Source organism: Terasakiella sp. SH-1 (assembly GCF_004564135.1).
In the GTDB taxonomy this organism is placed as follows: Bacteria; Pseudomonadota; Alphaproteobacteria; order Rhodospirillales; family Terasakiellaceae; genus Terasakiella.
In genome coordinates, this window is sequence record NZ_CP038255.1 from 3,683,685 (window position 1) to 3,782,500 (window position 98,816).

The following is a 98,816-nucleotide window of genomic DNA, read 5'->3' on the forward strand; positions in this document are numbered from 1 at the left end:
ATGCCGATCCCGAATGTTTGCGGGTCGCAATCTTTACGCAGGTCAAACTTGTTAAACAGCGTCTTGGTCAGGGAACCACGTACCCCTTCGGCAAAGATGGTGTATTTGGCATGCAGTTCCACACCCGGTTCAAAGTTCGGCCCTTCGGAGCCATCTTTTTCACGGCCCATGTCGCCTGTGGCGATGCCTTTAACTGAACCGTCTTCGTTATAGAGAACTTCACAGGCAGCAAAGCCGGGATAGACTTCCACGCCCATTTCTTCGGCCTGTTCGCCCAGCCAGCGACAGACATTGCCCAGGGAAACAATATAGTTGCCATGGTTGTTCATCTGTGGCGGTGTTGGCAGCTTTTTAAAACCTGTTTCAGACAGATGCAGGAAAGAATCTTCCTTGGCTTCAACGGTGAGTGGGGCACCTTTTTCTTTCCAATCTGGGAAGAGATGGGCCAGAGGACCAGTTTCAATAACCGCACCGGACAGGATGTGTGCGCCGATTTCAGAACCTTTTTCCACCACACAGACGGTTACTTCTTTTTCGTTTTCCTGTGCGAGCTGGCTGAGTTTAATCGCCGCAGACAGGCCAGAGGGGCCACCGCCAACGATTACAACATCAAATTCCATGGATTCACGTTCCATAGTCCGGTTTCCTTCCAAATGTTTATAGAGTGAACTGTTCTATTTGCGAACATTATTAGCACTATTATGGAAGGGAACATAGAAAAAATGTACAAACTTGTGAACCTTTCTGTTCAAATATTCTAAATTTTGCTAGGTAAAACCTATGAACCAGCAATCTGACAGCACATTTTCTGACCCGTTCAACCCAGAAAGCCTCTTAAAATGGTATCTGGAGATGGGGGTGGATGAAACAATTGGTGACGAATCCGTTGACCGATATGCGGCTACGGCTGAGCTTTTGGAACGCAAAAAAGCAGCAGCTCAGGTGCAACAGGCCCAACAGGCTCAACAGGGTGGACCTCGTGCCCCTATGATGGGAAAACCGGCTCCTGTTGCACAACAGCAGGTGCAAGCCACAGATGAGATGGTGCATAGTGCTGTGGAAATGGCGCGCAAAGCCCAGTCGGTTGAAGAGTTGCGCGAGGCGGTCTTGTCCTTTGAGGGATGTCATTTGAAAAAGACGGCCATGAATACGGTCTTTGCCGATGGTAATCCCAAGGCGGATATTATGTTTATCGGTGAAGCCCCCGGCGCAGACGAGGACCGCCAAGGCGTGCCGTTTGTCGGGGCAAGTGGGAAATTGCTGGATAAAATGCTGCATTCTTGCGGGTTGGAAGATGAAGTTGGGGATCGCTCCAAAATCTATATTTCCAATGTTTTGTTCTGGCGACCACCGGGCAACCGTAACCCGACCTTAAGCGAGATCGCTGTTTGCCTGCCCTTTGTGGAACGTCATATCGAACTGGTTGACCCAAAAATGATCGTGATGTTAGGCGGGGCGGCGGCTAAGGCTGTGTTGGGGGTTCATGACGGGATTTCACGTTTGCGCGGGCGGTGGTTTACCCATGCCACACCGGGGCTATCACGCCCGGTGCAGGCCACAGCCTTGTTTCATCCCGCCTATTTATTACGCTCCCCGGCACAAAAAAGACGGGCCTGGGGGGACTTGTTGTCCATCGTTGAAAAGCTGGAAACGTTATAAATTCCGCAGAAACTTGCGGTTTTTGGCAAAATCGGTTATTTTGTTGCCTAAACGTTGGGGACAGAGTATTTGCCTTTTAATATCAATGTGTTAAGGCGATATTTTGTAAATAACAAGATATAGTGTTTTAATATAGGCTTGCTTAATAGATATGGTATCCAGAATCAAAAGCGCTGTTTTTGCAGTCGGGCTTGCAACGGGACTGTTTTGCGCTCCCGTGGTCCATGGCGAAAATGTGCAACTTGCCGCCCTTGTTGAAGATTCTGTTTATGAGCTGGAAGCCGTTCAGCAATTGGATGAAACCAATCTGGCGCTATATCAGCAAGTTTTTCGCCTTCAGGAAAAAGGTCATTGGAAAAAGGCTGATAAGCTGATTGCCAAGATCACGGACCGCACGCTGATGGGCCATGTGCAGGCCCAGCGATATTTGCATCCAACCAAATATCGGTCGCGCTATAAAGAGCTGCGCCGCTGGTTAGTGAAATACCATGATCATCCACAAGCCAAACAGATTTACAAGCTGGCGAAAAAACGCCGCCCGAAAAATGCCTTGGCACCGAAACGTCCAACTGGGCAATATCTGAGTGGGTCCGGTTATGATGCCACAGGCCATGCTGATAAAGTCTATGCCCCGCGCAAACGTTTAAGTAAGGCCAAGGCACGCAAGGCCGCCAGCTATACCCGCAAGATGCGCTATTATACCCGCAAGGGCTGGACCAAATCCGTTAAAAACCTGCTGCGCACTCGCGAAGTGCATCAGCTGTTGCACCCCGGCCAAATTGATCAGGCCCGCACATGGCTGGCGGCAGGCTATTATGCCGATGGGTTGGATAAATGGGCTTATGAATGGGCGAACAAGGCGGTGAAACGGTCCGGTAAATATATCCCCACAGCGCATTGGATTGCTGGTCTGGCCTCCTGGCGGATGGGGGATTTGGTCCATGCGGCGATGCATTTTGAAAAAATCACCCATTCCCATTATTCTTCTGACTGGATGATTTCTGCCGGGGCCTATTGGGCAGCACGTTCTTATTTGCTGGAACGTCAGCCGGAAAAGGTGAATGAATGGCTGGTCAAGGCGGCGTCTTATCCACGTACGTTCTATGGGCAGTTGGCGAATCGCTCTTTGGGGTATGAAACCGTCTTTGACTGGCGCATCCCCAATATTGATACCAAGGCTTTGTCTTCCTTGCAGACGCAGCGTGCCGGGCGTCGCGCACTGGCCCTGTTACAGGTGGGGCAAGATGAAATGGCGGAAAAAGAATTCCGCAAAGCTTATGCCAAGGCCGATGATAAGGCGCGGGTTGCCATGTTGAATGTGGCCATGCGGGCCAATATGCCGTCTTTTTCCATGCGTTTGGCGTCTCAGTTGGCGCGCAAAGGGGTCGAGGTGCCTGACAGTGCGTTGTACCCACTGCCCAAATGGCAACCGAAAAAAGGCTATAAGGTGGATCGCGCCTTGATTTTTGCCCTGATGCGTCAAGAATCGGGTTTTAATCCCAAGGCAAAATCCTATGCCGGGGCCAAGGGGCTAATGCAATTGATGCCGGGGACGGCCAGTTTTGTGGCACGTGATCGCCGTATGCGGTGGAGCAAAAAGATTTTTGAACCGGAAACCAATATTGGGCTGGGTCAGCGATACATCAAAATGTTGTTGCAAGAACGCCATATTAATGGCGATTTGTTCCATATGACAGCGGCCTGGAATGTGGGGCCGGGGAACCTGAATAAATGGAAACGCGGTGTGAAGTATCAGGATGACCCGCTATTGTTTATCGAGAGCATTCCTTCGCGTGAAACACGTATCTTTATTGAGCGGGTGCTGACCAATTTCTGGATTTATCGCGACCGTATGGGGCAAGAGGCTCCGACTTTAGACGCAATTGCATCAGGTGCGTGGCCGATCTATAAAGAACAGGATCCAGCCTCAATTGAGCTGGCCCGCAATTAAGGAAATAAAGAACAATGTCACAAATTCATGGGGAACGTGCGTTCCAGTCGCTCAATATCGCCATCATCACGGTTTCTGATACGCGCACATTTGAAAATGATAAATCCGGCGATACCTTGGCCGGGCGTATCGAAGGGGCTGGCCATAAAGTCTTTGAACGGTTGATTTTGAAAGATGATTGTGAGGCGTTGGCAGAACAGTTGCGCACATGGTCTAACAATCCGGAAATCGACGTGGTGATCACCACGGGTGGCACAGGGGTGACAGGGCGTGATGTGACACCGGAAGCTTTTAAAATGGTGATTGAAAAGGAAATCCCCGGTTTTGGCGAGATTTTCCGCATGATCTCTTATCAAAAAATCAAAACATCGACCATCCAGTCCCGTGCCATGGCAGGGCTTGCCAATGCGACCTATATGTTTGCACTGCCAGGTTCCAGCGGGGCGGTGAAAGATGCCTGGGACGATATCTTGGTTCATCAGCTGGATGCACGCACACGTCCCTGTAATTTTGTGGAACTGATGCCGCGCCTGAATGAACATTTAGGTTAAGTGAAATAATCTTATTTTACTTCTGGTGTCATAAGCGTTGTAAGCTGCCAGATATTGCATTTATACTCTGATGTTCGGTAGGGAATAATCAGAAATAGGCAATAGGCGCGTGCCGGATCATAATCAACAGGGGCAAAGTGACCAACGCATACGGGCCATTTTGGAACGTGGGCCAGCAGTGATGTATCACTGCGAGGAATATTGGGACTATGGCATTAATTACATCAGTCCCAATATTACGGATTTAAGTGGCTGGCAGCCCGCTGATTTCACAGAAAATAGCATTTTCCGTTTGGAGATCATTCATCCAGACGACCAAAAACGTGTTCAAAAAGAGATCCAATCCCTTTTTGATACGGGACATCAGGTGCATGAATACCGTCTGCGCAAAAAAGATGGTGACTACATCTGGGTTATGGATGAAGTGCGCAGTCTGCAAAATGAAGCAGGCGGGTTTGACGGGCTGGTTGGATATCTTAGCGATATCACTGAATTAAAGGCAACTGAGCGTTCTTTGCGTGAAAGTGAATTACGTCACCGCACTATTTTTGAAACTGTTTTGGAAGGTATCATCACCATTGATTGCCGTGGGACCATTCATGACTTTAATAAAGCGGCAGAAAAAATATTTGGATATCACCCTGATCAGGTCGTGGGGAAAAATATTTCCTGCCTGATGCCGGAACCTTTTGCCAGCAGACATGATGATTTTTTGGCCCGTTATCTGGAAACGGGAGAGGCCCGTGTGGTGGGTATCGGGCGTACAGTTATGGGGAAACGTTCCGATGACAGTACATTTGAAATGAACCTGTCTGTTTCAGAAGTCAATTTACCGGATGGAAAATATTTCATTGGGGCCGTGCGTGATATTTCAAAGCAGCTTCAAGCCGAGCAAGCCTTAAGGCGAAGTCAGGAACGTCTGCGTATGAGCCAGAAATTTGGCAAAATCGGGACGTGGGACTGGCATATTGCAGATGGCAAACTCTATTGGTCAGATCAGGTTTTTCCCATTTTGGGACGGATGAATGACGGGGAGGAACTCCGCAGCGAGCGTCTGGTGGACTGGATTTATCCTGAAGATCTGGAGAAAGTAAAAGCCGCCTTGTTGCAATGTCTCAAACAAGGGGTGCGTTTTGATAGTGAACATCGGGTCGTCTGGCCCGATGGGACGGTGCGTTGGGTCCATGAACAAGGCGATGTGGTCCGCAATGCCGAACATAGGGCCATACGCATGGTCGGTGTGATCCATGATGTTACGGAAAAACAGCACCGGGAAGAAGAATTGCATGAGGCGAAAAAACTGGCAGATGGGGCCAATAAGGCAAAGTCGGAATTTTTATCGCGCATGAGCCATGAACTTAGGACACCACTAAATGCCATTTTAGGGTTCGCCCAGCTTTTGGCGATGAGTGGAAGGCACCCTTTGTCAGAACGTCAGCAAGGACAGGTCAATCAAATTGTCACGGCCGGGAACCATTTGATGGAACTCATTAATGAAGTGCTGGATCTGGCCCGTATTGAGGCCGGGCGCTTGGCCTTATCTATTGAGCCTGTTGAAATGGCCCCGGTCTTGGCGGAATGTCGCGACCTGACGGAACCTTTGGCTTTGGAAAAAAAGATCAATCTGGTTTTTGCGGACCCCTTGATTGATCGTTTGCAGGTGGATCGAATGCGATTAAAGCAGATTTTGATTAATTTGCTGAGCAACGCCATTAAATATAATGAGGTTGGCGGGTTTGTTCATTTGGAGCTGAAAAAGGTCGATGCAAGTTGGGTTGAAATATCCATTAGTGATGACGGGCAGGGGATTGACCCTAGCCAGCATGACCAAATTTTTACCCCTTTTAATCGCTTGGGGGCTGAACGTTCACAAATTGAAGGGACAGGGATCGGTCTGACCCTGACAAAACAATTGGTTGAAGCAATGAATGGGATGATCGGTTTTGACAGTATTCCCGGTGAGGGGACAACATTCTGGGTCAGGATGCCGATTGCTTAGTCTCTATATAAAAATGATAAAATTTTAGGCGCGCCGATATGAATGAAATGAAACAAAAGGTCCTGGACTGCTGCATTCTGGTGGTGGATGACAAACCGGCAAATGTCATGTTGCTTGAGCAGCTTCTTGAAGAAGAGGGCTATGGAAATGTCATTTCAACGACGGATTCCCGCGAGGTTCTCAATATTTATCAAAGCCGCCAGATTGATATGGTCTTGCTGGATATCCGTATGCCCTTCATGGATGGGCTTGAGGTGATGGAAGCGTTGAGGGAGGTCGTTGGTGAGGATGATTATTTGCCAATTCTGGTCCTGACAGCACAAACGGATATTGAAACCCATAAAAAAGCCTTGGCTGCAGGGGCGCGGGACTTTTTGACCAAACCGTTTCAGCCTTGGGAAGTTTTTCAACGTATCCATAATCTGTTGGAAACCCGCATTTTCTACAATAATCAACGGGGTCGGGCAGATGAGCTGGAAATTCAGGTTCAAAAACGCACGCGTCAAATTCACGAGACCCAGCTTGAAGTCGTGCGTCGTTTGGGGCGTGCGGGGGAATATCGGGATAATGAAACCGGGGCCCATGTGGTCCGCATGAGCAAAAGCTGTAAATTGCTCGCCCTTCGGGCAGGTTTGGGGGAAATATTTTCTGAGCTGATTTTGCAGGCAAGCCCCATGCATGATGTGGGGAAAATTGGCATTCCCGATGACATCTTATTGAAACCGGGCCGTTTGGATGAAGATGAACGTTTGATTATGAAACGCCATGTGGAAATTGGTGTGGATATTATTGGCGAATTTGACAGTGATATGTTGTCTTTGGCCCGCGAAATTGCACAGACGCATCATGAAAAATGGGACGGCAGTGGCTATCCACACGGTTTGTCAGGTGAAGAAATTCCGATTTCCGGGCGCATTTCGGCTATTTGTGATGTGTTTGATGCGCTGACATCAGAACGTCCCTATAAAAAGGCTTGGAGTATTGAGGACGCACTCACATATCTTCAAGAAAATGCCGGGAGCCATTTCGACCCCCGCTTAGTTGTCCAATTTATCGAAATAATTCCTGAAATTTGTTCATTGCGTCTGGAACACCCGGACGAACAAGAGTAGTATCCGGGCAAATTTTCAAGAATTTAGGACTTTTGAGCCACCATGTTACGTTTTTGGGGCTGGGTATTGTTTTTTGCAGTACTCATTATGCCTTCGGTTGAGACAGCAGCGAATAATGAATTTCGTAAATCTATTCGGATTGTCGGGTCTTCGACTGTTTTTCCTTTTTCAGCCTATGTGGCGGAAAAATATCATCGCAAGACGGGGATTGCGTCTCCTGTTGTGGAATCCACAGGTTCCGGTGGCGGGATTAAGATGTTTTGTGCCGGAATTGGGAAACAGCACCCTGATATTGTGACCGCCTCACGCCGTATGAAAATTTCCGAAGTCCATAAGTGTGTCGATCATAAAATTACGTCTATCGGCGAAGTGATGATCGGCTGGGATGGGATTATTCTGGCTGTTGCACGTCATGCACAGCCTTTTGAAATTAGTCAGAAGATTCTCTTCAAGGCACTGGCGCGGAAATTACCCATTGATGGTCAATGGGTAAATAACCCTCATACAAAATGGAATCATATCGACCCGGCGTTACCGGAGCAGCCTATTCAGGTCTTTGGGCCACCCCCGACATCAGGGACGCGTGATGTGTTTGTTGAAGAGGTGATGCTTAAGGCATGCCGCCAATTGTTGCAGCAACCTGATATTGATAAAAGGCTGTGTGGCGATTTACGTGATGATGGTCATTATATTGATGCAGGGGAAGACGACGACCTGATTGTGCGTCGCCTTAACAACAACGCGCAAGCGATCGGTATTTTGGGCTATAATGCGGCTATGCGGCGTGAAAACCTGATTAAACCGTTATCGGTCAATGCAATTGCTCCGTCTTTTGAGACCATTTTGGATGCGACCTATCCCTTGAGTCGTCCCTTGTTCTTGTATGTGAAAAATGAACATATCAAGGTCCTGCCCAATATTCAGGACTATCTTGATGAGTTCTTAAGCGAGCAAGCGATTGGGGAAGAGGGATATTTGGTCGAAAAAGGATTGATCCCTCTCCTCAATAAAAATGCAGGCCCACGGGTTTTGAATCTGTCTTTACAGTGAGATTTTCTTAAAGCATCTGTTTGGTCGGGCGAACGATAATCTCGTTCACATCGACCTCTTCGGGTTGTTCGATGGCGTACAGACAGGCATTGGCGATGGCTTTGCTATCAATGGCATCTTCGTAAAGCTTTTCCACTCCTTTGGCGATTTTTTCATTGCCGATAGATTGGGTTAGTTCTGAGGTCACGGCACCGGGGGAAATAATGGTGGTGCGCAGGTAGCCACGTGATTCTTGACGCAAGCCTTCAGAAATGGCGCGCACGGCAAATTTCGTTGCGGCATAAACCCCGGAGGTCGGTGTCACCACATGCCCGGCGACAGAGGCGATATTGATGATATGGCCGGATTTTTGTTCATGCATGGTGTCAATCACAGCGGCAATACCATGCAGGACGCCCCGGATATTGACATCAATCATGCGGTTCCATTCATCCAGCTTTTTCTCGTTGAAAAAGGAAAGAGGCATGACGCCCGCATTGTTGATCAATACATCAATACGGCCAAATTCCTTTAAGGCCATTTGGGCAAGGGCTTCGACCTCTTCTGGATGTGAGACATCACAAACCAGTGTGCGGCAGTTTTCACCAAGTTCATCGGCCAGCGTCTCAAGTTTTTCTTTTCGTCTGGCCCCTAAAACAAGGTTGGCTCCCAAGGGAGCAAACTTACGGGCCATGGCTTCGCCCAGTCCACTGCTTGCCCCTGTAATTATAATTGTCTTTGCCTGAAGGTTTGTCATGTTTAGCCTATATATCTTTATTACTACGTTTGCATAAACCTATTTCATACAATTAGTCTTAGCAATCGTAATGATTTTTATTATTGAGTCTGTTATGCTACTGCGAAAAGGCAACGAACGGGATAACAATAATGTCTACTGATAAGCATTTAATTGCTGAAATTAAACGAGAACTCGATTGGGCTGCAGAAGAAGTCAGACGTACCGAAGTCGAAGTGATGCGTCTTGAATTTGAATTCAACAAGACGATGGAAGGCGAAGATCAGGATGAAATCCAACGCCTGACAGAAGAAAAAGTACACCTGCAAGAACGTGTTGGTTTACATGATGCCTATACATTACAGCGTCGCGCTGCCAGCCGCTTCTCCATGTTGTGTCATGTGTTTGATGTCGCCAGTGGGACCGACACCGTTGAAGAAGCATTTGAGCAGCTGTGCCGTCTGTTGATCCGTTCTGCGGATGGGGAAAGCTCTTTACCTCAAGAACAACAGGATTGTTTGCGCACTTTGGCCGATGCGCTGGTCAGATATTTTGCCGATGGTCATACAGACAAGTCTGATGAAGCGATTCGGGAAGCATGGCAAAATGCGGAAGAAATGTTACGCGCCATGGGCCGCAAGATTTAAAAAAGACTGTGTTGCCAATAAAAAAAGGCCCGGTGGATCATTCCCACCGGGCCTTTTTTATATGAAGATCAGGGCTGGATTAAACCAGTTTGTCCAGCTCAGCAATCAAGGCATCGCCCATGGCTGTACAACCGATTTGTGTCATGCCGTCTTGCATGATGTCGCCTGTACGCACACCGCTTGCCAGTACGTTTTGAACGCCTTGGTCCAGCAGGTCTGCTTCTGCCGCCATGTCGAAGCTGTAACGCAGACACATGGAGAAAGACAGGATGGTTGCCAGAGGGTTCGCCAGGTCTTGGCCGGCGATATCCGGGGCAGAACCGTGTACGGGTTCGTACATGGCGCGTACCTTGCCGTTTTCGTCCTTACCGGACAAAGAGGCAGAGGGCAGCATGCCCAGGGAACCAGTCAGCATAGCTGCACAATCAGACAGCAGATCACCAAACAGGTTGTCTGTCAGGATCACGTCAAACTGTTTCGGGTTACGCACCAGCTGCATGGCACAGTTATCGGCATACATATGCTCAAGCGTTACGTCAGCATAGTTTGCCGCGTGGTGCTTGGTAACGATCTCACGCCAGAATTTACCGGATTCCATCACGTTGGCTTTTTCAACAGAGTGAACTTTGTTGCCACGTTTTTTCGCCAGGTCGAAGGCAACGTCTGCTGCACGGATGATCTCAGCATCTGTGTAAACCTGTGTATCGAAACCTTTGCGACCACCACCGGGCAGTTCTTCAACACCGCGCGGCTCACCGAAGTAAACGCCAGAGGTCAGTTCACGCATGATCATGATATCCAGACCGCGTACAACTTCGTCTTTCAGTGTAGAGGCATCCACAAGCGCATCAAAAACCATCGCCGGGCGCAGGTTGGCAAACAGGTCCATTTCCTTGCGCAGACGCAGAAGACCCGCTTCCGGGCGGGCATGGCGTTCAACATTGTCCCATTTCGGGCCACCCACAGCGCCGAGCATCACAGCGTCGGCTGCCATGGCATCAGCAACTGTTTCATCCGTTACCGCACATTTGTGAGCTTCGTAGCAAGCGCCACCGACAAGACCGTCTGTGATGTTAAAGTTTGCAGAACGGTTTTTTGCCAGCCATTCCATGATTTTCTTAACTTGGCCCATAACTTCCGGACCAATGCCGTCACCCGGCAGGAACAAAATATTTTTAGCGTCAGACATAAATAAATACCTTATCTATTCGTCATCCTCGCGTATGCGGGGACTTTTGTGAGACTGAAAAAAAGAGGTCCCCGCTTTCGCGAGGACGACACTCTTTTTATGTATTGTCAGAATTAACGTGCCATCCATGGCATGGATTGCTTATAGCTCTCTTCGAAAGACTCAATCTTGTCTTTCTTTTGCAGGGTCAGACCCACATCGTCGAGACCTTCCAGCAGGCAGTGCTTGCGGAATGGATCAACGTTGAACTCAATCGCATCGCCTACACCTTCGATTTTCTGGTTTTCCAGATCGATGGTGATGGTGGCATTTTCACCGTTACCGGCATGTTCCATCAAACGGTCAACATCTGCTTTTTCAAGTTTGATCGGCAGGATACCGTTCTTGAAGCAGTTGTTGTGGAAGATGTCAGCAAAGCTTGTGGAAATGATGCAGCGAATACCGAAATCCGCAATCGCCCATGGGGCATGCTCACGTGAAGAACCACAGCCAAAGTTATCGCCCGCTACAATGATTTGGGCTTTGCGATAAGGGGCCTGGTTCAAAATGAAGTCTGCTTTTTCAGAACCGTCCTGATTGAAACGCATTTCGTCAAACAGGTTGGCACCCAGACCGGAACGTTTGATGGTTTTGAGGAACAGTTTTGGAATGATCATATCGGTGTCGATGTTGATCAACGGCATTGGCGCAGCAATACCAGTCAGTTTGGTGAACTTTTCCATTCTCTTAGTTCCCCTCTTTCAACAGTTCGCGAACATCTGTCAGTTTGCCTGTGATGGCAGCCGCAGCAGCCATGGCCGGGCTGACCAGATGTGTGCGGGAATCACGGCCTTGGCGGCCTTCGAAGTTACGGTTGGATGTGGAGGCACAACGCTCACCTGGGCTCAGGCGATCATCATTCATGGCCAGACACATGGAACAACCCGCTTCGCGCCAGTCAAAACCAGCTTCGATAAAGACTTGATCCAGACCTTCTTCTTCAGCGATTTCTTTCACCAGACCAGAACCGGGAACAACCATCGCATTCATGCCTTCCGCAACCTTGCGACCTTTGGCCACAGCAGCAGCAGCACGTAAATCTTCGATACGGCCGTTTGTGCAAGAACCGATGAAGACGCGTGTGACTTCAATTTCATTCAGTGGTGTGCCTGCTTCCAGACCCATGTAGTTCAGCGCACGTTCAATCGCGCCTGCTTTACCTTCATCACGGGCATCAGCCGGGGAAGGAACAGTGGCGTTGATCGGCAGCGCATCTTCCGGGCTTGTGCCCCAAGTCACGTAGGGGACCAGCTCGTCTGCTTTGATGATGACAGTTTCGTCATAAACCGCACCTTCATCAGACACCAGCGTGCGCCAGTATTTTTCAGCCGCTTCAAAAGCAGCCGCTTTCGGGGCCATCGGGCGGCCACGAACATAATCAATTGTCTTGTCATCAACTGCGATCAGGCCCGCACGTGCGCCACCTTCAATCGCCATGTTACAAACCGTCATACGGCCTTCCATGGATAGATCCATAACCGCCTGACCTGTAAATTCAATAACAGCGCCTGTACCGCCCGCTGTACCGATTTTACCGATGATGGCGAGAACCAAATCCTTGGCCGTGACGCCTTCTGGCAGGGCACCTTCAACACGGACTTCCATGTTTTTGGATTTTTTCTGCAACAAGGTTTGTGTGGCGAGAACATGCTCTACTTCAGAGGTACCGATCCCAAAGGCCAGTGAACCAAAAGCACCGTGTGTTGCCGTGTGGGAATCACCACAAACGATTGTGGCACCGGGCAGGGTAAAGCCTTGCTCAGGACCAACAATGTGCACAACGCCTTGACGAATATCGTCCATTGCGAAGTAAGGAACGTCAAATTCCTTCACGTTGTTTTCAAGTGCTTCAACTTGAACACGGGATTCTTCGTTTGTAATCACAATACCGTTGGAACGGTCAGATGTCGGGACGTTGTGATCTGCAACAGCGAGTGTGAGTTCCGGGTGGCGAACCTTGCGACCCGCCATACGAAGGCCCTCAAAAGCCTGCGGGGAGGTTACTTCATGAACCATGTGGCGATCGATGAAGATCAGGCTGGTGCCGTCTTCTTGAGTTTCGATCAAATGGTTGTCCCAGATCTTGTCAAAGAGTGTGCGGGGGTTGCCCATTGTCGTTCTTCTCCGAATGAGTAGAGGGATTTATTTCTGTACATGTAAGAAATGTGCCCTTTCTATAGAATTTTTAGAGCAAAAGGTCACGCACTTTTACAGATTACAGCCCTTTTCTCTAGGGTCAGGAGCTATTAATTTATTGCGTTTGGTTTGTAAAAAATGTCGCAAGGCAAGGAAATGGCTTGCAGGAAGAGTATTCTCTTTCAAAAGTCATTGACGTGGCCTTTGCGTCATTTTCCACAAATCCCGAAGGGACGGGCTAAAAATAAAGGTGGCTCGCGTTATAAAACTCTTGCAGTGGAAGGTACTGCGGCGAGTTTCATGCCTAATCCACCTTTATTTTTAGCGCCGCCAAACTCAGTAAATTAATAGGTCCTGACCCTAAGTCTGGCCCGTTTGATGGAGCCTTATCTTTTTTTGACTTAGAGAAAAGGGGGTGTAGGGCAGACAATGGAGAAAAGAGGACCATTTGCACTCTGGGACGTTTCTGTTAGGATCGTCAGGGGAGAATTGCAGAGCGAATCGGGAAGCTACAGGTTTTCTTTGTAAGAATATTATAATGTAATCATAAAATAGGGCGAAACTTACTTTTTTGACCAACTGGTAAAATGTAATTTTATTTTAATTTTAAATTAATACATAAAAACAGATACTTAATTGAATGTCTGCGGTCATTTCTGATTGAATCTGCGCCTAAATAGGGCTACCAAAAATAGAATAGGCCAATTTCTTTTATGAAATTGACCTTTCTCATTTGGAAAAATGAATCAGTCGGTCTATGATTTGTCAGACGATTTTGGAGGTAAACGCTTACCATCTTCAGCGTACCACTCCGGCCAAATATTATGGAGAGGCACACCTAAACATTTTGCAATAATCGTATTACCAGTTGGTTGAGGTCGTATCAAAGCGGCACGTACGACAGAATCGGATACGCCATTTTGACGGGCTAAAGCAGCCATAGAGCCAACCTTTTTTCTAACAGCGGCTTTCACGTCTTCCGGATGAGCATTACAGGTTCTGGTCGTAGAATACGGCATTCGTTCCCCAACTTAAACTCGGTTTACAACCGACTTTTTTTTGTTTCCTTACTATCACGATTGGGATGCAAACCTTTGATTGATTTTATATACAACCAGGTTTTTCATCCCACAAATAGGAGTATGCCATATATGGGAAAAATAAATCTAGAGATTTTATCATGATCTTGAAATTAAGTGCATTTTTCCCATTTCGAAACCTGGCAAATTCCGACTTTGACGGAGTCTCGTCTTGACTGATCAACTACAAACTCGCCTAAAAGAAATTGCCAAAGAATGTGGTGGCAACCGCGCCTTATGTGAAAAGTCAGGCGTATCAGAACGGACTTTTGCAAATTGGTTAGCTGGTTCCAGTGAGCCCAAGATTATTGGGATTTCTGCAATTGCACAAGCAGCTGGTGTAACCATCGACTGGCTCGTCAATGGTTCAAAACCAAAGTTACGTCTTGGGGTACATAATGATTATAACAGTGATACGGTACAGGTTGCCCATATCAGTGATGAACTGAATGTATCAGATGACAAGATTGTCAGCCGCTTAAAACTGATCGGTCATATGCCTTTTTCAAAGCAGTTTCTGCAAAGTTTGATCGGCCATGATGAATTTGATCAACTCTGCGTTCTGGAAGTCAGTGGCGATTCGATGGAACCGACCATGAATGATCATGATTTCGTTTTGGTCGATCGCAGTCGTCAGGAAGCCCAGGATGGGTTATTTGCCTTTTCCTTTAAGGATCGGGTGAATATCAAGCGGATCATCAATATCCTGAATGGCGTAGAAATTGTGAGTGATAATAATAGCTTGTATCCCCCTCATCGCATTGAAGGGGACGAATTGCCGCATTTACAATTAATTGGCCGTGTGGTTTGGGTTGGCAAGACCGTTTAAAACAGGAAACGCCGCCTCCTTTACGCTCGACACGTGAGCAAAGGAAAACGGCGTTGTCCAACATTGGCTCTTCAGTAACTGAAGGCCGAGAAAGAGGTGGTCTCCCCCTGTATAAACAGGGGGAAGAAATTACCAGTCTTTTTTCTCGGCGATACGAGCAGCTTTACCTGTACGGCCACGCAGGTAGTACAGTTTCGCACGGCGAACGTCACCGCGACGTACAACATTGATTTCAGCCAGGTTCGGGGAGTACAGCGGGAATACGCGCTCTACACCTTCACCGAAGGAGATTTTACGCAGTGTGAAAGCAGAGTTGATACCGTCGTTTTTACGCGCGATACATACGCCTTCAAATGCCTGAAGACGCTCGCGGCTGCCTTCTTTTACCTTAACTTGAACACGGATGGTGTCACCTGCGCCAAACTTCGGGACTTCACGTTCAGCAGTCTGTTTTTCGATCTGCTCTTTACCGAGTTGTTCTACAATATTCATGGTCTCGACCTTTTAAAAGGATTGAACTCTAAAATGGAGAGGTGCCGATCTCAGGCACTTCCTTTGGTTTCATCACAGTAAGCTGCCCACAGATCGGGGCGGCGTTCCTGTGTAATGCGTTGTGCCTGTTTTTTTCGCCAGGCAAGGATTTTCTCGTGATGGCCGGATAACAGGGTTTCTGGAACTTCATGGCCTCGCCACACACGCGGACGTGTGTAATGGGGATATTCCAAAAGACCTGCTTCAAAGCTTTCGTCCTCATGGCTGGCTTCTTTGCCAATCACACCGGGCAGCAGTCGCACACAGGCTTCCAACAACACGGTTGCGGCAGATTCTCCGCCATTGAGCACATAGTCTCCAATGCTGATTTCTTCAATATCATCATGTTCATCCAGAACACGTTGATCAATGCCTTCATAGCGCCCGCACAGCAGGATCACCCCCGGCCCTTCGGCCAGTTCGCGCACTTTGGCTTGGGTCAGTGTTTTGCCGCGTGGGGTCAAGAACACTTTCTTTGCCAGGGGGAAACGGGTTTGCGCCGCTTCCAGTGCGTCTGCCACCACATCGGGTCGCATCACCATTCCAGCACCACCGCCACAAGGGGTATCATCCACTGTATTATGTTTATCGGTGGCAAAGTCGCGGATCTGGATGGTATCCAGTGACCAGCGGCCTTCATCCAAGGCCCGTCCCACTAAAGAGTGGCCGAGCATCCCGGGAAACATGTCCGGAAAAAGCGTCAGAATACAAGCGTTCCAAGGCAACAGTTGTGGGCTCATTGATCCCCCTCCTGTGTTTTCTTGGGTTTTTTCGTGCCTTTTTTCTTCTTTTTTTCTTCCGGCAGCAATCCTTCCGGCGGGTCAATGATGACACGCCCTTTTGCCACATCAACGATGGGCACGATTGCCTTGGTGAACGGTACCATCGCAATGGCACCTTCCTTGGGCAGGATTTCCAGCATATCACCTGCGCCGAAATCAAACACCGCACGCACAGTGCCGACGGTTTTACCGCTGGTAGTTTTCACGGTCAGACCGATCAAATCCGCATGGTAAAATTCATCATCACCTGCTTCGGGCAGTTCAGCACGGGAAACATAGAGACGTTCGCCTTTTAACAATTCGGCTGCTTCGCGGCTATCCACCCCGTCTACCTTGACAATCAGTTCGCCCTTGCCTGTATGGCTGACGACTTCGAGGTCATAGGTTTTGGAGGCATCTTCGCTTTGGAGACAGTCAAATTCGGCAATATCATCCGGATTTTCAGTAAAGCTTTTTAAACGCATGGCTCCGCGCACACCATGGGCAGATGAAAAGGCGGCCACGCAAACGCGTCCGTCTTCTGTCTCTGTATTATGTGTGTTTGATGACATGGTTTATTTAACTCAACTGAAACTCTTGAGAGAAAATCCGAAAGAAAAGCTTATGCTTCAGTAGCAGTTGCTTCTTCAGCAGCGGCTTCTTCAGCAGCCGCTTTTGCAGCTTCTTCAGCTTCGCGACGCTTTTCAGCTTTTTCTTCGATACGCATTTTAGTCTTTTCAGACTGTTCAGCTTTTTTAGTTTGCTGCGGGATTGCACGCTCAGCTTTACCAGCTTTTGCCAGGAAACGCAGAACACGATCAGACGGCTGAGCGCCTTGGCCAAGCCAGTAATCGATACGTTCTTCGTTCATGATAACGCGTTTTTCGTCGTCTTTAGCAAGCATCGGGTTGTATGTGCCCAGTTTCTCGATGAAACGGCCATCGCGCGGCATGCGCTTGTCAGCAACTACGATACGGTAAAACGGACGCTTTTTTGCGCCGCCACGTGCCAAACGGATTGTAAGAGCCATATTGTTGGTCTTTCCTATGGTTTGGGTTTACTACAAAAAGGGTTAAATCGAAAAATTACAAAGAAGGTCTTCACTTTTTGAACGGTGGCAGACCCGGTGGCATGCCACCTTGTCCCCCAAGCCCGTCCATTCCAGGCAGGCCCTGAAGACCGCCCGGTGGCATCTGCATACCAGCACCACCTGCGCCCCCCATCATGCCGCCCAATTTGCCGAGCAGACCTTTTTTGTTCATTTTTCCGACTTTTTTCATGACGGTCGCCGTCTGCTGATATTGTTTCAGCAGCTTGTTCACGTCCTGAACTGTGAGGCCGCAGCCTGCCGCGATTCGCTGGCGGCGCGATGCCTTAATAATTTTCGGGTTTTGCCGTTCTTTTACCGTCATGGATAAGATGATGGCTTGTTGGCGGGCAATCATCTTATCATCGACTTGGGCTTCGGCCAGTTGTTTCTTCATCTTGCCAATGCCCGGCAACATACCGAGAAGCCCGTCGATATCCCCCATTTTACGAATTTGGTTAAGCTGTTCGAGCATGTCTTCCAGTGTGAACTGACCTTTCAGTACACGTTTGGCCAGCTCTTCTGCTTTATCTTGCTCGATCGTTTCCTGTGCTTTTTCCACCAGAGAAACAACGTCACCCATGCCAAGGATTCGGCTGGCGACACGATCAGCATGGAAAGCTTCCAGTTCGTCGATTTTTTCACCGACACCCATCACCTTGATCGGCGCGCCTGTGACTTCACGCATGGACAGGGCCGCACCACCACGCGCATCACCGTCTACACGGGTCAGGGCAATACCTGTAATGCCGATTTTTTCGTTAAATTCTTTTGCCACATTGACGGAGTCTTGACCCATCATGGCGTCTGTCACCAACAGGGTTTCAACAGGTTTGGCAACGTCACGAACCTGTGCGACTTCTTCCATCAGCTTTTCATCGATATGCAGGCGACCTGCTGTATCGAGAATGACCACATCAAAGCCACCTGTGCGGGCTTCTTCCATGGCGCGTTTGGCGATGGCAACCGGCTGTTCACCGAAAATAATAGACAGCGATGTCAACTCAGCCTGTTTGGCGAGGACTTCAAGCTGCTGCTGGGCGGCGGGGCGATAAACGTCAAGGCTGGCCAGTAAAACTTTCTTGCGCTCTTTTTTCTTGAGCATCAGGCCGATCTTGGCAGAAGTGGTGGTTTTACCTGCACCTTGCAGACCAACCATCAGAATCGGAACCGGCGGTGCGGCCTTGAGGTTAATCTCTGTTTCTTCTGCGCCCAGCATCTCAACCATGCAGTCATGCACGATCTTGATGACCATCTGGCCGGGGTTGATACCTTTAAGAACTTCTTCACCGATGGCTTTTTCTTTGGCTTTTTTGATGAAGTCTTTGACCACTGGCAAGGCAACGTCAGCCTCAAGCAATGCAACGCGAACTTCGCGCATTGCCTCATTTACATCGGCCTCGCTCAGAGCCCCACGTTTTGTCAGTTTGTCAAAAATGTCACCGAGGCGACCTTGTAAATTCTCAAACATCAAAAATAATCCCAACGCAAAACGCGCCAGTGCTCGAAACTCGAGGACTGACGGCACCCCTTAAGGTGACAAAAATGTCAAAGAGGTCAGTGAATGTGGCGTTCTTTTAAGATTTTTGCGTCTCAGAGTCAAGGAAAAGCGACATATATATGTCAGGGTTTTTTCAGGCTCTGGAAATGCACTTTTTCAAGATGGTAAATATGTTATTTCTGACGAAAAAGATTATTTCAATGCACTTATTAGGAGGAAATTGATTTTGATCATTGCCATTGTAGAGGGAATCACCTAAACCTGATAAAATGATACAGTCAAGCCCATTAACACCTAAAAAGTGTGTCTAAATAAGCCATGCGTAAATTTATTGTTATTCTCTCTTTTGTGCTTTTCACTTCCTCAGCTCAGGCAACGGATGCGGAGATGAAATTGTCTGCAGAATTTCAGGCAATTAATGTTGAGGCATTGCTGCGTACTATGGATTTGGCCTTGCTTGGGGCAACAGATTTGATTGAACGTGATCAAAAGGCCAATGAGTTGATTATTCATGAGGCTTTGGGGCGTTATGTTGCACGCTCCCCAGGTTTGCGGGCCATTATTGCAACAGATGCCAAGGGCAAGTTACGTTACGATAGTTTTAAATATCCGGCAAAAAATGTGGACCTTCAGGATCGGGACTATATTAAACGTGCCCTGAAACAAACCGAGCGTACAATTTATATTGGAACACCGATTAAGGGGCGTACATCTGGCATTGCCTTTTTGCCTATGTCCCAAGCTATTTTTGATTTGGAAAAAAAGGTGACAGGTGTTGTTGCCGGAATTATCACCCCGGATAAATTGATTCGTCAAAATATTTTATGCAATCAGTGTTTTGTGGGAATCTATAAAGAGAGTGGGGAGCAAATTGCCGTTTATCCCACCTCTTTGACCTATCCGGAAGGCTTCCATAAAAAACGCAAAGCTGTTGGGCGTGGGATTATCATGACCCACACGATTGGCAATTTGCCTGCTAAATCAGTCTGGACACGGATTGAAGATTACAAGCTGGAAGTGATCTTTACCAAACTGACTGGTAAAGAAGAAATTCTCCGTTAGAAAATTGAGGGGGGCTTGTGCCTCATTAATAGACGACAAACTCCTGTCGCTCTTTTTCCAACTCAATCTTTTCCAAGAGATATTCAACGGCCTGTGCGCGATCAAGGCGGTTGAAGTTGTCTACTTTTTTTCCGATTTGTTCTTCGATGTTATACATCAGGCGCACAGGATCAACCTGGCCGCTTCGCGATGAGACGACAATCATGCGCAGCATGTCTTCTTGCGTGATGGAAGGCATGTAGCGATCAAAGCTCCAGGCACCAACGGCCAAGGACGTGACAAGAACGCAGGCAGCCGAAACTGCGGGCCAAAGAAAGCGTTTTTTCTTTGGAACAGATTGATCCAGCTTTTCCAGAGCAGACTGAATATTGGCATCAAACATTGGATTTGTCATGGCGATCTCAAGTTGGGTTGGCCGATAGTTGTAATCTACAACTTCCAGATTTATTTGTCAGCTATTATTACATCAGTTTTCGATCTGTGGGCAGCGTTTTTCGCAGGTTTAGGTAAAAATATCCCCTCTTTAGTGTGAGGAGATATAAAATGCTTTCTTTAAGAGTGTCTCGTGCAACTGACATTGATGCCATCGCGACCATTCATGCTCATTGCTGGAAAGAGGTCTATTCTTTTATGCCTCAGGAAGTGTTGGATAATCGTGATTACAGGTTCCGCTTACAACAGTGGCAAAACTGGTTTGCTGAAAAAAAATATGAGCAAAATGAAGGGCTGTTTGTGATGGAAGCGGGCCATAAAGTCGTTGGCTTTTGTATGTGTAAGCCCAACACAGACCCTGATATACCGCAGGCATTGGGAGAATTGCATGCCCAATATATGTGGCCGCAATATCGTGCCAGTGGAACAGGGTATCAGGTTTTACAGGTTTTAACGGCGTATTTGTTGGCGAAAAAAATGACTCCCATGTGTTGTTGGGCCTTTGCTGAAAATGAAATCTGGCATTGGTATGAACGCATGGGGTTTGAAAAGGTTGTAAGTCGTAATCGTGTGATTAACGGGATGGAACTGCCGGAATATGGCTTCATCCATAATGATCCGGAAGGTTTGATGTATCGCCTTACTTTGCGCTCAATAAAGTCCACTACATTCGTCACTTCTTCTGTGTCTTCGTCTGTCTGGTTTGCCTGGGCAGCAGTGTTGTTTGCTGTCTCATTCATTGTGTCGAAAATTTCCATGAAGGTATCGGCAAATGTTTCAGGGTCTTTTGCCAGCTTTTCACGTTTGCACAGGAAGTAGGCGACATTCCAGATAATGATACGATCCAGTGGCGCTGCAGACATAGAGGGATTGCGTTTCATTTCGCCAAACCCACTGACAATCCAGTTTAGATCGTAATTCCATTCCAAAAGGGTTCTTAAAACATCGCCTTTGGGTGTTTTGCCATGTTCATAGCCTTGCAGGGTGCCCAAAGAAACACCCAAACGTTCGGCAAGTTGTTTTTGGGTGATACCTAAATTTTTGCGTATTTCAATAAAGCGTTGACCTATATCAGTCATTTCTCTCACCCTTATAAAGTATTGCAAATATATAGACTTAGAGATATATTTGCCGCTGTCGCTATCTGTACAGAATTGAACTTTTAGTTGTTATTTTTCAAGCCTAAACGGAAAGTTTCATCTTTAGCTTTTATGCATTTTAAGATAAACATCAGCGAAAAAAAACCATAAATCGAATTATGTTGAATGTCAGGAACTTAAAAATTCACTTAGCGGGTTGTAATTAAAGTTGTTTTCGCTCTCAACTATAGGTGATTTTTTCTTAGACCTTGACAGGGGAGCATTGATTCCTCACGTTCCATAATAGGCGCGATACATAAGAGAAAAGATAAAGAGTTGAATAGATATGAGCAGACGTCCACCTAGAACAAGTCCAGATCCGATTGATAAATACGTTGGGTCTCGTGTACGTGCGCGCCGCGTTGGCTTACGTATTTCACAAACCAAGCTCGGTGATTCCATCGGTGTCACCTTCCAGCAGGTTCAGAAATATGAGAACGGCACAAACCGGATTGGCGCCAGTAACCTTTACAAAATTTCACGTCAGTTAGGCGTTGATGTGTCCTATTTCTTTCAGGAAATGCCGGAAGATTTATATGATGCTTCCAATGCAGACCCCTATGGCTTGAGCGAACCGATTGCTGAACCTTTTGAAAGTGATCCGATGGCTGCGCGGGACTCGATTGCCTTGGTACATGATTACCAACGTATCCCGGATGAAATTTTGCGCCAGCGTATGGGGCAATTTATGCGGGCTTTGGCAAACAGCCTGAATGATTATCCTGATGAAGATGTTGAAGAAACCTAACATCTAACGACAAGAAAACACTACATAATTGCAAAATGCATATTCAGCCACTTTTTGGGGAATATGCATTTGGGCTTTTATAATCTGCGTGCTATACCTTTGATCAAAGTACACTTTTACTTACACCCTATTAGTGTATTCTTGGCGCAAAGGAAAAATATATGGCTCGACAGCCAAAAGAATTGGATCAGGTGAATATAAAAGTTGGCCGTCGCTTGAGGCTTAAGCGGGAACTGGCAGGATTAAGTCAGGCGATCTTGGGACAAGCCATTGGTGTGTCGCGTATCAAAATCGGTCAATATGAATCCGGACAAAGTGCGATACCGGCATCTCATCTTTTTAAGTTGTCGCAGTATTTCAAGATTGATGTGTGCTATTTTTTCAGTGTGGAGGAACAGCCCACGCCAGTGTCTGATCTGGAAGAAATTGATCCGATGCTCAACAAGCTGTCGATTTCTTTATTGCGTGATTTCAATGCCTTGGATAATCCAGAAGTCCGTCGCACTTTTGCCGCTGTAATGGAACGAATTTCCCAACTTAATCAGCAAGGAAAGCAAAGCCCTAGAGGGTGACTTTCCCTATGAGGCAGGTGGCCAGTAACAGCCAGCCAAACCATTTGTTGGACTTAAAAATCATCAGGCAGTTTTGCGGGTCATGAATATCCACTTTGATGATTTGCCAGATCAGGTGAACTGCGGTCAACCCAAGCCCAAGGTAAAACAGACTACCCGTCTGGGCCAGAAAGCCACCAAGCCCGATCAGGGCAATGGTCAATCCGTAAAAGAGCCACAGGGCAGGTACTGTTTTATGGCCCAGACGTAAGGCCGTTGATTTGATCCCGACCAGTACATCATCTTCTTTATCCTGATGGGCATAAATGGTGTCGTAGCCCAAGGTCCAGAACAGCCCGGCGAAATACAGGCATAAGGCTGGGGCAGAGACATCTCCTGTGACCGCGCTCCATCCAACAAGGGCCCCCCAGTTAAAGGTCAGGCCGAGAACCACTTGTGGCCAATAGGTCCAGCGCTTGCAAAAGGGATAGATGAATACCAACAGTAATGAGGCCGTGGCGAGGTATAGCGTGAAAGCATTAAATTGAAGAACAACCCCAAGACCTAAAAGGCAGAGAAACCCCATAAAAAGGATAGCCTGTTTGGGGCTGACATCGCCGTTTGGAATGGGCCGGGTTGCTGTACGGGCAACTTGACCATCAAAATCGCGATCCGCCAGATCATTCATCACACAGCCAGCGCCACGCATAACGAAAGCCCCAATCGCAAACAGAAGGGCATAATAGAGGTTCGGTAGGTCGGGGCTGGCTAATGTCAGGGTCCACCAGCACGGAAACAGCAACAGCCATGTTCCAATGGGGCGATCAGCCCGCATCAAGATCAGGTAGGGCCGAATAAGGGCTGGCATCCGTGCAATCCAGCCGTGATAGACGATATCGGTTTTATTTAAGGGTGCTGTCTGTTCCATGATCCCTTTCTTACACTTTTTGCATTGGTATAAAAAGGGGAAAGGTCTATAAACAATTTATGTCGTCCTCGCGAAAGCGGGGACCTGTTCACGACACTACTGAGGTCCCGCTTTCGCGAGGACGACAAATATGATTAGATTATATATTGATACGTCTTTGTCTGTCGGTCTTTCACAGGACCTTTCGTCAGACCAAGCCCATTACGTCAACAATGTGATGCGTTTGAAGGTTGGTGATGAGGTTGCCGTTTTTAATGGGCAAGATGGGGAATGGCTTGGTCAAATTTCAAGCGCACGTAAAAAGAATTGCACCATCCAGCTGATTGAAAAAATCCGTGAGCAAGATAGCTGCCCCGATTTAATGCTGGTGTTCGCCCCGATCAAAAAGCAGCGTCTCGATTTTATCATGGAAAAGGCAACGGAACTGGGGGTAAGTGACTTTCAGCCAGTGATCACCCAGCGTACCATCGCGTCAAAGATTCGAAGTGATCGCTTGTGTGCTCAAACCATTGAAGCTTCGGAACAGTGTGAACGACTTAACATACCTGTGGTCCATGAAGCCGTATCGTTGGTACAACTTGTTAAAGACTGGCCGCAAGAACGTACCTTGTTTGTTTTGAACGAACATGGTGGGGCCAAACCGATCTTGGAAGGGCTACAAGAGTTTGCCGGAAAAGAAATCGGTCCTTGTGCCATTTTAGTGGGGCCGGAAGGCGGTTTTGACCCATCAGAGCTTGACCTTTTGGCAAAACTGCAGAATGTTGTGCCTCTCAGTATCGGGCCGCGTATTTTACGTGCCGATACCGCAGCTCTTGCAGCGATCAGTTGTTGGCAATCCGTTTTGGGCGATTGGCAGGTGCCGCTTCGCAAGAGATTTGAAAAAGAAGAATAAAGGGCATGAGCATGGCGGATAAAAGCGCACTCATCGAACATAAAAGCCAGTTAGTGGATTATCTGGCCAGTGGATGTAAGCCGAAAGCCGATTGGCGTATCGGAACGGAACATGAGAAATTTGCTTTTTGTACCCAAAGTTTAAAGACCTTGCCCTATGAAGGGGAAAAGTCTGTACGTGCTTTGCTTGATGATCTTTCGCAATTTGACGAATGGACCCCTGTTTATGAGAACGGCAATATCATTGCATTAAAAGGCAATGACGGTTCTTCGGTAACGCTGGAACCCGGTGGGCAGGTGGAACTGTCCGGTGCACCGCTGGAAACCATTCACCAAACGTGTAAGGAAGTCGGCACCCATCTGGAACAGGCTAAAAAAGTCGCTGCTGATCTGGATGTGGGTTTCATCGGTCTGGGCTATCAACCGAAATGGTCTGTGGATGATATTCCGTGGATGCCTAAAGGTCGTTATAAAATCATGCGTGAATATATGCCCAAGGTCGGTACACTCGGTCTGGATATGATGAAGGCGACCTGTACGGTTCAGGTTAATCTGGATTTTTCATCAGAAAATGACATGGTGCGTAAATTCCGCACGTCACTGGCATTACAACCGATTGCAACGGCACTGTGGGCAAACTCCCCGTTTCGAAATGGTAAACCCAACGATATGCTGTCTTTCCGCTCCCATATCTGGACGGATACAGATGCGGACCGCTGTGGCATGTTGCCCTTTGTCTTTGAAGACGGTTTTGGCTTTGAGTCTTATGTGGACTACATGCTCAATGTGCCGATGTATTTTGTGTATCGTGATGGTCAATATATTGATGCGTCTGGTCAGTCTTTCAAAGATTTCATGGCTGGTAATCTCGCGGCTCTTCCCGGTGAACGCGCAACCATGACGGATTGGGAAGATCATCTGACAACAGCCTTCCCTGAAGTGCGCTTGAAGAAATTCCTGGAAATGCGCGGGGCTGACGGCGGGCCGTGGGGGCGTCTGTGTGCCTTGCCTGCTTTCTGGGTCGGTTTGCTTTATGATGATCAGGCATTGGATCAGGCCGAACAGTTGATCAAGGACTGGTCGGTAGAGGATTATACTTTCTTGCGTGATCGTGTGCCTTACACCGCGCTGAATACCGAATTTAAAGGCCAAACGGTTGGCGATATTGCCATGGATGTGCTTGATATCGCCCAAGGGGGCTTGAAACGTCGTGGCAACCTGAATTTAAGTGGTCAGGATGAAAGTAAATTCCTGGAGCCCCTGTATAAAATTGCTGAATCCGGTGAAACTCAGGCAGAAATTATGCTCAAAGAGTTTGAAACGCGCTGGAAAGGTGATATTGATCAGGTGTTCAAAGATCACGCCTATTAAGAGACGAGTAAAACAATGCCCAAAGCCATTAAATGCAATTCCCTTCAGGATGTGCGCGACAATATTGACCGTCTGGATGGGGTGATCATTCCTTTACTGGCCGAACGTATCCAATATGTCCTTCAGGCTGCCCAGTTTAAAGAAACCCGTGCGGACGTGCGTATTCCACCACGTATCGAATTTATCGTTGATCGCGTGCGCAAATTTGCCGAAGAAGAAGGCATGGACCCGGATATGGCAGAATCCATCTATCGCCATATTATGGAAGAGTCCATCGCCCGCGAAGAAATCCGCTGGGACGATATTAACGAATAGACTGGCGACTACACGCATCAGTAAAAAATAATTTGAAATTACCTCTTCTTGTTTCGATATCTATTATTAATAAATATTGATAAAGAGGAATGTCGTCGTGTCCTGGTTTCATAAAAGTATTTTATGGAAGATTGTTCTTCCCATCCCGGTTGCTGCTTTTGTTGCGATCATTTTGATGATGTTTGTTGTGCCCAGTATGATGCGCAATAATGCCATTGAGAATGCTGTTGAATCGGCGACACAGACCGTTGAACAGTTCAAAACAATTCGGGGCTATTATACCAAAAATGTCATTAAAAAGGTTTTGGCCAATGGGGGCTTGAAACCAAGCTTTAACCATAAAACCATGGATAATGGTGTTCCACTGCCTGCTACCTTCATTCATGATATGAGTGAATTGCTTTCAGAAAAAGAAACATCTATCCAACTCTATAGTGCTTACCCCTTTCCAAACCGGACACAGCGTCAGCTCGATAGTTATCAGCAAGAGGCTTGGGACAGAATATCGCAAAATAAAGACCTGAAATTTGTTAAAACAGAAGAACGTGAGGGGAAAACCATTGTTCGGGTGGCAATCGCGGACCTGATGGTGGCACAAGGCTGTGTGACCTGTCACAATACACGGGCGGATACACCGAAAGATGATTGGAAGTTAGGCGATGTTCGTGGTGTTTTAGAGGTCGCAACCACCATAGAAAATGTCGTTGCCCGTGGGGAAAGTCTGGCACAGACGATGATTGTTTTTGGTGTTGTTTTGGCTGCCATTCTGACTGTTGTTGCCTTATTGAGTGCCAGATCCGTTTCCGGTCCCATTCAGCAGATGACAAATATCATGCATGAATTTGCCGATGGCAAACAGGATGTTAAAATTCCACAATGGCAACGCCATGACGAAGTTGGAATGATGGCGCGTTCCATGGAAGTTTTTCGAAGTAATCGTTTAAAACGGTCGGCTCAAATTGAAGAACAACATGAACGTGAACAGCATTTAATTCGTGAACGGCGCGAACAAACCCAGCAAATGGCGGATGAGTTTGAAAATTCTGTGGGCACAATTGCGACTGAACTGGGTGGTTTTACATCCAACCTGCGTGAGGCGGCTCAATCCATGAACAGTGTCTCTCATGATGCGCAGAATCAAACCAATGAAGTTGCGCAAATGGCGGATAAGGCGACGCGCAATGCCGAGACAGTGGCAGCAGCAGCTGAAGAGCTTACAGCCTCTATTGGTTCCATTACCAGTCAGGTGTCTCATGCCAATGACGTAACGGAGAGTGCGCGCACTCGTGTTGAGCATACCAATGAAAAAATTCAGGAACTTGCAACGGCGGTGACAAAGATTGGCGAAGTTGTGCAGTTGATTTCAGGTATTGCTGAGCAAACCAATATGTTGGCTTTGAATGCAACCATTGAATCGGCCCGTGCAGGTGAGGCTGGCAAAGGGTTTGCCGTTGTGGCTGGGGAAGTGAAAAATCTGGCAACACAGACCTCGCAAGCCACACAGGAGATTGCTGAACAGATTAGAAATATCCAATCGGCAACCAATGAATCCGTTGATGCCATGAACGGTGTGGCCTCTATTATTAACGAGATTAATGAGATTTCCACAACCATTGCCCATTCCGTTGAAGAGCAAGGGACGGCCACACAGGAAATTTCACTTAATGCCCAAGAAGCAGCGGCCGGGACAGGGCAAGTTTCCTCGACCCTGACCTATATTAATCAGGCAACCGGTGATATTGGGGAGGCATCAGGCGGATTAAGCCAGTCGGTTAATGAGCTGAACCAACTGTCCTCTTCACTTTCTATGGAAGTTGATACGTTGTTAAAACACATTCGGGAAAATTAGGGCGTAACCCTAAATATCTGTTCCCCCCACGGTCAATGGGTCAATCAACATGGTTGGTTGGCCCACGCCGACGGGTACGCCTTGACCTGCCTTGCCGCAGGTGCCGATGCCGGGGTCCAGTTCCATGTCATTACCGATCATTTTCACCTTGGTCAGGCAATCTGGGCCATTACCGATCAGGGTGGCCCCTTTAACCGGGGCACCGATTTTACCGTTTTCAATCAGATAGGCTTCGGTACAGCTAAAGACGAATTTCCCGGATGTGATATCCACCTGACCACCCCCGAAGTTCACCGCATAAAGCCCCTTATCCACAGAAGCGATGATTTCCTGTGGGTCTTTATCGCCTGCAAGCATATAGGTATTGGTCATACGCGGCAGGGGTTGATGGGCATAAGATTGACGACGGCCATTGCCGGTGGCTTTAACCCCCATGAGGCGTGCGTTCATGCGGTCCTGCATGTAGCCTTTCAGGATGCCGTCCTCAATCAATACGGTGTTCTGGCTGGGGGTGCCTTCATCATCAATCGTAATAGAACCACGGCGATCATGAAGGGTGCCATCATCAACAACTGTGACGCCGGGCGCAGCAATGCGTTCACCAAGCAATCCGGCAAAGGCAGATGTTTTTTTGCGGTTAAAGTCGCCTTCCAATCCGTGACCAACTGCTTCGTGTAGCAAAACGCCCGGCCAGCCCGCTCCTAAAACCACCGGCATTTCACCCGCAGGTGCGGCAATGGATTCCACATTGACCAAGGCTTGTCGCAGGGCCTCATCACAGGCGGGTTTCCATGTGCCGGGTTTTAGATATTCCTCATAAGATACACGACCGCCCATGCCGTGAGAGCCGGTTTCCATACGATCACCAACGCCAACAACGACAGAGACATTCAGGCGGACCAGAGGGCGAATATCAGCAGCTTGTGAGCCATCGGCGCGAATAATACGCACGGCTTGCCAGCTTGCCGCAATGGAGGCTGTGACCTGTTTGACCCGCTCATCCTTACCTCGTAGGTAGGCATCCATTTCTTCCAGCAATTTGACTTTGACTTCAAAAGGAACAGGATTGATCGGGTTATCATCCACATATAGGGCGTTATTGGTGCCAATAGGGGCTTGGGCCATCACACCGCCATGACCAGAATGGACGGCCTTAACAGTGGTGCAGGCGCGATCAATGGCTGCTTGATCCAAGGTGGCGGCATGGGAGTAGCCACTGGCTTCACCGGCTACAGAGCGCAGGCCGAATCCTTGTGCGGTATCAAAATTGGCACTTTTTAGACGTCCGTCATCAAATGCCAGAGATTCGCTTTGACGATATTCCAGAAACAACTCACCATCATCAGCGCCATGCAGGGCATCTGTGATGGAACGTTCCACCTGGGCCTGATCAAGGTCGAAGCGGGAAAAGAAAAGATCATCGGTGGCTTTAAAATCGGACATATAGGGCCTATTTAGATTGCGTCATCCTCGCGTATGCGGGGATCTTTATCCATTATGGTGAAAGAGGTCCCGGCTTGCGCGAGGACGACAAAGAGTGAATTTATATTAGAATGTGGCCTCTTGTGCTGCATTCGTCAACGGTGTAAAAGGCCGCATTCACAGTTTCCCTTAGGTAAAGGACGATTATTATGAGCAAAACAACTTGGCGCACGAGCACACAATTGGTGCATGGTGGCATCAAACGTTCTGCTTTTGATGAAAACTGCGAAGGGCTGTTTGTGACGTCTGGCTATATTTATGCCAGTGCTGAAGAACAGGAGGCGACCTTCAAGGAAGAGATCAAACGCTATCAGTATTCCCGTTTTGCCAACCCTACGGTCGGCATGTTTGAGGAACGTATGGCAATGATCGAAGGAGCCAATTTCTGTCTGGCAACGGCCACTGGCATGGCGGCGATCAATACTGCACTGATGGCGATGCTTAAGGCAGGTGATCGGGTCGTGGCTTCGCGTGCCTTGTTTGGGTCCTCAGTCTTTATCATGAATAATATCCTGCCGCGTTTTGGTGTGGAAACCGTTTTGGTCGATGGTCATGACCTGAACCAGTGGGAAGAAGCCCTGAAAGAGCCAACACGTGCGGTCTTGCTGGAAACGCCAAGCAACCCGACACTGGATCTTGTTGATATGCAGGCTGTTTCTGATCTGGCGCACAAGGCTGGTGCACGCGTTATTGTTGATAACGTCTTTGCAACGCCCATCCTGCAAAAGCCGCTGGATTTTGGGGCCGATATCGTTGTTTATTCCACCACCAAATATGTCGATGGTCAGGGCCGCACAATGGGGGGGGCGATTCTCTTTAACGAAGAAAAACTTCTTAAAGAAGAGATCATGCCCTATTTCCGCAACACAGGCCCGTCCATGAGTCCCTTTAATGCCTGGACCCAGCTTAAAGGCTTGGAAACGTATGATATTCGTGTGATGAAACATTGCGAAAACGCCACGCTGGTTGCCAAATTCCTGGAGAACCTGAAAGGGGTTTCCAAGGTCAATTATCCGGGGCTGCACAGCCACCCGCAACATGATCTGGCGATGAAACAGATGAAAGCAGGCGGTCCGATGCTGTCTTTTGAAGTTGATGGTGGCAAGGACAAGGCGTTTGCCTTTGAAAATGCGCTGCAATTGGCAAAAATCTGTAACAACCTGGGGGACAGCAAAACATTGGTGACTCATCCGGGGACAACCACGCATTCGAAAGTGGACGAAGCTGAGAAACTCCATTTGGGGATTTCACCGGGCTTGCTGCGTTTGTCGGTTGGCTTAGAAGATGCCGATGACATCAAGGAAGATTTGGCCAACGCGTCCAAGGTTGTTTTTGGGTAAGAACAAATTGTCGCCCTCGCGAAAGCGGGGGCCTTTTTGTTACAGGGATAAAGATCTGGAGATGACGTTCTTTTTACGTCATTTTGCACTGCACAAAAAATTAACGCCACTTGCAGCATTTTTCTGATAGACTGCAAGCATGTTTGAAGAAACGCTCAGCAATTTTGGTCTGACGGGCAAGACCCATAAGCAATTGAACCTTGCACTTCAAGGGGGGGGGGCACATGGGGCCTATACCTGGGGGGTGCTTGATCGCCTGTTGGAAGATGATTTCATTTCCTTTGATACACTAAGTGGCACAAGTGCAGGGGCTGTCAATGCCGTTGCCTTTGCCCAAGGATATATGGAAGAAGGTGCTGCAGGAGCACGGGTGAAACTGGAAGAGGTCTGGAAAGCGATTTCCAAAGCCGGGGATTTCCTGTCCATTCCACAAACCCCGACTCAGATGATGAGCAAGGCCATGTCATCCATGGGAATGTTTGCCTCGTTTGATCATAACCCGCTGGATTATGACCCGTTGCGCGATATCCTGAGACAGCATATTGATTTTGCTGCCTTGCGTGATCATAGCCCGGTTGGTCTGTATGTGGCGGCAACCCAAGTGTCAAACGGCCATGCCCGCATATTTGAGACCGAGGAATTGACCATTGATATGGTGCTGGCATCTAGTTGCCTGCCGTTTTTGTCAAAGTCTGTCGTGATTAAGGGGGAGCCCTATTGGGACGGTGGGTTTTCGGCCAATCCGGCCATTCGCCCGGTGGTGCTGCATTCCAATACAAATGATACGTTGCTGGTCCAGCTTAGCCCTATTGATGATTTTCAGTTTCCCTCTCATATTGGCGGCATGCGTACGCATCTGAATCATTTATCATTTTCACAATCTTTGGTGCGTGAAATTGAATTGATTGAAGAAGGACGCGAGGTTTCGCGCTCTGGCATTGCCTTTGGTGACAAGGCCCGCCGATTAAGCCGTCATCATTTCCATTTGATTGATGGTTCACCAACCACGTCGAAGCTCAATCCCGGCAGTGAAATGACCCCGGATTGGACAATGCTTTGTGATCTACATGCTCAGGGCCGTCGTGATTGTGAAACATTTTTAGACACTCACCGTGATGCAATTGGTCATCAATCCAGTGTCAATTTGAAAGAGCATTTTAACTTGTAATGCTTCTCCCCCCTTGCGTCTGAGTTCTTGATCTGTCTATCTATACATACAGATTTATTATTTGCGGTGGGTATATATGTTTGAACGTCTTCCTCTTTGGCTGCGTCGTCCGAATTTTTCGCTTCCCTCTTCATCGGGGACAAGCACGACTTTTTTGCTGCGCCTTGGTGGGGCTGTGGTTCTTCTTGCCTTGCTGTATTACCCGGTTGGAATGGCGTTAATTCATACGATTGATGATGATATTGAACTCAGTGGCGAGGTTCAGCCCGCTCAAAGCCAAAGTGTGGCCGTTGCCGCCAAACTAATTGAACGTGAAACTGATATTCATCCCTGGGTCGCCAATGATCCGTGGTTCTTGCCGGGGGCTGCGCTGGATAATATGCCGAATTTTCAACAGGGAATCGTTTATGCCTTATCGCGTTTTGCCATTGAAATGAGTGACCAAATTGGGCGCACGCGCGGGTCGAGTGAGGTTGATAAGGATTTGGACAAAGCTGCAGGTCTGTTGAAATATGCTGGTGATGTCTGGGTCTTTGACTTAAGTGTTTCTTTGGCCCCGACAGCGCCCAGTGATGCGCAATATCGTGCAGCACGCAAAAGCCTGTTATCCTATAATGAACGCTTGGCACGTGGCGAAGCTGTCTTTGATGTGCGTGCCGATAATCTGGAAACTACACTGGAACGGATCGCAGCGGATCTGGGGTCAGGCTCGGCCGTCATTGATAAATATATCAGCGAAAATTCTGGTGCCTTTATAGATTTCCATGCTGATGATATTTATTATCGTAATAAGGGGCGTTTATATGCTTATTACTTGTTGTTGACAGCGCTGCGTTCTGACTTCCAGAATGTGATTATGGAAAAAGATGTGGTCAAGGCATGGGATCAAATGCTGGCTTCTCTTAAATCAGCAGCCATTGCCCAACCCCTTATTGTTGTTAATGCCGACCCGGATAGTTTTTGGCGTCCGAGCCATCTGACGGCACAGGGTTTTTATTTGCTGCGTGCACGCACTCAAATGAAAGAAGTTGCCAATATCTTGTTGAAGTAAGGGCAAAAGCAGGGCACCATATCGGCTATGACAGAAAGTAAAGAAATACGAGAACGGGTCTTCCTTGTTGTTGTTGATAACAGCGAAGAAGTGAAAGTTGCCCTTCGATTTGCCGCAAGACGTGCCAAGCATTCCGGCGGGCGTGTGGCCTTGCTCTATACGATTGAACCTGCGGAATTCCAGCATTGGATGTTCGTCGGCACACTTATGGCAGAAGAGGCCCGCGAAGAAGCCGAAGCTGCGGTGGGGGAATTTTCCGAGATTGCGCAGGAAATCACCGGGCAAATGCCGATGGTTTATATTCGCGAAGGTGATCGTCAAAACCAGTTGATGAAATTGCTAAAAGAAGAACCAAGCATTTCCTTGCTGGTTCTGGCTGCTGCTGATTCTACGGAAGGGCCGGGGCCGTTGGTGTCATCCTTGACCGGGAATATGGTTGGCGGTTTGCCGGTTCCTGTTACGGTTGTTCCGGGCACATTGTGTAACGAAGATATTGACCGCATCACCTGATATACCCAACTAAAATAGTTGGTTTTATGCCTTGACCTTTTGGTGAAATCAGACCAAATAAGGGACAAGAAAATTTATTTGCACTGAAAGGTATTTTTCTAAGATGTTTATCCAAACGGAAGCAACGCCGAACCCGTCTACGTTGAAGTTTATTCCCGAACAAACGATCATGAGCCAAGGGACGGCAAACTTTAATGACAAGGACGCTGCTGCGCGTTCTCCGCTGGCAACTCGCTTGTTTGATGTTGATGGTGTGGATAGCATCTTTTTAGGTGCTGATTTTATCACTGTGACCAAAGAAGATGATAAAGATTGGCAAGTGCTGAAACCTATGGTGCTTGAAGCCTTGATGAACCATTTCAGCTCTGGCGATGCCGTGGTGAAAGAAGGCGAAGATACAGCTTCAGCAGATAATGCAGATGATGATGAGATCGTCAAGCAGATCAAGGAACTGTTGGAAACCCGTGTACGCCCGGCAGTGGCCCAGGATGGCGGTGATATCATCTTCCATAAATTTGAAGACGGGATTGTCTATCTAACCATGATGGGGGCCTGTTCCGGTTGCCCAAGTTCCGGGGCGACATTAAAGCACGGCATTGAAAATATGCTGCGTTATTACATTCCTGAAATTCAGGAAGTTCGTCAGGCTGAATAGGCTTTGGCAAAATAAAGTTCAGGAAAAAGGCCCGGTATTTGCCGGGTCTTTTTACATGCGGGTCATTACCGACATGCTGGCGGCATTTCGTGATTGTCCCCGTTTGGAGAAAAGTTCGATCTTGGGTAGGGGATCAAAGGCATTAATGTCCGGGGATGGCTTGCCAAACAAATAGCCTTGTACATGCTGGATGCCACATTCACGCACAAAGACCAGCCCTTCCGGGTCATCAATCATTTCGGCAATGGTATCAACATTCAGGTCGCGACACAGGTTGCCAAGGGCAATCAGGAAGGACCGCCCTTTGGGCGCATTACGGGCATTGCGAATGGCTGAACCATCGAGCTTAACAATATCGACTTCCAGTGTAGAGAGATATTGGAAACTGGCAGCCCCTGCACCAAAGTCATCAAGGCAGACCTTGTAGCCCATTTTGCGCAGGTTCTGGATGAAGATATTGGCCTTTTTCAAGCTTTTGAGCTTGGCACTTTCCGTGATTTCAAACATCAAGGCCCCTTTGGCCCATTCATTGTTTTTCAGCAGGTTCATCAGTTTCTTGATGTAATTGCGATCCCCAACAGAATAGCCTGATACATTGACGGCCAGTTTATAGTTTTTCCCTTTGGGCTGTTGGGCAAGCCATTGCAAGGCCGCTTGGGCCATTGCGAAATCAAAATCCGGGATCAAGCCGGTTTCTTCGGCAAAGATAATATATTCATAAGGGGACTTTCCAGCCTGTTCCCCACGAAAACGAGCCAGACATTCATAGTGATGAATTTTACCATCGCGTGCACCAATGATGGGCTGAAAAGCGATGAAAAATTCTTTGTCAGCCACCACCTGTTTAAATCCGGCAATCTTATCATGGGCCTCGTCAATCAGGTCGCTCATATTGCGATTGAGGGAGGCGACCGAGAAATCTTTGCCACGGGTGTTTTTAAACTGATTGATGGTATAGGTCAGGCCGTTGGCCAGATCTTCTTCTGAAATATTTTCCGCATCCACATCCAGTGTGGCGGCATGGATATCAAGCTGAACATCATCCCCACTGGCATTGGAGGCCATTTCAGAAATTTTATCGGACAGTTCATCCACTTTCAGGTCTGTTTTATGGACAAGGCCGAATTTATTTTCACTGATGCGTCCTGCGGTATCGCCGCCAACAGAACTGGATTTCAGATAGCTACCAACGGAATGCATCAGGTGCCCGGCATCTTCATTGCCCAGATTATTGGCAATTTCCTGAAGCTGTTCCATATCCAGCATGGTCAGCTCAACAGCTTCGCCTTTCTGGGTGTTGCTTTGGATACTGGCTTGGGCCGCAGCCAGGAAAGATTCTTCATCATACAGGCCACTTTCGCTATCTTTTTGCAAGTTGCTGATACGGCCAAAATTATCACCCAGACGAAAACCAATAAACAGGTGGTTTTTCAGGTCTTTAACACGATAGCCCATCATTTCAATAGGTGAGGTTGGCCCACTGCGCCCAGCCAGACGCACGCTGATGGACTCAATGCGGTTCTGTTCATCTGTATTGGAAGCAACTTGCAGAAAAAGGGCGTGATCATCTTCGGTAATCACATCTGTTATGGGTTGGCCGATCAGGGCCTCTTCCTTTTTACCTGTAATGGCTGTGATGGCCCCACCGGCAAAGGCAATGTTAAAATCTGTATCCAGTTCGATGATAATGTCATTCCAGCAGAAGGTGAAGGCAACAAATCTGTCCCGTTCAGCTTTGAGTTCACTATCATTTCCCATAATCGACGCCTTATTTAATTTTGATAATCATTCTTTTTTTAGGTTATGGTATAGGAAACCATAAGATTTGTCAGACCAAAAAGTTTCTAAAGTTAATTAAATGATCGAAAAAAAGAATATTGAAAGCTGGGTCTTTGATTTGGACAATACCCTGTACCCGGTATCAGCGAATTTATTTGCTCAGGTTGACGTCAGGATGCGTGATTTTATTGCGCAATATTTGCGGGTCGATAGCGATGAAGCTTATAAAATTCAGAAACATTATTTTAAAACTTATGGTACCACCTTGCGCGGGCTGATGACCTGTCATGACATGGACCCATCTCCTTATCTGGATTATGTCCATGATATTGATGTGAGCACTGTTGAGCCCTCCCCTGAACTTGCCACTGCCATCAGGGGGCTTGAAGGGCAGAAATATATTTTCACCAATGCCTCTTATGACCATGCCATGCGGGTGATGGATCGTTTGGAGGTCTCTGATTGTTTTGACGGTATTTTTGATATTGTTGATGCGGGGTATGACCCCAAGCCCAAGGCCCATGTTTATGACAAGTTTTTGGAGAAATTTGCAATTGAGCCGACAAAGGCGGTGATGATTGAAGATATGGCCCGCAATCTGGAACCTGCGGCCAATTTAGGCATGGCCTGTGTCTGGGTGGAAAATGATCATGAGTGGGCCAAAGAAGGTGCAGAAGAACCTTATGTGCACGATCAGACCGATGATTTGTTAGGCTGGTTACAAGGACTGTAAGCGCAAAAAGAAAACTTGTGCGGCCCCGTATTTTCGCACATCCAGTTCTTCAAACCCTTTTGGGGGTTGCCAGTTTTCTTTTTTGGCGGTTTCCACGATGCACAGGGTTCCTGTTTCAATCCAGTTTGATTGAATAAGGGCACCAAGGGCTTGTTCATTCAGGCCGGATTTATAGGGAGCATCCAGAAAGACCAGCTGACAGGGTGCATCAGCCTTGGGCGGGTGGGTGGCGTCAGCGCGCATGGCATTGATTTCAGCCGCACTGCCCATGCCCTTGGCATTTTGGCGCAGGCATTTCATGGCGGCTTCATGATGATCCATGAAGGTCACATGGGCAGCCCCACGCGAAAAAGCTTCCAGCCCCAGGGCACCTGTGCCGGAAAACACATCCAGCACGCGCTGGCCGCGCAAGGCAGCACGGCCCCAGCTTTGATGTTCCAAAATATTAAAGATAGATTCCCGTGCCCGGTCTGATGTGGGGCGGGTGTCTTGTCCATCTGGGGCACTGAGTTTGCGCCCTTTAAACTTACCGCCGACGATCCGCATGAGGTTTCTTTCCTTTGCCTTTCCCTTTTGGGGATTGTTTTGGTTTGGGCTTGGTCACATTTGGTTTGCGTGGGCCACGAAACGGTGTTTTTTCTTTCGCCTTGGCAAACCCATCGCGATCTTCACCGGATCGCGCCTTGGAAATACCGGGCACCAGACCGCCAAAGATCTGGGCAATCATTTTGCGCGGGACTTCTTCCATTTCCCCGCGCGGCAATTTACCTAACGAGAATGGGCCGTAATCGGTGCGGATCAGGCGGGTCACTTCCAGTCCAAGCGATTCCATGATGCGGCGAACTTCGCGGTTTTTCCCTTCGGTGATTTTGATATTCACCCAGGCATTTGCCCCTTTTTGGATATCAAGCACAGCCTGAACCGGGCCATATTGTACCCCGTCAATGACTGGCCCTTCGTTTAAGGCTTCCAGTTCATTTTCATCCACACGGCCGTGCACACGCACGCGATAGCGACGCACCATGCCTGTGTCCGGCTTTTCCAGATAACGGGCCAGTTCCCCATCGTTGGTCAGCAGCAAGAGACCTTCGGTATTATAATCAAGACGACCGACAGAGATCACCCGTGGGGTGCCGCTTGGCAGTTGTTCAAAAACCGTCGGGCGACCTTCCGGGTCTTTATGGGTGGTCATCAGGCCGCGGGCCTTGTGATATTTCCACAGGCGCGGCGGTTGCTTATCAGGCAGGGCCTTGCCATCAACCACAATGATATTATTGGGCTGCACGTTAAGGGCGGGGCTGTCGATGACATTTCCATCCACACTGACTTTGCCATCCAGAATTTTACGTTCTGCCTCGCGGCGCGAACAGACGCCAGCACGGGCAATTACCTTGGCGATGCGTTCGCCTTTTAAGGTCAGTTTATCGTCGCTCATGATCTTGCGGCCTCAATAAATGCGTCAAAAATTTTCTTGTCACCCTCACAGATATGGAATTCCGGATGCCATTGGACACCGATACAGAATTTCATAAAGGGTACTTCCATGCCTTCCAAAACCGTATCTGGGGCAAGGGCGTTGATCATTATGCCTTCGGGCTTGTCAGCAATAGCCTGATGATGGGCGCTGTTGACCGACATTTCATTGACCCCAACGATCTCATGCAAGCGTGTGCCCGGCTTGATCTTAACCGTATGTCCGGCCTCATCACGGGGGTTGGGTTGTTCATGGGCAATACAGTCAGGATAGCTATCGGGGATATGCTGGATCAGCTTGCCACCCATGACCACATGTAGCAATTGTTGACCGCCGCAAATCCCCAAAATCGGCATGTCGCGATCAATGGCTCCTTTAGTCATGGCCCATTCAAATTTGGTGCGTTTGTCCTTGGTGATCACCGTGTCATGGACATCACTTTCGCCATACATGGACGGGTCCACATCAAAGGCCCCACCTGTAATCAGCAAGCCGTCAATTAAATCCAGATATTGTTCAGCCAGTTCCGGTTCATGGGGCAATGGCACAGGCAGGCCACCGCTTTTGACAACCGCGCCACAGTAGTTTTCACGCAATGCATACCAATCGAATTTGGAATAGGCGCCTTCGCCACCGTCTTCGCTGTCCATTGTAATGCCGATCAGGGGAGTTTTCATAGCTTCTGTATAAACTCCATATTATAGTCCTGTCCATGAACTATATGGATATTGCGATAAAAGAAGCCAAAAAAGCCGCCCTGCGTGGTGAGGTGCCCATTGGTGCTGTTATAGTGGATAGCCAAAGCGGCGAAATCCTTGCCTGTACCAGCAATCGCACGGAAGAAGATTTTGATCCCACAGCGCATGCCGAAGTGCTTGCTATTCGTCAGGCTGCGGCCAAGGTTGGGTCCACCCGTTTGCCTGAATGCGATCTTTATGTGACGCTGGAACCTTGCACCATGTGTGCTACGGCCATTTCTTTTGCCCGTATCCGCAGGCTTTATTTCGGGGCTTATGACCCCAAAGGGGGCGGGGTGGATCATGGCGCCTGTTTTTATGAACAACCCACCTGTCATCATAAGCCGGAAGTTTATGGCGGTTTGCAAGAACGTGAATGTGCAGCTCTGCTGACAACTTTTTTTCAGGGCAAAAGATAAAAGCTGTCTGTGTCTCCCTTGCGAAAAGCACATAGATTCGTTATACCCTGCGCTAGCAAATCATATTATTTCGGAGACGCACCATGTCGGGCTATCGAACCACGTTGACCCACTTTCTTATTGAAGAACAACGCCGCCGCCAGGGCGAAGGGGTGCTGACCCTGTTGCTGGCTGATGTGATGACGGCGTGTAAGCGTATTTCCGACCTCGTGGACCACGGGGAACTGGCAGGCGCACTGGGGACAATGGGCACAGAAAATGTTCAGGGTGAAGTGCAGAAAAAGTTGGATGTACAATCCAACGAACTGTTCAAATTCTGTAACACCATCGGTGGTCACTTGGCGGGTATGGCGTCTGAAGAAGAAGATGACGTGGTTACTGTTCCCGCAGAATATCGTGGTCGTTACCTGCTGTTGTTTGATCCGCTGGATGGATCGTCCAACATTGATGTGAACGTTTCTGTCGGGTCTATCTTTTCTATCCTGCGCTGCCCGGATGGGATTGAACAGCCGACAGCCGAAGATTTTCTGCAACCTGGTGTGGAGCAAGTCTGTGCCGGTTATACGGTTTATGGCCCGTCCACCATGTTGGTGCTGACCACAGGTAATGGCGTGCATGGCTTTACCATGGACCGTAATGTGGGGGAGTTTTTCTATACCCACGAAAATATGACCATTCCCGCTGATACACAGGAATTTGCCATTAACATGTCCAATATGCGCCACTGGGAAGCCCCGGTGAGACGCTACATTGAGGAATGTCTGGCCGGGAAAACAGGCCCGCGTGAAAAAGATTTCAATATGCGTTGGGTGGCTTCCATGGTGGCGGACGTTCACCGCATCATGACCCGTGGTGGTGTATTCATGTATCCCATGTGTGACAAGACCCGTGAAAAAGGGGGCAAATTACGCTTGATGTATGAAGCAAACCCTATGTCTTTCATTATTGAACAGGCAGGCGGTGTGTCTTCTACAGGGCGGGAGCGAATCATGGAAGTACAACCCAAAGAGCTACACCAGCGTGTACCCGTGATTTTGGGGTCAAAGAATGAAATTGACCGTATTGTCTCTTACCATTCAGAAGGTACTGAAAAATAAAGAGAATTATATTTTAAAAGAATTCAGGGTCCGCTATGTCGGGCCCTTTTCTTTTGAATGGTTGTAAAGTGAAATGCATATGTTATACTTTACGATAGTATTTTGTCGGTTTTTGGGGTGCGTTATGATGCAGAGAGATATGTCTTCTTATGGCGTTGCAGAAAGCTATTTTGAACAGCACGGTTATTCCGTGGCCGTTGATATGGTGATGGGGCGTTTGCATCTCAATACATCCAAGCAAGATCTGGAATTTTGGCTGGATGTTCTTAACCTGCTTGAAGACCTTGAAAAACGTCAGGCATTGGGGCAGGGATGCTTCCCACACCCAGAGTTCTCTAATAGAGAGGCAAGTTCGCATCAAAATTGATGATGCATTGCCTAAATTCAAATAATTTTCCTTTGATAATTCTTATGATTCAGTCAGCTAGGTTTATGTGCACTGCATAACGCGCAAAACAAGTAATAATTCCTAATATTTTGCGTTATAATTGTACCTAACAACAAGCAAAAATGATGGATAGCGGATATCTAGGAGGTCGGGTGATGGCGGTTAGGTCACGTTCTCCACACGTGATTGGCACCCAGTATTTTTCCAAATATGGGTATGACGTGTCGTTGGAACATGTCTCAAGAAAATTGACGTCTGGTCAGGATGCGGTTTTTTGGAAGCATGTGGTCGATGTGTTGGATGAGTTGCGCGCAGCAGACCTGGCGGGCAGGCAGGATTCGATATCACATAAAAATAAAGCCCCTGCTTTCACAGGGGCTATAAAACGGATGAAACTTAATCGTCACCCATCTTAAGGGCAGCGATAAAGGCGCTTTGTGGAATTTCCACTTTACCGAACTGGCGCATTTTCTTCTTACCCTTCTTCTGTTTCTCCAGAAGCTTTTTCTTACGGCTAATATCACCGCCATAACATTTGGCCGTGACATCTTTGCGCATGGCTGAGATGGTTTCACGCGCAATAACCTTGCCACCAATTGCAGCCTGAATCGGAATTTTGAACAATTGACGCGGGATCAAGTCTTTCAGGCGAGAACAAACCTGACGGCCCCGGCTTTCCGATTGTGATTTATGGGCCATAAAGGCAAGGGCGTCCACAGGCTCTGCATTCACCAAAATGGAGACTTTGACCAGATCACCGGGGCGGTATTCATCCACTTCATAGTCAAAGCTGGCGTAACCACGTGAGCAGGATTTTAAACGGTCATAGAAATCAAAGACGATTTCATTAAGCGGCAGGCGATAAACCGCCATGGCGCGTGCACCCACATAAGTCAGTTCCATCTGTTCACCGCGACGTTCTGTACAAAGCTGTAAGACCGGGCCGAGATATTCATCCGGTACCATGATGGTCGCCTTGATCCAGGGCTCGTCAATGGCATCAATTTTTGTCACATCCGGCATGTCTGCTGGATTGTGCAAATTGAGTGTTGTGCCGTCATTCATATGCATGTGATAGACAACGGATGGCGCTGTGGTGATCAAATCCAGATCAAATTCACGCTCAAGGCGTTCCTGAATAATTTCCAGATGGAGCAAACCTAGAAAGCCGCAACGGAAACCAAAGCCAAGAGCAGCTGAACTTTCAGCTTCATATTGGAAGGAAGCATCATTGAGATGCAGCTTTGCCAGCGCATCGCGCAGATCTTCAAAATCAGCAGCATCAACAGGGAAGAGGCCACACCAAACCACAGGGGTTGAGGGTTTAAACCCTTCCAGCGGGGCATCTGCCGGTTTTTTCGTTTCAGTGATGGTATCACCGACCGCAGCATCGGCCACAGATTTGATTGAGGCGGTGAAATAGCCGACCTCACCGGGATTAAGCTGGTCGAGCTTTTCCATTTTGGGGTTAAAACACCCCACTTGGTCAATTTGATATTCAAACTCGGTGTTCATGAAGGTGACTTTCATGCCACGTTTCAAAACACCGTCTTTAATACGCACCAGCGTCATAACGCCGAGATAAGGATCGTACCAGCTATCTACGATCAAGGCTTTTAACGGTTTTTGATCATCACCAATTGGGGCGGGCAATGTGTTGACAATGGCTTCAAGGACCTGTTCACAATTCAGCCCGGTTTTGGCTGAAACCAGAATGGCGTCTGTAGCATCAATGCCAATGACATCTTCAATTTGTTGCTGGATACGCTCAGGCTCGGCTGCAGGCAGGTCGGCCTTGTTGAGCACGGTGATAATTTCGTGATCACTATCAATGGCTTTATAAACGTTTGCCAGTGTCTGGGCTTCTACCCCTTGTGTCGAATCGACGACCAGAAGAGAGCCTTCACAGGCAGCGAGCGAGCGAGATACTTCATAGGCAAAGTCAACGTGACCAGGGGTGTCCATCAGGTTGAGCTGATAGATTTCGCCATTTTGAGCCGTATATTGCAAACGTACAGTCTGGGATTTAATCGTAATGCCACGTTCGCGTTCAATATCCATATTATCCAGGACTTGTGCCTGCATTTCACGCTCTGTCAAGCCACCGCACAGGTGGATGAGGCGGTCAGCCAGTGTGGATTTGCCATGGTCGATATGGGCAATGATGGAAAAATTACGGATATGGGACAGGTCAGTCATGTCTGTGAATCACTTAAATTTTTAAGAAAACCGAGCTTGGTATAAGGCTTTGTTAGCTTTTACGCAACATATTCGATACTATAAAAATGCACTTCTCTCCTCTATTTGGGGGGAGGATGTCTTCGTGAAAATTGCGTACATTATACTAAAACACTATAGCTTTATCGTTTTATAGTTGTTGCAATGAAAGTGAAAAAAGCGCATTTTTACAGTGGCGTAGTACCCAAAAATGGGACCGCTAGTTCTAGGGAGGATAATTGTGAACGACGCAACCGTCGCAAATAAGGCATCGGATTTTGCCACCAAGCAAGAATTTGACGCTCAAGTCGCAGAAGTCATCCAAAAGATTGCCGTAGACGCTGGTGATATCGTTATTGAAATTGCTGACGTTGCCGGAAATATTGAAGATGTAACTGCGCGGATTAACAAACAAACTGACAGTTTTAATCTGGTTCGCGAAGCTGCCGCGGCTATGGCGCAAGTCAAAAACGAAATTGCTGCCGCCGCACAGACATCATTGGAAGTCGCTGAAAAAGCCAATCGTGATGTGACGCAATCGCGCGATAAAGTCGAAGTTTCTTTAGGGAATATTCAAAATCTTGTTGATTTTGTGCGCGATATTGAAGAACGGCTTAAAGGGTTGAATGGTGCGCTTGAAGAAGTGCGCAGTGTCTCCGGTGTGATTCAAAAAATTGCGTCACAAACCAATTTGCTGGCATTGAATGCAACGATTGAGGCTGCGCGTGCGGGTGAGGCAGGCAAAGGGTTCGCCGTGGTGGCATCTGAGGTAAAGAACCTTGCCGGTCAAACAGCCAAGGCCACAGAACAAATTGACCAGACACTGGAAGATCTGGGCACACAGGTTGAACTGCTGATGGGTGAAAGTGCCCGTGGTGTGCGCAACGCGGCAGAAGCTCAGGCTGGAACCAAGGATATTGGGGACGCCATCAATCTGGTGGGGGATGCGATTGGTATGGTCGATGGTGAATTGATCAATATTAATCAGGCAACTTCATCAATTGATTCCCATGTGGATGGTGTTGTCACCCAGCTGGAAGAAATGTCTCTGCGTGCCGAAGAAAACCGCAAAGACCTGACGGGCTGTAACGAGCGGATCAGCAAGCTGCGTGATTTTGGGGCAGATTTGATCCAGTTGACCAACCAGTTGGGTGTGGAAACAGTCGACAGTTTCTTCATCAAGCAATTGGTGGATGGGGCTGCTACAGTTTCTCAGCTCTTTGAAGATGGAATTGCCCGTGGTGAAATCACCATGGAAGACTTGTTTGATCGCAATTACATCAAGGTCGAAGGCTCAAATCCGACGCAATATACCAACAAGGCGCTGACCTTTCTGGATAAATATTTGCCTGCAATCCAGGACCCGGTTCAGGCATCTCATGAAAAATTTGTCTTTGCAGCCTGTGTGGATACCAACGGTTATTTGCCGGTGCATAATACGAATTTTTCCAAGCCGCAAAAACGTGGGGATGTGGAATATAACACAGCCAATTCCCGCAATCGCATGATCTTTAATGATCGTGTTGGCTTGGCCGCAGGTCGCAATGAAAAGCCGTTCCTTGTTCAGGCATATCGTCGTGATATGGGCGGTGGGACCTTTGTGATGATGAAAGATGTGTCTGCCCCGATCTGGGTGAAAGGCAAACACTGGGGCGGTATGCGTAGCGGTTATAAACTGTAATTCACAACGTCATCCTCAGCTTGACTGAGGATCTTTGTCCCATGAGGAATAAGATCCCCGCATCCGCGAGGATGACCCTAGAACACTAAAAGTGGATTTGTATGAAAATGCAGGTCCACTTTTTATTTGTATCCTTTCCGGGAAATGCTTTAAGTATTTAAGTAACTTGAGAATACTTAAAGAGGGGAAAACATGGTTGAAGGACCAATGCACAATTATCGTGAATTGTTGCGTGAAGGCTCAATCCATGCGGACCCTGCCCAAGAGCTGGCGGTTGAGAAACTGCAACTTCTCCATCATGCTTTAAAATCCTATGAACCCGATAGTGGGGAAACCGGCTGGCGTGCCCGTTTTGGTTTAGGGCGGCGAAAAGAAGCGCCAACACCACCACAAGGACTTTATATCTATGGTGAAGTTGGACGTGGCAAGTCGATGCTGACGGATTTATTCTTTGAAGATGCGCCGGTTCAGGCCAAGCGCCGGGTGCATTTCCATGAGTTCATGCGCGAAGTCCATGAACGGCTCAAAGATATTCGTGAAAAGAAACTCGATAAAAAAGAAGATGCCATCATTGTCTTGGCAAAAGAGCTGACCAGTGAGGCTTGGCTTTTATGTTTTGATGAATTTCAGGTCAATAACATTGCGGATGCCATGATCTTGGGTCGTTTGTTTGAGACTTTGTTTGCAAATGGGGTTGTGATTGTTTCGACCTCCAATCGAGTGCCTGATGATCTTTATAAGGATGGTTTGCAACGTGAACGTTTCCTGCCGTTCATTGATATGATCAAGGAAAAGCTGGATGTGATGGAGCTGGAAAGCCCGCGCGATTACCGCTTGGGTCGTGAAAGTGGTGAGCAAACCTATTTCTATCCACTGGATATGGAAAGCCGTGACCAGCTCTTTGAACAGTTCGAACAGATGACTGAAGGCCAAGCCAAAAATGATTATGTCATTATCAAATCACGCAAGATTGATGTTCCCAAAGTCTATGAAAAGATTGCCTATTTTACCTTTGGCGATTTGTGCATGAAACCCTATGGAGCCAATGTCTATCTGGAATTGGCAACTCTGTTTGATGTGATCTTTATCGAGGCCATCCCGCTTCTGTCTCCACAAAATCGCAATGAGGCGGAACGTTTCGTCAATTTGATTGACGCGCTTTACGAGCATAAGGTCAAGCTGGTTTGCTCTGCTGCCGCACGACCGGAAAAACTGTATCCTGAAGGTGATGGTTCCTTTGAATTTCAGCGCACCGTCTCTCGCCTGATGGAAATGCAATCTGAAGACTATCTCAGTGCCCAACATTTGACTTAGGGTCATCTTCGCGCATGCGGGGATCTCATTCTTCTTGAGATAAAGGTCCCCACTCCAGTTGAGGACGACGTAACCTGTTGCATAAAGCGAATCCCTGCTGTGCATTCATCACATAACAGCAGATTCGCGCATGCGTAATTATGGGTAGGTGCATGCAAGGGGTGCATGGTATCACCACAGGCTGTTTATGTTGCAGCACAGCATTTTTTCTTGAAATATTATTAAACCCCAGAGGTTCTCTGGCTTTGCGAAAATTTCAGGCCAGTTTTGAGCATTGCGATCCCTTCATGGTAAGACCACTCAGGGCTAAACGCTAGGGTTTCTGCGGGGTTAAGCAGGGCGGTTTTTCGAAACAATCCTTGCTCTTAGTCAAGAATCACGTTACTAAGCTCGGACGGGTTTTTGGACTTTCGTCTTAGATCATTTTAGGGCAAAGTTCAGCTTTATTTAATTAACCGGATCGAGGGAAAATTCTCCATGGCACGGAACAAGATTGCGTTAATCGGCGCTGGTAACATCGGCGGCACACTGGCTCACCTGGCAGGTCTGAAAGAACTGGGCGATGTTGTCCTTTTCGACATTGCAGACGGCATTCCGCAGGGTAAGGGCCTGGATATCGCTGAATCATCTCCTGTTGATTGTTTCAACGCATCTATGTCAGGTACAACTGACTATAAAGACATCGAAGGTGCAGACGTTGTTATCGTTACTGCAGGGGTTCCGCGGAAACCCGGCATGAGCCGTGACGACCTGATCGGCATCAACGCTTCTGTTATGAAATCTGTTGGTGAAGGCATCAAGCAATACGCACCGGACGCTTTCGTTATCTGTATTACAAACCCGCTGGACGCGATGGTTTGGGCACTGCGCGAAGTTTCTGGTTTGCCGCACAACAAAGTTGTGGGTATGGCTGGCGTACTGGATTCTGCACGTTTCCGCTACTTCCTGTCAGAAGAATTCAACGTTTCTGTTGAAGACGTAACTGCATTCGTTCTGGGCGGTCACGGCGACACAATGGTACCGCTGGAGCGTTACTCTGCTGTTGCTGGTATTCCGGTTCCGGATCTGATCAAAATGGGTTGGACAACTCGTGAGAAAATGGACGAAATCGTTCAGCGTACACGTGACGGCGGTGCCGAAATCGTTGGTCTGCTGAAAACGGGTTCTGCGTTCTACGCTCCGGCGTCTTCTGCAATCCAAATGGCAGAATCTTACCTGAAAGATCAGCGTCGCCTGTTGCCTTGTGCAGCTTGGGTTGACGGCAAATACGGTCAGGACGGCATCTACGTAGGTGTTCCGACAATCATCGGTGCGAACGGTATCGAAGAAGTTGTCGAAATCGACCTGAACGAAGAAGAACAAGCTATGTTCGACAATTCAGTCAACGCTGTTAAAGGCTTGATTGAAGCGACTAAAGAGCAAATGGCTAAAGCTGAGTAATCAGCGCTAAACCGGGGTGGCGATAAACGTCGCCCCGTTCCTTTGTAGGGAAATGTCTAGGATTTTCAAAAGAGACAGTTTTCTCAAAACTTGAGGCAAAGCAAAGAATGAATATTCATGAATATCAGGCTAAGCAGCTTCTCAAAGGGTACGGTGTAAACGTACTCGCGGGTGGTGTTGCTTACACTCCTGCTGAAGCTCGTGCTGAAGCAGAAAAACTCGGTGGTCCGGTTTTTGTTGTGAAATCACAAATTCACGCCGGTGGCCGTGGTAAAGGTAAATTTAAAGAAGACGCTGCTGGTGAAGCTGGTGGTGTTCGCGTTGTTAAGTCTGTTGACGACGTTGAAGCTAACGCAACACAAATGCTGGGCAACACACTGGTAACTCACCAGTCTGGTGCAGAAGGTAAAGAAGTTAAGCGCGTTTACATCGAAGACGGTTGTGACATCCGTTCTGAGCTGTACCTGGCGTTCCTGGTTGACCGCGCAACTGACAGCGTAACAATCATGGCTTCTACAGAAGGCGGCATGGACATTGAAGAAGTGGCTGAAGCTACTCCTGAAAAAATCCTGACTGTTTCTATCGACCCGGCTACAGGCATCATGCCTTTCCACACACGCCAGGTTGCTTTTGGTCTGGGCCTGTCTGGTGCACAAGTTAAGTCTTGCTCCAAGCTGCTGGCTGCTATGTACAAAGCTTTCGTTGAGCTGGACGCGTCTATGGTTGAGATCAACCCGCTGGTCGTAACTGGTGATGATGAGCTGGTTGCACTTGATGCGAAAATGAACTTCGATTCTAACGCTCTTTACCGTCAAAAAGCCGTTTCTGAAATGCGCGACGAAGACGAAGAAGATGCAATGGAACTGGAAGCTTCCAAGCACGACCTCAACTACATCAAACTCGACGGTACAATCGGTTGTATGGTGAACGGTGCCGGCCTTGCAATGGGCACAATGGACATCATTAAACTGTACGGCGGTGAGCCGGCTAACTTCCTCGATGTTGGTGGCGGGGCGACGAAAGAACGCGTAACTGAAGCGTTCAAACTGATCCTGTCTGATCCGAACGTTGAAGGCATTCTGGTAAACATCTTCGGTGGTATCATGCGTTGTGACGTGATCGCTGACGGTGTTGTTGCTGCTGCCCGCGAAGTATCCCTGAACGTGCCGCTGGTTGTACGTCTTGAAGGTACAAACGTTGAACAAGGCAAGAAGATTCTGTCTGAATCCGGTCTGCCGATCATCACTGCTGATAACCTTGCTGACGCGGCTGAGAAAGTCGTGAAAGCCGTGAAGGAGGCTGCATAACATGGCCGTTCTTATTAACAAAGATACCAAAGTCATCTGCCAAGGTTTCACTGGCGCACAAGGTACTTTCCACTCTGAACAAGCGATTGCTTACGGCACAAACATGGTCGGTGGTGTAACACCGGGCAAAGGTGGTTCCAAGCACTTGGACCTGCCGGTTTTTGACACGGTTGCAGACGCACGTGAAGCAACTGATGCAAACGCTTCTGTAATCTACGTTCCGCCACCGTTCGCAGCTGATGCGATCTTGGAAGCGATCGACGCAGAAATCGAACTGGCTGTTTGTATCACGGAAGGTATTCCGGTGATGGATATGGTTAAAGTGAAACGCGCTTTGGCTAACTCCAAAACTCGCCTTGTCGGTCCGAACTGCCCGGGTGTGATCACACCGGGTGAATGTAAAATCGGCATCATGCCGGGCCACATCCACAAGCGTGGTTCTGTTGGTATCGTTTCTCGTTCCGGTACACTGACTTATGAAGCTGTTGCACAAACAACGGCTGCTGGCATGGGTCAGTCCACTTGTATCGGTATCGGCGGTGACCCGGTGAACGGTACAAACTTCATCGACTGTCTGGACATGTTCCTGGGCGATGATGAAACAGAATCTATCGTCATGATTGGTGAAATCGGCGGTACAGCTGAGGAAGAAGCTTGTGAGTTCCTCAAGCAGTCCAAAGTGAAGAAGCCGGTTGTTGGCTTTATCGCGGGTGTTACTGCACCTCCGGGCAAACGTATGGGCCACGCTGGTGCCATCATTTCCGGTGGTCAAGGTACTGCTGATGCGAAAATGGAAGCTATGCGTTCTGCAGGTATTGCTGTTGCAGACTCTCCAGCTTCTATCGGTAGCACAATGGTTAAGCTTCTCGGCTAATCATTTTTGGTACGTGGAAACGTCCAAGTCCTATTTTGGGAGATAGAGTTGCGGGTCTTGTCCGTTTAAGAGACAAGCCCGCACTCCTCTAGGGAAAAGTAAAAAAATATGGTTGATACCCCTGAATCAGTCCTGAACGGCAACAATACTGTCTATTTGGCAGAATTGTATGCACGTTACATGAAGGACCCATCCTCTGTTGATCAGAGCTGGGTGTCCTTCTTCTCCGGATTGCGCGAAGAGGGTCTGGAAGCACTCCAGAACCTGAGCGGTCCAAGTTGGAACAAACCGAGCCACGGTGTTGTTAATACGGGTGTAAGCTCTGTTACAGCCCCGGTTGCCAAGCCCCAGCCTCAGCCGGGGGCGGCATATGCACAGGTCGATGACGATGCCATTCGCGCAGCCACATTGGACTCTATTCGTGCATTGATGTTGATCCGATCGTACCGTGTTCGTGGTCATTTGATTGCTCGCTTTGATCCGTTGGGTATTGAAGGGAATAACTATCACCCTGAATTGGACCCGAAATCCTACGGCTTTGAAGATGCCGATATGGATCGTCCAATTTTTATTGATTTCGTTCTCGGTCTGGAAACAGCCACACTGCGCGAAATCGTTGAAAAAGTTAAAGCAACATACTGCCGTCATATCGGTGTCGAATTCATGCACATTCAGGAGCCGGAAGAAAAAGCCTGGATCCAGCGTCGCATTGAAACCTCCGAAAACCAGTCTGACTTTACAGTCAAAGGCAAGACGGCCATTTTGGAACGCCTGACCGAAGCAGAAGGTTTTGAGCAGTTCCTTGATAAGAAATATACAGGTACAAAACGTTTTGGCCTTGAAGGTGGTGAGTCTCTCATCCCGGCCATGGAACAAATTCTTAAGCGCGGCGCACAGCTCGGCTTGAAAGAAGTTGTTCTGGGTATGCCACACCGTGGCCGCCTCAACGTTCTGACCAACGTGATGCACAAGCCGTTCCGCGCCCTGTTCTCTGAATTCCAGGGGAATTCATCCAACCCGGATGACGTCGAAGGTTCTGGTGATGTGAAATACCACCTCGGTACATCGGCTGATCGTGAATTTGATGGTAATACGGTTCACCTGTCCTTGACAGCCAACCCGTCTCACCTCGAACTGGTGAACCCGGTTGTTGCCGGTAAGGTTCGTGCCAAGCAGGAACAGCTGGGTGATGAAAAACGCAATCAAGTTATGCCGCTGTTGCTGCATGGCGATGCGGCTTATTCCGGTCAGGGTATCGTACCGGAAGGTCACGCAATGTCCGGTCTTCGTGGGTATGAAGTCGGCGGCACAATGCACATCATTGTGAACAACCAGATCGGTTTCACAACGGCACCGCATTATTCACGCTCAAGCCAGTATCCGTCTGACGTTGCCAAAATGGTTCAGGCGCCGATCTTCCATGTTAATGGGGATGATCCAGAAGCTGTGGTTCACGTGGCACGTATTGCAACTGAATACCGTCAGGAATTTGGCAAAGACGTTGTTATCGACATGTTCTGTTATCGCCGTCACGGTCATAACGAATCTGACGAGCCGATGTTCACCAACCCACATATGTACAAGGTGATCAAAGAGCAAAAGACAACACGTGAGCTTTATGCGTCACGTCTGGTTGCTGAAAAAGTTCTGACAGAACAGCAAGTTCAAGACATCTATGATGACTTCAAAGGTCGTCTGGAAGAAGAATTTGAAGCGGGCAACGCCTATAAGCCGAACAAAGCCGACTGGTTTGAAGGCAAATGGGAAGGCATGGCCAACGCGAAAGGCGAGGAAGAATTCCGCAACGAAGATACTTCTGTATCTGAGGAAGTCCTCAACGAAGTGGGCAAAGCCATCTCAACTGCACCGGACAAGTTCAATGTAAACAAGAAGGTTCTGCGTCAGCTCAAAGCCAAGTCCAAAATGATCGAAACCGGTGAAGGGATCGATTGGGCGACAGGTGAAGCCCTGGCCTTTGGTTCGTTGCTGGTTGAAAACCGTAAGGTTCGCCTCTCTGGTCAGGACTGTGGTCGCGGTACATTCTCTCAACGTCACTCTGTGATCGTGGATCAGGAGAGTGAAGAGCGTTATCGTCCGCTGAACAACATTCGTGAAGGCCAAGGTGACTATGAAGTTATCGACAGCCCGCTGATCGAATTGTCTGTTCTGGGCTTTGAATATGGTTACTCACTGGCAGAACCAAATTCACTGGTCATGTGGGAAGCGCAGTTTGGTGATTTTGCCAACGGTGCTCAAATGATGATCGACCAGTTTGTTTGTTCTGGTGAATCCAAATGGTTGCGTCTGTCTGGTTTGACAATGCTTCTGCCGCACGGTTTTGAAGGTCAGGGTCCGGAACACTCTTCTGCGCGTCCTGAGCGTTACCTGCAACTTTGTGCCGAAGACAACTGGCAAGTTTGTAACCTGACAACGCCTGCGAACTATTTCCACGCGTTGCGCCGTCAGGTTTCACGTAACTTCCGTAAACCGTTGGTGATCTTCACGCCGAAATCTTTGCTGCGTCACAAACTGTGTCAAAGCACATTGGCCGATTTCACAACAGGGTCCGCGTTCCAGCGCGTGATTGGTGAAACAGATCAACTGGCTGCAAATGACAAGGTCAAACGCGTCGTTCTGTGTACAGGTAAAGTTTACTACGACCTGCTGCAAGAACGCCGTGACAAAGGCATCGACGATGTTGCCATCGTTCGTGTTGAGCAACTCTACCCATGGCCGAAAGAGTCCATCAAGGAAGAGTTGGCGAAATATCCGAATGCTGAGCTGGTCTGGTGTCAGGAAGAGCCGTCCAACATGGGCTACTGGTCCTTTGTCTTCCCTCGCTTGGTTTATATCTGCCAAGAAATGGGTATGAAGGGTGGTCTGCCGGGCTATTCCGGTCGTAAAGCATCTGCATCACCTGCAACAGGTCTTAATAAAGTCCATGTTGCTGAACAACAGTTCCTGGTCCAGGACGCATTGGGCGGCAAGTTCGACGAACTGCCGACACCATTTGCTCGTGAGACCAAAATGGCTGCATCTAAACTATAGAATTTGTGAGGAAACAAATGGCCACAGAAATCACTGTTCCCGCGTTGGGTGAGTCCGTATCTGAAGGTACGGTCTCAAAGTGGCTCAAGAACATTGGCGATAGCGTCGCAGTTGACGAACCGCTTGTTGAGCTGGAAACAGATAAAGTAACTGTCGAAGTACCGAGCCCGGTTGCAGGTACATTGGTAGAAATCGTTGCACAAGATGACACGGATGTTGAAGTTGGTGCTGTTCTTTGTATGGTTGGTGAAGCTGGTGAAGCAGCAGCGCCTGCGGCCCCTGCCGCAGCAGCTGAAGTTCCGGCTGCTGCTGCCCCGGCTGCATCTGGCGGCACAGGCGAAGTCGTTGACATCGTTGTCCCAAACCTGGGTGAATCCATCACCGAAGGTACCGTTGCAAGCTGGCTGAAGAAAGTTGGTGACGAAGTTGCCGTTGACGAAGGTCTGTGTGAAGTTGAAACCGATAAGGTAACAGCTGAACTGCCTTCACCGGTTGCTGGCGTTGTGACTGAAATCGTTGTTGCAGAAGACACTGACGTTGAAGTTGGTCAGGTTGTTGCACGTGTGGCCGTTGGCGCCACAGCGGGCGCTGTTGCTGCGGCACCTGCTGCTGCGTCTTCTGCCCCGGCTGCCTCTGCACCAGCAGCAGCGGCGAATACGGCACATCCGCTAAGCCCAGCTGTTAGCAAGCTGGTCAATGACAACGGTTTGGACGCTTCTAAAATCCCGGCAACGGGTAAAGACGGTCGTCTGGTTAAAGGTGACGTTCTGGCTTACATCAACAGCGGTCAGGCTGAAAAAGACAAAGCGGCAGCTGCGGCTCCGGCCCCAGCACCAAAAGCAGCTCCTGCCCCGGCGGCAGCGCCTGCTGCGGCTCCTGCTTCTTCTACACCGAACGGTGCGATGATCCCACCGCGCCCAGAAGGCCCGCGTGAAGAACGTGTGAAAATGACACGTCTGCGTAAAGTGATCGCGTCTCGCTTGAAAGAAGCACAAAATACAGCGGCTATTCTGACAACCTGGAACGAAGTCGACATGACAGGCGTTCTGGAAATGCGCAAGCAGTATAAAGATGGCTTTGAGAAGAAACACGGCGTGAAGCTTGGCTTCATGGGTATCTTCACAAAAGCATGTGTGACTGCACTGCGTGAATGGCCAGCCGTAAATGCTGAGATCGACGGTGACGATATCGTATACAAAAACCACTATGACGTGGGCATCGCTGTTGGTTCTCCAACAGGTCTGGTTGTGCCGGTTGTACGTGATTGTGACGAAAAATCACTGGCACAGATCGAAGGCGACATTGTGGACTTCGGTAAGCGCGCACGTAGCGGCGAGCTGAAGATGGACGAAATGATGGGGGGGACCTTCACTATTTCTAACGGTGGTGTGTTTGGTTCCTTGCTGTCTGCACCGATCCTGAACCGTCCGCAGTCTGCTATTTTGGGTATGCACAAAACGCAAATGCGTCCGATGGTAATGCCGGATGGTTCCATCCAGGCACGCCCGATGATGTATCTCGCCCTGTCTTATGATCACCGTATCATTGACGGTCGTGAGGCGGTTTCCTTCCTGGTACGCGTTAAAGAGTGCCTCGAAGATCCGCAACGCATCCTGCTGGACGCTTAAGGCAGATTGATATTGAGGCGGGACCAACCCACTATGTTGGCTCCCGCCTTTTTTATAAATTTTAATTTCAAGGAATTTGAATATGAGTGACAATTTTGACGTTGTTGTCATCGGTGGTGGTCCGGGTGGTTATGTTTGTGCCATTCGTGCAGCACAGTTGGGTTTGAAGGCGGCCATCGTGGAAAAACGCGGCACATTGGGCGGTACGTGTTTGAACGTTGGCTGTATCCCAGCCAAGGCCCTGTTGCAGTCCACACATCTTTATGAAATGGCTGCACATGAAATGGCAGACCACGGCATCAAGGTCACACCAAAACTTGACCTTGATAAAATGCTGGAACGCAAAGATGGCGTTGTGAAGCAACTGACTCAGGGTGTTGAGTTCCTGATGAAGAAAAACAAAGTCAAATATATCGTTGGTGAAGGTAAAGTGACAGGCGCTGATGAAGTGACTGTTTCTTTGAACGCTGGCGGTGAAGAAGTTCTCAAGTCTGAAAACATTGTGATCGCAACAGGTTCTGACGTGGCAACATTGCCGTTCCTGGAAATTGACGAAAAAGTCATGTTGTCTTCCACAGGTGCGATGGAATTGCCGAAAGTACCGAAGAAACTGGCTGTTATCGGCGGTGGTGTCATCGGTCTGGAACTGGGTTCTGTTTGGAACCGTCTCGGTGCTGAAGTCACTGTGATCGAATTCCTCGACGGTATCCTGCCGGGCATGGATGGCGAACTGCGTAAAGCGGCGCAAAAATCACTGGAAAAGCAGGGCCTGAAATTTAAACTGGGCACAAAAGTGACAGCGGCGAAGAAAGCCAAAACATCTGTGACCCTGACAATGGAACCAGCAGCAGGCGGTGAGTCTGAAGAGCTGAAAGCAGATGCATGTCTCGTTTCCATCGGTCGTCGCCCGTACACAGACAATCTTGGTCTGGCCGAAGTTGGCGTTGACATGGATGAGCGCGGTTTTGTTAAGGTGGATCATGATCTGCAAACAAATGTTGCCGGTATCTTTGCCATCGGTGACGTTGTGGGCGGTTTGATGCTGGCACATAAGGCTGAGGAAGAAGGTGTTGCTGTTGCTGAAATGCTGGCTGGTCAAACAGGTCACGTGAACTATGACGTGATCCCGGGTATCGTTTACACCCATCCGGAAGTAGCTGGTGTTGGTAAAACAGAAGAGCAGCTTAAAGCAGACGGTGTGGCTTATAAGAAAGGGAAATTCCCCTTCACAGCCAACGGTCGTGCCTTGGCCAATGGCGATAGCGAGGGTTTCGTGAAGATTCTGGCTGATAAAACAACAGACCGCGTTCTGGGTTGTCATATCTTTGGCCCACACGGTGGTGATTTGATCCAGGAAGTGGTTCAGGCCATGGAATTCGGTGGTTCTGCTGAAGATATCGCCCGTACATGCCACGGCCACCCAGGTCTGCCGGAAGCTGTGAAAGAGGCAGCACTGGCTGTTGATAAGCGTGCGATCCACTCTTAAGACAGGGCCATAAGATCTAAAAGAAAAGCTCCCTTTGATTATGATCAAGGGAGCTTTTTTAATGCCTTTCAGCCAAAGACTTTAACCGACAATGACCTGATTACCCCCTGTCTCCTTGGCTTTGGCAAGGAAACGTTCGGACAGGTTGACCAGATCATCCAGGTTTTCCGTATTCTGCCAGGTAACACCCATGCTGATGGTGCAGGTAATGGCCTGATTGTTATAGTGCAGCGGGGCATTTTCGATATCATTGCGCATGGCTTCGAAAAATTCGATGCTGTCTTCGGTACTTTCGCGATACATGATGGCGCAAAATTCCCCACCGTTAAATCGCGTAATCACACCGATATTGGCAAAACGTTGGCGCAAGGTCTTTGCCACGTGGCGCAAGACTTCATCCCCACAATCATGGCCGTAGGTATCGTTCACCCTTTTCAATCCATCAATATCCATCAAGGCACAGATGAGATAGCCATTGCCTTCCATGGATTCTTGGAACATGGCGGCACCACGTTGATAGAAATAGCGACGATTGCGCAAACCTGTCAGATAATCAGTAATGACAGAATTTTTCATGGCGTTGATATAGTCGATAATTTCGACATTTTGGGTCACACGGCAGAAGAATTCTTCATTCAGGAATGGTTTTGTAATGAAGTCATTGGCCCCAACCTTAATAAATTTGGCCGAAAGAGCGTGGTTGCCATAGGTGGACACACCGATAACGGAAAGTTCGCGTTTTGAATATTGCGTGCGGATCTTTTTGGTAAATTCAAACCCGTCCAGATTGGGCATGTTGTAATCAGTAATGACAAGCTTCACATCCGGGTTTTCTTCCAGCGCTTTCAGCCCTTGCAAGCCATCATTGGCTTCAACAACCTGAAACTTATAACGGGTCAGCAGTTCACGCATTTGGTAGCGGGCTGTTTTGGAATCATCGACCAGCAGCACTTTGACAAACTGATTCTGATAAAGCCGTTTTACAGTGGCAATCACATATTCAATGCTGGCGGGACTGTCTTTGAGCACATAATCAATGATCTTTTTGGACATGAGATCATCGCGCATTTCTTCGTTGAAATGGCCGGAGAATACCACAGACGGGATATTCTTTTTCATGACATACTCAACGATTTCTCCATCCGGCGCATCTGGCAAGTTCAGGTCAAGCAGGGCCAGAAAGAAGTTTTCACTATTTTGTTCAAGAATTTTCTCGGCTTCCTGAAAAGTTTCTGCACAGGTAACGTGGAACCCCAGTTGTTTTTCAAGTTGGCTTTTGATGACGGAACGATAAAATTTCGCGTCTTCAACAAGCAAGATTTCGATTGGTTTGACCTCTTCGTCCATAACTCGCTCTTTATCTATTCCTTAAGAATCTGCACGGAAAAAACACCCGCGCAGTTGTTTTTTCGCATCATTAATGCCTTGTTTGGCTTGGGTGATGATATGGTCTGTGTTTTCACCTTTTGCCGTGCACAAACAGGTGGTGAAAGTTGTTTTCAGTTCTTTTTCACTAAAGACAAAGCTTTTGGCTGTCAGGGCATCATGTACTTTTTGGACAAGTTCAATATAATCGCCTGCACTTTCTGTTGTCCCTATCAGGCAGAACTGACTTCCCCCATATCTGGTAATCAGTCCTTTTTGTTTAAAGGCTTTTTCAAAATCACGCGCCAGCATAAACAAGATGGCGTCACCGGCATCGCTGCCATATTCGTCGTTAAAAGCTTTAAAGTCATCCAGTTCAAAAAAGGCACAGACCACAGTTTGTTCCAGTTCCTGTGCCCGTTTGGTGATCTTTTTGTAGTTTTCTTCCAGGAAACGACGGTTTTTTAACTGGGTAATAAGGTCGGTGTGGACCAGTTCATCCAGTTCATGAACCTTGTCCAGCGCATCCATATTCAAGGTGATGCGGCAGAAAAATTCTTCTGTCAGAAAGGGTTTGACCAGAAAATCACTGGCACCGGCCTTTAAGAATTGTGCGGAAATCGCATGGGTGCCATAGGCCGATACCCCGATGATACAAACTTCATCACGGTTTTTCTTTGCCCGGATGCGCTTGCAGACATCAACGCCTTGCATGTCCGGCATATTATAGTCGGTGATGATCAGTCGGATATCACGATGTTCGCTAAAGAGTTTAAGGGCATCCTGTCCGTTTTCAGCACTGAGAACATTAAAATTGAACTGGCGCAGCAAGGAAACCATATGTCTGCGCGCCACGCGTGAATCATCAACCACCAGCACCTTGCAGTGACTGTTTTTAAAATAACGATCAACTGTATTGAGGACATAGTTCAGGCTGGCAGGACTGTCTTTGACCACATAGTCAATGATATTAGGCCGCTCCAGCATATCGCGAATTTCTTCGCTAAACGATCCGGAAAAAATAATGGAGGGAATCGACATACCTGCGACAGCATCGACAATTTCACCATTGGGCGCATCCGGTAAGTTTAAATCCAGCAAGGCAAGGTCATATTGGTGTTCGCCTGAGGTGAGTTTTTTGACCGCTTCCCCATATGTTTCAACGGCTGTAACATTATAGCCGAAGCTGCCTTCAATTTGAGATTTTAGCACGGTTCGAAAAAACCGGGCATCTTCAACCAATAAAATCTCAGACATTAGATTACCTTTAGCGCACTTTTTTATTTTGAATTGAATAAAGACTACAAAAATTAAGGGGTTATCGCAATTGATAAAACTCTCAAGCCCTAAGTCTAAGACAGTTTATCAAAAGGGATCGACATTTTCTCACGGGCCTTGTCCATACGTTCATAAGGGCCGTGAGCAGGCTCTTCATCCTCTTCAACAGGGTCGGGATACCAGTCTTTCATATATTCTTTGGCAGATTTGACGTCTTCGCGATGCAGGTCATCGTCGTAATCTTCCAAATGATATTCCTGAAAGGTCGGATCATCATCAAGGGCTTGGTCTTCTTTGGCGAGTTCTGCCAGTCGGTCAAAGGTTGTCAGGGAATCGTAAAGTTCCGGGTCCAGTTCTTCGCGATGGGGACGACATGTCCAGATTAGAAAGCCTGCGGGAATTCCAGCAAGCAACCAGCCGGGTAGCTGAAAGGCTGTTTGTAATAAAATATCGAGAAGAACGGAATCATAACGCAGTTTAAAGGCAATCCATTTGCCGGGAATCAGCGCAACCAGCAAGTCATTGGTCGATGTGATGAAACTGCGCCCCATGACCGCTTCGGCAGCGGCTAATAAAAAAGCCAACCCAAAGAAAAGCCAGCCCAGCAAGAAGCCGATTTTGGTGGAAAGGGGAAGATGGTGAGACGGTGTGCGCACGTTCACAGCGGCCTTTAAAAGTTTGTCCTATCCTTTTCATAGTACAGACAGGCTGAGCCAAAGAAAAGGAAAGAGCAATGAACCTGCCGATTTGTGATGAAAACTTACGCCTTATTTTTGCCAGTGAAGAACATCACCAGCTGGAAGAAAGCCTGCGTTATCACATGAATTCTCTTTTATATTGTGCTGGGATTTCTATGGGCTTTTACCTTTACCTTCTGATCTGTCCAGTGATCTTGATCATTTGGCCTATGGTTGGGAATGTGTTGATAGCTCTTGGCTTTTTATGGGGTGTTGGGTTTTTTTGTTGCCTTGTGATGGTCGTGCCCATTTGTTTCAAAATATTGAAATACAAGAAATTACAACAAGAACACGAAGCTTTTCTCAAAAGGTATAATCGTTGCCTGTAAAGGACGTTTTTCTAAGATCAATAACTTGCGCTTAGCTAGAAGCCAGCGTATTCTCTTGAGACTCTAAAGAGATAAAAATACGAAAGATTGGGGAAACAGCATGCAGACGTACGGGGTGGAGGCAGTTAAGAATCGACTGTTATTCGACAACCCGTGGTGGGCCTTGGATGAACAGGCCCCACAAAAATTCAAATTGCCCCCCAAGAGACTTTTTTTCAGAGATTTCGCCCAGAAAATTGAAACCGGGGACGCGGGTCGGGCTGTTGTCCTGACCGGGCCACGACGATGTGGCAAAACAGTGATGGTGCGTCAGATGGTTGCGCGCTTGATCGAACAAGGAACATCGCCGCGCCATATTTTATTGGCTTCCTTAGGGACGCCGACTTATTGGGATGTGGGTTTAAAAGAAGTCCTGAATTTATTTGTTCAACGTAATGCCGACAGCGCAGGAGGGAAAACTCTCTATGCGTTTTTGGATGAATTGCAATATATCCCGGATTGGCGCGAGACACTGGAAAAAATTGCGGCAGATTTTCCGCAAGTTCGCCTGGTCGGTGTGACATCTGCCGGTGCCCCTTTACCTGAAGAGATGGAAGAAAAAGACCCCGGTTTTGACCTTGCGGTTCTGCCTCCGGTTTGTTTTGCTGAATTTTTACGTTTTCGCAGTCGTGAACAGGAATTATTTGGCGGGGACCCGGCCCAGCATAAACTGGCCTTTAATCAGGCAAATTTGGGCATGCTGAATAAAGAGTTTAACTATTACATCAACTATGGTGGCTTTCCTGAAAGTGTGCTGGGCAAAACCCAGGGCGCACCCTCTCCTTTGTTTGTGCGTGATGGCCTGATTGACCGTTTGTTGCATAAGGATACGGCTTCTTTTTACGGGATCAATGACCTGAAAGGTCTATCTCATCTGTTTTCCTTGCTGGCGTATAATACAGGATTGGAAGTCAGTATTGAAGAATTGGCGCGTGAAACGAAAATTGCCAAAAATACATTGCGTAAATATCTCGACTTTCTTGAGTCTGCATGGTTGATCCGGCGGTTACATCGGGTGGATAAAAATGCCAAACGTTTTCAGCGCGCTGTTGCCTTTAAGGTCTTTATCACATCACCGAGCTGGTATGCCGCCCTGTTTGGTCCCGTTCTGCCCGGTGATGAGGTCTATGAACGTTTGGTGGAAACAGCGGTTTACAGCCAATGGCTGGGCACGCCGGGGCGTATTGCGGCACTGGCATATGCCAGTTGGCGTGGTGGCAAGATTGATCTTGTCGGATATGCCAGTCTGGCGACCCAAAAACAACGCGCACCAGAACCCAACCTGATCATTGAAATGGACTGGTCACAGAAATTATCCGGCTTTGGTGAAGGCCCGCAAACTGTGACGGAATTTGTCCGTCTTAATTGTAACGGTGAAGAAAATACCTTGCTGTTGACCCACAATATGGTGCGCACAGGCTATCATCGCCACGTGCGTATTCAATCTATGCCGGCCAGTCTATATGCCTATGGGCTGGTCAATGAACTAGGGTAGTTTTTTACGTTTTTACAGTCCGGCGGCGCTGTTCATTTTGCGCAGAAGCGTCACCAGTTGGATGGCTTCTTCATCACTTAGTGCCCCTGTTGTCACCCGATCACTGTTTTTTGCCAGTTCAAGGCTGCGTTCAAACAAGGCACGGCCATCATCGCTAAGTTCCAGTGCATTGGAACGACGATCTGTTGGGGAAGGTTTACGCAAGACAAGACCACGGTTTTCTAACCCGTCAATCACAGCTACCATTGTGGAACGTTCCACACCAAGGGAGCGGGCCACCGCAGATTGTGACATGCCTTCGTTACTGGCAATCAGGGTGAGAACACCGAATTGTCCCGGTGTGATCTGGGTTTCTTTCATGGCGTCTGTGAAATTATTGAATGATGTGACCTGTGCACGGCGCAGGTGATACGTCATTAAATCATTCAATGGGCCAATGTTTGTTTTTTGATTTTTTACACCAAGATCAGACACCAAAAACCTCTAAGATGGTTTGACAATAAATGTTATGAAGACCAACATATAATCCGATTTTCCATCTGTCCAGCCTTGGAGTTTTTTTATGACCTATGTTCTGCCGTTATGGACCCCGCCAGCTTTAGATATCCAAGGCAGTGATGCGCTGTTTCCCATTCGCCGTGTTCATTGTGTGGCGAAGAATTATGGCGACCATATCCGCGAAATGGGGGGCGATCCGCAAAAGGTCAAACCCAAATTCTTTTCCAAGTCCGCCCATGCAGTGGTTGGCGGACGTGATGAAGTTTCCATCGACTATCCATTGGCAACGCAGGACCTGCACTATGAGGTTGAACTGGTCGTTGCCTTGGGGGAGGGGGCTGAGATTTTTGGCTATGGCATCGGTATTGATTTCACCAAACGCGATATTCAGGCCGAAGCCAAGAAAAACGCCATGCCGTGGGATACATCGAAAAACTTCACAGGCGCTGCAGCGGTTTCACAGCTCACCCCCTTTGATAAAATAGGCGAGATGACTGAAGGGGCGATTAGCCTGTCTGTGAATGGTGAGGTGCGTCAAGCAGGAAACCTTAATCAAATGATCTATAATGTGCGTGAAATTATGGATCATTTGAATGGCTATGACGTTTTATTACCCGGTGACATTATTTTTACAGGCACGCCAGCAGGTGTCGGCGCCGTTGAAAAAGGTGATGTCATGAGCTGCCAGATTGAAGGTTTGTCTGATTTTACGGTGAAGTTGGTCTGATGCGTGCGTTGATTATATTTTCACTGCTTCTTTTTGTAAGTGGTTGTATGGGCGCATCGACGCCGACCTATTGGCAGCATAAAACCATCCCGTCTTCACAATGGCGCAATGACCAAAATCGCTGCAAACGTGCTGTGGATAAACATTTGAGCCTAAACAAGCGCTATCATGCCGATCAAGGGCTTAATCATTATGATGAGCAGATGCGGCTTTATGATGTGGGCAAGAAACAAAAGAAACTGGTGGCAACCTGCATGCGGAAACTTGGCTATGTGCCTGTGAATTAGGGGGAGGGCTTCGCGCAGGCGGGGAGCTTTTTTCAATTTGGAGAAGATCCCCGATCAAGCCGGGGGTGACGCGCCAGTTTCTTTCTTTGGTAAGAACATTACACTGCTTGCGGCAATCAGGACCATAAGGGCAGAAACAGCCAGACAGGCTTCCAATCCGGCCATTTGATAGACCAGTCCGGACAGCAATGTACCGAGCAAACGCCCAACCGCATTGGCCATATAATAAAACCCGACGCTTAAGGATACTTTGTCGGCATCACTATAAGCCACAATCAAGAAAGAATGGACGGATGAATTAACCGCAAAAACCAATGCAAAAAGCAGAAGGCCAGAGATCAAAGTCCAGGTGATATAGTCAGGATAATAATGGCAAGCTGCTGCCAGACTGGCAGGCAGAATAAACAATATAAAGCCCCAAGCTGTGGCAGCGCGTGCTCCGCTTGGGGCATCTGTGGTTTTGCGTGTGATTTTGGGAACAGCGGCCTGAATAATACCGTAGCCTACAATCCAGGCCGCCATGAACAGGCCGATTTCATCAAAGGACCAGCCAAGCTTTTCAGCAAAGAAAATCGGTACCCCCACCACAAACCAGACATCGCGTGAAGCAAACAGGAAAATCCGCGCAAAAGAGAGAATGTTGATCTCCCGGGATTTGGAAAACAGGTCTTTGCCGGTGATCTTGGATTTGGCTTTGCCCAGTTCTCCTTGAACGGCGGCAACGGCAAAGATCAAAATAAGGGCAAGGGCACCTGCCATGGACCAAAGGGCCATCTGAAAGCCCAGAACTTCCAGTAAGACCCCACCAAGGAAGAACCCTACCCCTTTCAGGGCATTTTTTGATCCGGTCAGAAGCGAGACCCATTTAAACAGCAATCCTTCATCAGCCACTACCAGTTTGACAGCGCTTTTGGAGGACATTTTTGTCAAGTCCTTGGCGACGCCGCTTAGGGCTTGTGCGCCCATGACATAGGCAACGGATAGGGAAAGTGCCCAGCCATCCTGCAACATCGACAGCATGGAAAGAGCAATGATCTGAATCGTTAAACCTGCAAACAGGGTCAGGCGCAGGCCGAAACGCGCACCGATCCAGCCGCCGATAAAATTGGTGACAATCCCCATGGCTTCATAAAGAAGGAAGAGAAAAGCCAAGTCCAGCGGCGTGTAGCCCAAATGATGAAAGTGCAGCAACACCAACATCCTCAAAGCCCCGTCAGACAGGGTAAAGCCCCAATAGCTGGCTGTTATGCAGGCATAATTTTTCAGATCACGGGTCATGGTTTTTTGGCAATCATTTTAGCAATGTCCATCATGCGGTTCACATAACCCCACTCGTTATCGTACCAGAGATAAACCTTCAAATGGGTGCCATCGACCACCACTGTACTTGGCCCATCCACAATGACGGAGCGGGCATCGGTGGTGAAATCGGTTGAAACCAGCGGTCGTTTCTCAAAACCAAGGATGCCTTTTAATTCTCCCTTGGCGGCTTCTTCAAACAAGGTATTGACTTCTTCAGCGGTGATTTCACGCTTCATTTCAAATACAAAGTCGGTGAGTGATCCGGTCAGTAGCGGCACGCGCACCGCATGGCCGTCCAGCTTGCCTTTCAGTTCCGGATAGATTACGGCGACAGCGGTGGCTGACCCGGTTGTGGTTGGCACCAGTGAATTGACCCCGGAACGTGCCCGACGCAAGTCTTTATGGGGGCTATCAACGATCACCTGTGTATTGGTCAAATCATGAATGGTGGTGAAAGAGCCCCGCTCAATCCCGATTTTTTCATGCAGCACCTTAATGGCTGGCGCAATACAGTTTGTCGTACAGGAAGCTGCTGTGATGATATTGTGTGTATCGGCCTGATAAAGGTGTTCGTTCACTCCATAGACCAAGTTCAGTGCCCCATCTGTTTTAACGGGGCAGGCCACCAGAACCTTTTTCACCCCTGTATCAAAGAAAGGCTGCAGCAATTCATCAGTGCGGTATTTGCCTGAACATTCCAGCAAAAGATCAATACCCAGTTCCCCCCAATTGAGGGCATCAGGGGCTGTTTCTTCACTGAATGACAATTCTTTTCCATCAATGATCATCTTGTTGTCTCTGGTGGAAACCTCATGATCCCATCTGCCATGTACGGTATCAAATTGCAGCAAATGAGCGGCACATTCCAACCCTGCTTTTGGCTCATTGATATGAACAAATTCAATACCCGGCGTGTTCCAGCCTGCACGTAAAACCAGTTTCCCCATACGGCCAAACCCGTTGATGGCAACTCTTAAGGTCATGTCTTTTCTTCCTTATCGACAGAGGTCGGGATTTCCCTCACAGCATTCTTCAGAAAGAAATGCGATCAGGGTGTTCATTTTTTCAAAATTGGCGACATAAATCAGCGAACGCGATTTACGGTGGCGTTCAATTAAGCCACAGCTGCGCATCTGGTTCAGGTGATGAGACAGGGTGGAGGCCGTGATTTCACATGCTTTGGCAATATCACCTGCACTTGCCCCGCTTGGCCCTAGTTTGACCAGATGGCGAAAAATTTTCAGCCGCGCTTCATAGGATAGCGCTGCCAGCATTTCTGTTGCATTATTAATTTCCATATTTCGACAATAATTGAAATAATGAAAAGATCAAGTGACAATTCGATGATGTTTCCCCTAAAACATATAAAGGAACAAGCCGAAAGGAGCCCCTTTATGATTCCGCGTATTTATCTGGCTGGACCGGATGTGTTTTATCCTGACCCCTTTGTACAAAGTCGCCAGCTCAAAGAGATCTGTACAGCCCATGGAATGGAAGGGGTCTTTCCCATGGATGCGGGCTTGGATATTTCACAGATGAGTAAGCATCAAGCAGCCCAGGCGATTTATCAGGCCAATATTGAACTGATAAATGGCTGTGATGGAATGATTGCCAATATGGAAATGTTTCGTGGTCCCGGTATGGATGGCGGAACGGCGTTTGAAATGGGCTATGCCACAGCACGGGGCTTACCGGTTGTTGGCTATGGGGCTCGTTTGTCTTATCTGGAACGCACAGGTTCTTATTATCAGGGGCTGGAAAAACAGGGAGAGCTGGAGCTGGACCCGTCTGGCTTAACCGTGGAAGATTTTGATTTGGTCGACAATTTGATGATGGCTTGTTCTGCACATCAAATTGTTAAAACGGCACAAGAAGCTGTGATTGTGCTTAAGTCTCTCGTCTCAAAGGATTGATGAAACAAAAATAAAATCCCAGCACCAACCCAAGGATGATCAGGGTGATCACAGGGCTAAACAGGGTGATGAGTGTGCCATGTCCCAAGCCGCTGTGTGCATAGATCAAGGCATGCCCCTGAATCATTAAGGCCCCATAGACGGCAATGGCACAAGGGGCGTTGAAAGCAGCACCTTTAACCCACATCCATAAACCAATAAAGCTTGTGGCGGCAGTTAATAAAAGCACAGCATAATGTAAGGCAAAGGGTTCAACCCAGATGCTGCGGTAATGTTCAACCGTGATGAATAAGAACGCCAGCGGGTCCTGCACAATGCGGGCTGAGGCAATATCCATGCGAATGTCATCAACCGATTTCCCCAATAAAAAGGCGGCTTGTGTCATGGCGTTAACGGCAAAGTCTTGTCCGCTTTCTTCGATATGTTGGCCAAGTAACTGTTGACGATCTTTTGAAGCGGCGGTCTGCCAAATTTCTGTGCGGACAGGGGCCAGATCATGTTCAATCTTGTGCCAAATTGCCGTCCTTGGGTCTTTGGGGGCATAGGGGGTGCTTTGCTGCGTTTCCATCAAGATGGTATTGGCGTAGATCTTGGCCGTTGCAGGGCGGAATTCATGGTTTTCATGCAGGGCGTTATAGGCAACCACCTCAATCCCGACAATGGCAAGGCAAAGGGTCAGGGGGATAAGAAGGGCCTTGGGAAAGGAACAATAGTTTTTCTTTCTGTTCAGGGGGGCTGCGATGAATAACAACAAGACATGGGCCAACCCATAAGGTTGCAGGGACAGGCCAATCCCGATCATAGCGCCAAAGCCACTGAGATTTAAAAAACGCGCCCGTCGAAAACAGGATAAGAGAAAACTTAGCGTCAGCAGGCTTGTCGTCACAAATAAGGAATCGGTTGAAAGGCGAAAATGATATTCCAGCACAAAGGGATTGAGCGCAACCAGCAAAGCAACAGAAACCCCGAGAAAATGGCTGGCTGTGACCCTGAACAAGGTGACGGACAGATGGAGCAGCGCCAAAGCGAAAAGCCCAAGCTGCACGTAGGCTACAATAAGGGGGGCTGTTGAAAAAAATCTGATGATTTTGAGAAAAAAGGGATAGCCCAAGGAATGTTCTGGAGAAAAATCCAGATAGGCTTGCGAGCCATCAGCCAGAAGGTTCTGCCCCAAGGGGAGCTGCAGAACCAGAACTATATACAGAAGGGGCATTAAAATATGCGCAAACCATCCACGTTTAGATAAATAGTTTCGATACATATGTTTGATCCCCTGCAACAGCTATAACACTCTGCCTAAATAAAGCTTAAAAAGCAAGCAATTAGGCGTGTTTTTGGATGAAATCAGCCATTGCTTTAAGAACAGTTTCTTGAGATTGGTGATGGGGGATATGGGCACAGTCAGGCACCATCAAGGGTGTAGCGGCCCCTGAAGAATTTTCTACAATGGATTGTACTTGTTTTTGGGTACCGTATTCATCCTCAATACCCTGAATGACCAAAAGGGGACATTCAATGTTTGGTAACAGGTTTTCCATATTCCAATGGGCAAAGGCCGGGGTAAGCCAGGTTTCATACCAGCCGCGAAAAGCTTTGTCGGTGTTATCTCCGTGATAGCGTTCCAGTTTTGATTTTAAGTCTGCCTTGAAATAAAGTTCTCCGGCGTCACGGATACCTTTTAAGGTGACATCTTCGACAAAGACATGGGCAGCTTCGGTAATGGCACCAGATAATGAATGGGGGTAATGAGCGGCATAAACCAGTGCAATTGACCCGCCATCACTGTGACCAATCAGAAACGGATTTTTGATACCTGCTTCTGTTAAGACGCTGGGTAAGACATCACGACCTTCACGTTCCAGATAGTCTAGGGGGCGGGGAACCAGGCCAAGGGGGGAAGATTTGCCAAACCCAACGCGTTCATAAACAAAACCGTTTAAGCCACAGGCTTCACAGAGCTTTTCTGGAAAGTCTTTCCATAATTCCAGACAGCCTAACCCTTCATGAAGGAAAACCAGCGTAGGAGAAGCGGTGTTGGTTTGATCAAGGTAAATATGTTTTGTCCGTAAGGTCTGGGACTGAATCTGAATGTTTTGTTCAACGATTTTCAAGGGAGTAGCTCATACTGTTCAATAACTTTGTATGAATATACAACAGTTCGCCTATCGAACAATATGTTTTTAATGGGGGCGGTTTTCAAGAATATCGTTAATGGCCGTCAGCATGTCGTCGGGGCGAAAGGGTTTGGACAGGGCATTTCTGGCCCCGATGCTTTCGGCAAAAGCCAGCGGGTCAAAGCGATGTGAGGTGACGCCGCTCATGGCGATGACGGGAAAAGTGCCATTGATTTCCATGATGGTTTCAAAGCCACCGCGTTTGGGCATGAAAATATCAATAAGGGCAAGATCAATCTGGGTATGTTTCGACAGTTCAAGGGCTTCATCCCCGTCGCTGGCACAAACCGTACGGAAACCTTTCATATCAAGGTAGCATCGCGTACTTTCAAGCACCATTGGGTCATCATCGACAACAAGGATCGTTTTCATTTATTTTCCCATTGATAAAATTTGCGCAGATTATACTGACACGCACGTGATAAAATACATCACCAAAATGGGTGAGGAAACAAAATAAAAGCGTGTAATCTACATTAATGCCACTTGTGGGCGTGGTAGGGTGAAGTAAAATGTTGCGCCTTGCTGAATTTCCGATTCAGCCCAGATTTCTCCACCGTGGCGATGAATAATGCGTTGCACCGTGGCAAGGCCAATTCCAGTGCCTTCGAATTCCTTGGCAGAATGCAAGCGTTGGAAGGGGGTGAAAAGCTTGTCGGCATATTCCATATCAAATCCAGCCCCATTGTCCTGAATGCAATATGTATGTTCCTTATTTACTTCTGTGCAGGAAAAGCTGATTTCTGCTTTTTCTGTCTGACTGGTATATTTCCAGGCATTGGCGAAAAGATTTTCCAGTACGACCCGGATCAGGCGGCTGTCCCCATAGGCATCAAGAGCGGCTGGAATATTCACGCTGATGTTGCGTTCAGTATTTTCCCGGTGGAGTTCTGCGACGACCTCATGGGCAATTTGGGCGATGTTAAAGTCATCTCGCTGCATGTCTCCACGGGTTGTGCGTGACAGTTTCAACAGATCATTGATCAACTGTTCCATTCGTTCGGTCCCATGGTGAACCCGATTAAGATAATGTTGGGCCTGTTGATCAAGCTGGTTGTGGAATTCGTCCTGTAAAATATTGCTAAAGCCACTGATCGTGCGAAGGGGGGCACGCAGGTCGTGGGAGACGGAATAGGTAAAAGCTTCCATTTCCTTGTTGGCGGCTTCCAGTTCACTGGTGCGCTGGCGTACTCGCTCTTCCAGTTTGAGGTTGAGATGGCGAATGGTTGTTTGATTGCGTTTCAGTTCGTCTTCAATCAAAAAGCGCTGTTGCAGGGTATCATCAAAATCAATCAGGATACTGTTTAATTTTCGCACCAGAAGGCCCAGCTCATCATCACGATGACCCAGCGGGATATGCAGATGGGTCTTTCCCGGTTGGTTTGGGTCAATATGTGACAGATTTTGAATGGTTTGCATCACCGGGCGACCCAGGGTGAAGTAAAATAAAAAGCCAAAAAAGATTGCGAGGGCAAAGTTACGCACAATCCCGGTTAAAATGACAAAACCTGCCCGGTCAATAAAATTCTGGGCGATGAGAAAACGATCCACCAGTACTCGCATTTCTCCAATCACCGTTGTCCCTCCAACGGAATAAAGTGCAACGGTATAGAGGTTTTGGTCGGTGCGGATCAATGGCCCCAGCCAGTCCATATTATGTTTAATTTGGGGGCGTTCCAGTGAGGCTAATTGTCGGCCAAAGTCATCATTAATCTGGGCAGAATAGATCGGTTGATATTCAAACAACCCCTTCACCACACGCAAGGCCAGCTCGTTGTTCAGGCTATAGGCCGCCTGGGAAGCCGATTCTTTTGTTGTGTTGAGGACCTGATAAACCGTTTCATCAATGCGTTTTTGTTCGGAATAAAAGTCAAAGATGATTTGGCCGATAGAAATGATGATGCCAAGGATCAGGGCCACGAGAATGGCATTTCTCGTTTGGCGAAAGAACAGCCGATTGCTGAATTTTAAAGCCATAGGTCCCCTGAGCGCGTTTCTTCTTATCCTTATACTTTAGAAGTAAGTGTAGAGGATAAGTGCCAAGGGTGCAATTTGATATATGTACTCCCTGGGATTGCGCCATTTTACAGGAACAATCCCAGGTTCGGGAGTGTATGAAAGTCTTTAGGTCAGTTGCGGGGCAACGCTGTGACCCAGAATGAATTCCTTGACCTTGCCAAAGGCACGGGCCTCCAGCTGGCGCACACGCTCGCGTGAAATGCCATATTCTGCGCCCAGTTCTTCCAGTGTTGGCGGTTCGTCTGACAGATGGCGACGTTCGAAAATATCGCGATCACGCTCATTGAGATTTTCAAGCGCTTCACCGACCACTTCATGACGCAGGGCAGTCAACTGGGTATCACTGGCGATACGTTCCGGGCTGGGGCGGTCATCTTCCAGAAGGTCCTGATGTTCGCCGCCTTCATCAATAGACAGCGGTGCGTTCAGGGACATATCGCGTGAGGCTAAACGGCGGTTTAGGTGCAACACTTCATCAGTTGTCGCATTGGTTTCATTGGCAATGGCCTGGGCCTGATCATCGGTCAGTTCGCCATTATCCATGATTTCCAGTTTGTTTTTAGTGCGACGAAGCGAGAAGAACAGCTTTTTTTGCGCCGCCATTGTGCCCAAACGGACCATGGACCAGCTTTGCAGGATATATTCAGTCACAGAGGCGCGAATCCACCACATGGCGTAAGTGGACAGGCGGAAGCCTTTTTCGGGTTCAAACTTTTTCACTGCTTTCATCAGACCGACGTTGCCTTCTGAAATCAGGTCAGCGACGGGCAGGCCATAGCCTTTATAGCCCATGGCAATTTTGGCAACCAGACGCAGGTGGCTTGTCACCAGTTTGTGGGCGGCATCGACATCGCCGCTGTCGTGGAAACGTTTGGCCAGCATGTATTCTTCATCTGCGCTCAGGATGGGAAATTTCCAGGCTTCGCGCAAATAACTGTTTAAACTGTCACCGGAATCGCTCGGCAATGCGGGCAGATTGGTTGTCAGGACACTCATGTAAAAACTCCCTATTCTCATTTGAGGCGGCAAAGACATATGATCGAAAATAAATCTGCGCCTTTGCCAAACACGCTAAGAACAATGCACGTGTTCAAAAGAAATATGTTTGTGTGTTTTTCCGGTGCATAAAAACTTCATGCACAAGAACCATATCGTCAGTTTTGAGAAGTGAGAGTGAAGTAGGTCACAGTCATGGTCATATCCTTTAAAAGCAATACGATTTTATGTTCACATATTCGTGATCCCCGCCCTTTGGGTCGCCAGATCACCCGAAAAAGCCCCCGAATATGGGCAACTTTCCCGTTATGTTCTTCATTATGGGGATTTTATCTGCCCTGTCAATAATAACTTATTTATTTAGTCGGGCTTTTCTTTTATAAGTCGCAATTATATTGAATTTAATAAGTTTCTGGTTCCCTGCCTGTGCAGGGGGTGGCGAGGTGAAGAATGACCCTACCTATTATTATTGGTATTTCCGGGGCATCCGGTGTGATTTACGGTGTGGAACTATTGCGTGCACTTAAAGATATCGGCCATCCCACCCATCTGGTGGTCAGTGACAGTGCACAAGTCAATTTGGAACTGGAAACCGATGTCTCTTTGGATGAGGTCAAGGCGCTGGCCGATGTGGTGCATGATACCAAAAACATGGGTGCCGCCATTTCCAGCGGGTCCTTCAAGACCAAGGGGATGATCATCGCACCTTGTGCCATCAAGACTTTATCAGGGGTGGCGACATCGGATAATTCCAACCTGCTGATCCGTGCGGCAGATGTTTGTTTAAAAGAACGCCGCCGCCTTGTGATGATGGTGCGCGAAACGCCACTACATAAGGGCCATCTTGAACTCATGGCGAAATGTGCCGATTTGGGGGCGACCATCCTGCCACCTGTGCCTGCCTTTTATCACAAGCCAAAAACGGTGGAAGACATTATCCATCAATCCATTGGCAAGGCGCTGGATCAGTTTGACATTGACCATAATCTGTTTGAACGCTGGAAAGGTGTTTAGAAATATATTGTCGTCCTCGCGTATGCGGGGACCTTTTTCCCCGTTTATTGAGGTCCCCGCGTTCGCGAGGACGACGTATCAATGACCTTCCTGCCCTTACGCCTGTCTAGTTTCTATATCACGATCTTTTTTGTCATTGGCTGCATGTTGCCTTTTTGGCCTGTGTGGTTGCAGGCCCGTGGCATGAATGGGGTGGAGATCGGAATTCTGACGGCCATCCCGGTTCTGGGCAAAGTAATCTTTTCTCCGTTTTTTGCCAGTCTGGGTGATCGGTTGGGGGAGAGAAAACGCCTGATGCTGTTTTTTACAGCGACGTCTTTTTTCTGTTTTGCCGCCTTTTATTTTGTTGAAAGCTTTATTGCCCTTTTCATCGTTTCCTTCCTGTATGGCATGAGCTGGGCGCCGATTATGTCCTTTGGCGATAACATCACCTTGTTATCGACGCGAGGCACCAAGATCCAATATGGTCGCATGCGCCTGTGGGGTTCTCTGAGCTTTATTGCCATGTCCTTTGGGTTTGGCTTTGTGCTGGAAGCGACATCGGAACAGATGATCTATTGGGCGATTCTGGTGTCGATTGTGTTGACCTTGTGTGCGATCTTTGCCTTGCCTGATGTGCGTGTTTCTCCCTTGGGGAAAGCTGGAAAGCCCGTGCGCATGCTTTTAAAGGATCGGAAGTTTCAGCTATTTATGGCAACGGTCGCCTGTATTCATGGTTCACATGCGCTTTATTATGCCTTTGCGACCATTCATTGGCGTAGCCTTGACTATAGTGATGGGTTTATTGGTTTCCTGTGGGGGGGGGCTGTGGTGGCCGAAGTTATCTTCTTTCTTTTTGGGGGGCGCATTGCCACCCGGTTTGCAGCCCCTGTTCTTTTAATGCTTGCCGCTTTTTCCAGTATGGTTCGTTGGGCCGTCTTGGCCCATGATCCTGCTATGTCGGTTCTTTTAATCGTTCAGACTCTCCATGCCTTTAGTTTCGGGGCGATGCATCTTGGGGCCATGTCGTTTATCAAAGAGGCGGTGGCTGTGGATTTATCAGCCACGGCACAAAGCTTATATGGGGCTTCTGCCTTTGGGGTCGGGGGCGGTGTGACCTTGCTGTTTGCGGGATATTTTTACGAAATGCTGGGGGCGCAGGCGTTCATCATTATGAGTATGATGGGGCTTATGGGTATGCTTCTTGGGGTTTGGTTACACAGGCAAAAAGTTTGATCTATATGTGACTTATTTCACTGTTTGGTAATATACTGTCCCTTACAGTAGGCTTGAGATAAATTGTAAGGATATGGGGTCATGGAACTGTGGCAGCGTTTTAAAAAGCCGATTTTGGCAGTTGGCATCATTGTAGCCGCCATTATTATTTTCGCCGCGTTAAAAGCGACCAAACCCCAGACACCGTTAAAAGAAGTCGAAGAACGGTTTTGGCCGATTAAGGTACAGACGGTCAGCTTTGGCGATGTAAGCCCCACTTTACGCAGTTTTGGTGAAATCCGCGCCGGCCGGGAGGCCGAACTTCGTGCTCAGGTATCGGGTACGGTGATTGCCGTGCATGAGGATTTAGGTGATGGTGCCTTGGTTCATGCAGGGGACGTGTTGGTTACGATTGATGCCTTTGATTATCTCGCTACAGAAAAAGAACGCCACGCTGATCTTAAGGAAGCCGAGGCCCGACTGGAAGAATTCAAGACCATGTTGGCAGGCGAAGAAAAACTGCTGCCCGTTGATCAAAAGCAGGTCACATTGGCCGCACGTGAGGTTGAGCGCCAACGTAAACTGGTGAAACGTAAGGCGGTGAGTAAAAAATCCTTTGATGATGCCCAGACCAATTTGAATGATCGTAAACAGAAATTGTTGATCCGCGAACAATCCATTGCGCGTTATAAATCTCAGGTCATTCAGGCTGAATCCAGTGTGGAAAAAGCCCAAACGGCCTTAAGCAAAGCCCAGCGTGATGTGGCCGATACCCAGCTCAAAGCACCGTTTGATGGTTTTCTCACCCAGACAGATGTGACGGCGGGCAAGCAGGTGTCTACATCGGACCGTCTGGGCCGTTTGATCTCGCTGGAACGTTTGGAAGTCAGCTTCCATGTGAGCGAGGCTGATTATGCCCGGCTTACCCGGCAAAATGATTTAAAGGGGCGCAATGTCACGGTGCATTTACGCCGTGGTGAAAAAATGTTGCCCTTTGAGGCTAAGGTGATCCGCATTGATGCCCGTGTGGATGCGGCCACAGGGGGGCGCAATGTGTTTGCTGCCTTGTCCGGGTTGAAACTGAGTACGGACTTGCGCCCCGGCTTGTTTGTAGAAGTCGCGATCCCTGATGAAACCTATCAAAATGTGGTGAGCCTTCCGGCTATGGCCGTGCATGACAATCGCTATGTTTATATCGTGACGGATGAACGCCTGTATCAGCGCGAGGTCAAGGTTGTCGTGCGCGATGGTGATCGGGTTTTGGTCAGTGATGGGTTAAGCGCAGATGAACGTGTGGCTGTGACCCGTTTTGCTGAAATGGGCACGGGTGTGAAGGTAGCGGTGAAATGACCGGGGGACATAACGAAAGCCGTATCAATCTGGTTAGCCTGTTTACACGGCACCGCACGGCACCTAATCTGTTGATGTTTTTGATGATCCTGCTGGGCGTGGTGTCCTTGATGCGCCTGAACGTGCAGTTCTTTCCGAGCTTCGGCATTGATGTGGTGTCTGTCAGTGTGAAATGGTCAGGCGCGGGGGCCGAAGATGTCGATGCCAATATTGTGCAGGCTTTGGAGCCGGAGCTGCGTTTTTTGGATGACGTCAAACATGTAAAATCCACGTCTAATGAAGGATCAGCCTCAATTTCCATTGAGTTTGAGGCAGGCACGGAAATGCAAACGGCCCTATCCAATGTGGAAACGGCCATTTCCGGGGTGACGACCTTACCAGAAGATAGCGAAAAACCTGTGATCAAACGGGTGGTGCGCTATGAGCCGATTACGCGTTTGTTGTTGAGCGGTCCTTATCCGGAAAGTGCACTTAAAGCCATGGCGAAATCCATGCGGGATGATCTTTTGGCGCGTGGGGTGGATAAGGTTGACCTGATCGGGGCGCGTGATGAAGAAATTTGGGTGGAAGTCCTGCCTGAAACCCTGCGCCGTTTGGATATGACCATTGATGATATTGCCACGCGGATTGCGCAGATTTCTCAGGATATTCCGGCGGGTGAAACAGGCGGGGCACAGGCCAAACAAATCCGGGGCCTTGGTGAGGTCAAAACCGCAGACGGGGTGGCCGATATCGAAATATTGGCTCGCCAAAGTGGGGAAAAGCTGGCACTCGCTGATATTGCCACTGTGTCTGAACAGTTTGATGAAGATGGGGTGGAGGTTCGTTATCAAAAAACACGCGCTATTGAATTACAGGTGCGTCGTTCCACTACCGCCGATGCGTTGGAAGTGGATGAAATTGTCACGAAATTCCTCAATGAGACACGTCCAACATTGCCGTCAAACCTGCGTCTGGATCAATATGAAATTCAGGCAAACCTAATTAAGGATCGCATCAATCTGTTGCTGGATAACGGTCTGTCCGGTCTTGTGCTGGTGTTGGCAATCTTATTCCTGTTCTTAAATACCCGTGTGGCCTTTTGGGTGGCCGCAGGTATTCCGGTTTCCTTGCTGGCGACCATGTTTGTCATGAAACTGTCGGGTCAATCCATTAATATGGTCAGCCTGTTCGGTTTAATCATGGCCATCGGGATTGTGGTGGATGATGCGATTGTGGTGGGTGAACATTCTGAAAGTCTGCGCCGTCGCGGTTTAAGCCCGGTTGAGGCGGCAGAGCGTGGTGCGTTGCGCATGCTGACGCCTGTTTTTGCCTCTAGTCTGACGACCATTGCCGCCTTTATGCCGCTTCTGGCGATCTCTGATATTATGGGGCAAATTATTGCAGCCATTCCCTTTGTTGCCATCTCGGTGATTATCGCCAGCTTGATTGAATGTTTCTTCATTCTACCCGGCCATATGCGTCATGCGTTGAAAGGCAAGCCGGAAGAAGCGCATGGATTTCGCCTTAAATTTAATGAGAAGTTCAATCATTTTCGTGATGTGAAATTTGCCGCCCTGATCCATTGGGTGTTGACTTATCGCTATGTCACTCTCTCCATTGCGCTTGCCTTTCTCATCATCAGTTTCGGCCTTGTGGCAGGTGGGCGTTTGGGCTTTCAGTTCTTTAAGGGACCGGAAGCCGAGCGCATTTATGCCAGTGTGGAAATGGTGGCTGGAACGCCGCGTTCAGAAACGCAAATTATGGTTGATGAGCTGGAACGCGCCCTTTATGAGGCGAATGAGGAACTGGGTGGGGATTTGATCAAAACCCATGTGGCGAAAATCGCCACCAAAGTGTCGACAGGAAAAGGTGCAGGCGGGGCATCTAACAGTGACCATCTTGGCGGGATTTATGTGGAACTGGTGGAATCGGACAAACGTGATATTCGCACGGCAGAATTTCTGGCTGTTTGGCGCAAGCATCTGGACCAAAAGGCAGGTTTGCAAAAACTGACCCTGATCCCGGCTCAAGCGGGTCCACCGGGGCGTGATGTGGATATTCGTATCAATGGCGATGATATTCAAAACCTTAAACGTGCGTCAAATGAAGTGCAGGATTTGCTCAAACGCTACCCCGGTGTTTCGGCCATCGAAGATGATCTGCCTTATGGCAAGGAAGAGGCCATTTTGGAACTGACACCTCATGGGCAAGCTTTGGGCTTTACCACACAGGATGTAGCCCGTCAGGTGCGCGACAGTTTTGATGGGGCCGTTGCCAAACGTTTCCCGCGTGGGGATGAAGAAGTCTTGATCCGGGTGCAGTTTGATCGACGCTATATTTCCTCAACCCAGCTTGATCAGCTTTATTTGCGCAGCCCATCAGGGGCCGAAGTGCCGTTAAGTCAGGTTGCAACCCTGCGGGCTAAAACCGGTTTTGCCACGGTGAAGCGTGAAGATGGCACCCGTCAGGTTTCCATTACGGGGGAGCTGAATAAATCAGCGACCAGTACGGGCAAAGTGATTGAAGCCTTAACGCGTGATGGCATTGAGAAGATTGCGGCCAAACATAAGGTCACTGTGTCTTTTGCCGGAAAGGCGGAAGAACAAAAACGTACTTTTCGCGATATGCTGACAGGTGTGGTGGTTGGTTTTAGTGCCATCTATATTATTTTGGCTTGGGTCTTTTCCAGCTATTCCAAACCGATTGTAGTTATGTCGGTCATCCCCTTTGGTTTTGTTGGGGCGGCTTTTGGTCATTTTATCATGGGCTATGACCTGACAATCCTCAGCCTTGTGGCGCTGGTGGGCTTAAGCGGGATTGTGATTAATGATTCCATCATTCTGGTTTCAACGGTGAAAGAGCACCTTGATATGGGGGAAGAGGCCCTGACGGCGATTGCACGCGGGACCATTGAACGCTTGCGTGCCGTGATCCTGACATCAGCGACCACCATTGGCGGGTTGACGCCTTTGATGTTTGAAACCAGTTTGCAGGCACAATTTCTTATTCCCATGGCGATTACCCTTGTCTTTGGTTTGATGGTGGCAACCTTGTTGGTTTTGGTTGTGGTCCCTGCGCTTTTGGCTGTGTTGATTGATCTAAAGAATTTGCGCCAAGGGATTCCTTTTTTTAAGAAAACCGTCTAGTGTGTGGATCTCTGTCGTCCTCGTGTAAAGCGGGGACCTTTATCCCTTTTGAAAAAGATCTCGCATCACGGGCGAGATGACGTCATGGATGTAATATGAGCGCCCTTACAGACAGCCCCGCCTGGCAAGCCCTTTTGGCCCATCATCGCGAGATTGAGCCACTGCATATGCGTGACTTGTTTGCGCAAGATACCATGCGGTTTGAAAAATTCTCTGTGCGCTCCAGTGGGTTGTTGCTGGATTATTCCAAGAATCGTATCACTGAAAAAACCATGGAATTGTTGAGCACTCTGGCTCGTCAGTGTGGAGTTATTGAGGCACGTGATCATATGTTTGCAGGTGATCACATTAATTCCACCGAAGACCGCGCCGTTTTCCATGTGGCCCTTCGCAATCGCTCAGAACGTCCCATGAAAGTGGATGGGCGCGATGTGATGCCCGATGTGCGTGCTGTGCTGAATCAAATGCGCCGTTTTACAGAGGCGGTGCGCCGGGGGGAATGGCAGGGCATTACCGGGCGGCCGATTAAAACCGTGGTGAATATTGGTATTGGCGGGTCGGACCTTGGGGTGATTATGGCGCTCCAGTCTTTGCGCAGTTACCAACGTGATGATTTGTCCCCACGTTTTATCTCTAATGTGGATAGTTCCCACCTTGTGGAAACCTTGCGCAATCTTGACCCAGAAACCACGCTTTTTATTGTGGCGTCAAAAACCTTCACCACGCAGGAAACCATGCTCAATGCCACCTCGGCACGCTCCTGGCTGGTGAAACGTTTGGGCAGCGAGGCAGTGCGCAAACATTTTGTTGCGGTCTCTACCAACGAAGAAAAAGTGGCCGACTTTGGGATCGACCCGGATTATATGTTCCCGTTTTGGGATTGGGTCGGGGGGCGTTATTCCACCTGGTCAGCCATCGGTTTGGCAATTGCGCTGGTCATTGGTATGGACAAGTTTGAAGAAATGCTGGAAGGTGCTCATGCGATGGATGAGCATTTCCGCACCGCACCACTGGAAAATAACATGCCGATTATTATGGCTTTGCTGGGTGTGTGGTATGCCAACTTCTTTGGCTGGTCCACCCATGCGGTGCTGCCTTATGATCAGTATCTCACGCGTTTTCCGCAATATCTCCAGCAACTTGATATGGAAAGCAACGGCAAGCGTGTGGACTTGCAAGGTCGTCCTGTCGATTATTCCACCGGACCGATTTTGTTTGGTCATGCGGGCACCAATGCGCAGCATTCCTTTTTCCAATTGTTGCATCAAGGCCAGCAGGACTGTTCCATGGACTTTATCGGGGTGGCGAATAATCATCACCCCTTGCGCGAACATCAGACCATTTTACTCTCTAATTTTCTGGCGCAGACCAAGGCCCTCATGCTGGGAAAAACTGAAGAAGAGGTGCGCGCAGAATTGCACGCCAAGGGCATGGGTGAGGCTGAGATTGACAAAATTGCCCCGCATAAGACGTTTCCCGGTAACAAACCAACCAATTCAATTGTTTTGCCGCTGGTAACGCCTTTTACTGTGGGCCAGCTCCTTGCTCTTTATGAACATAAGGTTTTTGTGCAGGGCATTTTGTGGAACATCAATTCCTTTGACCAATGGGGCGTGGAACTGGGTAAAGAACTGGCCTGTGGCATTGTGCCCAAACTGATGGGGGATGAGGAAATCATGAATGAGGATGCTTCGACCGCTGGCTTGCTGCGTTATATGAAGCGTTTGAAAAAGGAATTCATTTAGTCATGGGTATTCGTCTTCTCCCCCAAACCCTGATTAACCAAATCGCCGCTGGTGAAGTGGTGGAACGCCCGGCGTCTGCTATGAAAGAGCTGGTGGAAAATGCCATTGATGCAGGGGCAAGTAAAATTGATGTGGTGATGAAAGAAGGTGGGCGTGTGTTGCTGTCTGTCACCGATGATGGGTGCGGCATGGGACCAGAGGAACTGGAATTGGCGGTTCAACGCCATGCCACGTCTAAAATCCCCGATGAAGACCTGTTTAACATTGGTACCCTTGGCTTTCGGGGCGAAGCATTGCCTTCCATTGGCTCCGTTGCACGTATGTCCATTACGTCGCGGACAGAAGAGGCCGACAATGCCTGGATGATCCGTGTCGAAGGCGGTGAAAAAGAAGGCCCGGAACCTGCCGCACATCCTCAGGGCACACGGGTGGAGGTGCGTGATTTGTTTTTTGCCACCCCAGCACGCCTTAAATTTCTGAAAGCCCCGCGTACTGAGTTGAATCATGGGTTGGACATGATGAAGCGGCTGGCTATGTGCCATCCCGAAATTGGCTTTACCTTGTCAGATGGGGTGCGCAGTCTTCTTAAACTGCCCGCCAGTCATGGCGATTTATTTGAAGCCATGCTGGAACGGCTGCGCGGTATTATGGGGCGTGATTTTGCCGAAAATGCTATCCCGATTGAGGCGGAACGCGATAATGTACGCCTGACGGGTCATGTGAGTTTGCCGACACTCAATCGGGGAAATAATGCCCTGCAATTTTTCTTCGTCAATGGGCGTCCAGTGAAGGACAAGCAGCTTTATGGCGCGGTGCGCGCAGCTTATCGCGACTTTCTGGCGCATGATCGGTATCCGCTTTTGGCCCTGTTTATTGAACTGCCACCACGTGCGGTGGATGTAAACGTGCATCCGGCCAAGGCTGAAGTGCGTTTTCGCGATGCCCAAGGGGTGCGTGGCTTGATAGTCTCTGCCTTGAAACAAGCTTTGGGCGGGGTGGGGCATTTGGCCTCAACCACTGTGAGTGAAGAGGCGCTGGCTTCCATGCAGGCCCCGCGTGAGATGGATCCGCAAGCTGTGGAAATGGCCCGTGCGATTACCTCGCGCCCCGCAGGTGGGGGCTTTGGTCATTATCGTCCAGACCCGATGCCCAGCCAAGGGATGCGCGAAGCTGCGGCTGGTTTTCAGGCCCCGTTAAGTGGGCTGGAGGCCCCGCCCCAAGCCGATGTGCGTGAATCCTCAGATGTGGCCATGCCGGAAAATACCGAACAATACCCCCTTGGCGTGGCTCGTGCGCAATTGCATGAAACCTATATCGTTGCCCAAAGTGGTGATGCCATCATTATGGTTGATCAACATGCCGCCCATGAACGTTTGGTCTATGAAAAGATCAAACAGGATTTGGAAGATAATGGGGTAAAGCGTCAAGGCTTGCTCATCCCCGAAGTGGTCGAACTGGATGAACCTGATGCTGATCGCTTGGTGGCTCGTGCTGCGGAATTGGAAGAAATGGGGCTGGTGCTGGAAAACTTCGGTTCCGGTACAGTCGTGGTGCGTGAAGTGCCTGCCATGCTCGGGGCCAAGGTGGATGTGCAGGGATTGGTGCAGGATGTGGCCGATAGCTTGGCCGAAGTCGATGAAGCTATGGCGTTAAAAGATAAACTGATGGATGTATGTGGCTCTATGGCCTGTCATGGGTCGATCCGCGCTGGACGTCGCCTGACGCTGGAGGAAATGAACGCCCTGTTGCGCGAAATGGAAGCCACCCCACATTCCGGCCAATGCAAACACGGCCGACCGACCTATGTTGAATTAAAGCTAAAAGATATTGAACGGCTGTTTGGACGAAGTGGTTAGGGCGTAAACTCATAAAATACATCCCGTCCCTTACGGGATTTCCCCAAAATATAGGCATTACTGCGTTAAAGTCTTTTGAAAGTACAAGTACTTCCTGCAAGCCTTTGCCTTGTCTTGCCTATATTTTGGGGAAACCAAAGCAAGTCTATTTTATGAGTTTACGCCCTAAGATCGCGTCCGAAAATGGCGAGTATGATTGTCATGAAACGGTTAAATTAACTTTATCACGATAAAGGAGAAGGCCGTGGATATGCAGATGCGCCTGTTGGACTGGGTTTTATTGTTTTTGTTGTCCCTGATTTGGGGCGGGTCGTTTTATTTTACTGAAATTGCCTTACAGGAAGTGACGCCTTTGGTCACGGTTTGGGCGCGTGTGGGGCTGGCAGCGCTGATGTTGTGGCTTTTCTTGTACTTTAAAGGGGGGAAAATCCCGAAAGACAAGAAACTATGGGTGGCGTTACTGGTGATGGGGGTTTTAAATAATGCGATTCCGTTCAGTTTGATTGTCTGGGGGCAAGTTGCCATCAGTGGTTCTTTGGCATCAATCTTTAATGCAACGACACCGCTGTTTACGATTATCCTTGCCCAGTTTCTAACAAGTGATGAAAAACTCAGCCCGCGAAAATTTCTGGGACTTATATTGGGGTTCTGCGGCGTGGTTTTCATGGTTGGGATTGAGGCCCTAAACGGTTTATCCGGCGTTGTCTGGGCGCAAGTTGCGATTTTGCTGGCCGCTGTTTCTTATGGTTTTGCCGCCATTTGGGGGCGACGTTTTAAAGGGGTCGATCCGATGGTCACGGCTTGTGGGCAGGTGACGTGTTCCGGGCTTGTGATGACACCTCTTGCACTGGTGTGGGGCTTTCCCCAAGGATATTTTGTCCCGTCTTCTGATGTTTTGTGGGCGCTTGGTCTGATTGCTTTGTTATGTACGGTGCTGGCTTATATTCTTTATTTTAAAATTTTGGCGACCAGTGGGGCAACGAATTTGATGTTGGTGACGTTTCTGGTTCCCTTAAGTGCGATTGTCTTAGGCAGCAGTTTGTTGGGCGAACGTCTGGAAGGAAATCAGATTGCAGGCATGCTGGTGGTTTTGCTCAGTCTGTTGCTGATTGATGGACGCTTGTTCCATGTTTTTTCAAGTTTTCGCAATAGGCGCAAAAGTCGCACGGGTTAATTGGGCAAGATCAGAGGGAGACAGTTCAATTTCCAGTCCCCGCTTACCTGCGCTGACAAAAATAGTGTCAAACTTTTGGACACAATCATCAATCAGGGTGGGAAGTTGTTTTTTCTGCCCCAGTGGGCTGACACCGCCAAGGACATATCCGGTCGTGGATTGAACTTTTTTGGCATCAGCCATGGTGACTTTCTTGGCTTTTAAGGCTTTGGCGGCTTGTTTCAGGTCAAGCATGCCTGCAACCGGCACGACACAAACGCATAATTGGCCTTGTTCTGTTGCAACCACCAGCGTTTTGAAGACTTGCTTTACATCCAGCCCCAGTTTTTCAGCAGCTTCTTCTCCATAAGAATTTGCAGTTGGATCATGTTCATATTGATGTAGCTCAAAGACAATTTTCTTTTTTTTCGCCAAATTAATTGCAGGTGTCATGGAAGTGGGACCGCCGAAGAAATTTCAAACAATTAATGTTTGAACCGAAATGAAACCGAGATCAAGGATCACGTAAATGAAAAAAATGATTACTCTTTCCCTCGCTTTTGGTGTTGCTGTTGCTTTATCTGCGCCAGCGTTTGCAGATGGGGCCACTGTTTTTGCGGATACATGCAGTGGCTGTCACGGTGAAGATGGGAAAGGGGCTGAGGGAATGGTTGGTGTTCCCGACTTTACAAAGTCACCGGCCATTTGGGCCAAAAGTGATGATGAACTGACACAATCCGTGATCACTGGAATTGAAAAGCCGGGGGCAGAAGTCACCATGCCGCCGCGTGCTGGCGATGACGAATTAACAGATGCGCAAATTAAGGAAACGGTTGTTTATATGCGAAATACATTCGCAAAATAATCAGGGTTACTTTTAAAACAAGGCGCATCGTGGTTTTCATGATGCGCCTTTTTGTTTTTAACTTGTCGATGATATAGCGACTGTCCTATGCTCTTTATTAACGAAAAGGCCACAAGGCCCATGACATAAAACGGGGGATCGGCGATATGAACAGGCAAGCCCATTGGGGGCAGTATATCCTCTTTATTCTGGCACTCTTGCTGGTGAGCAGCCCTGTGCAGGCCGAACTGAGCTTTGATCAATTTTATAAAAAGCACGGGGCAGTCGTTTTATTGATTGCACCGGGGTCTGGGCAAATTGTTGATGCCAATCCGGCGGCCAGCGAGTTTTATGGCTTTAGTCTGGATGAGCTGCGTTCCATGGGGATTCAAGATATCAATGCGTTGACCCGTGAGGAAGTGGCTGAAGAACGTCAACGGGCCAAGGCGGAAAAACGAAATTTCTTTATTTTCCGGCACCGCCTTAAAGACGGTCGCATCAAAACGGTTGAGGTCCATTCCAACCCTTATGAATATCAGGGTAAGACGGTCTTGATCTCCATTATTCATGATATTTCAAAGCTGCGCGAAATTCAGGATGACCTGTGGCATTATCAAACCCAGCTTGAAAATATGGTGGATCGTCAAACAGCTGAACTGATTAAGACCCATCAGTGGACGGTCAGTTATTTGGTTGTTGGTATTTTGCTGCTCTCAGGCTTGAGTATTGCCTTGTTTATCGCGGTTCGAACGCAACGCCAGGCTAAAGAGCAGGCCAAGAAAGAACATAGACAGCTTGAAGAAATTATCTGGAGTACGCAGGTTGGCACATGGGAATGGAATGTGCAAACCAACGAGGTGCAGATTAATGATCGTTTTGCTGAGATGCTGGGTTATCAGCAGAGCGAACTTTTACCGTTAAGTTTGCAGACATGGACGGATAATACTCACCCGCAGGATTTGGCTGTTGCGCAAGCCTTGATTGAAGAAACCTTTGCGAACAAACGAGATCATTACGAAACGGAATTTCGCATGATCTGTAAAGATGGCCGTCATATCTGGGTGGCCTCCAAGGGCAATGTGGTGGAATGGTCCCCTGATGGGAAGCCGGTGCGCATGTCTGGGACACATGCCGATATTACCCATAAGAAAAAACTGGAAACAGACTTGATGGCTGCAACCAAGGCGGCGGAAGCGGCCAATTTGGCAAAAAGTGAATTTTTGGCAACCATGAGCCATGAATTGCGTACTCCGATGATGGGGATTCGTGGTGTGTTGGAATTACTGCGTGAAAATAAGGCGGTGAAGCCGACAGAAGAAGGGTTGCTGGATGATTTGGATGAATCATCGCGCACGCTAATGGCTTTGCTCGACGATATTCTTGACCTGTCAAAGATTGAGGCGGGGCAGCTACAACTGGATGTTCATGCCTGGGAGCCTGCCAAGATTGTTGAAAGCATTGTTCATTTGTTTATCCCAAGTGCACAAAAGAAAGAAATTCAGCTGACAACCAATGCGCTGGAATATGCTGATTACTGGTGTCGGATTGATGACATTCGTATCCGCCAGATTATTTCCAACCTTGTCAGTAATGCGGTGAAATTTACTCCTGAGGGGACGGTTCATGTCGGGGTGACGATTGAACCGGATGGGGAAAAAGATACGCTTATCATTGCGGTGAAAGACAGTGGGATTGGTATTGCGCAGGATAAACTGGAGTCGATTTTTCAGCGTTTTCAACAGGCAGATCAAAGCACAACCAAGAAATATGGCGGCACCGGATTGGGGCTGGCGATTTCTCACGAATTAAGTGAGATGATGGGCGGGGTCTTGAGTGTGGAAAGTGAACTGGGGAAGGGGACTGTTTTCAGTTTAAGCCTGCCTGTGACCCCGGCACAAAAACCGCATGATCATCAAACCGTGCAAAAGATACTGAAGCCGTTGAAAATTTTGATGGCGGAAGATAATCCGATCAATCAGAAAGTCGTGACTTCCATGCTCAATCGCCATGACCATCAGGTTCTGGTCGCCAATAATGGACGAGAAGCTGTGGAAATGGCAGCGCAGGATCATTTTGATCTGGTGTTGATGGATATTCAAATGCCGGAAATGGATGGGATGGAGGCGGCACGTCGTATCCGCCAGTCCGATGGCCCAAATGCAAAAAAACCGATCATTGCCTTTACCGCAGATGCCATTAAAGAACATCGCCAGCATTTTCTGGATGCCGGGATTGATGCGGTGGTGATTAAACCAGTCAAGTTTGAGCGATTGTTTGAAGAAATCTCAAAACTGCTGGAGCGTTAAACCCCATCGCCCATTTTGCGGAGGCTGATTGAAATATCCACATTGGCCGCTGGATTCTGGACGCCAAATTTTTCGGTAAATTCTTTCAGGGTTTGACCCGTCCATTTTTTATAAATTTGGTCGATTTCCCCATTGGTAAGTAAACGGCCCAGATTGGTATCCCAGGACAGAGCCAGTCGCTTTTGCTCAATATGAAACCCCGTATATTGCGGATCAACGCGGACAGGGGGCATCAGGGCACGCACGCCATAAGCTTTGCCTTTTAAGGCATTTTGGGCCCAGAAATAGTCTTCAAGATAAACATCGGCCCGTTTATGATCGACCATTTTAAAGCCACGAAAATCATCCTGTTCACTATCGGATTTATCACGGTAGTTCATGATGTTCCATCCCGTGAAATTATTGATTTCATCCGGATATTCATAGAGGTCCACTTTTAACCAGGTCTTGTCATTGAAATCTTCAAGGGAAGTAAAACGTTCCAGTGGATCATCAGTATGAACATAAGCTGTCAGGACCCAGAACAGGGCATAATTACGCCCGATAACCACCCCTTCGTCATAATGGGTCACACCGACAATAGCGTCATATTCCCCTTTTTTCACACCATTCATGCAACGGCTAAAGGGAATGATGTCGAACTTTAAGGGGCGGTTGAGCTGAGCGCTAATGGCATGGGCCATATCTACAGCAATACCGACAGGCTGGTCCTGCTCATTCTTCATCGCATAATAAGGCGGCCATGATTCCGTACAGACCCGAACAGGCTGTTCATCTTCTGCCCATGCCAGAGTATGGGCTAGAAACAGAAAACAAGAGATAAGGATAAAAAGGATGCCGCGTTTCATGAGACTACTTACAATTATAATTCAATTGTTGAGTAGCAATGGTACGGGTACACGCTATAATCGTCAATTGCCTGAAAAGATAAGCTGGCGACCCCGAGAGGATTCGAACCTCCGACACCAGGATTAGGAATCCTGTGCTCTATCCTGCTGAGCTACGGGGCCGCATGGGGGCAAACTAGCAAGTGAAGCTCAAAATGCAAGGGGTTTAGGGCTTAATGGCTGGCAAAAGTTTTTGTCCCTTGGGAGCCGAACAGAATGGTGTCGTATTTGTCTTTATGTTCGCCCTGTTCCATACCGGGGGAGCCGATGGGCATGTTGGGAACAGACAGGCCCTTGGCTTGTTTGGGTCGCTCTTCAAGCAGGCGTTTGATGTCGTTGGCCGGGACATGGCCTTCGATTACATAGCCGTCTACAATGGCGGTGTGACAGGATTCAAGTTGGGTGGGAACACCAAGCAGGCGTTTAACAGCGGCCATATCGTCTTGCAGGATTTCTTCAACCTTAAAACCATTTTGGCGCAAATGCTCACTCCAGGCCGTACAGCATCCGCAATAAGGTGATTTAAACACTTTGATCTGTGTTGCATGGGCACTTGTCGCTGCGGTGAGTAACAAGAGACTGAGGGCGAGGCAGGTGGTTTTCAGCTGTATCATGTTTAGGCGTCCTGATTTGTGGTTTCTGATATTTAAACGGTAAAATAAGGTGTAATTGTGTCTTTCCAGTTGGTGAAACCTTTGAAAAAAGATAGAACAGCATCATGACAATGATACGCCCGGTGGTTCTGGCTGGGGGGGATGGATCGCATGTGCATCCATCGTCCAGTCCTGCAACCCCCAAACAATTTCAGCCTCTTTTTGATGAAGACAGCCCGTTTCAAGATACGATGGAGCGGGTGAACGGGCCGGAGTTTTCATCACCCCTTGTTTTTGCCCCACAGGCACTGGCTGGTTTGGTGCAGGAGCAATGCGATGAAATTGCTCTTGAGTACGAGGCTTTATTGCTGGAAAAAGCAGGATCGCAAAAAGCTGCATCAATTGTGACAGCTGCGCTTTGGGCGGAGAAACGGGGGGAAACGAACCCGTTACTGGTTTGCCCCGCAGATCATTATATTGCTGATCCTTATGCGTTCATGCGGGCGGTGGGGGATGCGATCCACACAGCCCAGCAAGGATATCTGGTTGCCTTTGGCACTGTTGCAGATCGGGCGCAGGGGGATTATGGCTATCTTGAAGTTGGCCTGCGTCTTCATACGGAATATAGCGGCCACCATGTGGAGTGTTTTATGAACAAACCGGGGACTGAGCAGGCTGAAGCCCTTTTGGCGCAGGGGCGTTTTGTCTGGAATACGGGCATAGTATGTTTTACGCCTGACATAGTGTTGGCTGAAATAGAAAAATGTAATCCGCACTATCTGGCCGCTTGCCGCCAAATGCTGGAAGGTGGTGATCTTCTGGATTATGCGGTCTGTTCGGACCTGTCACTGGAACAGGTTATGCTGGAACACAGCGGGAATTTAGCGGTGGTTTCCTTGTTAAGTGCTTGGTCTGATTTGGAAAATATTCATCGCTTGGAGCTAATGGGCGAGTGATTTAAAGGCTTGTGTCGCATTGATCAGCGCGGCACGAATGCCGGATTCAAGCGCAGAATGGCCCGCATCAGGCACCACAATAAACTGGGCTTTTTGCCAGCAGTTGGAGAGATGTTCAGCCGTTATGGGCGGGCAGACCACATCATAGCGCCCCTGAACGATAATGCAGGGCAGGTGGATGATGCGGTGGATTTGATTGATCAGGTAATCTTCTTCCATAAAGAAGTTATGTTTAAAATAATGAGCTTCCAGTCGGGCAAGGCACAGGGTGCTGAGCGGATCTGGATGGCCGCTGCCATGATAGGGTAGAAGGGTGGCGCAAGACTCCTCATAAGAGGACCAGGCATGGGCGGCGGGAAGGTGGATTTCCGGGTCCGGGTCATTAAGACGGCGGATATAACTGTTCAGGATATCGTTGCGTTCCTCTTTGGGGAGAAAGGTGCGAAAGGCTCGTGCGGCTTCGGGCTGAAAGGTCCCCATGTGATGGAGGAACCAGTCACATTCATAAGACTGGCCCATAAAGATACCACGCAAGATAAAACCGCTACAGCGATCTGGATGGGCAACGCCGTAAGCCAGGGCCAGTGTACTGCCCCAGGACCCGCCGAAAATAAACCAGCGATCAATATGGAGAAACAGACGCAGCTGTTCCAGGTCAGCAATCAAATGATCGGTGGTATTATGTTCAATTGAGGCCGTAGGTGTGGAGCGACCACAGCCCCGTTGATCCAGTAAAATAATGCGGTAGTGATGAGGATCAAAAAAACGACGGTGAATGGAAGAGCACCCCGCGCCGGGTCCGCCATGTAAAAATAAAATAGGTGTACCACTGGGATTGCCGCATTCCTCCCAATAAATCTGATGGTCATCACCAACATCTAACATGCCGGACTGGGTGGGAACAATGGCTGGAAAAAGGTCGGACCCGCGGGTAAAAGGCATTTGTTTTTAATCTTTTATCAGTTCGAGTTGGCTGGGGTGTGTTGGTGCTATCATAGGACCATTCTGTTCAAAAACCCAGCCGCGAATGCGTACATTATGTCCTTTTAATGTAGGGAGGCTCAAACCAAATGCACGAAAAATCTTTTGCTCTTTTTTGGTCATCTTAATGGTGAAGTCATCACGCCAGTTGGATCCAAAGTTTAAATAGGTGGTTCCCTTGATTTCAGCCACATTGATCACCTGTCCCTCAATAATGGCAAATTTCCCTGTGGGGATTTGATCGCTCAGGGCGCTGAGGGAGGCAGGTTTTTCCAGTTGATAGAGGTCGCGCATGAAACGCTCTTCACCAGAATAGGGAAAGGGGGGCGCCTGACCTTTTCTGACCAGTTCCCCTTGTAGCCAACGACCGTCTTTTAGATAGATATGTCCAGCTTTGCGACCGTATCTGTCAGGCTTTTCAGACAGAAGATGGACCCGTATACGATCGCCGGGAGACAGGTAATCATAAAGGGTGTGATTGTTAGGGGCATAAAGTAACCCGGCCAAACGAACAGGGCCTGTTTTTTTCAGGTTCATTTCATAAGGAAGGGTAAGCGAGAGGACTGTATCTGAGAAAGTTTGCGCGATTGCCCCCTTGACCCCAACAAAGATTAGCCCCACAAAAACAGCAAGGATAAATTTGATCGGGGCAAAAGGAATGAACCGTTTCACGCTGCTTGCCATTATGATTACGCTGGGCCTGTTGTTGGTATTGGGACAGATGGGCCGCATGGGACTACTCAATTAAAAAAGAAGATGACATGACAACGCCTTACACTCAATTGGAAAAGAAATTTAAACGGCTGAATATTTTGGGCGATTGTGCCGGGATGTTGCATTGGGATATGGCAACCATGATGCCGCGCGGTGGGGCTGAGGCACGCGCTGAACAGTTGGCCTTGCTGGCAACCATGAGCCACGCCATGATGGTTGAAGACGAGATGGCCGATTTGCTGAACCAGGCTGAAGATGATGGTGATCTTAATGAGTGGCAGCAGGCGAACCTGCAGGAAATGCATCGTGCCCATACCCATGCCACAGCCCTTGATGAAGAGCTGGTGGAGGCTTTTTCACGGGCGAAATCAACCTGTGAGCAGGTTTGGCGTGAAGCGCGCCCCAATGGGGATTTTAAAAGCGTGGTGCCCGCTTTAAAGGAAGTCTTGAACCTGACGCGCCAAAAGGCACAAGCCAAATCACAAAAATTGAATTGCAGCCTTTATGATGCTTTGCTGGATGCCTATGAACCCGACGGCAAAGCTGTTGAAATTGACGAAATTTTTGCAAAGCTGGAGGCATTCCTACCCGGTTTTTTACCGGAGGTGCTGGAAAAACAAAAGCAGATGTCTTTTGACAAACCGCAAGGCCCCTTTGATCTGGACAAGCAAAAGGAACTGGGCCTGTCTTTTATGACAGCGCTGGGGTTTGATTTTGATCATGGTCGTTTGGATGTCAGCCTTCATCCTTTTTGTGGAGGGATTCCAGATGATGTGCGTTTGACCACACGTTATGATGAAGATGATTTTACCTCTGCCCTGATGGGGGTGCTCCATGAAACGGGCCATGCGCTTTATGAACGGGGGTTGCCGGTTGAATGGCGCGACCAACCTGTTGGTGCTGCGCGTGGTATGAGCATTCATGAAAGCCAATCGTTGTTGGTGGAAATGCAAGTCTGTCGTTCAGATGCTTTTTTGACATATGCTGTGCCCAAAATGACCCAGGCTTTTAAGGGGCAGGGGAGTGCCTGGTCTCTTGATAATTTCATCAATCTTTATCGTCAGGTCAAACCGGGTTTCATTCGGGTCGATGCTGATGAGGTCACATATCCGGCCCATGTAATTTTACGCTATAAGCTGGAACGTGCCTTGATCGAGGGGGAGATGGAAGTTGAAGATATTCCGGCCAGCTGGAATGAGATGATGCAAAAACTCTTAGGCATTACCCCGCCCAGTGATCGTGAAGGCTGCTTGCAGGATGTGCATTGGTATGACGGGGCCTGGGGCTATTTTCCAACTTATACGCTGGGGGCGATGAGTGCGGCGCAAATTTATGGCGCAGCGGAGCGAGCACTCCCAACGTTGGAAGGTGATATTGAAAAAGGTGATTTTTCAGGGTTGATGAACTGGTTAAAGGTGAATGTGCATTCTTTGGGCTCAAAACTTTCCACGCAAGAACTGATGAAGAAAGCCACGGGGAAAGCCCTTGATCCAGATGTGTTTATTACACATCTTAAGAAAAGATATTCATAAAGAAAGCAAGGTAGGCGTGTGATGCATAAACGGATTGTGGAAAAGAATCTCAAGACGCTGGATGCAGAACGGGCCAATTATTTTAGTGATGTTGTCGGTTATCTTGAAGATTTGCCGGAAACACAGGATTTCCCCAATCTGGTTTATCTGGCTTTGAAAGATATTCTTGATGTCGCGCCGACCTATATTGAAAGAAAAGCCTTTGCCCTGTTGTTGTTGAAATTTGTGCGCCATCATCAAGGCGAACTCCAGAAGATCATTTTTGATAAGGAGTATCTGTATGATGAAAATGTTCTGCGCAGTGTGACCGGGAAATTAATTGAGGCCATTGTCGATCAGACCATCCAAGGCTACGAAGAAGGCCATATTGATACAGGGGAACCCGTGATCCAGAAATTTACCTATCCTTACCGTGCCCTTGATCTTGTCGACCCCGATGATGAAGAGGCGTATGAAGAAGCACTGGAAGAAGACCGCCGCCGTCAGTCCCGTTATGTGGGGCCGGAACGCCGCCGTCGCTAGGGTGAAAAAAGGAGTTTACCTCGAGCTCTTAAGAGTTCTATAGTGGATTCAACGAAGCATTTTTGAGCAAGTGGGCCTTTATGGATATTATGGACACCTTACGTTATGACCGTTGGATCGAAGACGCCTTAAAAAGCGTTGTGCGCAAGGCGCTGACTTATTGTCAGGAACACGGTCTTCCGGGGGAACATCATTTTTATATTACTTTTGCGACAGATCATCCTGATGTGATTATGCCGTCTCATTTGCGTGAACAATATCCCGAAGAAATCACGGTTGTGATTGAACATGAATTCTGGGATCTGGAAGTGACAGCAGATTATTTCGGTGTCGCTTTAAGTTTCAGTGATGTGAAAACACCGATCCATGTTCCCTTTGATGCCGTGACAGGGTTTGCAGACCCCAGCGTGAAGTTCGGCCTTCAGTTTAAAATGGAAACTGTGGAAGACGAACTTGAGCTGGATGAACTTCCTCTTGAAGAAAGTGAACCTGTGCTGGAAGAGGTCTCTTCTAAAAGTGATGATGACGAGAATAAAGATAACGTCATTGCGCTGGATGCCTTTCGCAATAAAAAATAATTCCCTTGGGCTGAACGCGTTTCAGCCCTTTTTTCGTTTCATAGATAAAAAATGAGAAGATGAAGATGAGCGACACCGTTTATCATGACATGTTTCCTATTCAGGAAGACACAACCCAATACCGTAAACTGACGTCTGACTATGTTTCCACAATCGAGGTGGATGGTCGTGAAGTTCTGAAAGTGGACCCAGAAGCCATTCGTGTACTGACGAAAGAGGCATTTAAGGAAATTTCTCACAAGCTGCGCCCGGCCCATGTGAAACAGGTTGCCAGCATTCTTGATGATCCGGAAGCCTCAGATAATGACCGTTTTGTCGCACTGGAAATGATTAAAAACGCTACAACAGCTGCGGATGGTGTTTTGCCCTTGTGTCAGGATACTGGGACGGCGATTGTCATGGGTAAGCGGGGTAAATACTGCTGGGTTGATGGTCAGGATGAAGAAGCGATCTCTCGTGGCGTTGTCGATGCCTATGACGAATTAAACCTGCGTTATTCGCAAGTTTCGCCGGTGGATATGTATGAAGAAGTCAACACGGGTAACAACCTGCCGGCACAGATTGACCTGTATGCGACCGAAGGCAATGCCTATAAATTTATGTTCATGGCGAAAGGTGGCGGGTCTGCCAACAAGACCTTCTTGTACCAACAGACAAAAGCTCTGTTGAACCCGGCATCCTTGAAGAAATTTTTGGATGAAAAAATCCGCACATTGGGTACAGCAGCTTGTCCACCTTACCACCTTGCCATCACCATTGGCGGGACATCTGCGGAAACCAACCTGAAAACAACCAAGTTGGCTTCTGCCAAATATCTGGATAATCTGCCAACAGAAGGTGGGGATAAAGGTCAGGCGTTCCGCGATGTGGAGTTTGAAAAAGAAGTTCTGAAAATGTGTCAGGACCTCGGTATGGGGGCACAGTTTGGCGGGAAATATTTCTGTCACGACGTACGTGTTATTCGATTGCCGCGCCACGGGGCCTCTTGCCCGGTTTCTATCGGTGTATCTTGTTCGGCTGATCGTCAGTTGTTTGCGAAGATCACTAAAGACGGTGTGTTTATTGAACAACTTTGTGATAACCCGTCTGACTACTTGCCTTCAGCAGAAGAAGAAGGTGTACAGGAAGTTTCCATCGACTTGAACAAGCCGATGAGCGAAATTCGTGAAATCCTGTCGGGTTATCCGGTGAAAACCCGTGTGAAGCTGTCCGGTACCATGATCGTGGCACGCGATATTGCTCATGCCAAACTCAAAGAGTTGGTAGATGCAGGCAAAGAACTGCCGCAGTATTTTAAAGACCATCCGGTTTATTATGCGGGTCCGGCGAAAACACCGGAAGGCTATGCATCCGGTTCCTTTGGTCCGACAACAGCGGGTCGCATGGATGCCTATGTGGATCTGTTCCAGGAAAATGGTGGTTCCATGGTGATGGTCGCCAAAGGCAACCGTTCTCAAGCTGTGACCGATGCCTGTAACAAGCATGGCGGTTTTTATCTTGGTTCCATTGGTGGTGTGGCTGCGGAATTGACCAAACAATCCATCAAGTCCATGGAATGTATCGAATATCCGGAACTGGGCATGGAAGCCATCTGGAAAATCGAAGTGGAAGATTTCCCAGCCTTTATCATTGTTGATGACAAGGGCAATGACTTCTTTAAAGAATTCGTTTAAGAACTCATTCGATTCGTTTGACACAAGCCCCATCTGCTCAGGTGGGGCTTTTTGTTTGGAGGAGGGGCAAATGAAAATCAGTTATATGTTTCAATCTGAAGAGGTTGATACGATCACCTGTGATGTGGTGTTTGATGAAGAGACATTGTTGCTGACTGATCCAGTGCAGGAAGAGCTTCCGCCTTGGACAGCACTGGAAAATTGTAAATGCAGTAATTGCCCCCTTTCTGAAATGGAAAATCCCTATTGCCCGATTGCAGTGCGCCTTTTGCCATTGGCGAAAATTTTTGGTGGTGTCCCATCTTATAAGCCGATGGTGGCTGTGGTTGTGACGCCGGAAAGAAAAATCATTAATGATACAACAGTCCAGCAGGCGATGAGCTCTCTATTGGGCTTGATCATGCCTTTGAGCGGTTGTCCGCATTTTGATTTCCTTAAGCCTATGGCGCGTTTTCATTTGCCTTTTTCCAGTATGGAAGAAACCATTTTCCGTGCGACATCGACTTATCTGTTAGGTAATCACTTCCTGAAATGTCAGGGGCTGGCGGCACAGGAAGGGTTAACCGGGTTGTCTGAGCTGTATGGAGAATTGCAAAAAGTTAATCAGGGCCTTTCAAAACGTTTGCGCTCTTCCGGTGATTTTATGGAAACCAATGCCGTTGCGATTTTAGATGTCTATGCCCAGACCATCCCCTTTGTGATTGATGATTTCGTAACGGACTTAGGAAAAGTCCTTTCTGCGTATCAGGATGTGAAGTCATAAATCAACATATCATTATGATTTATTGACCATGATGCGGCTGACTTTGCCGATGCCGCCATTATGAAAGCTTGAAGGGGCAATATTGCGTTCGGTTTCTTCTAAGTGCAGAATTTCATAGGCGCTGAAATCATCGGCTAGATCAGTTTGACTGTAACAAAGCTCTCTGATTTGTGGGCCACCGCAGTTACGGCCGACATTATCTGGGTGAAAAACTTCTAGAAGAAACAAGCCGCCGTCGACCAGACTGTCCATCATGGCCTGATGCATGGCAGGGCGTTCTTCGGGCATGAAATACAGGTGGAAACAGGCAACGCCATCAAACTTGCCGACAGGCCAATCCCATGTCAAAAGATCAGTGCATTGGGCCTGAAAGTGAGATGAGACCCCGCGTTTCTCAGCTTGTTCAAGGGCCTTGTTTACACCGTTTTGTGCCCCGTCTACAGAGAGAACCTGAAACCCTTGTTCGGCCAGCCAAACCCCATTGCGCCCTTCGCCATCACCCACGGCCAGAATGCGGCCATCTTTTTTATAATGTGAGGCATTTTGGGCAAGGTAGCCATTGGGTGTTGTGCCGAACACAAGGTCTGCATCGGCGTATTTATCGTTCCATTTTTCGATTGTTTTATTCATCGGGTTCCATAGGCCCTTTTGTTTGTGCCATGATGCGGAAGGCTTCGACCGGGACGGGCGGACTGAAGTAATAGCCCTGAACGAAATCGCAGCCGCCTTGACGCAGTTGCTCTAGCTGCATGGCGGTTTCTACCCCTTCGGCAACCACCTTGAGGTTCAGGCTACGTGCCATGGACAAGATGGCGGAGACAACGGCAGCAGCTTCGCTATCACTGGTGAGATCAAGGATAAAACTGCGATCAATCTTGATGGTGGTAATGGGAAAACGCCGCAGGTAACTGAGTGAAGAATAGCCTGTGCCAAAATCATCAATGGACAGTCCAACCCCAAGTTTGCGGATACCATGAAGTTGTTGAACAATGCTGTCATCATCGACAATCAGCAGACTTTCGGTAATTTCGACAGTCAGCCGTTCTGCGGGAAGTCCGGTTTTTTCCAGTGTATTGCGCACAAGATCAACCACATTGATCCGCTGGAATTGCCGCGAAGACATATTAACAGAAATAGAGGGCGGGTTATCCGTCTTTGATGCCCAGATCATGGCCTCGCGACAGGCTTTTTCCAAAACCCATTCTCCGATAGGAATAATCAATCCAGTGTCTTCGGCCAAGGGGATAAATTTATCAGGAAAGACATTGCCATATTCCGGTTGATGCCACCGCAACAAGACTTCGCAATTGTTAAGCTCCTGGGTTTCCACATCAATGATGGGCTGATAATGTAAAACAAACTCTTCGCGTTCTAATGCCTGATGCAAGGCTGTTTCCAGAGCGCGGCGTTCTGTGGCATCTTCGTTCATTTCCTTGGTGAAAAACTGGCTGAGGTTGCGCCCACTTTCCTTGGCCTGATACATGGCGGTATCGGCATTTTTCAGCAGATCTTCCACATTATTGCCGTCGTTGGGGTAAATGGTGATGCCGATACTGCCCGAAACAAAGGCAATGTTATTTTCCAGATTATAAGGTGCTGACAGGCTTTCGAGCATTTTCTCAACAAGATGTTCCATTTGGCGGAAATCGGTCAAATCTGTGATGATAACGGTAAATTCATCCCCGCCTAGTCGGGCAACCGTATCTGATTTGCGCACCAGTGATGTCAAACGAGAGGCAGCTTCTTGTAAGAGCAAATCTCCACAGGCATGACCTAATGTATCGTTCACATGTTTAAAACGGTCCAGATCAATAAAAAGCAAGGCGGTTTTTGTTTTGGTTCGTTCCGCCCCGATAATCGCGCGTTGCAAACGGTCCATAAACAGGCTGCGGTTGGGCAGGCCGGTCAGTGCATCATAGTTGGCCTGATAGAGAATGCGTTCTTCATCTTTTTTACGCTTGGTAATATCGCTAAACAGGCTGATATAACGCAGGATTTTGCCCCCCTCATCCTGAATGGTCTTGATGGATAACCATTGGGGATAGACTTCACCGTTTTTTCGACGGTTCCAGATTTCACCTTCCCATCGTCCGGTTGTGCGCAAACTATCCATCATTTGCTGGAAGAAGGCATCAGAATGACGCCCGGATTTTAACATGGAGGGGCGTTTGCCGATGACTTCTTCAATACCGAACCCTGTGATCTCGCTAAAGGAGCTATTGACGGTTTCAATCACATTATCTTTATCACAGACCATAATGGCTTCTGAGGCTGCTTCAAACACAGCAGCGGCGAGTTCGAGCTGTTCATCAGCCTGTTTACGCCGGGTGATATCTTCTTTGACGGCCAGATAATGGGTGATGTTACCATCTTGATCTTTTAAGGAGCTTAAAGAGGCGCGTTCCCAATAAATATGCCCGTCCTTATGTTTGTTACAGAATTCCCCATGCCATTCTTCCCCACTGTTTAAGGTGGTCCACATCTCGTAATAGTCGGTCTTATCGGCTTGGGCTGATAGCATTCTTGGATTTTGGCCCATGACTTCTTCCAGGCTGTAGCCCGAAATTTCTGTGAATTTTGGGTTCACATATTCAATCAGGGCATGGGCATCTGTGATCATGACGCTGGTGGGGCTTTGTTCAACGGCACGGGACAGTTTTTTCAGGTTTTCTTCTGATTTGCGGCGGTAGAAATTTTCACGATGGGCAGCATGTAAGGTGCGTTGAACCTGAAAGGCAAAGACAATAATCAAGACAGAAAAAATGGTTCCGATGATGGCATTGGCAAATGCCTGTTCTTTCCAGGGCGCAATCACTTGTTCAAACGGAAGCTCAGTCGTAATGACGAGGTTATATTCAGGCACTTTGGTATAGGTCGTGATGGTCTTCTCACCATTGTCCTGATCCGCCCCGTTCAGTGTCATTTGTGTTTTATTACCGTTCAGGAACTCCGTCGTATTGGGGTGATGATCAATATTTTGGGGGACAGAAAGCAGCAGCTTGTCTTCACTATAAAGGGCAAGATGGTAGGATTGATCGTTCAGCCCGATGCTATAGACTTTTTCAAGATAGCGATTATTGATTTTGGCAAGAACGTAGCCCACATGTTGTCCAAACTGATCATGGATGGGGCGACTTAAGGGGATATAGGCCCTGTTTTTCCCCGGCAGAATTAAGAGACGGCGCTGCGGGTTTTCCAGTTGCTCCGGGCTAAACTGTTCCTGTCCATTATTTGAAATCTGGGAAAAATCAAAACGATGGACAAATAAAGTTGTGGCATCTGCATTCAGGATGGAAACTTCCGTTAAGCCTTGTAACCCAGAAAAAGCCGTTGTCAGCAGATCATGGGAAAACAGCGGGTTTCTTTTCATCTCTTTCCAGCTGCGGGAAAAATGGCCCACGGTTTTCATCATTGCCAGATCAACATTTTTGACGGATGCAGAGGTATGATAGGCCAGACGCCGGCCCATATTTTCCAGATGGGTTTCTGTTTGGGTGATGGTCTGCTCATAGCTTTTCCAAGCAAAGCCACTCCCAACGATCCACAGGATCAGGGTCAGAAACATTCCGCCAAGAAGTGCATTCATATTCACTTCTTTTGCCAATTCGCGATCCATGCTGTTTGAGGATAATGTCTTTTCCACGTTCAGCCTTCTTTGTTTGTTTTTTGGAAATGTCACGTTTTGCCAGAAAAACGACTTTCCCCCCAATATGTTAAATATATCATTTATATTTAGTCAAATCTACGTATGGCTGTAAAAAGACACTCTATTGTCAAAAGAGTTTCTTTTTGCACATGCGAAAAGCTTGTGTATGTTAAAGGGCGCATATGAACCCATATGCCGAAACACAAAGATTTAGAGAAGGGGAAGATCGTGTCACTTTATACAGATCTTTATGAGGCCAAGAAAACAACGGC

General features: G+C 48.3%; 92 protein-coding genes and 1 tRNA gene (2 of these 93 cut by a window edge). 55 read left to right on the forward strand and 38 right to left on the reverse strand.

The genetic code is table 11. From position 1 onward, the window contains the following. A protein-coding gene (locus tag E4K71_RS17400) for an electron transfer flavoprotein-ubiquinone oxidoreductase (RefSeq protein WP_135081752.1) crosses the window boundary here: on the reverse strand, positions 1 to 635 show its 5' portion. The gene continues 1,015 nt to the left of window position 1, outside the view; only the first 635 of its 1,650 coding nucleotides appear in the window; it begins with the start codon at positions 633 to 635; its stop codon lies beyond the left edge, outside the window. Between the two features lie 145 nt (positions 636 to 780). On the opposite strand from E4K71_RS17400, the gene E4K71_RS17405 reads away from it, so the two are divergent. The 6 genes from E4K71_RS17405 (at position 781) to E4K71_RS17430 (ending at position 8,322) form a co-directional block, all read left to right on the forward strand. Next, the gene (locus tag E4K71_RS17405) at positions 781 to 1,659 is read left to right on the forward strand and encodes a uracil-DNA glycosylase (RefSeq protein ID WP_135081754.1); all 879 of its coding nucleotides are present in this window, start codon (positions 781 to 783) and stop codon (positions 1,657 to 1,659) included. A 151-nt stretch (positions 1,660 to 1,810) separates the two neighbouring features. Beyond that, entirely contained in the window at positions 1,811 to 3,610 is a 1,800-nt protein-coding gene (locus E4K71_RS17410) for a lytic transglycosylase domain-containing protein (protein ID WP_135081756.1), read from the forward strand. Between the two features lie 14 nt (positions 3,611 to 3,624). Continuing rightward, positions 3,625 to 4,161, forward strand: coding sequence for a molybdenum cofactor biosynthesis protein B (moaB, locus tag E4K71_RS17415; protein ID WP_135081758.1), 537 nt, complete (start codon positions 3,625 to 3,627; stop codon positions 4,159 to 4,161). Positions 4,162 to 4,270: 109 nt separating this feature from the next. Beyond that, positions 4,271 to 6,160 carry a PAS domain S-box protein gene (locus E4K71_RS17420; protein ID WP_135081761.1) on the forward strand — a complete coding sequence of 630 codons (1,890 nt, stop codon included), beginning with the start codon at positions 4,271 to 4,273 and terminating at the stop codon, positions 6,158 to 6,160. Positions 6,161 to 6,198: 38 nt separating this feature from the next. Then, entirely contained in the window at positions 6,199 to 7,272 is a 1,074-nt protein-coding gene (locus E4K71_RS17425) for an HD domain-containing phosphohydrolase (RefSeq protein ID WP_240796846.1), read from the forward strand. Between the two features lie 42 nt (positions 7,273 to 7,314). Then, positions 7,315 to 8,322 carry a substrate-binding domain-containing protein gene (locus E4K71_RS17430; RefSeq protein WP_135081763.1) on the forward strand — a complete coding sequence of 336 codons (1,008 nt, stop codon included), beginning with the start codon at positions 7,315 to 7,317 and terminating at the stop codon, positions 8,320 to 8,322. Positions 8,323 to 8,329: 7 nt separating this feature from the next. Here the strand turns inward: E4K71_RS17430 and E4K71_RS17435 are convergent, their stop codons facing one another. Beyond that, positions 8,330 to 9,058, reverse strand: coding sequence for an SDR family oxidoreductase (locus E4K71_RS17435; RefSeq protein ID WP_135081765.1), 729 nt, complete (start codon positions 9,056 to 9,058; stop codon positions 8,330 to 8,332). Between the two features lie 131 nt (positions 9,059 to 9,189). Between E4K71_RS17435 and E4K71_RS17440 the strand changes: the two genes are divergently transcribed. Beyond that, entirely contained in the window at positions 9,190 to 9,684 is a 495-nt protein-coding gene (locus E4K71_RS17440; RefSeq protein ID WP_135081767.1) for a hypothetical protein, read from the forward strand. A gap of 79 nt (positions 9,685 to 9,763) precedes the next feature. Here the strand turns inward: E4K71_RS17440 and leuB are convergent, their stop codons facing one another. The 3 genes from leuB to leuC all read right to left on the reverse strand — a co-directional run bounded on the left by leuB (position 9,764) and on the right by leuC (position 13,024). Next, on the reverse strand, positions 9,764 to 10,873 hold the full coding sequence (gene leuB / locus E4K71_RS17445) for a 3-isopropylmalate dehydrogenase (RefSeq protein ID WP_135081769.1): 1,110 nt from the start codon (positions 10,871 to 10,873) through the stop codon (positions 9,764 to 9,766). Positions 10,874 to 10,986: 113 nt separating this feature from the next. After that, complete coding sequence (leuD, locus tag E4K71_RS17450; protein WP_135081772.1) at positions 10,987 to 11,595, reverse strand: 3-isopropylmalate dehydratase small subunit; 609 nt, start codon at positions 11,593 to 11,595, stop codon at positions 10,987 to 10,989. 4 nt (positions 11,596 to 11,599) lie between these two features. Beyond that, positions 11,600 to 13,024, reverse strand: coding sequence for a 3-isopropylmalate dehydratase large subunit (leuC, locus tag E4K71_RS17455; protein ID WP_135081774.1), 1,425 nt, complete (start codon positions 13,022 to 13,024; stop codon positions 11,600 to 11,602). A 1,275-nt stretch (positions 13,025 to 14,299) separates the two neighbouring features. Here leuC and E4K71_RS17465 point away from each other — a divergent pair. Next, a complete protein-coding gene (locus E4K71_RS17465; RefSeq protein WP_135081778.1) occupies positions 14,300 to 14,956 on the forward strand; it encodes a S24 family peptidase in 657 nt (218 codons plus the stop codon). 129 nt (positions 14,957 to 15,085) lie between these two features. Here the strand turns inward: E4K71_RS17465 and rplS are convergent, their stop codons facing one another. From rplS to ffh, 5 genes are all read right to left on the reverse strand, one after another. Continuing rightward, a complete protein-coding gene (gene rplS / locus E4K71_RS17470) occupies positions 15,086 to 15,448 on the reverse strand; it encodes a 50S ribosomal protein L19 (RefSeq protein WP_135081780.1) in 363 nt (120 codons plus the stop codon). A gap of 50 nt (positions 15,449 to 15,498) precedes the next feature. Then, complete coding sequence (gene trmD / locus E4K71_RS17475) at positions 15,499 to 16,212, reverse strand: tRNA (guanosine(37)-N1)-methyltransferase TrmD (protein ID WP_206202014.1); 714 nt, start codon at positions 16,210 to 16,212, stop codon at positions 15,499 to 15,501. An 11-nt stretch (positions 16,213 to 16,223) separates the two neighbouring features. After that, positions 16,224 to 16,820 carry a ribosome maturation factor RimM gene (rimM, locus tag E4K71_RS17480; protein WP_135081782.1) on the reverse strand — a complete coding sequence of 199 codons (597 nt, stop codon included), beginning with the start codon at positions 16,818 to 16,820 and terminating at the stop codon, positions 16,224 to 16,226. 50 nt (positions 16,821 to 16,870) lie between these two features. After that, a complete protein-coding gene (rpsP, locus tag E4K71_RS17485; protein WP_135081784.1) occupies positions 16,871 to 17,278 on the reverse strand; it encodes a 30S ribosomal protein S16 in 408 nt (135 codons plus the stop codon). Between the two features lie 70 nt (positions 17,279 to 17,348). Further along, positions 17,349 to 18,806 (reverse strand): signal recognition particle protein, encoded by a 1,458-nt coding sequence (ffh, locus tag E4K71_RS17490; protein ID WP_135081786.1) that lies wholly within the window; start codon positions 18,804 to 18,806, stop codon positions 17,349 to 17,351. Positions 18,807 to 19,154: 348 nt separating this feature from the next. On the opposite strand from ffh, the gene E4K71_RS17495 reads away from it, so the two are divergent. Next, positions 19,155 to 19,898, forward strand: coding sequence for a hypothetical protein (locus tag E4K71_RS17495; protein ID WP_135081788.1), 744 nt, complete (start codon positions 19,155 to 19,157; stop codon positions 19,896 to 19,898). Between the two features lie 25 nt (positions 19,899 to 19,923). Here the strand turns inward: E4K71_RS17495 and E4K71_RS17500 are convergent, their stop codons facing one another. After that, positions 19,924 to 20,292: a hypothetical protein gene (locus tag E4K71_RS17500; protein WP_135081790.1), complete on the reverse strand. Its 369-nt coding sequence runs from the start codon at positions 20,290 to 20,292 to the stop codon at positions 19,924 to 19,926. A gap of 149 nt (positions 20,293 to 20,441) precedes the next feature. Between E4K71_RS17500 and E4K71_RS17505 the strand changes: the two genes are divergently transcribed. From E4K71_RS17505 to E4K71_RS17520, 3 genes are all read left to right on the forward strand, one after another. Further along, entirely contained in the window at positions 20,442 to 21,149 is a 708-nt protein-coding gene (locus tag E4K71_RS17505; protein ID WP_135081792.1) for a GNAT family N-acetyltransferase, read from the forward strand. 606 nt (positions 21,150 to 21,755) lie between these two features. Next, positions 21,756 to 22,217 (forward strand): helix-turn-helix transcriptional regulator, encoded by a 462-nt coding sequence (locus tag E4K71_RS17515; RefSeq protein WP_135081794.1) that lies wholly within the window; start codon positions 21,756 to 21,758, stop codon positions 22,215 to 22,217. A gap of 161 nt (positions 22,218 to 22,378) precedes the next feature. Further along, on the forward strand, positions 22,379 to 22,789 hold the full coding sequence (locus tag E4K71_RS17520; protein WP_135081796.1) for a helix-turn-helix domain-containing protein: 411 nt from the start codon (positions 22,379 to 22,381) through the stop codon (positions 22,787 to 22,789). Here the strand turns inward: E4K71_RS17520 and ubiA are convergent. Beyond that, positions 22,779 to 23,696, reverse strand: coding sequence for a 4-hydroxybenzoate octaprenyltransferase (gene ubiA, locus E4K71_RS17525; RefSeq protein ID WP_135081798.1), 918 nt, complete (start codon positions 23,694 to 23,696; stop codon positions 22,779 to 22,781). The two genes, E4K71_RS17520 and ubiA, sit on opposite strands and share 11 nt — an antisense overlap. A 130-nt stretch (positions 23,697 to 23,826) precedes the next feature. On the opposite strand from ubiA, the gene E4K71_RS17530 reads away from it, so the two are divergent. From E4K71_RS17530 to E4K71_RS17545, 4 genes are all read left to right on the forward strand, one after another. Further along, positions 23,827 to 24,588, forward strand: a complete 762-nt coding sequence (locus E4K71_RS17530) for a 16S rRNA (uracil(1498)-N(3))-methyltransferase (protein WP_135081800.1) — start codon at positions 23,827 to 23,829, stop codon at positions 24,586 to 24,588. 5 nt (positions 24,589 to 24,593) lie between these two features. Continuing rightward, positions 24,594 to 25,958, forward strand: a complete 1,365-nt coding sequence (locus E4K71_RS17535) for a glutamate--cysteine ligase (protein ID WP_135081802.1) — start codon at positions 24,594 to 24,596, stop codon at positions 25,956 to 25,958. Positions 25,959 to 25,973: 15 nt separating this feature from the next. Then, the gene (locus E4K71_RS17540; RefSeq protein WP_135081804.1) at positions 25,974 to 26,273 is read left to right on the forward strand and encodes a chorismate mutase; all 300 of its coding nucleotides are present in this window, start codon (positions 25,974 to 25,976) and stop codon (positions 26,271 to 26,273) included. 97 nt (positions 26,274 to 26,370) lie between these two features. Then, positions 26,371 to 28,122, forward strand: a complete 1,752-nt coding sequence (locus E4K71_RS17545) for a methyl-accepting chemotaxis protein (protein ID WP_135081806.1) — start codon at positions 26,371 to 26,373, stop codon at positions 28,120 to 28,122. Positions 28,123 to 28,131: 9 nt separating this feature from the next. Here the strand turns inward: E4K71_RS17545 and tldD are convergent, their stop codons facing one another. After that, positions 28,132 to 29,565 (reverse strand): metalloprotease TldD, encoded by a 1,434-nt coding sequence (gene tldD / locus E4K71_RS17550; protein WP_135081808.1) that lies wholly within the window; start codon positions 29,563 to 29,565, stop codon positions 28,132 to 28,134. Between the two features lie 188 nt (positions 29,566 to 29,753). On the opposite strand from tldD, the gene metZ reads away from it, so the two are divergent. From metZ to E4K71_RS17575, 5 genes are all read left to right on the forward strand, one after another. Continuing rightward, positions 29,754 to 30,944: an O-succinylhomoserine sulfhydrylase gene (metZ, locus tag E4K71_RS17555; protein WP_135081810.1), complete on the forward strand. Its 1,191-nt coding sequence runs from the start codon at positions 29,754 to 29,756 to the stop codon at positions 30,942 to 30,944. Positions 30,945 to 31,083: 139 nt separating this feature from the next. Further along, positions 31,084 to 32,112: a patatin-like phospholipase family protein gene (locus tag E4K71_RS17560; RefSeq protein ID WP_135081812.1), complete on the forward strand. Its 1,029-nt coding sequence runs from the start codon at positions 31,084 to 31,086 to the stop codon at positions 32,110 to 32,112. 76 nt (positions 32,113 to 32,188) lie between these two features. Next, positions 32,189 to 33,163: a DUF2333 family protein gene (locus tag E4K71_RS17565; protein ID WP_135081814.1), complete on the forward strand. Its 975-nt coding sequence runs from the start codon at positions 32,189 to 32,191 to the stop codon at positions 33,161 to 33,163. Positions 33,164 to 33,190: 27 nt separating this feature from the next. Further along, positions 33,191 to 33,673, forward strand: coding sequence for a universal stress protein (locus E4K71_RS17570; RefSeq protein ID WP_135081816.1), 483 nt, complete (start codon positions 33,191 to 33,193; stop codon positions 33,671 to 33,673). Between the two features lie 103 nt (positions 33,674 to 33,776). Further along, the gene (locus tag E4K71_RS17575) at positions 33,777 to 34,328 is read left to right on the forward strand and encodes a NifU family protein (RefSeq protein ID WP_135081818.1); all 552 of its coding nucleotides are present in this window, start codon (positions 33,777 to 33,779) and stop codon (positions 34,326 to 34,328) included. 51 nt (positions 34,329 to 34,379) lie between these two features. Here E4K71_RS17575 and E4K71_RS17580 read toward each other — a convergent pair whose 3' ends face one another. Next, positions 34,380 to 36,086, reverse strand: a complete 1,707-nt coding sequence (locus E4K71_RS17580) for a GGDEF domain-containing phosphodiesterase (RefSeq protein WP_135081820.1) — start codon at positions 36,084 to 36,086, stop codon at positions 34,380 to 34,382. 100 nt (positions 36,087 to 36,186) lie between these two features. Between E4K71_RS17580 and E4K71_RS17585 the strand changes: the two genes are divergently transcribed. Further along, complete coding sequence (locus E4K71_RS17585) at positions 36,187 to 36,840, forward strand: pyrimidine 5'-nucleotidase (protein WP_135081822.1); 654 nt, start codon at positions 36,187 to 36,189, stop codon at positions 36,838 to 36,840. Here the strand turns inward: E4K71_RS17585 and rsmD are convergent. The 3 genes from rsmD to E4K71_RS17600 are packed head-to-tail and all read right to left on the reverse strand — an operon-like array spanning position 36,826 to position 38,991. Beyond that, positions 36,826 to 37,386 (reverse strand): 16S rRNA (guanine(966)-N(2))-methyltransferase RsmD, encoded by a 561-nt coding sequence (rsmD, locus tag E4K71_RS17590; protein WP_135081824.1) that lies wholly within the window; start codon positions 37,384 to 37,386, stop codon positions 36,826 to 36,828. The two genes, E4K71_RS17585 and rsmD, sit on opposite strands and share 15 nt — an antisense overlap. Beyond that, a complete protein-coding gene (locus E4K71_RS17595; protein WP_135081826.1) occupies positions 37,367 to 38,275 on the reverse strand; it encodes a pseudouridine synthase in 909 nt (302 codons plus the stop codon). The genes rsmD and E4K71_RS17595 overlap by 20 nt, the downstream gene beginning before the upstream one ends. Next, positions 38,272 to 38,991 (reverse strand): gamma-glutamyl-gamma-aminobutyrate hydrolase family protein, encoded by a 720-nt coding sequence (locus E4K71_RS17600; protein ID WP_135081828.1) that lies wholly within the window; start codon positions 38,989 to 38,991, stop codon positions 38,272 to 38,274. Before E4K71_RS17600 ends, E4K71_RS17595 begins: the two co-directional genes overlap by 4 nt. Positions 38,992 to 39,035: 44 nt before the next feature. Between E4K71_RS17600 and E4K71_RS17605 the strand changes: the two genes are divergently transcribed. The 4 genes from E4K71_RS17605 to E4K71_RS17620 all read left to right on the forward strand — a co-directional run bounded on the left by E4K71_RS17605 (position 39,036) and on the right by E4K71_RS17620 (position 41,371). Continuing rightward, positions 39,036 to 39,470, forward strand: a complete 435-nt coding sequence (locus E4K71_RS17605; RefSeq protein ID WP_135082124.1) for a nucleoside deaminase — start codon at positions 39,036 to 39,038, stop codon at positions 39,468 to 39,470. 83 nt (positions 39,471 to 39,553) lie between these two features. Then, positions 39,554 to 40,567, forward strand: coding sequence for a class 1 fructose-bisphosphatase (locus tag E4K71_RS17610; RefSeq protein WP_135081830.1), 1,014 nt, complete (start codon positions 39,554 to 39,556; stop codon positions 40,565 to 40,567). Between the two features lie 124 nt (positions 40,568 to 40,691). Then, entirely contained in the window at positions 40,692 to 40,934 is a 243-nt protein-coding gene (locus E4K71_RS17615) for a hypothetical protein (RefSeq protein ID WP_135081832.1), read from the forward strand. A gap of 176 nt (positions 40,935 to 41,110) precedes the next feature. Continuing rightward, positions 41,111 to 41,371 carry a hypothetical protein gene (locus tag E4K71_RS17620; protein WP_135081834.1) on the forward strand — a complete coding sequence of 87 codons (261 nt, stop codon included), beginning with the start codon at positions 41,111 to 41,113 and terminating at the stop codon, positions 41,369 to 41,371. On the opposite strand, the gene lepA is transcribed toward E4K71_RS17620, so the two are convergent. Further along, positions 41,352 to 43,154: a translation elongation factor 4 gene (gene lepA, locus E4K71_RS17625; RefSeq protein WP_135081836.1), complete on the reverse strand. Its 1,803-nt coding sequence runs from the start codon at positions 43,152 to 43,154 to the stop codon at positions 41,352 to 41,354. The two genes, E4K71_RS17620 and lepA, sit on opposite strands and share 20 nt — an antisense overlap. A gap of 259 nt (positions 43,155 to 43,413) precedes the next feature. On the opposite strand from lepA, the gene E4K71_RS17630 reads away from it, so the two are divergent. The 8 genes from E4K71_RS17630 to lpdA all read left to right on the forward strand — a co-directional run bounded on the left by E4K71_RS17630 (position 43,414) and on the right by lpdA (position 55,950). Next, complete coding sequence (locus E4K71_RS17630) at positions 43,414 to 44,853, forward strand: methyl-accepting chemotaxis protein (protein ID WP_167730684.1); 1,440 nt, start codon at positions 43,414 to 43,416, stop codon at positions 44,851 to 44,853. A gap of 192 nt (positions 44,854 to 45,045) precedes the next feature. Next, the gene (gene zapE / locus E4K71_RS17635) at positions 45,046 to 46,167 is read left to right on the forward strand and encodes a cell division protein ZapE (RefSeq protein ID WP_135081840.1); all 1,122 of its coding nucleotides are present in this window, start codon (positions 45,046 to 45,048) and stop codon (positions 46,165 to 46,167) included. A 477-nt stretch (positions 46,168 to 46,644) separates the two neighbouring features. Then, on the forward strand, positions 46,645 to 47,607 hold the full coding sequence (mdh, locus tag E4K71_RS17640) for a malate dehydrogenase (RefSeq protein WP_135081843.1): 963 nt from the start codon (positions 46,645 to 46,647) through the stop codon (positions 47,605 to 47,607). Positions 47,608 to 47,714: 107 nt separating this feature from the next. Beyond that, the gene (sucC, locus tag E4K71_RS17645) at positions 47,715 to 48,914 is read left to right on the forward strand and encodes an ADP-forming succinate--CoA ligase subunit beta (protein ID WP_135081845.1); all 1,200 of its coding nucleotides are present in this window, start codon (positions 47,715 to 47,717) and stop codon (positions 48,912 to 48,914) included. Between the two features lies 1 nt (position 48,915). After that, positions 48,916 to 49,788, forward strand: coding sequence for a succinate--CoA ligase subunit alpha (sucD, locus tag E4K71_RS17650; protein WP_135081846.1), 873 nt, complete (start codon positions 48,916 to 48,918; stop codon positions 49,786 to 49,788). Between the two features lie 108 nt (positions 49,789 to 49,896). Then, positions 49,897 to 52,836 carry a 2-oxoglutarate dehydrogenase E1 component gene (locus tag E4K71_RS17655; protein ID WP_135081848.1) on the forward strand — a complete coding sequence of 980 codons (2,940 nt, stop codon included), beginning with the start codon at positions 49,897 to 49,899 and terminating at the stop codon, positions 52,834 to 52,836. A gap of 17 nt (positions 52,837 to 52,853) precedes the next feature. Next, positions 52,854 to 54,464, forward strand: coding sequence for a 2-oxoglutarate dehydrogenase complex dihydrolipoyllysine-residue succinyltransferase (gene odhB, locus E4K71_RS17660; protein WP_135081850.1), 1,611 nt, complete (start codon positions 52,854 to 52,856; stop codon positions 54,462 to 54,464). An 82-nt stretch (positions 54,465 to 54,546) separates the two neighbouring features. After that, positions 54,547 to 55,950 carry a dihydrolipoyl dehydrogenase gene (gene lpdA / locus E4K71_RS17665; protein WP_135081852.1) on the forward strand — a complete coding sequence of 468 codons (1,404 nt, stop codon included), beginning with the start codon at positions 54,547 to 54,549 and terminating at the stop codon, positions 55,948 to 55,950. Positions 55,951 to 56,031: 81 nt separating this feature from the next. Here the strand turns inward: lpdA and E4K71_RS17670 are convergent, their stop codons facing one another. From E4K71_RS17670 to E4K71_RS17680, 3 genes are all read right to left on the reverse strand, one after another. Further along, the gene (locus tag E4K71_RS17670) at positions 56,032 to 57,297 is read right to left on the reverse strand and encodes a response regulator (protein WP_135081854.1); all 1,266 of its coding nucleotides are present in this window, start codon (positions 57,295 to 57,297) and stop codon (positions 56,032 to 56,034) included. A gap of 21 nt (positions 57,298 to 57,318) precedes the next feature. After that, positions 57,319 to 58,572: a response regulator gene (locus tag E4K71_RS17675; RefSeq protein ID WP_135081856.1), complete on the reverse strand. Its 1,254-nt coding sequence runs from the start codon at positions 58,570 to 58,572 to the stop codon at positions 57,319 to 57,321. A 95-nt stretch (positions 58,573 to 58,667) separates the two neighbouring features. Then, positions 58,668 to 59,249 carry a hypothetical protein gene (locus E4K71_RS17680; protein WP_135081858.1) on the reverse strand — a complete coding sequence of 194 codons (582 nt, stop codon included), beginning with the start codon at positions 59,247 to 59,249 and terminating at the stop codon, positions 58,668 to 58,670. Positions 59,250 to 59,326: 77 nt separating this feature from the next. On the opposite strand from E4K71_RS17680, the gene E4K71_RS17685 reads away from it, so the two are divergent. Both E4K71_RS17685 and E4K71_RS17690 read left to right on the forward strand, forming a co-directional pair. Beyond that, positions 59,327 to 59,659, forward strand: a complete 333-nt coding sequence (locus E4K71_RS17685) for a hypothetical protein (protein WP_135081860.1) — start codon at positions 59,327 to 59,329, stop codon at positions 59,657 to 59,659. A gap of 100 nt (positions 59,660 to 59,759) precedes the next feature. Further along, positions 59,760 to 61,193: an AAA family ATPase gene (locus E4K71_RS17690; RefSeq protein WP_135081862.1), complete on the forward strand. Its 1,434-nt coding sequence runs from the start codon at positions 59,760 to 59,762 to the stop codon at positions 61,191 to 61,193. Between the two features lie 12 nt (positions 61,194 to 61,205). On the opposite strand, the gene E4K71_RS17695 is transcribed toward E4K71_RS17690, so the two are convergent. Further along, positions 61,206 to 61,667, reverse strand: coding sequence for a MarR family transcriptional regulator (locus E4K71_RS17695; RefSeq protein WP_135081863.1), 462 nt, complete (start codon positions 61,665 to 61,667; stop codon positions 61,206 to 61,208). 88 nt (positions 61,668 to 61,755) lie between these two features. Between E4K71_RS17695 and E4K71_RS17700 the strand changes: the two genes are divergently transcribed. Beyond that, a complete protein-coding gene (locus tag E4K71_RS17700; protein WP_135081864.1) occupies positions 61,756 to 62,418 on the forward strand; it encodes a fumarylacetoacetate hydrolase family protein in 663 nt (220 codons plus the stop codon). A gap of 47 nt (positions 62,419 to 62,465) precedes the next feature. Then, entirely contained in the window at positions 62,466 to 62,705 is a 240-nt protein-coding gene (locus E4K71_RS17705) for a hypothetical protein (protein WP_135081865.1), read from the forward strand. A 54-nt stretch (positions 62,706 to 62,759) separates the two neighbouring features. Here E4K71_RS17705 and arsJ read toward each other — a convergent pair whose 3' ends face one another. Genes arsJ through E4K71_RS17720 form a run of 3 tightly spaced genes read right to left on the reverse strand, consistent with a single transcriptional unit; the run spans position 62,760 to position 65,305 of the window. After that, complete coding sequence (gene arsJ, locus E4K71_RS17710) at positions 62,760 to 63,983, reverse strand: organoarsenical effux MFS transporter ArsJ (protein WP_135081866.1); 1,224 nt, start codon at positions 63,981 to 63,983, stop codon at positions 62,760 to 62,762. Continuing rightward, positions 63,980 to 64,990, reverse strand: coding sequence for an ArsJ-associated glyceraldehyde-3-phosphate dehydrogenase (locus E4K71_RS17715; RefSeq protein WP_135081867.1), 1,011 nt, complete (start codon positions 64,988 to 64,990; stop codon positions 63,980 to 63,982). Before E4K71_RS17715 ends, arsJ begins: the two co-directional genes overlap by 4 nt. A gap of 12 nt (positions 64,991 to 65,002) precedes the next feature. After that, complete coding sequence (locus E4K71_RS17720) at positions 65,003 to 65,305, reverse strand: metalloregulator ArsR/SmtB family transcription factor (protein WP_135081868.1); 303 nt, start codon at positions 65,303 to 65,305, stop codon at positions 65,003 to 65,005. Between the two features lie 96 nt (positions 65,306 to 65,401). On the opposite strand from E4K71_RS17720, the gene E4K71_RS17725 reads away from it, so the two are divergent. Further along, positions 65,402 to 65,920 (forward strand): nucleoside 2-deoxyribosyltransferase, encoded by a 519-nt coding sequence (locus E4K71_RS17725; protein WP_135081869.1) that lies wholly within the window; start codon positions 65,402 to 65,404, stop codon positions 65,918 to 65,920. Here the strand turns inward: E4K71_RS17725 and E4K71_RS17730 are convergent. The 5 genes from E4K71_RS17730 to rpoH all read right to left on the reverse strand — a co-directional run bounded on the left by E4K71_RS17730 (position 65,895) and on the right by rpoH (position 71,109). Then, a complete protein-coding gene (locus E4K71_RS17730; RefSeq protein ID WP_135081870.1) occupies positions 65,895 to 67,133 on the reverse strand; it encodes a hypothetical protein in 1,239 nt (412 codons plus the stop codon). The two genes, E4K71_RS17725 and E4K71_RS17730, sit on opposite strands and share 26 nt — an antisense overlap. Before the next feature lie 109 nt (positions 67,134 to 67,242). Next, positions 67,243 to 68,031 carry an alpha/beta hydrolase gene (locus E4K71_RS17735; protein WP_135081871.1) on the reverse strand — a complete coding sequence of 263 codons (789 nt, stop codon included), beginning with the start codon at positions 68,029 to 68,031 and terminating at the stop codon, positions 67,243 to 67,245. 69 nt (positions 68,032 to 68,100) lie between these two features. Beyond that, positions 68,101 to 68,466 (reverse strand): response regulator, encoded by a 366-nt coding sequence (locus E4K71_RS17740; protein ID WP_135081872.1) that lies wholly within the window; start codon positions 68,464 to 68,466, stop codon positions 68,101 to 68,103. A 99-nt stretch (positions 68,467 to 68,565) separates the two neighbouring features. After that, positions 68,566 to 70,071, reverse strand: a complete 1,506-nt coding sequence (locus E4K71_RS17745) for an ATP-binding protein (protein ID WP_135081873.1) — start codon at positions 70,069 to 70,071, stop codon at positions 68,566 to 68,568. Between the two features lie 147 nt (positions 70,072 to 70,218). Continuing rightward, positions 70,219 to 71,109 carry an RNA polymerase sigma factor RpoH gene (gene rpoH / locus E4K71_RS17750; protein WP_135081874.1) on the reverse strand — a complete coding sequence of 297 codons (891 nt, stop codon included), beginning with the start codon at positions 71,107 to 71,109 and terminating at the stop codon, positions 70,219 to 70,221. Positions 71,110 to 71,559: 450 nt separating this feature from the next. On the opposite strand from rpoH, the gene E4K71_RS17755 reads away from it, so the two are divergent. The 7 genes from E4K71_RS17755 (at position 71,560) to E4K71_RS17785 (ending at position 82,570) form a co-directional block, all read left to right on the forward strand. After that, positions 71,560 to 72,123 (forward strand): UbiX family flavin prenyltransferase, encoded by a 564-nt coding sequence (locus E4K71_RS17755; RefSeq protein WP_135081875.1) that lies wholly within the window; start codon positions 71,560 to 71,562, stop codon positions 72,121 to 72,123. An 81-nt stretch (positions 72,124 to 72,204) separates the two neighbouring features. Beyond that, positions 72,205 to 73,338 carry an MFS transporter gene (locus E4K71_RS17760; protein WP_135081876.1) on the forward strand — a complete coding sequence of 378 codons (1,134 nt, stop codon included), beginning with the start codon at positions 72,205 to 72,207 and terminating at the stop codon, positions 73,336 to 73,338. Positions 73,339 to 73,419: 81 nt separating this feature from the next. Continuing rightward, complete coding sequence (locus E4K71_RS17765) at positions 73,420 to 74,667, forward strand: efflux RND transporter periplasmic adaptor subunit (protein ID WP_135081877.1); 1,248 nt, start codon at positions 73,420 to 73,422, stop codon at positions 74,665 to 74,667. Then, positions 74,664 to 77,795 (forward strand): efflux RND transporter permease subunit, encoded by a 3,132-nt coding sequence (locus tag E4K71_RS17770; protein ID WP_135081878.1) that lies wholly within the window; start codon positions 74,664 to 74,666, stop codon positions 77,793 to 77,795. The genes E4K71_RS17765 and E4K71_RS17770 overlap by 4 nt, the downstream gene beginning before the upstream one ends. A 95-nt stretch (positions 77,796 to 77,890) precedes the next feature. Continuing rightward, on the forward strand, positions 77,891 to 79,540 hold the full coding sequence (gene pgi / locus E4K71_RS17775) for a glucose-6-phosphate isomerase (protein WP_135081879.1): 1,650 nt from the start codon (positions 77,891 to 77,893) through the stop codon (positions 79,538 to 79,540). A 2-nt stretch (positions 79,541 to 79,542) separates the two neighbouring features. Further along, complete coding sequence (gene mutL / locus E4K71_RS17780) at positions 79,543 to 81,396, forward strand: DNA mismatch repair endonuclease MutL (protein ID WP_135081880.1); 1,854 nt, start codon at positions 79,543 to 79,545, stop codon at positions 81,394 to 81,396. A gap of 250 nt (positions 81,397 to 81,646) precedes the next feature. Beyond that, a complete protein-coding gene (locus E4K71_RS17785; protein WP_135082125.1) occupies positions 81,647 to 82,570 on the forward strand; it encodes a DMT family transporter in 924 nt (307 codons plus the stop codon). Here E4K71_RS17785 and ybaK read toward each other — a convergent pair. Next, on the reverse strand, positions 82,532 to 83,002 hold the full coding sequence (gene ybaK / locus E4K71_RS17790; RefSeq protein WP_135081881.1) for a Cys-tRNA(Pro) deacylase: 471 nt from the start codon (positions 83,000 to 83,002) through the stop codon (positions 82,532 to 82,534). The two genes, E4K71_RS17785 and ybaK, sit on opposite strands and share 39 nt — an antisense overlap. Positions 83,003 to 83,078: 76 nt before the next feature. On the opposite strand from ybaK, the gene E4K71_RS17795 reads away from it, so the two are divergent. After that, a complete protein-coding gene (locus tag E4K71_RS17795) occupies positions 83,079 to 83,414 on the forward strand; it encodes a cytochrome c (protein WP_135081882.1) in 336 nt (111 codons plus the stop codon). A gap of 146 nt (positions 83,415 to 83,560) precedes the next feature. Next, the gene (locus E4K71_RS17800; RefSeq protein WP_135081883.1) at positions 83,561 to 85,699 is read left to right on the forward strand and encodes a hybrid sensor histidine kinase/response regulator; all 2,139 of its coding nucleotides are present in this window, start codon (positions 83,561 to 83,563) and stop codon (positions 85,697 to 85,699) included. On the opposite strand, the gene E4K71_RS17805 is transcribed toward E4K71_RS17800, so the two are convergent. The 3 genes from E4K71_RS17805 to E4K71_RS17815 all read right to left on the reverse strand — a co-directional run bounded on the left by E4K71_RS17805 (position 85,696) and on the right by E4K71_RS17815 (position 87,200). Next, positions 85,696 to 86,547 (reverse strand): transporter substrate-binding domain-containing protein, encoded by an 852-nt coding sequence (locus tag E4K71_RS17805; RefSeq protein WP_135081884.1) that lies wholly within the window; start codon positions 86,545 to 86,547, stop codon positions 85,696 to 85,698. The genes E4K71_RS17800 and E4K71_RS17805 overlap by 4 nt on opposite strands. Before the next feature lie 85 nt (positions 86,548 to 86,632). Then, positions 86,633 to 86,709: transfer RNA gene (locus E4K71_RS17810), tRNA-Arg, on the reverse strand. A 50-nt stretch (positions 86,710 to 86,759) separates the two neighbouring features. After that, positions 86,760 to 87,200, reverse strand: coding sequence for a DUF411 domain-containing protein (locus E4K71_RS17815; protein ID WP_135081885.1), 441 nt, complete (start codon positions 87,198 to 87,200; stop codon positions 86,760 to 86,762). Between the two features lie 104 nt (positions 87,201 to 87,304). Here E4K71_RS17815 and E4K71_RS17820 point away from each other — a divergent pair, with 104 nt between their 5' ends. After that, on the forward strand, positions 87,305 to 88,135 hold the full coding sequence (locus tag E4K71_RS17820) for a sugar phosphate nucleotidyltransferase (protein ID WP_135081886.1): 831 nt from the start codon (positions 87,305 to 87,307) through the stop codon (positions 88,133 to 88,135). On the opposite strand, the gene pip is transcribed toward E4K71_RS17820, so the two are convergent. Then, the gene (pip, locus tag E4K71_RS17825; RefSeq protein WP_135081887.1) at positions 88,121 to 89,077 is read right to left on the reverse strand and encodes a prolyl aminopeptidase; all 957 of its coding nucleotides are present in this window, start codon (positions 89,075 to 89,077) and stop codon (positions 88,121 to 88,123) included. The two genes, E4K71_RS17820 and pip, sit on opposite strands and share 15 nt — an antisense overlap. A 6-nt stretch (positions 89,078 to 89,083) precedes the next feature. After that, positions 89,084 to 89,788, reverse strand: coding sequence for a hypothetical protein (locus E4K71_RS17830; protein ID WP_135081888.1), 705 nt, complete (start codon positions 89,786 to 89,788; stop codon positions 89,084 to 89,086). An 89-nt stretch (positions 89,789 to 89,877) separates the two neighbouring features. Here E4K71_RS17830 and E4K71_RS17835 point away from each other — a divergent pair, with 89 nt between their 5' ends. The 5 genes from E4K71_RS17835 to E4K71_RS17855 all read left to right on the forward strand — a co-directional run bounded on the left by E4K71_RS17835 (position 89,878) and on the right by E4K71_RS17855 (position 94,898). Continuing rightward, positions 89,878 to 91,362, forward strand: a complete 1,485-nt coding sequence (locus E4K71_RS17835; RefSeq protein ID WP_135081889.1) for a carboxypeptidase M32 — start codon at positions 89,878 to 89,880, stop codon at positions 91,360 to 91,362. A gap of 21 nt (positions 91,363 to 91,383) precedes the next feature. Beyond that, a complete protein-coding gene (locus tag E4K71_RS17840) occupies positions 91,384 to 91,884 on the forward strand; it encodes a hypothetical protein (RefSeq protein ID WP_135081890.1) in 501 nt (166 codons plus the stop codon). A gap of 80 nt (positions 91,885 to 91,964) precedes the next feature. After that, on the forward strand, positions 91,965 to 92,462 hold the full coding sequence (locus E4K71_RS17845) for a ClpXP protease specificity-enhancing factor SspB (protein ID WP_240796847.1): 498 nt from the start codon (positions 91,965 to 91,967) through the stop codon (positions 92,460 to 92,462). Positions 92,463 to 92,527: 65 nt separating this feature from the next. Then, the gene (locus E4K71_RS17850; protein ID WP_135081891.1) at positions 92,528 to 94,135 is read left to right on the forward strand and encodes a fumarate hydratase; all 1,608 of its coding nucleotides are present in this window, start codon (positions 92,528 to 92,530) and stop codon (positions 94,133 to 94,135) included. A gap of 70 nt (positions 94,136 to 94,205) precedes the next feature. Beyond that, positions 94,206 to 94,898 (forward strand): hypothetical protein, encoded by a 693-nt coding sequence (locus tag E4K71_RS17855; RefSeq protein ID WP_135081892.1) that lies wholly within the window; start codon positions 94,206 to 94,208, stop codon positions 94,896 to 94,898. Positions 94,899 to 94,910: 12 nt separating this feature from the next. On the opposite strand, the gene E4K71_RS17860 is transcribed toward E4K71_RS17855, so the two are convergent. Together E4K71_RS17860 and E4K71_RS17865 are read right to left on the reverse strand one after the other, a co-directional pair. After that, positions 94,911 to 95,528, reverse strand: coding sequence for a class I SAM-dependent methyltransferase (locus E4K71_RS17860; protein ID WP_135081893.1), 618 nt, complete (start codon positions 95,526 to 95,528; stop codon positions 94,911 to 94,913). Beyond that, on the reverse strand, positions 95,521 to 98,541 hold the full coding sequence (locus E4K71_RS17865; protein ID WP_135081894.1) for an EAL domain-containing protein: 3,021 nt from the start codon (positions 98,539 to 98,541) through the stop codon (positions 95,521 to 95,523). The genes E4K71_RS17860 and E4K71_RS17865 overlap by 8 nt, the downstream gene beginning before the upstream one ends. Positions 98,542 to 98,772: 231 nt before the next feature. Here E4K71_RS17865 and E4K71_RS17870 point away from each other — a divergent pair, with 231 nt between their 5' ends. Further along, on the forward strand, positions 98,773 to 98,816 hold the beginning of the coding sequence (locus E4K71_RS17870) for an acetyl-CoA hydrolase/transferase C-terminal domain-containing protein (protein WP_240796848.1). It continues 1,279 nt past the right edge of the window; the window shows 44 of its 1,323 coding nt (coding positions 1-44); its start codon is at positions 98,773 to 98,775; the stop codon falls past the right edge of the window.

Excerpts from the sequence above, each read along its gene's own strand:
- E4K71_RS17405 (WP_135081754.1), top strand. The coding sequence starts at position 781 with ATGAACCAGCAATCTGACAGCACATTTTCTGACCCGTTCAACCCAGAA.
- E4K71_RS17410 (WP_135081756.1), top strand. The coding sequence starts at position 1,811 with ATGGTATCCAGAATCAAAAGCGCTGTTTTTGCAGTCGGGCTTGCAACG.
- moaB (WP_135081758.1), top strand. The coding sequence starts at position 3,625 with ATGTCACAAATTCATGGGGAACGTGCGTTCCAGTCGCTCAATATCGCC.
- E4K71_RS17425 (WP_240796846.1), top strand. The coding sequence starts at position 6,199 with ATGAATGAAATGAAACAAAAGGTCCTGGACTGCTGCATTCTGGTGGTG.
- E4K71_RS17430 (WP_135081763.1), top strand. The coding sequence starts at position 7,315 with ATGTTACGTTTTTGGGGCTGGGTATTGTTTTTTGCAGTACTCATTATG.
- E4K71_RS17435 (WP_135081765.1), bottom strand. The coding sequence starts at position 9,058 with ATGACAAACCTTCAGGCAAAGACAATTATAATTACAGGGGCAAGCAGT.
- E4K71_RS17440 (WP_135081767.1), top strand. The coding sequence starts at position 9,190 with ATGTCTACTGATAAGCATTTAATTGCTGAAATTAAACGAGAACTCGAT.
- leuB (WP_135081769.1), bottom strand. The coding sequence starts at position 10,873 with ATGTCTGACGCTAAAAATATTTTGTTCCTGCCGGGTGACGGCATTGGT.
- leuD (WP_135081772.1), bottom strand. The coding sequence starts at position 11,595 with ATGGAAAAGTTCACCAAACTGACTGGTATTGCTGCGCCAATGCCGTTG.
- leuC (WP_135081774.1), bottom strand. The coding sequence starts at position 13,024 with ATGGGCAACCCCCGCACACTCTTTGACAAGATCTGGGACAACCATTTG.
- rplS (WP_135081780.1), bottom strand. The coding sequence starts at position 15,448 with ATGAATATTGTAGAACAACTCGGTAAAGAGCAGATCGAAAAACAGACT.
- rimM (WP_135081782.1), bottom strand. The coding sequence starts at position 16,820 with ATGTCATCAAACACACATAATACAGAGACAGAAGACGGACGCGTTTGC.
- rpsP (WP_135081784.1), bottom strand. The coding sequence starts at position 17,278 with ATGGCTCTTACAATCCGTTTGGCACGTGGCGGCGCAAAAAAGCGTCCG.
- ffh (WP_135081786.1), bottom strand. The coding sequence starts at position 18,806 with ATGTTTGAGAATTTACAAGGTCGCCTCGGTGACATTTTTGACAAACTG.
- E4K71_RS17495 (WP_135081788.1), top strand. The coding sequence starts at position 19,155 with ATGCGTAAATTTATTGTTATTCTCTCTTTTGTGCTTTTCACTTCCTCA.
- E4K71_RS17500 (WP_135081790.1), bottom strand. The coding sequence starts at position 20,292 with ATGACAAATCCAATGTTTGATGCCAATATTCAGTCTGCTCTGGAAAAG.
- E4K71_RS17505 (WP_135081792.1), top strand. The coding sequence starts at position 20,442 with ATGCTTTCTTTAAGAGTGTCTCGTGCAACTGACATTGATGCCATCGCG.
- E4K71_RS17515 (WP_135081794.1), top strand. The coding sequence starts at position 21,756 with ATGAGCAGACGTCCACCTAGAACAAGTCCAGATCCGATTGATAAATAC.
- E4K71_RS17520 (WP_135081796.1), top strand. The coding sequence starts at position 22,379 with ATGGCTCGACAGCCAAAAGAATTGGATCAGGTGAATATAAAAGTTGGC.
- ubiA (WP_135081798.1), bottom strand. The coding sequence starts at position 23,696 with ATGGAACAGACAGCACCCTTAAATAAAACCGATATCGTCTATCACGGC.
- E4K71_RS17530 (WP_135081800.1), top strand. The coding sequence starts at position 23,827 with ATGATTAGATTATATATTGATACGTCTTTGTCTGTCGGTCTTTCACAG.
- E4K71_RS17535 (WP_135081802.1), top strand. The coding sequence starts at position 24,594 with ATGAGCATGGCGGATAAAAGCGCACTCATCGAACATAAAAGCCAGTTA.
- E4K71_RS17540 (WP_135081804.1), top strand. The coding sequence starts at position 25,974 with ATGCCCAAAGCCATTAAATGCAATTCCCTTCAGGATGTGCGCGACAAT.
- tldD (WP_135081808.1), bottom strand. The coding sequence starts at position 29,565 with ATGTCCGATTTTAAAGCCACCGATGATCTTTTCTTTTCCCGCTTCGAC.
- metZ (WP_135081810.1), top strand. The coding sequence starts at position 29,754 with ATGAGCAAAACAACTTGGCGCACGAGCACACAATTGGTGCATGGTGGC.
- E4K71_RS17560 (WP_135081812.1), top strand. The coding sequence starts at position 31,084 with ATGTTTGAAGAAACGCTCAGCAATTTTGGTCTGACGGGCAAGACCCAT.
- E4K71_RS17565 (WP_135081814.1), top strand. The coding sequence starts at position 32,189 with ATGTTTGAACGTCTTCCTCTTTGGCTGCGTCGTCCGAATTTTTCGCTT.
- E4K71_RS17570 (WP_135081816.1), top strand. The coding sequence starts at position 33,191 with ATGACAGAAAGTAAAGAAATACGAGAACGGGTCTTCCTTGTTGTTGTT.
- E4K71_RS17575 (WP_135081818.1), top strand. The coding sequence starts at position 33,777 with ATGTTTATCCAAACGGAAGCAACGCCGAACCCGTCTACGTTGAAGTTT.
- E4K71_RS17580 (WP_135081820.1), bottom strand. The coding sequence starts at position 36,086 with ATGGGAAATGATAGTGAACTCAAAGCTGAACGGGACAGATTTGTTGCC.
- E4K71_RS17585 (WP_135081822.1), top strand. The coding sequence starts at position 36,187 with ATGATCGAAAAAAAGAATATTGAAAGCTGGGTCTTTGATTTGGACAAT.
- rsmD (WP_135081824.1), bottom strand. The coding sequence starts at position 37,386 with ATGCGGATCGTCGGCGGTAAGTTTAAAGGGCGCAAACTCAGTGCCCCA.
- E4K71_RS17595 (WP_135081826.1), bottom strand. The coding sequence starts at position 38,275 with ATGAGCGACGATAAACTGACCTTAAAAGGCGAACGCATCGCCAAGGTA.
- E4K71_RS17600 (WP_135081828.1), bottom strand. The coding sequence starts at position 38,991 with ATGAAAACTCCCCTGATCGGCATTACAATGGACAGCGAAGACGGTGGC.
- E4K71_RS17605 (WP_135082124.1), top strand. The coding sequence starts at position 39,036 with ATGGATATTGCGATAAAAGAAGCCAAAAAAGCCGCCCTGCGTGGTGAG.
- E4K71_RS17610 (WP_135081830.1), top strand. The coding sequence starts at position 39,554 with ATGTCGGGCTATCGAACCACGTTGACCCACTTTCTTATTGAAGAACAA.
- E4K71_RS17615 (WP_135081832.1), top strand. The coding sequence starts at position 40,692 with ATGATGCAGAGAGATATGTCTTCTTATGGCGTTGCAGAAAGCTATTTT.
- E4K71_RS17620 (WP_135081834.1), top strand. The coding sequence starts at position 41,111 with ATGGCGGTTAGGTCACGTTCTCCACACGTGATTGGCACCCAGTATTTT.
- lepA (WP_135081836.1), bottom strand. The coding sequence starts at position 43,154 with ATGACTGACCTGTCCCATATCCGTAATTTTTCCATCATTGCCCATATC.
- zapE (WP_135081840.1), top strand. The coding sequence starts at position 45,046 with ATGGTTGAAGGACCAATGCACAATTATCGTGAATTGTTGCGTGAAGGC.
- mdh (WP_135081843.1), top strand. The coding sequence starts at position 46,645 with ATGGCACGGAACAAGATTGCGTTAATCGGCGCTGGTAACATCGGCGGC.
- sucC (WP_135081845.1), top strand. The coding sequence starts at position 47,715 with ATGAATATTCATGAATATCAGGCTAAGCAGCTTCTCAAAGGGTACGGT.
- sucD (WP_135081846.1), top strand. The coding sequence starts at position 48,916 with ATGGCCGTTCTTATTAACAAAGATACCAAAGTCATCTGCCAAGGTTTC.
- E4K71_RS17655 (WP_135081848.1), top strand. The coding sequence starts at position 49,897 with ATGGTTGATACCCCTGAATCAGTCCTGAACGGCAACAATACTGTCTAT.
- odhB (WP_135081850.1), top strand. The coding sequence starts at position 52,854 with ATGGCCACAGAAATCACTGTTCCCGCGTTGGGTGAGTCCGTATCTGAA.
- lpdA (WP_135081852.1), top strand. The coding sequence starts at position 54,547 with ATGAGTGACAATTTTGACGTTGTTGTCATCGGTGGTGGTCCGGGTGGT.
- E4K71_RS17670 (WP_135081854.1), bottom strand. The coding sequence starts at position 57,297 with ATGGACGAAGAGGTCAAACCAATCGAAATCTTGCTTGTTGAAGACGCG.
- E4K71_RS17675 (WP_135081856.1), bottom strand. The coding sequence starts at position 58,572 with ATGTCTGAGATTTTATTGGTTGAAGATGCCCGGTTTTTTCGAACCGTG.
- E4K71_RS17685 (WP_135081860.1), top strand. The coding sequence starts at position 59,327 with ATGAACCTGCCGATTTGTGATGAAAACTTACGCCTTATTTTTGCCAGT.
- E4K71_RS17690 (WP_135081862.1), top strand. The coding sequence starts at position 59,760 with ATGCAGACGTACGGGGTGGAGGCAGTTAAGAATCGACTGTTATTCGAC.
- E4K71_RS17700 (WP_135081864.1), top strand. The coding sequence starts at position 61,756 with ATGACCTATGTTCTGCCGTTATGGACCCCGCCAGCTTTAGATATCCAA.
- E4K71_RS17705 (WP_135081865.1), top strand. The coding sequence starts at position 62,466 with ATGGGCGCATCGACGCCGACCTATTGGCAGCATAAAACCATCCCGTCT.
- arsJ (WP_135081866.1), bottom strand. The coding sequence starts at position 63,983 with ATGACCCGTGATCTGAAAAATTATGCCTGCATAACAGCCAGCTATTGG.
- E4K71_RS17715 (WP_135081867.1), bottom strand. The coding sequence starts at position 64,990 with ATGACCTTAAGAGTTGCCATCAACGGGTTTGGCCGTATGGGGAAACTG.
- E4K71_RS17720 (WP_135081868.1), bottom strand. The coding sequence starts at position 65,305 with ATGGAAATTAATAATGCAACAGAAATGCTGGCAGCGCTATCCTATGAA.
- E4K71_RS17725 (WP_135081869.1), top strand. The coding sequence starts at position 65,402 with ATGATTCCGCGTATTTATCTGGCTGGACCGGATGTGTTTTATCCTGAC.
- E4K71_RS17730 (WP_135081870.1), bottom strand. The coding sequence starts at position 67,133 with ATGCCCCTTCTGTATATAGTTCTGGTTCTGCAGCTCCCCTTGGGGCAG.
- E4K71_RS17740 (WP_135081872.1), bottom strand. The coding sequence starts at position 68,466 with ATGAAAACGATCCTTGTTGTCGATGATGACCCAATGGTGCTTGAAAGT.
- E4K71_RS17745 (WP_135081873.1), bottom strand. The coding sequence starts at position 70,071 with ATGGCTTTAAAATTCAGCAATCGGCTGTTCTTTCGCCAAACGAGAAAT.
- rpoH (WP_135081874.1), bottom strand. The coding sequence starts at position 71,109 with ATGAGTGTCCTGACAACCAATCTGCCCGCATTGCCGAGCGATTCCGGT.
- E4K71_RS17755 (WP_135081875.1), top strand. The coding sequence starts at position 71,560 with ATGACCCTACCTATTATTATTGGTATTTCCGGGGCATCCGGTGTGATT.
- E4K71_RS17760 (WP_135081876.1), top strand. The coding sequence starts at position 72,205 with ATGACCTTCCTGCCCTTACGCCTGTCTAGTTTCTATATCACGATCTTT.
- E4K71_RS17765 (WP_135081877.1), top strand. The coding sequence starts at position 73,420 with ATGGAACTGTGGCAGCGTTTTAAAAAGCCGATTTTGGCAGTTGGCATC.
- E4K71_RS17770 (WP_135081878.1), top strand. The coding sequence starts at position 74,664 with ATGACCGGGGGACATAACGAAAGCCGTATCAATCTGGTTAGCCTGTTT.
- pgi (WP_135081879.1), top strand. The coding sequence starts at position 77,891 with ATGAGCGCCCTTACAGACAGCCCCGCCTGGCAAGCCCTTTTGGCCCAT.
- mutL (WP_135081880.1), top strand. The coding sequence starts at position 79,543 with ATGGGTATTCGTCTTCTCCCCCAAACCCTGATTAACCAAATCGCCGCT.
- E4K71_RS17785 (WP_135082125.1), top strand. The coding sequence starts at position 81,647 with ATGCAGATGCGCCTGTTGGACTGGGTTTTATTGTTTTTGTTGTCCCTG.
- ybaK (WP_135081881.1), bottom strand. The coding sequence starts at position 83,002 with ATGACACCTGCAATTAATTTGGCGAAAAAAAAGAAAATTGTCTTTGAG.
- E4K71_RS17795 (WP_135081882.1), top strand. The coding sequence starts at position 83,079 with ATGAAAAAAATGATTACTCTTTCCCTCGCTTTTGGTGTTGCTGTTGCT.
- E4K71_RS17800 (WP_135081883.1), top strand. The coding sequence starts at position 83,561 with ATGAACAGGCAAGCCCATTGGGGGCAGTATATCCTCTTTATTCTGGCA.
- E4K71_RS17805 (WP_135081884.1), bottom strand. The coding sequence starts at position 86,547 with ATGAAACGCGGCATCCTTTTTATCCTTATCTCTTGTTTTCTGTTTCTA.
- E4K71_RS17815 (WP_135081885.1), bottom strand. The coding sequence starts at position 87,200 with ATGATACAGCTGAAAACCACCTGCCTCGCCCTCAGTCTCTTGTTACTC.
- E4K71_RS17820 (WP_135081886.1), top strand. The coding sequence starts at position 87,305 with ATGACAATGATACGCCCGGTGGTTCTGGCTGGGGGGGATGGATCGCAT.
- pip (WP_135081887.1), bottom strand. The coding sequence starts at position 89,077 with ATGCCTTTTACCCGCGGGTCCGACCTTTTTCCAGCCATTGTTCCCACC.
- E4K71_RS17835 (WP_135081889.1), top strand. The coding sequence starts at position 89,878 with ATGACAACGCCTTACACTCAATTGGAAAAGAAATTTAAACGGCTGAAT.
- E4K71_RS17840 (WP_135081890.1), top strand. The coding sequence starts at position 91,384 with ATGCATAAACGGATTGTGGAAAAGAATCTCAAGACGCTGGATGCAGAA.
- E4K71_RS17845 (WP_240796847.1), top strand. The coding sequence starts at position 91,965 with ATGGATATTATGGACACCTTACGTTATGACCGTTGGATCGAAGACGCC.
- E4K71_RS17850 (WP_135081891.1), top strand. The coding sequence starts at position 92,528 with ATGAGCGACACCGTTTATCATGACATGTTTCCTATTCAGGAAGACACA.
- E4K71_RS17855 (WP_135081892.1), top strand. The coding sequence starts at position 94,206 with ATGAAAATCAGTTATATGTTTCAATCTGAAGAGGTTGATACGATCACC.
- E4K71_RS17860 (WP_135081893.1), bottom strand. The coding sequence starts at position 95,528 with ATGAATAAAACAATCGAAAAATGGAACGATAAATACGCCGATGCAGAC.